Source organism: Oceanobacillus sp. M60, from assembly GCF_053839645.1.
The window spans coordinates 285,267-400,609 of the sequence record NZ_JBSSNH010000003.1; the positions used below are offsets into that span (position 1 = coordinate 285,267).

Genomic DNA, 115,343 nt, shown 5'->3' on the forward strand with positions numbered 1-115,343 from the left:
TGAATGGCGGGCCGGGCAGTGTGGCGGCGCTTTATGTGAATGAAAAGCATTTCGGGGCTGTGCCTGGACTTGCGGGCTGGTTTAGCTCCAATAAAGAAAAGCAGTTTGATATGGAGCATACGTTGACGGCCGCCGGGAATGCCGGAGCTTTTCAAATCGGGACACCACATGTGTTAAGTGCTGCTCCGCTAATTGGAGCATTAGAGCTGTTTCATGAAGCCGGAATAGAAAAAATACGCGAAAAGTCCTTGCAGCTGACCGCATATATGGTGGAATTAATTGAACACGAATTAAAGGAATTTGATTTTGAGATTTGTAATCCAGTAAATGAAAAACAGCGTGGAGGGCATATTTACCTTGAACATCCGGAGGCTGCGAGAATTTGCAAAGCATTAAAGAGGAAGAAGGTCATTCCTGATTTTAGAAAACCATCTGGCATTCGGCTTGCGCCGGTGGCTTTATATAATTCGTTTACGGATGTTTATGAATGTATACAAACACTAAAGAATATTATGGAAGAAAAAGCTTACGAGCAATTTTCCAATGAAAGAGAGGTTGTTTCCTAATGTCTAAATGGATCGATATTTCCCAGCCGTTAAATAACCATCTGGCACACTGGCCGGGGGATGAACCATTTCACTATGATACGCCCGTAACAAAAGAGGTGTCGGGAGTTGTTAATATCGGCAAAATCACAACAAGTGTACATATCGGAACACATGTTGATGCACCGTTTCATTTTTCAAATGAGGGCAAACGGATACTGGATTTAGATATTGAGCGCTATATTGGTCTCTGTAAAGTGATTGATTTAAGTGATTTTAATGAAATTAGCGAAAAAGCTTTAAAGACAAAAGGAATTTCGCATGCGGAGCGTTTGCTGATTAAAACAGCGCTTCCAAATAAACCGGATCGTTTTCCAGAAGAAGTGTCTCCGATAACAGCAGACGGAGCAGCTTATATGAAAGAGCTCGGTGTAAAGCTTGTAGGTGTAGACACTCCATCTGTGGATTCGATTTCAAGTAAAGACCTGGCCGGGCATCATGCATTGTATAAGCAAGATATTTATATTTTGGAGAATGTGATGCTGGACCAGGTTGAAGAAGGTGATTATGAACTGATTGCCTTGCCATTAGCGTTGGAAGAAGGGGATGGGTGTCCTGTTCGTGCCGTCATAAAACCAATAGAGGAGCGTTAAAAATGAAATCGGTCAATCAACACCAAGCTTTTGAAAATGAAAAGAGTATCCAAACTGATTTTAAAGAGAAGATGACATACAGTGATTATTTAAGCCTGGATACGTTATTATCGAGCCAGCATCGTTTGAGCGGCCATCATGACGAAATGTTATTTATCATTGTTCATCATGTAAGCGAGCTGTGGATGAAGCAGATTCTGCATGAAATTCATTCTGCCATTGATGATATACAGGCAGATAATCTAAGGTCTTCCTTTAAAAAGCTCGCACGCGTATCTCAAATACAAGAGCAGCTAAAAAGTGTATGGGACGTCCTTTCTACGCTGACGCCAAGCGAGTATATCGAGTTTAGAGATAAATTGGGAAGTGCTTCTGGATTTCAATCCTATCAAAATAGATTAGTAGAATTTGCTCTGGGATATAAAACAGAATATGTTCTCAAAATATATGAAAATGATACGGAGCTTCATCCAATTTTACAAGAAGCATACGATGCGCCAAGTCTTTATGATGTGTCGATTCAAGCTCTCTCCAGAGCAGGGTTTTCCATTGATAAAGAAGTATTAAACAGGGATGCCCGTATCACGCATCAGACGAATGAGAGCGTGAAAAGAGCCTGGATGATAGTCTATAAAAACGTAGCGCAGTATTGGGAGTTATATGAGCTTGCTGAAAAATTGGTGGACATAGAAGGCTTATTTCAGCAATGGCGCTTCAGGCATATGAAAACGGTAGAAAGAATTATTGGCTTTAAAAAAGGAACAGGCGGTTCTGGCGGCGTGAGCTACTTGAAAAAAGTACTCGATCAATATTTTTTCCCGGAATTGTGGGATCTGCGAACAGAACTTTAGATGACACATATTTCGAATGTTGACCAGTATGATTTATCCTAAATGTTCCACCAAGATTACTTCCTGTGCATCGGAGCTATGCACCATCACCAATTCCAAAAGAGCCGGATATTTAATCAAAAAGCAAGTATGGTAATGGAGAACATGTTCACCCTGGAATAGCAAGATATATATGCTTATTCTTAGGTGCGCAAGTTGAGTATATTATATTCAAAACCCAGGTTCAGCTAACGGAGATAATAGAAGAGTAGCCTAAGATAGAATGGATAAGAACGAATGGAGAATATAAAAATAAATATATTTTACTATCTATATCAGGAAGTGCTTAAACAGTTAGGTAAAAAATCTACTTTCCTGTTGCATTTGAAACCGTAATCATCTATAATGAAGTTAACTAAAGGATTGTTACTGTTCGGCAGGCAAAACCTGGGTTAATCACAGTGGATTGTATGGCTTTTTGTCTACAATTTTGGATTAATCCAGGTTTTTTTCTGGACAAACAGGTATCAGAAGAATTTAAAAAATACTCATTTCAGGTGTGAATGCAATTGAAAATTACAAAAGTATTAAATAATAATGTAGTTATGTCAAAAGATGAATCCAATCAGGAAATCGTTGTCATGGGCAAGGGTTTGGCTTTTCAAAAAAAGACTGGAGATGCGATTGAATCATCGAAAGTGGAGAAAACCTTTGTGCTGGAGAATTCTAATGTAGCTAAGAAGCTTGCGGAATTAATGAAAGAAACTTCTGAGATCTACTTGGATCTTTCTTACAAAATCCTTGAACTGGCTAAATCTCAATTGACATATAAATTGGATAATTATTTATATGTTGCCTTAACGGATCATTTAAGCTTTGCAATTACAAGGCATAAAAATGGCATCGACTTGAAAAATCCGCTGTTGTGGGAAATTCGCAGGTATTATAAACAGGAGTTTCAGATTGCATTAAAAGCGTTGGATATGGTGGAGGAGGATACTGGAGTAAGGCTTGTAGAAGATGAAGCGGCTTCTATTGCCCTGCATTTGGTCAATAGTCAACTATCCGGTGAAAACATGGATACCGCAATTAAAGTAACGGAACTGGTTAATAATATCCTGAATATTGTCAGATACTATTTCAAAATTGAATTGGATGAGGATTCCAACAACTATGAACGGTTTCTGACGCATCTGCGATTTTTTGCTACCCGTTTTATCCGGAAAGAAAAAGCAGAAAATACGCATGATGATTTCCTGTATGAACAGGTGAAAAAGAAATATACAGCTGCATTTGAATGCACAGAGAGAATTGCAGCCTATATTGCTAAAAACTATGATTGGGACATTTCCAATGATGAAAAAGTTTACTTAACATTGCATATCCACCGAATTACCAATCGGCACCAAATAGATTCTTCATCGTGATATAAATGAAACCTGTAATTGAATAATTATGTTTAGGATTGTTACTGATGAAGCAGGCAAAACCTAAGTTACCCGCAGTTTACAGAGGAGAGCTCTGTATGCTGTGTGTAATTTAGGTTTTTTTTATTACTTTGAGGAGGTGGTTGAATCAAATTATAAATTATCATAAAACGAATGGATGAGATGTTGTCAGGCTGTATGTCGAAATTATTTATTATTTTTTTAGAAGCGTAACCTCTATCCCGAAGAGTATCACACCGCAGGAAATATTTTAAGCAAACGCTATATGTAAAAGAATCCATGCAGGCAATAATCCTGAATAAAATCAGAAAATAGATTTAATTTGTTTTATTATAATAGAAAGAGGGGAAAACAATGAAATATGAACAATTAGCCAAAGATATCATTGAAAATGTTGGCGGAAAAGAAAACGTTAACAGTGTTGTTCATTGTATTACGCGTCTTCGTTTTAAATTAAAAGACGAGGAAAAGGCAAATACAGAGGTTTTAAAAGAAATGGATGGCGTTGTGACCGTCATGAAAAGTGCCGGACAATACCAAGTGGTTATCGGCAACCATGTACCAGATGTGTATAAGGCAGTTGTAGAAGTCGGCGGTTTGGAGTCAAAAGGATCTGCTGATGAAGCGGATGGCGGAGATAAAGGCAGCTTGCTCAACCGGTTTATTGATATGATTTCCGGTATCTTCACGCCGATTCTTGGAGTATTGGCAGCGTCCGGTATGATCAAAGGGTTCAATGCTTTATTCGTTGCGATTGGATGGCTTAATGAAGAAGGCGGAACATATCAAATTTTAAATGCAACCGGAGATGCCCTGTTTTATTTCTTGCCGATTATATTAGGGTACAGTGCAATGAAAAAGTTCGGCGGGACGCCTTTCATAGGTATGGTTATTGCCATGGCATTGGTATATCCTGCGCTTGAAGGAATACCTGGAGCGGCAGAACCGCTGTATACCTTGTTTGCAGGAACGGTGTTCGAGTCACCTGTCTATATAGAGTTCTTTGGTATCCCAGTCATTTTAATGACGTATTCAATGTCTGTTATACCAATTATTGTAGCAACATTTTTTGCAGCAAAAATTGAAAAGGCTTTAGCGAAAATTACTCCTAATGTTGTCAAAATGTTTTTTGTACCTATGTTCACGTTACTGATTATTGTTCCATTAACCTTTATTGTGATTGGCCCAATTGCAACCTGGGCAAGTCAATTATTGGGACAGGTAACTGTCTGGGTGTATGATTTAAGCCCTATTATTGCAGGTGCTTTTCTGGGCGGTTTCTGGATGGTATTTGTTATGTTTGGATTGCATTGGGGGCTTATTCCAATTGCGTTTAACAACGTTGCGGTTTCCGGAGAAGATCCAATTCTAGCATTAATTTTCGTGCATTCATTTGCTTTAGCAGCAGCAGTACTGGCTATTTGGATAAAAACAAAAAATGAAACTACGAAAACACTCAGCCCGCCGGCGTTTATTTCTTCCATATTCGGCGTAACGGAACCTGCTTTATACGGGATTGCTTTACCATTGAAGCGACCATTTGTTATCTCGCTTATATCATCAGCTGTCGGTGGAGCAATCATTGGATTATTCGGGACGAAAATTCACTTGCTCGGCGGACTTGGTATCTTCCAATTCCCTGCCATGATCCATCCAGAGGAAGGATTAAACACAGCATTTATCGGTACTATCATAGCAGCAGCGGTCGGGATGGTTCTATCCTTTGTTCTGACTTATTTCTTCGGAGGGATTAATCAAAAAGCGACAGCTGCACCAGCAGCCGAAGCAGCTTCCGCAAAAGAGGAAACAGTTATTACGATACAAAATGAAGATATTGTCAGCCCGTTAACTGGAGAAACCATTGCACTCGAAAAAATAGAAGATACGGCGTTTGCTTCCGGAACGCTTGGGAAAGGAATTGCAGTGGAACCGACAGAAGGAAAATTGATTTCACCTGTTTCTGGAACTGTTTCGGCGATGTTCCCTACAAATCACGCCATTGGAATTACAACGGAAAATGGCGCTGAGATTTTAATGCATATTGGAATGGACACAGTACAATTGGATGGCAAGCACTTCACAGGCCATGTGGAACAAGGTGCAAAAGTCGACAAAGGACAGCTGCTTATTGAATTTGATATACCAGAAATTAAAAAAGCCGGCTTCCCTCTGACCACACCGATTATTATCACGAATTCAGGTGATTATAAAGATATTGCGTTTACAGAAACAAAACAAATTAAGATTGGCGACCCGCTGCTTTCATTAGAAAAGTAACGGATACCAAATAGATAGAAGGAAAGGGTGGTATTCAGTCTTTCCTTCTCCATACTAAACAAAGGAGTTTTTACGATGACACAATTTCCAGAAGGATTTTTATGGGGCGGAGCAGTAGCTGCGAACCAGGTTGAAGGTGCTTATTTAGAGGATGGAAAAGGATTAACATCGGTTGATTTATTGCCGACGGGAGAAAAGCGCTGGCAGGTCATGACAGGAAAAGTTGATTCATTAAAACCCGTTGAAGGCGAATTTTATCCATCGCATGAAGCCATTGATTTTTACCATCGCTATAAAGAAGATATTGCTTTGTTTGCGGAAATGGGATTTAAAGCATTACGAGTTTCGATTTCATGGGCGCGTATTTTTCCGAATGGAGATGATGCAGAGCCAAATGAAGCAGGACTTCAATTTTATGATGATTTATTTGATGAAATGCGGAAATATGACATAGAACCGGTGGTAACCATCGCCCATTTTGATGTGCCGGTACATTTAATTGAAGCCTATGGAAGCTGGAGAAACCGCAAGCTTGTGAATTTCTTTGAAACCTATGCAAAAACGATTTTCACACGTTACCAGGATAAAGTGAAATATTGGATGACATTCAATGAAATCAACATGCTTCTGCATCTTCCATTTGTCGGTGCCGGATTAGTGTTTGACGAAGGTGAAAATGAGTTGCAAATCAAATATCAGGCAGCGCATCATCAGCTCGTTGCAAGTGCCTTAGCTGTAAAAGCAGGACATGAAATTATCCCGGATGCAAAAATCGGCTGTATGCTGGCAGCAGGTACGACCTATCCGTACACTTCTAATCCGGATGATGTTGCCAAAGCAATGGAAAGAGACCGGGAATCCTTCTTCTTTATTGATGTGCAATCCCGCGGGCACTATCCTGGTTATGCAAAACGCTTTTTCCGGGACAATGGTTTGAAAATCGATATGGAAGAAAATGACGAAGAACTATTGAAGAAGCATACAGTGGACTATATCGGATTCAGCTATTATTCCAGCAGAACAACAAGCACTGATCCGGAAATATTAAAGGATATCACAGATGGAAATGTATTTGCTTCTGTTGCCAATCCATATCTGAAAGCATCCGAATGGGGCTGGACGATTGATCCAAAAGGCTTCCGCATTACGGCTAATCAGCTGTATGACCGCTATGAAAAGCCATTATTTGTTGTGGAAAACGGACTTGGCGCGATTGACAAATTAAATGCTGATGGTACCGTTGACGACGACTATCGTATAGAGTATTTAAAGGAGCATATCGCTGAAATGGGTGAAGCAATAGAGGATGGTGTGGATATCATCGGCTATACCAGCTGGGGCCCGATTGACATTGTCAGTGCCTCTACCGGCGAAATGAAAAAACGTTACGGTTATATTTATGTAGACCGTGATAACGAAGGAAAAGGGACCTTAAAACGCTCGAAAAAGAAAAGCTTTGATTGGTATAAGCAGGTGATTGCTTCGAATGGGGAGAAGCTATAATTTGATTTAGAGGGTAACCGAGAGTTGTTAAGATGAATATTTCCAATCATAAATAAATCGATATAAACGAAAAATGTATTTCAAAAGCCTCGCTGATAGATGAAGTATCATCATTTCAGCGAGGCTTTGTCCCATTTAAGTATGCTTATTTTTCTGTAAAACAACAAGCTGATCCTCTTCATCTAACATTATTTTACTTCTTAACGTAATCAGCTGAATGGTATGGTTCTTCTTTTTGATAAACAGTGGAACCGTATCTTCCGGCAATTGCTCCTTCTCAAGCTTTCCTTTTTGTTTTAATGGGAACTCTTGTATCGTGTAGCCTGTATTGATTTTCTTATTTAATTCGGTAAATACAGCATCTTCATGAAACAGGAGATGTCCTTTTCCTGCAAACGGAATTTTGTTCGAGCCCTCTTGCTTATAGTTGTTGCTGGTAAGGGTAAATGTATGATTATGACCAAATTTAGGTGCATAGGATTGGCTGACTAGTATGTTAAATGCAGCATCTCCAGTTAGAGAAAGAATGGTCTCATATGGTGTCAGATCTACTTCATATTCGCTGTGCTCTGCCAGAATTTGTCCGTGATAAACAGGGATTTCCTTGTTTACAGCAGGCTGCAGCTGTGTGGCGGAAGAATCACTGATTAATACAGGTAAATCCATCTTTTGTAAATAAGCAGCCAATGCAATGGAAAAGCTGTTTGCTCCCACTAATAGGACACCGGGTGCGGTATCATTGGCAAGATGGAGCGCCTTAGCAATTGGCCGCAGTGAAAATCCATGCGCGCATACGGTAATAAATACAAGCGCAAAGGTTAAAGCTGTCAGCATAGCAGCCCCTTCATGTCCGTCATTCAGCAGAATGGTTGCAAAATAACCGGAAACAGACAGAGCCACAATTCCCCGCGGTGCAATCCAGCCAATCAGCATCTTTTCAGAATTAGAAAGCTCTGTGCCAATAGTAGAGAGCCAAATCGATAAAGGCCGTACAATAAATAACATGACAAGAACAAAGCCGATAATCGGCCAAGTGAACATCTCCGCTATTGTCTCCCGTGTTAAAGAAGCCGTCAGTAAAATGAAAATAGTGGATGTCAGCAGGACAGAAATATTTTCAACAAAGTGACTGACTTCATGGCCGATAGAGGATACATAATGTTTGGTACGGCCAATTGTTAATCCCATAACGGTAACAGCCAGCATGCCAGTTTCATGCATAATAACCTCGGCTACGGTAAAACAAAGCAGGAGAAAGGATATAATAATCGGTGTTTTTAGGTATTCGGGAAATACACCTTTGCTGATCATTAAGCTGACCACCATGCCGATTACATAGCCGAGAATAACGGCAATAATGGCACTGAGAAAGAAATGAATTAAGTAATTTGCATGCAGACTTTCTGTTGTAAGTACCTTAATAATTTCGTAAGCAAATAATGCAAGCAGCGGACCGAATGGATCAACAATAATTCCTTCCCATTTAAGGACAGCTGCCGTACGCGGTTTTAATTTTGCATTTCGCAGCAAAGGCAGAATAACAGTCGGTCCGGTTACAATAAATAAACCGCCAATAATGAAAGATATCTCCAGGCTCAAGCCTGCGATAAAATGAGCAGCGAGTGCTCCGCCAATCCAGGCAATGAAAGCACCGAACGTAACGATCCTGAATACGGATTTAGATACGCCTCTGATTTCCCGGACATCGAGGCTGGAGCTGCCTTCAAATAAAATAATGGCGACAGCAAGCGAAATCAATGGACTGTACAGGCTGCCCAATGCTTCTTGCGGGTTGAACAAACCAAGCACAGGTCCCAATAATAGTCCGGCAATAGACATGATGACAATAGAAGGCCATTGAATTCGCCAAGCCAGCCATTGCGAGAAGATACCAACGACAATAATAACAACGATACTGACTAGAGCAATATTTTCCATAGCATTTTCTCCGTTCTTTTAGATTTATGTAAAGTAGTTTATCAATTCTGGGAGAGTTTGTCTTATATTTTGTCAGAAGGTGAATAGATCATATTACTGAATATCGTTTATTTCTTATAATGTGCAACAGCGGCTTCTGCCATCCGAAGAATTTCTGCATGGAGTTCTACTGGTTCGGTAACGGTCATTTGATCTGTAAATCCAAGAAGAAATCTTTTTGCTTCTTCTTTTGTATCAAAAGCTAATTTAACACGTGTCCATCCTTTTTCGTCAGTAGATGCAGTCTCTATTATCCGTGCAAAATAAGTTGAAAAGGAAAGTCTCGGCAGCATTTCTCTGGAAGTATTTACCCATACCTCATAAGTCGGCAAGGCCTTGATAAATGCTTGTTTTGAGTTTTTCCAGTATGCTGCAATATCAAAATCAACCGGTCTTTCAAAGGTTTCTTTGCTTGGCACAGCAGACTGGATTCGTGAAGCGCGATAATTCCGGATATCTCCATTTTCCTTTGCGGCTATCACGTACCAGCTGCTTCCTTTCGCAACTAGTCCCAGCGGCTGTACGATATAATGATTGGTTTGTCCGTCTGCACGCTGATAGAGGATATTCAATTTATTATTTTTCCATATTGCATTTTTCAGAACTTCAAAGGATGCGATTTTTTCTTTTGTTCCCCGCCAGGAGCTGGTATCAATATGAATGCGGCTCCATACATCCTTTGCACTTTCACGATAAGCTGCAGGCAGGGATGCGATAACTTTGTTTCTGGCGTCTTCAGAAGTGCGGGTTAATCCTAAATCATCCAGTAATTGAGGAGCTGCAGGCACGAATAAAGCGCGTATTTCCGATTCCTTTAAGCCGGTCAAATCAGTCTGATAGCCATCAACTAAAGACCAGCCGCCATTTTGGCCGCGATCAGCAAAAACGGGAATACCAGATCCGCTTAAAACCTCCATATCTCTGTAAATCGTCCGTTCGGAGACTTCCAGTTTTTCAGATAATTCTTTAGCAGTCATTCGACCTTGAGACTGCAGCAATAAAAGAATGGATATGAAACGGTCCCCTCGCATGAACATCACCTTTTTTCTAATGAATTATATTAATTAAATGAAATATGACAATAGATGTCAAGAATTAGTTTGTATAATAAAAATATCTGAGGAAGAAAGGATGGAAGAGAATGAAACCATTGAATGGAAAAGTCGCTCTTGTCACAGGCGGGAGCAGAGGTGCTGGACGCGGCATTGCGGCAGAGCTGGGGAAAGCAGGTGCAATTGTATATGTCACAGGCCGCAGTGTTCGGGGAGCATCTACGAATCATTGGCCGGGAACTGTGGACGACACGGTTTCAGAAATAGAAGCTGCCGGTGGAAAAGCCATTGCAATACAGTGCGACCATACCAAGGACGCAGAAACAGAGGCTGTGATTTCTCAAATTCGCAAAGAGCAGGGAAAGCTGGATATTTTGATAAATAATGTTTGGGGCGCACATGACTTGGGTGTGGAAGGAAAACCTTTTTGGGAGCTGACCTTGCAAAATTGGGATACAATGTTTACAGCAGGTGTAAGAGCGCAGCTGGCTGTCAATCACTTTGCTGTTCCCCTGCTTCGAGAAAATAAACAGGCTTTGATAATTCATACAACATTCTGGGATCATGGCAAGTACACTGGCCAATTTTATTATGATTTAGCAAAAAATGCGTTGGTGCGAATGGCATATGGGCTATCTATCGAATTAAAAGCGGATAATATTGCTGTTCTTGCTGTTTCGCCAGGGTTTATGCGGACCGAGCTCGTATTGAAATATCACGGCGCCGATGAAGAAAGCTGGAGGGAGGCAGATGATTTACAGCAAACAGAAACACCCTGTTATGTCGGACGTGGAATAGCGTCATTAGCAGCTGATTTAAATGTGATGGAGAAAAGCGGACTGGTGTTTAGAGCGGGAGAATTAGCGAAGGAGTATGAGTTTACAGATATCGATGGACGTTATATTCCGCCATTTACCATATAAACTTGGACGTATATTATTGTTAAAATAATGGATTACTTGGAAAACAGGTATTCTCTATATAAAATAGCCAGTGTTCTTATATCATAAGGGCACTGGCTGTAAAATGCGTATTTCCTATTATAAATTTTAGATGAAGTAAAATCCGATGCCCATAATCACATATGCAGCTAATAAAGTAAGCCCTTCAAACCAATTGGAATCCCCATCATTCGAAATGGTAATCATTAAAAATACAGCTGTCACCATGCTGATCAGCTCCGGCCATGTAAAGACTAGCGGCATGGATGTGGAAAAGAAGAGAGATAACAAAACAAGAATCGGCAGAACAAACATCGTAATCTGCAGGGTGGAACCAACGGCAATTTCAACAGCGACGTCCATTTTATTTTTATAAGCCATGACAATCGCTGATGCATGCTCTGCTGCATTTCCGACAATTGCAACAATAATAATCCCGATAAATAATTCAGACCACCCAAAGGCAGCGCCGACAGTATCAAATGTCGATACCAGATGCTCGGAAACATAAGCAACAGCAGCTGTTGCAAGTGCCAGGATAACAATTGCTTTGCCTTTCCCCCATTCAGGTTCCTCCTCCTGTTTCGATTCATTTTGTTCGTTATCTGAATGATACACGCCACGGTGGGTAACGAATTTAAATAGTAATGCTGCCAAATATAACACAATTAAAATAACAGCTATTCCAACACTGACAATCATCGTATCACGTTCGTTCAGCGACTGGGTGAATACTTCTGGAATCACAAAGGCAACAATCACAGCAAAAATCAGCATACCGGCATTATGGCGCGCATCGTGTACGCTAAAGGATTGTCTTTTATATTTTAGTCCCCCGACAAAAAAGGATAAGCCGCCGACAAGCAGTAAGTTCCCTAATACAGAGCCCGTTAATGAAGCCAGTACGATTCCGATGAGTCCGGCTTTTAATGCAAAGATAGAAATAATAAGTTCAACCGCATTTCCGAAGGTTGCATTTAGCAATCCTCCAGCTCTTGGTCCTAAAACGATTGCTAAACTTTCCGTAGCTCTGCCGATAAAGCCCGCTAAAGCAATAATCGTCAAGCAATAGATGATAAACATGACGATAGCAGACCAATGAAAGATGGAGCCGATGATGGAAAGCGGCAGTCCAATCAACACGAGTATCATAAATAACTTATTCATCAAAGTCCCTCCGTTTTTCTATATCTGGATAGCTATAGATTACCCCGATTGATTCGATATTATTTGGAGGAAGATAATTCCGCTTAACGTAAACGGTATTAAAATAAAGAGAGATCACATTATTTACACTTGCGCAGTAAAAAAGGTGCAATTCACTTTGCTTTGTTATTACAGATTTATCTGGAGTTAAATAAGGGTATAATAGAATGAGATATTTTGTATTTGTAGAGAATGGAGGATTTATTCTAGAAGCTGCCTCAAAAAAAGTATAAAATAGTCAGAAAGAATAGGTATGAGCTGGGAGGAACAGAATTTCACGGATGAATATAACGCTCAAGCCATATTTAAAAAGGTGAATTGGATCATTTATTATAAGGCCATGTAAACGAGCCTTCTGCATAATATAATGTTTACCAGGAGGCAGATTTGTAATAACAGCTATTCAAACACCATGGAAAAAATGTCAAACGAAAAGAGGAGTGATTTATTATGTCAAACAAAAGAATCCTTGCCATCAGCGACATTCATGGCTGTTATCATGAGCTTGAGCAGCTATTGCAATTAAATCATTATAACCCAAAAGAAGACCAGCTTATCCTTCTGGGAGACTATATCGACAGAGGACCTGAGCCAAAGCGGACGGTTGCTTATATTATGAAACTGGTAGAAGAGGGAGCTATTGCTTTGCGGGGAAATCATGATCAGATGTTTTTGGAGTGTATATTCAGCAACAATCCAGATAAGGAACGGCGTTATTTAATCAATGGCGGGATGGATACGATAGAATCATATGTGGGAGAAGACTTTTTTCCAGGTAATGCTGCAGGGGAGCATTTGCAGGCTGCCAAGGAAAAAATCAAAGAAGATGATAGCGAGCATTTAGAATTTTTATCTAACCTGCCGTATTATTATGAAACGGAAAACCATCTCTTTATTCATGCAGGTATTGATCCTGCATTGGATGATTGGAAGGAGACGCCCGATTTTGATAAAATCTGGATTCGTCAAGAATTTTTAGGCTTTGATCATCCCCACGATTTTACCGTTGTGCATGGTCATACACCGACACAGTATCTTCGCGGAAAAAATGATAATAGCATATTTTTTGGGAATAAAAAAATTGATATCGACGGAGCATGTGCTTATGGTGGAAGGTTAAATTGTTTAATAATAACGGGAGATTCATACGAAACAACGTATATCAATCATATCGAAGCGTAAATCTGTAGCAGGCAGGGGGCAGGGAGATGGCAAATATTCATGATGTTTCGAAAGCTGCAGGTGTATCTGTCAGTACGGTTTCGCGCGTGCTGAATAATCACCCTTATGTCAAAAAGGAAAAAGTGGAGGCTGTGAAAAAAGCAATTATAGAAACAGGTTATATTCCGAATATTAATGCGGTTAATTTAAAGAAAGGAAAGACGCATCTTATAGGCATCGTTTTGCCATTTTTAGACGTGCCGTATTTTTCACAGCTGGTTCAAGGGATATCACAGGCAGCTTCTGTTCATCAATATAAGCTGGTGCTGTATCAGACTGGGTATGACGAGCATCAGGAGAAAGAAGCTTTAGAAATGTTAAAGCTAAAGCAAATAGACAGTTTGATCATTTGTTCCAGAAAAATATCTTTAGAAACAGTGGAACATTATCAGCAATATGGCAGCATTGTTCTATTTGAAAATGGGGAAGATACGCCGTTGAGCTATACGTTTATCGATCATTATGCATGTTTTATGAGGGCCCTGGAGTACCTGTATGAGCATGGACACCGGAAAATTGGTTTTTCTGTCAATCGGCTGGAGGGGGCAAACAGCAGTCAGCGTGAACGTGCCTACCGTGATTTTTTAAAGCTAAAAGGACTCCCTTTTCACAAAGATTATATCTTTAAAAAATGTCTCAATATAGAAGATGGGGAACGTATTTTACGAGAAATCGCTGCATTTCAGGAACGTCCTACAGCTATTCTAGCGACAAGTGATCAAGTAGCAGCGGGTATAATTACTTCCAGTTCAAACTATGAACTCAAGGTTCCGCGTGATTTAGCGGTTATTGGCTTTGATGATCAGCCGATAGCACGTGCTATGCAAATTACTTCCGTTAATATCCCGCTATATTCTATCGGGCAGATTTTGTTTGAACAGGCCATAGCTGTAGAGATTTCCCATAAAGAAGTTTCAACGGAGTTAATGGAAAGGTCAACAGTTTGACGAAAATGTATGAAAAGCAGCAAGGTCTTGAGGATATTTGCTGCTTTTCATGAATATAAAAAAACAATCCGGGCCCGGCAAAAATCGTGGTATATGATACGATCATGCCTTTTCAGTTACACTCATATCAATATCCAAAATCTATGCCGCATGCCGCCGGATTGTTCTCTAACTTGAGTTTACTTTCTGATATCGTTTTCAGGTCAAGTGTTTTTTTATTTTATATATCCGCCTTTTTAAATTTATCAACATAATCCTTTGCTTTTTCGAAATTTAACCCGCTGCAATCCTGCACGTACTTTACAGCCTGATGGTCATCCTTATTATTTTCAAGCATATCTTTTAAATGGCTTACAACCTCCGGGTCTTCTAATTTCAGATAGGGGGAGGCCGAATTATTTACATATCTTTTTAATTCGAAGAAGCCCATACCGGTTTCTTGCCGTACATATTTCATAATTCGTATAAATTTTAAAGGCGATGCGTTATTTTTATTATCTTCAATCATCTCTGTAGCTTCTAGAATAACCTCGAAAGGATCTCTTTGTGATTGGGATGGATTGAATTTATTTCTTTTACGTAAAAATAATAAATAGATTATTCCAGCAACGATCACAATAATCAAAAAGATTTGTATAAAAAGCATATGTCATCCTCCTTCAGCAAATACTTTGTTTTATTATAGCATAAAGGCAATTAGCTTCTAATCGGAGATAAAGTGAGAACTGCAGGAGGCGCTTACGCATTTTGTTAAAACCGCTGGCAGTTAGGTTAATCGGGCTGTTTGCGGCTGTAACGAATATTTCTTCCTTGTTTTTAAAAGCTTTGCAAATCAAAGAACGTTTGTTATAATAGAACAAACGTTCCTTTGGTGGTTTTGATCACTTCAAATAACGAAGACGAAAGCTTTAAAGTTTAGACGTTTGAAATAAATATAATTACTCCGTAACAATCAATTTGCTGAAATGAGAGGTGAGTCCAATGAAACAGGAATCGCTTTTTGGTGAGGATAATAAAAGAAATTCCCCGCTTGCCAGCCGTGTCCGTCCCAGAACACTGGATGAATTTGTCGGTCAGCAGCACTTATTGGCGCGGGGGAAGGTGTTGCGTGAATTTATCGAAAATGACCAGGTGACTTCGATTATTTTTTGGGGACCGCCTGGCGTTGGCAAAACAACGCTGGCTGAAATTATTGCTCATAAGACAGAATCAAAATTTATTAACCTGTCTGCAGTAAACAGCAGCATCAAGGATATCAAAAATATAATGAAGGAAGCGGAAACAAGACGCGATTTCGGTGAAAAAACCATTATTTTTATTGATGAAATACACCGGTTCAACAAGGCGCAGCAGGATGCTTTTCTGCCTTATGTCGAAAATGGCAGTATTATTTTAATCGGGGCAACAACGGAGAACCCTTCCTTTGAAGTAAATGCGGCATTGCTGTCGAGAAGTAAGGTGTTTGTTTTAAACCAATTGGAAATAGCTGATGTTGTAAATCTTTTAAGGAATGCAATAATCCATCCGTATGGATTTGGAGATAAGGATATTCATATAACCGAACAAAGCTTAGAGGCGATTGCAAAGTTTGCAAATGGAGATGCAAGGAGTGCCTTAAATACGTTAGAGATGGCGGTGTTAAATAGCGGCACAAATGCAGGAGGCTTCTATATCAATGAGTCGAATCTGGAACAGCTGATTAACCGGACTTCCTTTCTGTATGATAAAAGTGGCGAAGAGCATTATAATATCATTTCTGCCCTTCATAAATCGATGCGGAACAGTGATGTGGATGCCGCGATTTATTGGATGTCCAGAATGCTTGAATCAGGAGAGGATCCAATCTATATTGCCAGAAGGCTGATTCGCTTTGCGAGTGAAGATATCGGCTTAGCTGATACACGTGCACTGACAATTACCACGGATGTATTTCAAGCCTGCCGTTATATCGGAATGCCGGAATGTGATGTCCATCTTACAGAGGCGGTTATCTATTTGTCACTGGCGCCCAAATCAAATGCCGTGTACCGAGCGCGGCAAAAAGCGAAAAAGGATGTAAAGGAATCGATTAATGAACCCGTACCTCTGCAAATCAGAAATGCACCGACAAAATTAATGAAAGAACTGGATTATGGAAAGGGTTATCAGTATGCGCATGATGAAAAAGATAAATTAACTGCGATGCGAACGATGCCGCCTTCGTTGGAGGGACAGCAGTACTATTACCCGACAGAGCAAGGAAATGAGAAAAAATTTAAAGAAAGATTGAATTATGTGAAGGAATGGCAGAAAAGGAATAATTAACAGCTCAGCTGATGAAGGGATGAAAGCTTTTCTAGCCGGAAGGTAAAAAAATAAGCGTGGTATTTTAACTAAAACCATGCTATACTTTATTTTGCGATGAGCTGATTTGCGTAAGCCGAGAGACAACGTACGATATGCAGATGTGAACTGCATGTTCTTTCGCCGCAAATTTCGAAAAGAAAGGCATCCGTATCTCATACGGATGCCTTTCTTCGTACTATCTCGCTCTTTTAAAAGCCTGACTTTGATCAGCTAAATGAAGTTTTTGGAGAAGCTGACGAAGCGGCTCCCGAATAAGTAAATAGACGCCTATGGAAATAAATACAGCAGCTAAACCATATAAAAATCCGGCAAGCACATCTGTAGGGAAATGTACTCCTAAATAAATTCTCGTAAATAATATAAAACCAATCCAAACAAGTGTGATAAAGCTGATAATTACTTTTTTCCATATTTGATAAACTGAAAGAATAAGTACCATCCCGATAAAACCATAAAAAATCGTTGTAGCTGTGGCATGTCCGCTCGGGAAGCTTTCGTTTGTTTTTTCAATAAGTTGTAAGAAGTTAGGGCGATCACGGTCAACGATTTTCTTTAATACTTTTCCGCCGATTGCTGCGCAGAAAAGAATCGTACCGCCGAACCATAATCCTTCTGCAAATTTATGCTTGAAAAAGAGGACAATACAAATAATAATTGTCATGGCGATAACAGCTTTCATGCTTCCCAGCTCTGTCATAAACATAATAAAAGCTGTTTTTCCTTCAGAAATTGTTCCCTGAATCCGCTCAATCCATGATAAATCAAAGGAACGGATCCAATTGCTTTCAAAATATACACCCCAGGCGATGACGCCGAATAATAATAGAAATATAATCCCTGCCAATAAAAAAGAAGCAGGAGTTAATCTTTGAGACTTCAAAACGCTACCCTTCTTTCTCTCTCTATTTACAATTCCCTATTTAAATTAATTGTCAAATTTTCATTGTACATAATAACAAGCTTTTTTGCATGGAAATAAACAAAAAGTTATGTTTAATCTTTTAGAGAGAAAGGAAAAGATACATAAAGGTTAATTTTTATTTTGTTAACAGTAAAGATGAAGGAGGAAATAAGGATGACACAAGAACAATTAATACTACAAGAGCGTCCAAATGGGCTGCCGGATGAAAATACATTTCAATTTAAAAAGGCAGAAATCGGTAAACCTTCAGAAGAAGAGCTGCTGCTTAAAACGTTGTATGTATCGGTAGACCCCTATATGCGCGGGAGAATGTCTGATGGTCCATCCTACGCAGCTCCTTTTGAAGTAGGGGAACCATTAAAGGGCGCAGCAGTAAGCCAGGTGGTCGAATCCAACAGCAGTAATTTTGAAAAGGGCGACCTGGTAACTGGTACGCTCGATTTTCAGGAATACAATGTGGTCAAAAATGATAAGGTGAGAAAGGTAACTACAAAAGGAATGAGTCCATCAAGCGCTCTAAGCGTGTTGGGAATGCCTGCACTCACCGCCTATTTCGGCATGATGCATATTGGCGAGCCAAAAAAGGGAGAGACCGTTGTTGTATCGGGGGCAGCAGGAGCTGTCGGACAAATCGCGGGACAGCTGGCTAAGAAAGAAGGAGCACGAGTGGTAGGCATTGTCGGATCAGAGAAAAAAGCTGCTTATATTACAGAAACACTCGGGCTTGATGCAGCTGTTGAATATAAAAAAGGAAATGTCAGTGAGCAGCTGAAAGAAACATGTCCAGATGGAATTGACGTCTATTATGAAAATGTCGGCGGTGAAATTTCAGATGCTGTCTGGCCGTTATTAAATGTGTTTGCCCGTGTACCTGTATGCGGCGCGATTTCAGCCTATAATTTAGAAGAAGGAGAAAAAGATATTGGTCTGCGTGTGCAGCAATTCTTGATTAAATCACGTGTGAAAATGCAGGGCTTGCTGGTAGGCGACTTTGCCGACCACTATGATGAAGCCTATCAGGCACTGGAAGAAGCAGTTTCTAATGGTGAATTGAAGTTTGAAGAGACCATTCAAGAAGGGTTCCATTCGATTCCAGATGCGTTTTTAGGACTATTTTCCGGAGATAATATAGGGAAGCAGCTGGTAAAAGTTGCTGATGCAGAATAAGTTTACAGAGAAAGCCGCTTGATTCATATGTTCTGAATAAGCGGCTTCTTTTAAAAAACTAGATTTGTTAAGAAAGAGGTAATGATGGAAAGGCTATCATATTTTCCGGGATGGATTTCTGATTTAATGGAGGTGGACTGCTATGAATACTTTTAAAAATAAACGTTATTGGATACTTATGCCGCCGTCTTTACTCATTTCTATTTCTTTAATCATCTTTATACCAGAAAATAAAGGAATGCTCTATGCGTTTGTAGTCATCGCTTTATTTTGGATTGTGTATTATACATGGACGTATTATGCAAAGAAAAACAGCAGGAACAAGTCAGATAGTCTATAAGGTCATTATTATAAATCACAGTCCCTAAGAAATCATATCAACATGTATCTTTAAAAAAGTCTTCTGCTAAAAGATATAATCTAAGTAATCCCCATGCCCTCGGACGAGCTCTGTTTCGTTTGGAGAAGAAATCCAAAAGTAGCGGAAGGTCAGTCCTTTTTCTTCCCCGCCACCTGTTGGCTGATACTCCCATTCATCAAGAGACTCTGTTACATATATATCATAAAAAAATCTCTGATGAACAGCCCCATCATCATTTTTCCAAAAATCTTCTGCAATCAATGTTTCGACTTTGAAATTTTTTAATCCTGTCTCTTCTTTGATTTCCCGAATGACCGCTTCTTCTGTTTCTTCTCCGTCTTTCACGGTTCCTTTAGGAATTTGTACGCCGGCTGCTGGATTAGAATGCCGGAAAACAAGGACTTGTATTTTGTCTTCTTTCCGTCTTGTTATATAACCGTATACTTTTTGGATTGGAATCACAATCACAGCTCCCTTACCTCCGTATAACTGGCTGCGTTTCTATTTTGACAGCAGAAAACAGAGTCTCTCTGCGGATTTACATCTCTTCATTCTTTTTGACATTGTCTACAAAATCCTTTGCTTCTTTTAAGCCCAATCCAGTCTGTTCACGAACGTATTTTATTGTTTTGATTTCCCCGGTGCCAGATTGAAGCATTTCTTGGACTTTTTCCTTAAGGTCGGAATCTGCAATGGGGCTCTTCATTTTATAGTTCCCCTCAACTAAATTTTTCGCATCCTCCAGTCCAAGCCCGGTTTCGATACGTACATGCTTAATCAATTTAATTTTATTTTCTCCTGATTCCAACCTCTGCTGAACTTCTGGGAGAATCTCTTCTGGAGACTTCAGCTCTCTTCCTTGTCTGTCAGCGGGTTTATTTCTGTTTCGCAACGTTGACAGGTAAATAAGTGCAAGACCAATAACAACAATTAGAATAAATTCCGTGGACATGTGTCTTTACCTCCTATGGCTTTGTTTTATTCATTTATCATAACATGAATCATTATAATCCATAATTCATAGTAAGCATTTAGTTAACGTTCTATAGAAATCATTATAAAATAGGCAATAATTATATGGGGAAAGAGCAAAGAACATTTAAAGACGAATTAGAAATAAATCCGGGAAAATACGTTAGATTCCCTAATCAGTTTGAAGTGAGTGATTACGATATCATGGAAAGCTTTATTCTATGGGGATAATGAATACAGGCAAATATCCATTAATTGGTGTGAAGAAAATGAGCTGGAATATGTTGTGAAAAAGGTGGTCTCCTGATTGCAATAAAAACGGCTCATATAATCTATGATAGAGTCGTTTTTATTACACGTATTCAAATAATAAAATAAGCAATAATAGAAAGAAAAACAGATGTAACAGTCACTGCCAGCAACGGTTTTAAAGCCTTTGACCGCAAGTCTTTCAGGTTGACATTCAATCCAAGCCCGACCATAGCTGCTGTCAATATCCATGTGGTTGCTGCGGAGATTCCTTCCATCATATTTTCAGATATAGGGATGGTGTGTCCAAGCACATAGCTGCCAATAAGGCTCATCAGGATAAAACCAAGCAGAAACCATGGAAAATCAACCTTATTTTGTGTTTGAGAACCGCTTGTTTTGATTTTCATTATATAAATAAGAATAAAACAAAGAGGAATAAGTAAAAATACACGTCCTAATTTAGCAAGTAATGCAATGGCTAATGCATCTTCTCCAGCCGGTTCTGCTGCAATAGCAACATGAGCAAGCTCATGCAGGCTGATTCCCGACCAAATTCCATAATCCAAAGCGGTTAATGGTAAGACAGGACGCAATAATGAATATCCAAGTGCGAAGACAGTGCCCATCATTGCAATAATCCCGACGCTGATGGCAGTATCTTCATCCTTTGTCTTCATAATTGGTGCTGCAGCTGCAATGGCGGCAGCACCGCAAACTCCTGTCCCGATTCCGAGCAGAAGCGAAATATTTTTATCTGCTTTGCATACCTTGCCAAGCCAGATCATCACACTGATTGCAAACAGAATAATAAACGCATCACGTACAAGGAGTCCGAGCCCATCATGCAATATGGTATCGATGTTTAGTTTTAATCCATACAAAATGATAGCGAAGCGGAGCAGATTTTTAGATGAAAACGTAATTCCAGAACGCAGCGCTTCCGGATAACCAAAAAATTGTCTGTAAATGATGGCGATAATGATAGCACAAGCGAGCTGCCCAGCATGGTTAAAGCCAGGAACTTTTGCTAAGAAGAACCCGAGCAAGGCAATAAAAAAGGTAAATACAATACCGCCAATCCAGTTTTTTGCAGAATTTAAGCGCTGTCGTTTTATTCGATGTGATGCTTGTGAAGTCATAAAAGCACCTCCTTCTTATAGCATAGCCAACATAAATGAATAAGGAAAATAATTTATTATAATAAATAGGATAAGTAAATTGTTATAATAGAAATGAGAGGAAAGAGGGTGAAGGGATGGATAAGCATTTGCAAATATTTATAACCGTTGCAGAAAAGCAGAGTTTTTCCAAAGCGGCGGAGGAGCATTACATGACCCAGCCGGCGGTCAGTCAATATATTCGTACATTGGAGGAGAGTGCAGGCATACGGTTATTGGAACGCAGCAACAAATATGTTCGTTTAAATAAAGCTGGAGAAATTGTTTATCATTACGGGAAGGAAATACTGGGCTTATATACAACCATGCAGCATTTAGTGGATGATTTGATGAATAGAGCGAATGGACCCTTGGCCATTGGAGCAAGCTACACTTTTGGGGAATATGTTTTACCAAGGATTATTGCTGACCTGCTGGAAATACATCCGGATATCGAACCAGCTGTGACGATTGGGAATACAGCTGAAATAGCGGATTTGGTTGCAATGCATCAGCTGGATGTAGGAATAATAGAAGGAGAATTTAACAGGAAGGACATGATGATTGAGGAATTAGCAGAAGATGAAATGGTTATCGTTGCTTCGACAGAAAATAAGCTGTTCCATCAAAAAGCGAAAATAGAGCTAAGTGACTTAGCAAATGAAACATGGGTTGTGCGCGAACATGGTTCAGGTACGAGAGCGGCGACGGAAAACTTTTTTCAAAAGGCGGATATTCAGCCTGTCCGATTGATGCAATTTAGCAGTACCCAATCAATCAAAGAATCCGTTGCGTCTGGATTAGGTATTACACTGCTTTCGAAATGGGCGATTCAAAAAGAAATAAAATATGGTGATTTGAAGATAGTGCCTATGGAAGGTTTTCCTTTTACACGTGCGTTTTCCATTATTACGAAATCGCCATTCCAAACAAAAACCTTGGAGATTTTTATAGAGCGGTTGCGAAGCAGTAAACTGCTGCGGATATTTTAGTTTCTTGCGGATATATTTAAATCGATTCATTCAACTAAATATTCAATGAGAGATACAAAACCTCCCGTTGATTAACGCTGCATATTAAGGAGTCATACTGACAAAAGTATGGCTCTTTTTAAATAAATTATTCACTTATGAATACTCCCGCGACTTCATTTCTAAAGAAATTTGAAGTGTGGGTTTCTGGGGTGTCGACTTTCAAGATGACGATTAACCGCCAGTGGAGTTGACACATCGGTGTGCTAAAAACACCCAACCCCGCTAGCCTATTGGTCCTGCCTCCTGAGATTACGTTTCAGCCTATATGAGGTTCACACGTTTGTGTGTCCTGGCTGCCATGTTTGGCTTGAACATTTTACGTGGCAAAGCAACGATTCTCGCCACAACCTGCTATGTTCCGTTTTCAAAGAGCGTCTTTCAAGAACATTATACCATGCAAACTTATGTTCGTAAATACAAAAAAGCAATTCACCTCCCATCTACTCATTGGGGTTCACCCTGCATATTCCAACGTACAAATGTTTTCGATGGGACGAGTAATCGCAGTCCCAGGATGTACTAGTGCAGGCGTTGCAACAACTCTTTTCGATGGGGTGAGTAATCGCAACCCCAGGACGTTGCGACGTTAGCCTGCCTTGAGGTTGGGGATCCTCTCGTCTAATTATGATAGAACTGAGTAGTTGACAAAAAACCAATTGGTCAATTATAATATGTCAGTGACTTAATAGTACTAATTTGACTTAGTGGTCATATGGATGAAAGAAAGCTAACGGTAATATAATCTAGTTGATTTTAGGAAACAGGGATATCAGAAAGCAAAAAGTGGAAGAGATGTATTTTAAAAAGGGGATAAATAATGGATAAAAAAGAAGAAATTATGCAATCCGCAATTCATCTTTTTTCTAAAAAAGGATATGCTGCTACATCGGTTCAGGAAATTGCTAATGACTGCAGAATTTCCAAAGGGACATTATATAATTTTTTTGATTCAAAAGAAGATTTATTGATACAGGTAATCCGTCACAATCACCGGAAAATGCTGGAGCAGGCTGAAAATCTCAATCTGGATGCCTCCCTGCTTCCAAAAGAAAAGCTGATTCAAAAGGTGGTTGTACAGTTTGACGGGATTCGTGAAAATAAAGATTACTTGAGTATGTTACTGACTGCATTGCCTCCACATGACAATCCGAAAATTTCTTTGCTTATGAAACGAATCCGAATCACGATGATGAATTGGTATAAGGATTGCTTTATGGAGGCTTATGGAAGCCAAGTAGAGCCGTACATCTGGGACCTGGCACTGATGTTTCAGGGGACATTAAAAGAGTATACTACCTTGATTTTTCGAGATCACAAGGAGCTTGATTTTGAAGATGTTGCCCGTTTTGTTGTGGAGCGGTTTGATACGATTGTGCAGCATACAACAGAGGCAGAACCTGTGTTGACACCTTTGGAAATGAAAGAATACGAGGCTTTTCAAGCAGACCTGGAACCGAAATCTCCAGAACAGCAAATCAATCAGCTTTTGGAAGAACTGGAGAAGAAAATAAAGAAATCGGCGCTGTATGATGAGGAAAAAGAAGAGTATGCTGCAGCCGTACAATCTTTACAAGCAGAAATCCATGAAAATAAACCCAGAACGTTTTTGGTTAAATCATTACTTTTGTTTTTAGCTGAGATAGAAGAATGTCAGCCGCTTGTGCACCGGATAGAAGTATTTTTAAAAACATTGCAGACCGTGTAGCCGTTTTTAAAAACGAAGTAGATAAGAAGAAAGGATTGGAATGTGATTTTTTTAACATTCTTTTTCTTTTGTGATGCGGAATAAGTGAAGCTGTATCTTCCAGATCAATGACTGGAATTAGTTGAAAAAAGAATTGTAAAAGAAATAGGAGATGAGAAAGTATTATGGCTGAATCAACAATGAACAATATAAAAAAGGGGCCCATTCTTGCTGTTATCATTTTGGGCGCATTTGTATCGCTCTTGAATCAGACATTGATGAATGTAGCATTGCCTTCAATAATGGAGGATTTAGATATTGTAGAAAGTACAGCACAATGGATTACGACAGGGTTTATGCTGGTTAATGGGGTGCTTATTCCGATTACGGCATTTTTAATGGAGAAATTTTCAACAAGACAGCTGTTTTTAACAGCAATTAGCTTATTTGCGCTGGGAACATTAATTTGCGGGATTGCACCAGATTTCCCTATATTGATGGCGGGACGTATTATTCAGGCAGTCGGCGCAGGGATTATAATGCCGCTATTAACAACCGTGGTTCTGGCACTGTTTCCGGTTGAAAAACGCGGAGGAGCGATGGGGATTATTGGTATTGCGATTATCTTCGCGCCAGCGGTCGGTCCGACGTTATCCGGCTTTGTAGTAGAACATTACTCATGGAGATTACTATTCTATATCATTTTCCCAATTGCTGTTTTAACAATTATTCTTGGAGCTATTTTCTTGAAAAATGTTACAAAACAGACCTTCCCGGATATTGATGTGATAGCAGTTATTCTATCTACCCTTGGGTTTGGCGGTATTTTATACGGCTTCAGTACAGCGGGTACAAACGGATGGACAGATGCAACAGTAATCACAGGATTAGTTGTCGGCTTTGTTGGATTAATTTTATTTGTGTTACGTGAATTAAAGGCAGATGTCCCTATGTTGGATTTCCGAGTGTTCAAGGACCGTATTTTTTCTCTGACCACGGTGATTAATATAGCAATTACGGTAGCTATGTTTGCTCCAATGCTGCTGATTCCGCTATATTTACAAAATGTCTTAGGTGTCAGCCCGATGAACTCCGGTTTGATGTTGATGCCGGGAGCGGTAGTAATGGGGATTATGTCGCCGATCACTGGTAAGGTGTTTGATCGAATTGGTGCACGTCCGCTTGCTGTTTTCGGTTTAGCGATAACTGTCGTAACAACCTATTTATTTACACAGCTTACCGATACAACAAGCTATTCGTACCTGATTGTCATTTACACCATTCGTATGTTCGGCATGTCTATGATTATGATGCCTATTATGACGGCTGGATTAAATCAGCTGCCACAAAGGCTTCATCCGCATGGCACGGCTATGGTTAACACAGTCCGTTCTGTAGCAGGAGCCATAGGTACGGCATTTTTAGTAACAGTTATGACGAACCAGGCTAAAAACAGTATAGAAGGTATTATTGCAGATAACCATTTTAATCCTGCAAACCAGCAGGATATGCTGCATGCAGCTAACCTTGCGCAAGTTCAGGGAATCAATGATGCCTTTATGGTATCTACGGTATTTGCAGTTATCGGGTTGATTTTATCATTCTTTATTAAACGCGGCAGAACAACGCAGGAGGAAAATCCAGAGTTGCAACAGGATAATCTTGTACAGGAAAAAATGTTTCTTAATATAAAAGAATTTTCGTCATAAAAAAATGGATAAGATAATTATCCAATCCATTTTAGAAGCTATATGTATTTTTTGTTTTTCCTGCATAAAGGGTTACAAAAATACTTGTAATACTTAAAATCGTTCCGATGATTGCTGTAATCGTAACGGCCGCACCCGTCGATGCAAAAAAGCTTCCCAAAATAAGCCCGGTAAAAGAAATGGCAATCAAGGCTTGATAAATTGCTGAAATAGTTCTTACCACCACATGATGGAAGAATGATAAAAGAAGGGGCGGTAAAAATAACACGACGACCATCCCTATGGAAATAAATAAACCGCCAAGATCATCATAGGAAATGGTATTGGGACCTGTCGGCTGCCGCGCAGCTAATAAAATACAGACGATTGCACTCAATAATGTCAGAGCAATCATCAAAATCTTTTTAGACATGGTAAAACTCCTTTCTCTGTTTTAATATAACATATTTTTTAAAAATTCGATGGTTCAGCCTCGGTTGATTTTTAGTTAAATAATGGAAAATCTTAGCAGAGAAAATAATTATTAAAACGCATTGCCCAGCAGGACTGCTATAAACCTTTATCCAGAAAAAATGTAAAAATCTTTCACCAAAAGGGATAAAAATGTAATGCAAAGGAAAGGTATCTATATATTCATTCAAATGATGACATATTAGGAGGAGATAAAAAATGGATCAGAACCTTTCTTACGGAGCGGATTATAAATATATTCCGGCCACGTCTGTGAACAGCGGTGCAGGTACAGAAGTTTTGTCAGACATCTATTGTCATACTATCCAAATTGTTAATATTTGTTTCGTGCAAGATCCAGAAACAAAAAGCTTTGTGTTGATTGACGCGGGTATGCCGAAATCAGCGGATAAAATTATGGCTGTGACAGAGGAACGCTTCGGCAAGAACAGCAGGCCAAAAGCAATTATTTTAACACATGGTCATTTTGATCATGTAGGGGGACTGGTTAATTTAGTGAAGCATTGGAATGTCCCTGTCTACGCCCATAAGCTGGAGCTTCCATTCCTGACTGGAAAAAAGAGTTATCCCGAGCCGGATCCGAGTGTGGAGGGCGGGCTGGTTGCTAAAGCTTCTTCCATGTTTCCTAATGAGCCCATTGACATTGGAAGCAGTATAGCGGAGCTTCCGGCTGATGAAAGTGTGCCGGAGATGCCTGGCTGGAAATGGATACACACCCCAGGACACTCTCCGGGACATATTTCCTTATATAGAGAATCCGATCGAATACTGATTGCTGGAGATGCTTTTATTACTGTGAAACAGGATTCCTTATATAAAGTAATGGTACAGGACAGAGAAATACACGGACCGCCGAGATATTTTACAACAGATTGGGAAGCAGCAAAGAAATCGGTTCAAACGCTGGAAGCCTTAAAACCAGCAATAGCAATAACGGGGCACGGAGAACCGATGTACGAGGAGGAACTGTCTGAAGGACTGAAGAAATTAGTAAAAACATTTGATCAGACAGCTGTTCCTGATTTCGGGAGATATGTGGACGATGAACAGTAATAGCGCAGAGGGCTAATTAGAGAATGAAATACGGTTATTAAAAAAAGGTTGCTGGATTATATAATTCAGCAATCTTTTTATATGATCACGCCATCTTTCTGGCTGAACAAAAAGCAGTATAGCTCGAATTTGAAAATATACAACAGTGTCGTTATAATAAAATAAACGACACTGTTGTATATTTTAATGATTGTAACCGAGGTGATTCGATGCCTAAAGTAAGTGAGGCTTATAAGGAAGAAAAGATAAGGAACTTGGTTCAAGCTGCGAAAAAGGTCTTTATCAAGAAAGGTTATGTGCAAACATCGATGCAGGATATCATGGATGAAGCAGGTATATCAAGGGGAGCAATGTACCGTTATTTTAATAATCTGGAGCATGTTTTTTTGGAAGTGTTGAGAGAAGACGACCAAAAAGATGTGGCGTTTTTTGAAGTCTCAAATGACGAACAGATTTGGCCGCAGATTCAGCGATGGCTGGAAATGCAGCAGCAGGTTATTGAAAATATCAATCAGTCTTTGCTTCAGGCAAAAGCCGAATTCTTTTTAACCTCGCAACAGCATAAAGATGATTTTTCTTATGTATCCCAGCGTTACGATGAAATAACAGAAGCGATAGAAGAAGTACTGATGCTTGGCGAACAAAAGAAAGAATTTCAGCTGCAGCAGTCACCAGAGCGAATTTCCAGATATATGATTTCTTTTTTGAATGGACTGATGCTCGATACTTTTCAGCTGGGGATGAAACAAACAAAAGTACAGGAACAATTATCCATTCTGTGCTTTACTTTGGAAAAATTACTATATAAGGAGTGATTGCATGTTATTTGAATCTGCAAGGCTTAGATTGAGAAAGATGACCAAAGAGGATACAGAGCTTTATCATAAATGGAGAAATGATGTAGAGGTCATGCATTCAACCAGTCCTGCTTTAGATGTATATCCAATAAAAGCTACCGAGGATTTTGTAGAGTATGCTATTTTAAAATCGGACACGTCAAAAGGGTATATGATGGTTGATAAGCAAAAGGATACGGCTATTGGGATTGTCTCTCTCATTCACATGGATCATAAAAACCGGAACGCAGAATGTATTATTGATATTGGTGAGAAAGCATATTGGGGAAAGGGCTACGGGGCAGAAGGGATGGAATTGCTGCTTGATTATGCTTTTCTTGAACTGAATCTGCACCGGATATCCTTACGGGTGTTTTCCTTTAATCAGCGGGCAATTCATCTATATAAGAAGCTTGGTTTTGAATTGGAAGGGAAAAGCAGAGAGGCTCTATTTCGGGACGGGAAGTGGTACGATATGATTCATATGGGAATTTTGCAAAGAGAGTATTTTGAGAGAAAAAAGATAGTGTAGCCGTTCGTTAAAAAATCAGGAGCGAGAAACTGGAAGTCTGCTCCTGGTTTTTAATTGTTTTTATAATTGAGGCGGCTGCTCAACTGGCTGGTAGATAGAAGCTATCGTCTGAATAGCATAATCCGGTGCGGCCATTAATGGGTAATAGCCTTTTTTTGTCATATACTGCCAAACCTCGTAAGCATGGTGATTGCTGTTCAAAAAGGCATGTTCCAAAAACGTTCTTAAATCCGGGTTAGCGCATTCTACAGAAGCATTACCATAATTTTTTGCAGAACTCTTCTGATTAAGCAGATAAGCTGTAGCAATTTCACGGTCGGTATGCTGCTGTACTTCTGTTCGCGGCGTTGCAGCAGGAAATTCTGAAATGGGAGCCTGCGTGTAGGATGCTAACATCGGATTTATTTGAGCAGGCTGAAATTTTGTAATATCCGGTGTTGTTTCGCTTTGAACAAATTCTACTTTTAGATTATAGTCTTGTACATGTAACGGGAAGTGCCTTTGTAATAATTCCTTCAATTCAGGGTCTTGGGCTTGATTAATAAAGCCTGCCATGCAAGATATTGTATTATAACACCCTGCAATCAGCTCGCTTAGCTCATGTAATTCATGAGAGGCTAACTTCATGGGAATCACTCCTTATTATTTTCCTATTTCTCTTATGCTTTGCCGTTAGACTTAATTTATACTTTCAGGCGTTGACGGGAAAAACTTGCAAAAATGATAAGGCCGAAATAGTTTTTTATTTGTTTTTGTCTTTTTTAGCATAAAATTCTTCACTTACTTCTGTTTGCAAGCTATCCGAATTAATGTGGTTCTCCTCTCCATCTACATGATCAAACACAAAATTACGCAAATATCGATGATAAAAAAGTTCACTTATTGTAATTAGAAAAGCAGCTATTAATGCCGCTCCATCCACAGAAAGTGCATTGTCATACAGTAAAGCGCCAATTCCCCAGATGCCGATATAAGCAAGTGCAAAATCACCTACTGCAGCTGCTATGCTCCCTATTCTGGGAAGAATCAGCATATCACCTGCAAATGCAACGGCAGTTAAAATCAAACTGGTTATCATCAAGCTGCTGAAAGAAATTTGAAAAAGCAAACCTAAAGTGACCCATAATATTCCTGTTGTCAGAACTAATTTAATGAAGAATGCTAAAACGTATTTCATCTAATCACCTTCCTTTCCATTTTTATTATCAGAGTCTCATTCATCAGAAAAAATCTCCTGCTCAATGAAGTTCGCCTTTATTAATAACTGTATTTTGCTCTCTAATCCTAGTGTTTATGCAGTAACTCGGTATATTTCATAACAAGTACAGCTTATTTGTCTCAGTCAAAGTGTTTCTTTTATTGTGATTCAGTTGGTTTAGAATTCGCTCGAACGTGGTATATTAAACCAATTCATTTTGTACGCTGTCATTTTTGGCGGAATTTTCTTAACTTTGATGCGTCATTTTTTGATTTTTTAGTACCCCTTCTTTTACAATTATCGACTTGCTGATTATCGGAATATTAATTTTGTTGGAATTGAAAACTATAGACCGGCAGACTCCTGCTATATAACGGTTTTGATTATGTGAATGATTCGATATCGGTTTTCGTGCGTGTGCTTTCATCAAGGTCATCTTATGGTCAGTGCATCAACTGGATAAATTCTCCTGTATTACTTTTTTCTGCGAATAAAGTGTAAGAAGGGATTTGAAAAACGACAATGCTATAAAAATTGATATAATAGATTAGAAAGTCTTGAAAAATAGCAGGAGTAATCGACATAAATTTTATAAAATTACAATACATTACATTTGAAAGTCAGTTTAGTCACGCAGATTACAAATAGAATAAAAAAAAGGATTTTTCCTAGTAACACTTATTTTTTTTGTTAAAATGTCTAACGTGTTGTCAAAGTGTGTCTAAACATGACAGCTGATGATTGCGAAATGAAATTCTGCGATTTTCATGATTTGATGAATGATAAAGGAAGGGTATAGTTATGTTATTGATTCCAATTGTGCTCGTTATTGTACTGGTTATCGGTATCATGGAGTGGAATTCGCATAAAAAGCATGTGAATGCTTTGCCGATTCGGGTGAATGTGAATGGAATCCGTGGGAAATCAACAGTAACGCGGCTGATTACAGGTATTATTAAAGAAGCGGGGTATAAGACCATCGGGAAAACGACTGGTACTTCAGCAAGGATGATTTACTGGAATACGCCGGAGGAAGAGCCTATTGTCCGACGTCCTGAGGGTCCGAATATCCGTGAACAGAAAATCGTTGTGAAAAAAGCAGCCGATTTGGGCGCCGAGGCGTTGGTAAGTGAGTGTATGGCGGTTAACCCGGATTATCAAATTGTTTTTCAGGAGAAGCTGCTCCAAGCGAATATTGGTGTAATTGTTAATGTGCTGGAAGACCATATGGACGTGATGGGACCGACATTAGATGAGATTGCCGAAGCCTTTACAGCGACGATTCCGCATAATGGGCATTTAATTATCTCTGAAGGTCCTTATGTAGAGTATTTTAAACAAGAAGCAGCGAAAAGAAACACGAAAGTGATTGTGGCCGATAACAGCAAAATTCCGGATGCATATTTACGCAAATTCGATTATATGATTTTCCCGGAAAATGCTTCGCTCGCTTTAGCAGTTGCGGAAGCATTGGATATTGATGAAGAAACAGCATTTCGCGGAATGCTTAAGGCGCAGCCGGATCCGGGCGCGATGTGGATTAAGCAGGTGAGCCATGAAGGTTCCGAAACTTATTTCGTTAACGGTTTTGCGGCCAATGACTCTGTTTCTACCATTAACATTTGGAAGAATGTAGCGTCATTAGGGTATCCGGCGAAGAACCCGATTATCGTAATGAACTGCCGGGCAGACCGTGTGGACCGGACCATTCAATTTGTGGATGATGTATTGCCGCACCTGCCGATGCATGTGCTTGTATTGATTGGGGAGAAGGCCGACCCGATTAAGAATGCTGTGAAATCTGGCAAACTGGAAGTTAATCAAGTAATGGATCTTCAAGGGAAATCAACGGATGAAATCTATGAAACATTAATCGAGATATCTTCAGATAATATGATTTATGGAATAGGGAATATCCACGGTGCTGCCGAACCATTAGTTGAAAAATTCCATGCCGGCACAGAAACAGAGAAATAGGAGGATCATAGAATGTTTGGCTCAGATTTATATATTGCACTCGTGCTTGGAGTTATTCTAAGCTTACTTTTTTCAGAGAAAACCGGCATTGTCCCGGCTGGACTGGTTGTGCCTGGATATTTAGCACTGGTTTTTGACCAGCCTATCTTTATTGCCGTTATTTTTGGTATCAGTCTTTTAACATATGTTATTGTGACATACGGACTTTCACGCATTGTCCTGCTCTATGGACGCAGAAAATTTGCTGCTATGTTATCCGTAGGGATTGTGTTGAAGCTGCTCCTCGATTATACCTATCCGGTGCTCCCGTTTGAAATATTGGAGTTTAGAGGGATTGGGGTTATTGTACCCGGTCTTATCGCCAATACCATTCAAAAACAAGGAGCCATTATTACTATCGGGAGTTCGCTTCTATTAGGTGGACTTACTTTTGTTATTTTAAGCGTTTATTACATCATATAGGAAGGGTTAATATGTCTAAAAAATTAACATATCAAGAAAAAATATTACGGATGGGGAAACGTCATAAAAAATCTGCCGGTAAACATGTAGCCATCGGTTTAGCTATTGTTGTTGTCTTCATTATCGGACATAAAATCTTCTTTTCACCAGATGTAGCACAGGTTGACAGCAGAGATGATTCAGAGCTGACAGCTACTTTTGTCGGTGACATCATGTTTGGCCGTCACGTGGAAGATGTGACAGAGAGATACGGAGTAACCTATCCATTTGAAAAAGTGAAGCCTTTCTTTGACAATGCGGATTATGTGTCTGGTAATTTTGAGAATCCGATTTTATTGCAAGATGAAGATAATTATGAGCAAATAGATAAACGAATTCATCTACATACGGGTGAAGAGGCAGCTCAAGCTTTAGCAGAAATGAATTTTACCATGCTCAATCTGGCTAATAACCATATGATGGATTATGGCGCAGAAGGACTGACTGATACGATTTCGGCACTTGATAGTGCAGGTTTAGCCCATGTTGGTGCCGGGGAAAATGTAGAAGAAGCAACTGCTGTTGATTATCAGGACGTGAATGGAATAAGAATTGCAACACTTGGTTATACAGATGCGCTTGTAGAGGGCTTCTCAGCGCTCGGTTACCGGGCAGGCGTAGCCCGTTCGTTGCCGGATAATATTTTCCCAATGATTGAAGAAGCGAAGCAGGAAGCAGACCTTGTTTTTGTGAACATGCATTGGGGGGTTGAATATGATAATCAGCCGCACCCGAGACAGACCGAGTTAGCAAGGGCAATGATTGATGCCGGCGCAGATGCTATTATTGGACATCACTCGCACGTGTTATCAGAAGTGGAAAAATATAAAGATGGTGTTATTTTTTACGGGCTGGGCAACTTTGTTTTTGACCAGGGCTGGTCCAGGACAAAGGATAGTGCGATTGTACAGTATGATCTATTAAGCGACGGGACAGGCAGGTTTGAGATTACGCCGCTGCGTATAGATGGAGCACAGCCTTATGTAACAGAAAACAAATACAATCAAATGAAAATTCATATGCAATTAATGAATAATCAGCCGGAAGAGAATTTTGAAAAAGAAGATGGGAAGCTGATTCTGGAAGTGGATCATTCTGATGTTTTAGAAGGAAGGAGTTCTGATAATGGGCAATAAAAAACTTATGATTATACTGGGAGTTATTGTCGTAGCAGGGCTGGTATTTGTTTATGCTCAGCAAGGAATGTTTGAATCGGATACGACAACGACTGATTATGGTGTCGAACAATCGGAGACAATCAATTCGTCAGAAGGATATGGTGTGAGCGCTTCGCATCCATTAGCAGTAGAAGCAGGGAATAAAGTATTGGAAGAAGGCGGGAACGCAGCAGATGCGGCAGTAGTCGTTTCCTACGTGCTTGGCGTTGTAGAGCCCTATGGTTCAGGCATCGGCGGCGGCGGAGAGATGCTGGTCTACCCGCATGATGCAGAGGAGCCTACCGTTTATGAGTACCGTGAAACGGCACCAGAATCAGGTGCAGAACCGGAAACCTTTGCTATTCCAGGTTTAGTAAGGGGAATGGAGGATCTCAATAAGGATTTAGGTACGTTGGACATGCAGGACTTGATCCAGCCGGCAATTGACTATGCGGAGGAAGGATTTCAAGTTGACGGCCATTTGGTAGACAGGCTTAGTAAAGGCTCTTACCGGATGAATGTTCCAGAGCTGGAACAATTTTTCCCGGATAATGACATATTAGAAGCAGGCGATACATTGGTACAGCCTGAATTAGCGGAAACATTACAGCAAATTCAGGAAGGCGGAGCAGATGCTTTTTATAATGGACCAATTGCAGATCAAATCTTAGAACATGAGGAAACATTAACAGCAGAAGATTTAAGCAGTTATACTGCAGAAACAACCGAAGCTGCGCATGGCACCTTTGCCGGATATGATGTATATTCTGCGCCGCCTCCGTTAGCAGGGGTTACATTGATTCAGTCTCTGCAAATGGCAGAGCAGTTAAATATCGGGTCGACGGAGAATAATCAAAGAGATTATATGCATCTGATTGGAGAAATTTCCAAACGGTCCTATGATGACCGTGTTGAAAATGTGGGGGACAGATTCTTTACGGACGCCATGTCTGCTGATGAACTGACATCACCTGAGCATACACAGCAGATGGCCGACACGATTTCACTCGATGAATTATCCGAGGACTATGAAGTGAATGATTCGGTATCCGATGAAGAAGACCACGATAATACGACACATTTTGTCATTGTCGATCGAGATGGTACAATGGTATCAGCAACGCATACCTTAGGGAATTTCTTTGGCTCCGGTGACGATGTAGGCGGGTTTTTCATGAATAATCAAATGGAAAACTTCAGTCAAAGGGATGAATCATTAAATAGTATTGAGCCAGGAAAAACACCAAGAAGCTTCACGAGTCCAACCATTTTGACAAATGGTGACCGGATGATTGGTATTGGCTCGCCAGGCGGTAAAAGGATACCGATGGTAATGACACAAGTGCTCGTAAAATATTTGATGTTTGATGAAACACTTGAAGATGCCGTCGAGGATGATAGATTCTATATTGAAGATAATGATATTTTCACAGAAGGCGAGTTAGATACCGATATTCAATCAGGTCTGAGGGCCCGAGGCTATGAAATCTACAATCAAACGGAACACGATTTTTATGGAGGAATTCAGGCACTTGTTATCGATGATGAATCTAATTCTATTTATGGTGTGGCAGATAACCGGAGAAACGGTATAGTGCAAGTCAATGATTAATCTAACAGGAGGAAGGAAAAGTGAAGAAAATAATAACTGGCATTACGCCAATTTTGCTGCTTGTTCTTGCTTTAACATTCATGACCAATTACAAACAATGGGACGACCTGTCTGACACAGAACGATATCAAATTCGAAATTATGTTGCGGATGCTGAAGCGGCAGATTCCGAGTCTGCTGATGCTCCGGAAGAAGAACAGGCTGAAAATAACGTTGCCAACGCAAATAATGACGAAAATGATGAAGAGCAAAATGAAGAAGAACAAGATGATGAGCAAAATGAAGATAACAATACGGACACTTCTGAAGCTGAGGAATAAAATGATAGAAAAAGAGGTTCATATATTGAACCTCTTTTTTATATGCGCAATGAGTAATTCATCATATTCGTTTTATGTATTTTAAAAGTGAGGTTTATTCGGGCAATCAGAAGGTGGGTGTTAATAAATTATATCTTTTTTTCTTTAAAAGGATATTCAGAGAGTGTTAACTTATATTTACCATCAGAAAGCAGTTTTTCGCCTTTTCGGAAAGAATAAATATAAAAGGAAATGTATAGATATACATTTATTGTGTTTTATAGTATGATAGAAAATATTTTCTTTTTGGGAGGAACGAATGATATGGCATTATTTTTTACATATGTGATAGCAGGACTTGCTATTGCAATGCCAGTGGGAGCGATTACCGTTGAAATGATAAAGCAGGGGCTTAAAAATGGGTTTATGCATGGCTGGGCTGTGGGGTTAGGCGGAATGACAATCGATTTTGTTTTGATTGCTGCGCTTTATTTAGGTTTAGCATCTATTCTGCAATTACCTTTTATACAAATCCCTATGTGGCTGATTGGCGCAGTCTTTTTATTTCTGATTGGTTATGAATCGATTAAAAATGCTGATAATGATATTACATTGGCAGGGGAAAAACCGGCTAAATCCATACGCTCCTCCGAAATGGATTCCTTGTGGCTATTTCGCCAGGAAACGTTGTATTTTGGCTGAGTGTTTTTGGAGCTGTTTTAAGTAACACATATAATCCAGAGCAGCCATCCAATTTCTTACTTATTGCTGCTGGGATTTTAACAGGAATTTTACTGCATGATATCGGTTTGCTGGCGATTGTAGCTACAACGCGGAAAGTAATGAACCGGGCAATGATCAAAGGATTTTCTATTATTGCCGGTATCGTACTAATTGGTTTTTCCGGGTATTTTGTTTATGAATTTTTTAAGGTTATAACCGATAGGATTTAAGTCAGCGGCTGACCTAATTAAACTATATAGATAGCGGAATTATTGTACTTAAAGCTGAATTGCATCGTAAAGAAAGTCATTTTTGATTCACAGGCTTTCTTTTTTTAAGAATAGGAAAGTATATAAAAATGCTGAATATAGCCGCTCCAACGGGGTTCATGGGGGTGAGTAAAAATATATTCCACTTTCCATGGACCCCGAGATCATCTCCTTTAAAGAAGACTTGCCGACAGGCGCAGACAGAAGCATAGTCGCACTTATGCCCCGAGGGTATAAAAAGAAGTACGCTTTTTTCTGCGGGGTCTTCCCCCTGGGATAGCGATTACTCGCCCATCAAAACCGTCTCTAAAATTAGCTTCAATTTTTTGTAAGAAATCAAATGATACATATTTCTTCTTAGATGGAAGCGGAGGGAAGTCGACTCCTGCGGGAAAAGCAACAGGTGAAGATCCCGCAGAAAGGGCTTTTCTTTCGAGGAGGCTAAGCCGTTGCCCACGGAAAGCCACTTCCCGGAGCGGACATCTCTTCGGCGAGAACACAGATGTTTTAAAGACCAAGCAGTATTCTCGGTTTTTCTTAGGATTTCAAAATTACAGGTCTGCCAATTGTATAAAAACGCTTATAACAATAGTTATCTTATGACATTGCATGTGGCTTGCAGATTAATCCTTTGAATCAAGTATTATCCAGACAGTCAGATACGAGAGAAACCCTATAATAAGACTGCCTCCCAGCATGCCGATAACCATGGTTTGAAAGGTTTTGATATCTGTAACGAACAAACCGACTCCGAAGCACAGAAAAAGAAGAACAATCCATAAGGAGATCAGCATTTTAAAGGTAATCAGACTGGCTTTTTTGGAGATTAACTCCTCCCGTTCATCTTGCGTGCTGAATTCTCCTTTTCGAGTGCTATAGCCTTCATTATGCTTTTTCTTCCCGTACCAAAATCGGGCAATGCCAAAAATAACTAGCCAGCCTAAAAATAAAAACCAAAAAATGCCGAATTCAAAGGAAAAAGAAAAAGGGCCTTTATTTACAGTAGCAGTTAGAACCGTTTGTATCATTCCCAAGGTCAGGAGCAATATCATAATGATATTCCCCGTTTGTTCAAATATAATTTTCTTCATAGCAGGATCACTCCTCATCTAAATAAAAAATAACGTTAATATCTGTTTCCAGTACTTTTGCTATCTGTAATGCCAACAATAAAGAAGGCGTATAATTGCCCTTTTCCAAAGAAACAATCGTTTTTCTGGATACATTGACCTTATTTGCCAACGCTTCCTGTGTCATCTTTTTTTGCTTTCTAAATGTCTGCACCTTATTGATAACGATCATGCCATCTCTCTTCTCTTTAGTGATGTGAAGTTGACTTCTCATTTTATGTTATCAAAAGAAAAATGAGAAGTCAACTTCACATTTTTAATGTGTCTTTATTGCAATAAAACAGCTTATTTGTTCGTGCTGATATAGTTTTACTTTATGTATCGATTTTCTATCTTTTAAGAGGGAGTTCAAAATTCTAGCAAATGACAGGATGCTTGATCTTCTTGCCTCGTATAGAGTACTTTTTTTATAAACATTTTAATTGCAAGGTTAGACAAAACGAAGATGATTTGATATTGTCATAAAAGTGACAATCAAATAGGTGTACGACTGCAAAAAATAATGTATATTGGTACTGTATTTAAATTTTTGTTACAAAGTTACTTTTTGTAATTTCAGGCTGAGCAAAATGACATTTTTATGTTATATTTACCTAGATAGGAGAGATGTTTATATGAAAAAATCGCCATTAAAAGTAATCGTAACGATAACATTAATTGTTGTTGCGCTGTTGGTGTTACTGGTTGTGCTCGTAAACCGGGACTCAGAATCTTTTGGAAGGGAATTTGATGAAGCACCTTCCACAGAAGGACAGCCAATCTATGGAGACTCAGACGCTCCAGTAACTGTCGTCGAATTTGGAGATTATAAATGCCCTGGGTGTAAAGCATGGGACGAAACTATTTTTCCACAATTGGAAGCGGACTATATAGATAATGGAGACGTGCAATTTTCATATGTCAATATATTGTTCCATGGAGAAGAGTCACGATTAGCTTCATTAGCTGCAGAAGCTGTCTATGTGCAGAACCCTGATGCGTATTGGGATTTCCATCATGCTCTGTTTGATGACCAGCCAGAAAATCAGCAAGCCACATGGGTAACCAACGATAAAATAGAGGAAATTGCTGATGGGGTTGAGGGAATTGATACGGAAGCATTAATGGAAGATATTGAAGAGGCGTTGGCGGAGGATGTAGAAAATAATCCACTTATGGATGAACTTGTAATAGATGATAATTTAAGAAATCAGTATGAAGTGGAATCAACGCCGACGATTATGGTTAATAATGTTAAGATAGAGGATGACGATACGTTTGATTACGAGGTTATCCAAGCAGCTATTGACGAAGCGTTAGGTGAATAAGATGAATAAACTGGATATGAGACAGCTTTATATGTATTTTTCCTGGGTCGTTTCTTTAGTAGCCACCTTAGGAAGTCTTTATTTTAGTGAAATAAAAGGGTTTATACCGTGTGAATTATGCTGGTATCAGCGGATTGCAATGTATCCTTTGGCATTTATCCTTGGAGTAGCTACGTTCAAGCAGGAATTTACAATCAAAAAGTATGTACTGCCCATTGCCATTATCGGCTGGTGTATTTCGCTGTATCATTATCTTCAGCAAAAAGTACCGGGGTTTGCCCCGTTAAAGCCATGTGTTGGCGGTGTGCCTTGTAATGCAGAATATATTAATTGGTTCGGTTTTATGACGATACCATTTTTAGCTTTCACTGCTTTCACTCTAATTATTATTTTTATGCTGCTTATGAAATCGAATAAAAAGTAAGAAACAGCCGCCGGAAAATTTTTCGGCGGCTGTTTTATGTGAAAAAGCGCAATATCATACAAGAAAATACAGAGATGATTTGTTAGTTTAGAAGAAGGTAAAGAGGTGCAAGGAGGGAGCAGTGAGCATGGCAGATGAAACGCGAACGATTTATTTAGATCCGGATTTAGAAGCGGAAGCATATCGTTTTAAAGGAATCACACAAAAGTTTCCGGCGCATTTTCATGATTACTATGTAATTGGCTTTATCGAGGAGGGAGAGCGGGAGTTAATCTGCCAGGGAGAAGAATATGTTATTCAGCCGGGCGATGTACTTATTTTCAACCCGTACGATACCCACAGCTGTGAGCAGGTAGATGGAGGAACATTGGATTACCGCTGTATTAATGTAAAAGCGGAAGTGATGAAGAAAGCTGTGTTTGAAATGAAGGGAGAGGAGGTTCTTCCACGTTTTAAAGAAAATGTTTTGTATAAGAATGAAGTAGCATCTGCTTTAAAAGACCTTCATCTAAAAATGACGGAGGGAGAGGATGCATTCCAAAAAGAAGAGCTGTTTCTCTATTTAGTGGAAGAGCTTATTGAGATAAATTCAGATCTGGCAATCCCGCAAAAAGAAGTGGAATCCTCCCAAAAGGTGCAGGAAATCAGCAATTATTTAGAAAAGCATTATGCTGAAAAAATTTCATTACAAGCGTTAAGCGGTTTAACAGGATGGAGTAAATATTATTTATTGCGGTCCTTTACCAGACAAAAGGGAATTTCTCCTTACAGCTATTTGGAAACAATTCGGGTGAATCATGCAAAAAGGCTGTTAGAACAAGGAGTGAAGCCGATTGAAGTAGCTTTCCTGACGGGGTTCAGTGATCAAAGCCATTTGACCAGGTTTTTTAAGAGCATGATTGGATTAACACCGAAGCAATATATGAAGATTTTTGAACGGAACGGAGAGATATAATGCATTCGATGGAAACGAAATGTGTACTTGTTATCGATGAAAATCTGCCTTTAGGATTAATTGCCAATACGGCAGCTATTCTCGGGGTCACACTTGGAAAGGAAGCCCCTGAAATGGCAGGGGAGAATGTAACGGATTTATCTGGTGTGGAGCATGCAGGAATTGTAAAAACACCTATTCCTATTTTAAAGGGAAATGCCGGACTGCTTCATGAATTAAGAGATAAAACAATGACAGAGACGTTTGCTGACCTGACTGTTGTTGATTTTTCCAATGCAGCGCAAAGCTGTAAAACGTATGTGGAATACATAGCAAAGCTTCAGGAGAAATCGAAATCAGATTATCTGTATTATGGACTGGGGATCTATGGAGAAAAGAAAAAAGTGAATCAATTAACAGGCAGTCTTGCGTTACTAAGATAGCTGAAAGGAGCATGCGGGATGGATAATTTACTGGCATATATCCTGATGGCGTTGATAATGTCCATGCTGCCGGGGACTGATACGGTATTGGTGATGAAAAATACCTTCCGTTATGGTGCAAAGGCTGGCTGTGCTACCATACTCGGGATAGCATTTGGACTCACCTTCTGGACCATGATTGCTGTCTTTGGACTGTCTGTTGTGATTGCCCAGTCAGTTTTTCTTTTCAATATCATTAAATATCTTGGAGCTGCTTATCTCATTTACTTGGGTATCCGTGCTTTCTTTTCAAGAGATACTTTCTCTATGGAAGCTGTATCAGAGAAAAATGATAATAGGAAAACAGCAAAACCTTATTATAAAGATTCTTTTTTTCAGGGGGCCATCAGTAATATATTGAATCCGAAAACGGTTGTAGTATACATCACTTTTATGCCGCAATTTATAGATATAAGCGGGAACGTCAATCAGCAGCTGATTTTTCTTGGATGTATCTTAACGCTGATAGCGTCAGGCTGGTTTTTTATGCTGGTTTATTTTTTAGATACGATGAAGCGTTGGCTGAAAAAGCCTGGATTTCAAAAGGTTTTTCAAAAATGTGCCGGACTGCTATTAATGGGTTTTGGCGTAAAGCTGGTTATTTAGAACTTTTTCTGCAGAAAGAGAGATTTTCCTTTGATAGACTTCCAGATTTTAATGTGTTTGCGATTTCATCTCCAAAAAATAGAAATGCTTGATATATACAAAACAAAAGATTTAAAATATTTGGGGACAGAAATGAATTTATCCTGTCGAATATGTTATGATGGAATATAATCCAGACACGAGATTGGATATTGGACAGAAATGGTAAAGGAGTCAAAGGAGAATGACAGAAAAAGAATTAGAAATTTTGAGAATTATAGAAGAAGATGCGCGAATTGATTACAATACATTAGCGAAAATGACAAATATAAGTGAAGAAGAAATTCAAACGATTTTAAAAAAATTAGAGAAAATGAAGGTTATCTTAAACTATTCTGCAGTGGTGGATTGGAGCAAGGTGCCACAGGCTGAACAGGTAACAGCGATGATCGATGTGAAGGTAACTCCAAAACGCGGCGTGGGATTTGATGAGGTTGCAGAGCGTATTTATCGCTTTTCTGAGGTGCAGGCCTTATACCTTATGTCCGGTGCATACGATCTTCAGGTAGTGATTGAAGGAAAGACGATGCAGGAGATTGCCCGCTTTGTTTCAGAAAAACTCTCATCCATCGATTCTGTGATTTCAACGACAACCCATTTTCAGTTGAAGAAGTATAAGCACGACGGAATTATTTTTGAAGAAGGCGAAGAAGATCGCAGAATTGTGGTGACACCATGAGTCAAGTAAGTGTAAAAACGAAAAATCGTTTATCATCACGTATCCAGGATATTAAGCCATCCGGCATCCGAAGATTTTTTGACTTAGCTTCTTCGATGGATAATATTATTTCTTTAGGTGTCGGAGAGCCTGATTTTACAACACCATGGAATATTCGTGAGGCAAGTATTTCATCGATGGAAAGGGGATTTACTGCTTATTCAGCGAATGCCGGTGTACTTGAATTAAGACAGGAAATAACAAAATATATGGACCAGCGCTTTGAAGTGGATTATAATCCGGAAACAGAGGTGCTTGTAACTGTCGGGGCAAGTGAAGCAATCGATATTGGCTGCCGTGCTATTCTAGATCCGGGGGATGAAGTCATTATTGTCGAGCCTGGATTTGTATCCTATGCGCCGCTTGTATCCATGGCAGGAGGTGTGCCGATTTCGGTAGGAACAAAAATAGAAGATGATTTTAAAGTCTCCGCGGAACAGATTCGGGCGGTGCTCACAGAAAAAACAAAGGCGTTAATGATCAGTTTCCCGAATAACCCTACTGGTGCAGTGATGTTAAAAGAAGATTTACAGGAAATAGCAACGTTAGCAGAAGAGCATGATTTGATTGTCTTTTCTGATGAGATTTATGCAGAATTAAGCTATGATCACAAGCATGTCAGCTTTGCGGCGCTGGATGGGATGAAGGAGAGAACGATTTTAATTTCCGGATTTTCTAAAGCTTTTGCAATGACAGGCTGGCGCTTAGGCTTTGTGATGGCACCACCTGATTTATTGGCGGCAATGCTGAAGCTGCATCAATACAGCTTAATGTGCGCACCGACAATGGCGCAGTATGGAGCGTTAGAGGCTTTGAAGAGCGGGATGGACGATGTGGAAAGAATGACGCAGTCCTATAAACAGAGACGCGGATTTTTTGTAGAGTCTTTCGCAGAGATGGGCTTAGCCTGCCATATGCCTGGAGGCGCGTTTTATGCATTTCCGTCTATTAAAGCGACGGGATTATCCTCTGAAGAATTTGCGGAGAAATTATTATATGAAGAGCATGTTGCTGTGGTGCCGGGGGATATCTTTGGTGCTGGCGGAGAGGGGCACATCCGTTGCTCCTATGCGACTTCGATGGAAAACCTGCAGGAAGCTACGAAGCGGATGAATCGTTTTGTTAGTAAATATTTGTAATCAAAAACCCGCGTATTGTTATAAATGGTAAACAATACGCGGTTTTTTTCCTTTTAAACGATTAAGCAAAGATATTGCTGATTTTTTGAATATCATCTTCAGATAATGAAATCTCAGCTGCTCTTTTGTTGCTTAATACCTGTTCTGGGCGTTTTGCGCCAGGAATAATCACATCAACGGAGTCTTGAGAGAAATACCAGGCCAGAACAATATGAGCAACCTCTTCTCCGTATTTATCCGCAATTTTTCTTACCTGATCTACTTTTTCCAGGTTATCTAAGAACTGCTGCCCTTGGAAATTTGGTTTTTCTGCCCGTAAATCAGAAAAAGTGGTGTTCTTATCATATTTCCCAGCTAATAAACCAGATTCTAATGGGAAGTAAGGAATAAATGTGATGTTATTTTCCGCAGTATAAGGGAAAAAGTCTTTTTCAGCATCACGATTTAACAGGTTATATTCTGCCTGCAACACGTCTACATAACCGTCCTGGTTTGCGTCCTTCAATTGCTCTGGCGTAAAATTGGAAACACCGATGGAGCGGATTTTTCCTTGATCTTTTAACTCTTTTAAAGCACCGACAGCTTCTGCTTTCGGCGTGTCTTCATCAGGGAAATGGATATAAAACAAATCAATATAATCTGTCTGTGTACGCTTCAACGCGTCGTCAACAGATTGCTTTAAAAATGCCGGTGAATTGTCCATTACCGTATCGTTGCCGACAAATTTATGCGCTGCCTTCGTTGCCAGCACGATATTCTCACGCTTATATTCTTGAATAACCTCTCCAACTAATTCTTCCGAGCGCTTCGGTCCATAAATAAATGCTGTATCCAGCATATTAATCCCATTATCCAGTGCTGTGCGGACAACGTCTTTTCCTTGTTCTTCATCCAGCATATCCGGATAAATGTTATGGCCTCCTACTGCATTGGTTCCTAAGCCGATAGGATGTACAGAAACATCTGATTTACCTAAATTTACATGTTTAACCATTATAAAACTCCTTTTCCGATTGATTTACTCTATTATGAATATACCACAAAATAGGATAGTTAAACATAGATTAACAAATGGCTCTTCACCAAAATCTATGGGTGACATAGTAGATATAAAGTTGCTGTAAGCGACCACTACGGAAATACACTACGCTTTCCATGGGCCCCGAGCTCATCTCCTTTAAAGAAGACTTGCTGATTGGCAAGCCGACAGGCGCAGACAGAAGCAAAGTCGCACTTATGCCCTGCGGGTGAAAAGAAGACTTGCTGATTGGCAAGCCGACAGGCGCAGACAGAAGCAAAGTCGCACTTATGCCCCGCGGGTAGAAAAAAAGAAGTACGCTTTTTTTCTGCGGGGTCTTCACCCTGGGACTGGGACTGCGATTACTCGCCCCGCCGAAGACCATGGCGCTTTCCCACGACGGACAGGACGTCCTAGTGTCGGTCGTTGGTCACAGGACGTGACCGTTCTTAGCCGACCAGGAGTCTCCGTGTATTTCCTCCGCTAGCTAGTTGCTTTTATCATATTTAATTATATTTTCCAACCATAGATTTCGGTGTTGATCCTAACAAATGTATCTTTTTTCTTTTACTCTTTAACAACTAATCCAATCAGAGAAGCAAATTGAATCGCTTGATAAGAGGAAACTTTACAGCCTTTTAAACTTTCTAATGAAACGGTCAATGTTTCAAAGCTGGAAGAGCTGATATCGATTCCTTTCAGCGTAGTCTGTTCAAAATTCGCTTCATTTAAATCGCAGCGGTTAAATTCAATTTTTTTGAATTTACAATTGTAGAAATCGACATTGGTTAATACGGATTCGTTAAATATAACCTTTTCGAGCTTGGCATTTCCAAAAGCAGCCAGATTTAAGGTGGAATCATCAAAGCGGACATTGCCGATGGATGACTCCGGGAATTCACAGCCGACTAATTTGCAATGAATAAACTCCACGCGGTGGATAGAAGATTTCGTCAAATTTACATTGGATAGATCACAATTTTCAAATCGGACATCTGTCAGCTCTATATTTTCAAAGTCTGTCTGATTGAATTGGCAATTTTTGATGACCGCATCATAAATCCGTACACGCTCCACCACTTCATTGGTAAACTCTGCTCCAGTGATTTCGCACATTTCCAGTAACGGATCCTCTTCGAAAAAAATATCGGTAAATCTTTTTTCAGTTAATACAGGAGAAATTTTTGGAATGTCTATTTTCATTTTATACCTTCTTTCCTTAGCCTCTTTTACATTATCGTTCTATTGTTGCATTTTTTCCATCATAACATATTTTTCTTTCACGATATTTGTAGAATGGTATACTAGACAGTAAGGAAATATAGACGAAAAAGGGGAGTCAGCATGGGGCGATCGGAAGCAGCAATTTTCACCAATATGTGCATGATTGAAAATGGAAAGGGACAGATTCTGGTTCAAGACAGACAAAATAAAAACTGGCCGGGAATCACTTTCCCCGGAGGGCATATTGAAAAAAAGGAGTCATTCCATGATGCAGTAGTCCGGGAGGTAGAGGAAGAGACAGGCCTACATATAAAACAACCAGTGCTGTGCGGAACGAAGCAATTCCAGACGAACCAGGATGAAAGGTATGTCGTTTTACTTTATAAAACAAATTCTTTTTCCGGTGAATTAAAGAGTTCGGATGAAGGAGAGGTTTTTTGGATTGATAAAGCTGCATTGCCGGATTATCCATTAGCGCCTGATTTTATGGAGATGTATAAGGTATTTGTAGATGAGAGGATTTCAGAGTTCTATTATAACCAGCGCAATGAAAAGAAAGAAGTTGTCTTATTTTAATTATATAGAGGGAGGAAGACAATATGGATATATGGGGAAAAGTTTTAGAAAAATTAAGCAGTGACTTATCTAAACCAAGTTTTGATACATGGCTGAAAAACACAACAGTGGAATGGGACGAAGATGAATTAACAGTATTTGCAGCGAATGAATTTACGATTGATTGGCTGGAGACTCAATATAGTGAACGGATTGGGGAGGCTGTAAAAGAAGTAACGGGAGAAGATTATATTATCTGCTTTGCAGTAGAGGAGAAGGATGCTGACTCTATTTTTTCTACTACCCGTTTAGAATCATTTTCATATGAAACGGACAGCATCAGCAGGTTAGAGGCAAAGATAGACCGTCTGGAGGAGAAAGTGCAGCGGCTGATCGATGTGAAACGCTTGGATGAAAGAGCTGCATTGCTGGAAGAAAAAATAAGTAAGCTGGAGCAGCAGATGAAGTGATGTTTAAAAAAATGCTCCTATAGCAAAAGTAATAACTTTGGTCTTATAAATTAAGAAAAATCTCAGTAATTTCTATTGCTGAGATTTTTCATGTGTATGCAGCAGATTATTTCATCTTTTCATATTGACCTTCACGTTACGTCATACTGTAAGTTAAAAATAAACTTTGAAAAGGTGTGATAAAATGAATATCAACATATTACGTTCGGATAAGATTTATAAGAAGGTCATAGCTAGTCCACCAGAAGAAAAAACAGAGTTGTATCGACGGGAGATGCTTGGTCCTTACAAGAAAAAGTGGGAAATACAGCAGATTCCATTCCATGCGGAGGAGGAAAATGGATTTGATGTGATGACAATAAATAATATGGCACATCTGTCACCGGAGATGATAACAACTGAAGTTGAATCAGACATGAAACAGATTTCCTCTGATGCGTTATGGGGTGAATTAAAGCAAACATTGGAACACTGCTTAAACCAATTTACACAGCATGAGATCCATTTACCTGTGTCTGAATATTTATTTACGATTTTGTTAGGCAGTCCGGACAGCAAAATCTTGCAGCTAAGTGAAGGATATAGTGGGGAAGGAGGGATTCCCGGCTATATTATTCTAAGCTTGCTTCCAAATGAGTATACGTTAAAAAGATTAAAACCTGCTTTAGCACATGAATGTAATCATAATGTCCGTTATCAATTTATTAAATGGGATGATAAAATTAATCTTGGGGAATTGATTGTCAGTGAAGGACTGGCAGAAAACTTTGCGACTTCTTTATATGGGGAAGATTTAATCGGACCTTGGGTCAGCAAAACAGATGCTGATACATTGAATCATATTATCAAACCGGTATTGAGAGAGCATTTAGAAATCACAGGATTACAGCAAATCATGGCGTATCTTTATGGAGATGAAGTTGCTAAATTACAGGGGTTACCGGTTGCTGGAGGAGTGCCACATAGTGCCGGGTATGCATGCGGTTATTATTTAGTGAAGTATTATCTGCAAAAAACAGGGAAATCCATTGTGGAAGCAACGACACTCCCGGCTCAGGAGATATTAAGCGAGGTGGAAGCATATTGGGATGAAGAAACCATACTACACCGTTAAAGATATGATTACCATTACAGGTGTAACGAAAAGAACACTGCATTATTATGATGAAATCCATTTATTAAAGCCTTATAGCTATTCAGATAAAGGCTACCGGCTGTATAACCAGGAGGATCTCAAAAAATTGCGGACCATTTTGCTGTTAAAGGAACTAGATTTGCCCTTGAAAGAAATAGCGGCGATTATACAGTTGCCAAAACAAGAGCAAAGGACGATTTTAGCCGGACATTATGAAGCGATGCAAATAAAAAAGCAAAACCTCGAGCGGACATTAGCCAATTTAAATGATTTTATTTCTGGAAAAGATATCTCTAACTTGGATATTTTTCAGGAAGGCAGCGTGCTGCCATTAAAAGAACAGTATCAAATGGAAGCTAAATATGTATATGGGGATACAGATAAGTATCAAGAATATGAAAAAAATATCAAACAAATTCCCGAAGAAGAAAGAGCTGCTGTATTTGAAGCTTTTGATCAGAATATGCAGGATGTATTCATGCAGTTTGCCAAGCTCTCAGAGGAATCACCTGCTTCTGAAAAAGTACAGCAAATCGTTCTAGAATGGAAAAGTTATCTCGAACAGTTTATGATAGGTGATACAGAAATCCTGCAATGTATTGCTTATACGTATAAGGAAGATAAAAGCTTTAAAGCGTATATCAATCAATTCGGAAACGATACATTGAATGAATTTATTCATCAAGCTATTTTATACCATTGTGAAGATGAAAAGCTGTCACATAAAAATAGCAAATCAATACAGGATTGAAGCACCTAAATTCAGGGAAAAATCAATTAGAATATATAGTTAGATGGAGGTTATATCATGGCAAACACATTTAAAGCACTCGTCGTAGAAAAAGAAAATGAAAAGTTAAATTTGAATGTAAAAGAAATCGAACCTTCTGATTTGCCTGAGGGCGATGTTCTAGTCGATGTAAAGTACAGCGGGATCAACTATAAAGACGGGCTTGCTGCTCATCCAAATGGAAATATTGTAAAGGAATATCCGTTTATTCCGGGAATTGATTTAGCCGGTGAAGTAATTGATTCCAAGGATGAACGCTATAAAGCAAGCGATAAAGTTATTGTTACCAGCTACGAATTAGGTGTCTCCCATTTTGGCGGCTATAGTGAATATGCACGTGTTCCCGCAGAATGGGTTGTGCCTCTTCCAAAAGGGTTGAGCTTAAAAGAAAGCATGATATTAGGAACAGCCGGTTTTACAGCTGCTTTATCTGTCCAGCGATTAGAAGAGAATGGACTGAAGCCGGAAAATGGCCCTGTTCTTGTCACTGGAGCAACAGGCGGCGTCGGAAGTATTGCTATTTCCCTCTTGAAAAAGAAAGGGTATCAGGTAGCAGCCAGTACAGGAAAAACCGAGGAGGCTGCTTATCTGAAACAATTAGGTGCAGATGAAGTTATTAACAGAAAAGAAGTTTATAATGGAGAACTGAAAAAGATGGATAAGCAGAAATGGGCAGGAGCAATCGATGCAGCAGGCGGGAAGCCGTTAGCAGCATTATTGGCGCAAATTCAGTACCGGGGCAGTGTTGCCGTCAGCGGAATGGCAGCTGGTGTCAATGTACCGTCATCTGTTTTTCCATTTATTTTACGGGGTGTTTCCCTTCTTGGGATTGATTCGGTATATTGCCCGATAGCAGAACGGAAGCATATCTGGGAGCGTTTAGCCTCTGATTTAAAATTAGATAACCTTGAAGATATGGTATATAAGGAAGCTGGATTAGAGGAATTAACAGAGCTGCTGCCGTCTGTATTAGAAAGTAATCATTTGGGAAGAGTGCTCGTGAATTTAGGCGATTAATATATGTACCATGCAGAAGGAGGGCGTAGAAATGGCGTTCTCCTTCCTTTTTTGTTTAGTACTATTTTTTAAGACATGCTGAAGTAATGAAATAATTCCATTTAGCTGTTGAAAAGAAGTGTTTAGTACGTTAAAGTAACCAGTATAAGAAGATTATCTCAGTTAAAGTGCAGAATTACATGCCGTCTGTTTTAATTGATGAGTGGGTTCTGCCCATTTTTTTAAATCTTTTCCTAATGCATTTAGGGAAAGGTTTTTTTCGGGTGGTTATTTTGTTTAACTGAGATAATTCATTTATCGATACGATAGAGGTATATCTTTTTGAGGTATGATACTGTTTTTAAAGGATAAAAATAGGATAACCGTTCAAAATGAACTTCACACAACTAAATAAGAGGAGGAATATACGATGAAGAACTATGTATTTTTAATTGCCGGTACATTTTTCTTTGCTGCTTCCGTAGCAGTCTTTGCGATGCCGAATTCTTTAGCAGAGGGAGGCGTGCCGGGGCTGGCTCTGCTGATCTACCATGAAACAGATATATCGCCTGCCATGACGACATTTATTCTGAATGCAGTTATTCTTCTGATCGGCTTTCGTTACTTGCCAAAGGACATGATTATCAAATCGCTTGTGACCATCCCGCTATTTTCATTATTTATTTATATCCTCGAAGACCTGGCTACAGGTATACCAGACCCCCTTCTGGCAGCAATCTTTGCAGGCGTATTTACCGGTGTCGGCTTTGGACTTATTTTCCGTTCAGGGAGCACGACCGGAGGGACATCGACCATCGCCCGCATGTTAAACTATAAATTCGGCTGGGAATTGACAGGAACCAATTTTGTTTTGGATGCGTCTGTTGTCGTTGCCGGGATTTTTGTGATTGGACCCGTGTACACCATGTATACGGTGCTTGCACTATTTATTGGAAAAAGGGTAACGGACTATGTATTAGAAGGTTTTGAAGCAAAAAGAGTGGTGCATATTTTTTCCAATAAAACAAAAGAAGTGGAAAATGCATTGCAAACAAGTCTGGGTACACATACGACCGTATTAAAAGCAGAGAAAAATGCAGATGGCGTCGAGGAAAATCTGATTTACGTCGCCATCCCGAAGCAGCGGTTATTCTACCTGAAAAAGCTGGTCAGCAGCATTGACGAAAATGCATTCACGGTTGTGCATACGGTGAAGGACGTGACCGGCGGCAGCTTTGCAGAAGCTCATCACCCTGGGCAGAAGACCTTCCGAAGCAAGAAACTGGAACGCCGCTATTATAAGAAGCAGGCGGATGAAGAGAGTTTTACATCGCCAGATAACAATACTGCTAATGAGAAAGCATAGCTATACGAAAAAAGTCTTTTCCGATTTTTAAGGGAAAGACTTTTTTCGTATAGAGATATTAATCTCTCTTTTCTCTAAAAAATTGCCAGTAAACAGAGTAAGGAATAATCACCCCGATCAAAAGAAAAAATTTATGAACAACAATATCCGCTTCTCCCCGCCAATTAAAATGAATTGGAATGGAATCAGGCAAAAATAGAATAATGCCAAACAAAATAACGAACATGATTAAAAATACAGTGATATCCTTTTTCATCATCATTCTCCTTATATAAATTTTATCGTGCAGGTCCGCTGATAAAAATACACAGCTAGACCGAGCAATAGAATGCAAAGTGCCAGATAAATCACAAACAACGGGAGCATCTGAAATAAAATAAGTACTAGCGGCACGATCATCAATGCCATCCCGGTAAATGCTGCTATCAAAACAGGTGGGCTTTGTTTAACAATATACATATCGTTTTTCCAGCTGAAATGTGGGTAGAAATAATTCAGCATCAATCCAAATGTCGTGATAAAAGCGGAATAGCTTACTGGAATAAGGATGGCCCAGATCAGCTGCTCTATCGTTGGAGATAAACGGATAATATAAGCTAGGATGCTAATAGCAAAACCAATAAAATGCAGGGAAAAGGTACAGGCTAATTTAGCATGAACCACCCTTTTTTGCTCAATGGGCAGTGTTTTTAAAATCCAAACTTTATTCCCTTCCATGGAGAGTGCAGCAGCTGCCGGATTACTGATTAACAGCATTGCTGCAACAACCATGGGAAATAGATTGGTAACGGTTTCTATAGAAACAGGAAGCGGAATAAACGTTGTTAATTTTTCAAATCCAAACAGAAGTAATGCCATACTAATAAAAACTAACAGCACGGTGCCTAATATCGAGTTCAGCAAGTAGTTGTAAGAGCTGAATAAAGCAGTTATTTCCTTTTTCCATAAAGCAACGAAGATACGTCGCTGTTTGATGGTTCGCGGTTTCATATAATTTGTGCTTTTTAAAGCAAGAAGGCGCAGGTTCAATCTGCGATAGTATCTGCTGCCGAAAAAGGTAAGCACTAAAAATAATAAACCGCTGATAAAGAGAAAAATTAGAATAAAAAAGCTGTCTGCCAAACTGTTAAATTGAAATAAGACGGAAGGCAGATACATAGTTGTCATCTGACTATATACAGCAGTTCCGATATCTTGCATGCTATCTGTTTGGTTAGATTGCGTCATGATAAAATAGCCGAAAGCACCGAGTAGAAAAAGAGATAAACAGACAGCAATCAGATTCATTTGCCGAAAATAAGCCGCCATCCGATAAACGAGACTTCCAAAAATGACACCGATACAAATTGGAATCACAGGGGAGGCCAGCGCTGTGATGCAAAACAGCATAATTAAAAACGGTGAGACAAGAGTATTTGCTGCCCAGACGAGTAAAGCTGGCAGGTTGAATAACAGACCAATCAGTAAATTGAAAAAATAGAGGTGAAGCAGCTTGCTGATAAAAATTTCTTTTTCACTGACGGGATAAGCAGCCAGCTGTTTAAAGTCGCTGCTGCCAAAGATTGTTCCATTCGCTCGTAACAATGATAAGAAAATCATCATCATACTGGAAACGGAAAGCATGTATCCCGGAATCATAGCTGTCTGGCCAATACTGACCAATGTTTTGGCTGTCAGTATATTATACGAAAGCAGCAGTATTCCCATAAGAAGCAGAACAACAGCTGTTATTTTTCCTCCATTTCCTTGCTTGCCGGAACGAAATAAATCATGGAAATGAATGCTGTTGGCAAGGTTATTTTTAAATAATATCCATATTTTTTGATTCATTGCGAACCTCCATGAAAATGTCTTCTAAGGTTTTTGAGCCGGCTACCTCTTCCATTAAGCCGTTTTTGACAAGCTTTCCATTGTGAATAATGGCTACCTTATTACAAAGCTTCTGGGCAACTTCTAAGACGTGCGTAGAAAAGAACACGGCACCGCCATTATCTGCATGCTTCTGCATCAGACTTTTTAACTGAAAGGAAGCAGTTGGATCCAGGCCGACAAATGGTTCATCCAAGATAAACAGGGATGGCTGATGTACCAGAGCAGCAATGATTGCAATCCGCTGCTTCATTCCATGAGAGTAGGAAGCGATGCTGTGATGGAGCTTGCCAGTCATTTCGAACAGACTGCTGTATTTTTCGATAGATGATTCTCTTTCCGTAAGATTAACCTCAAAAATGTCGGCTATAAAGTTGATATACTGCATGCCGGTTAAATGCTCATAAAGGTCTGGAGTATCTGGGATATAAGCCATTCTTTTCTTACAAAGAACAGGGTCATTTTTCATAGAATAGCCATCAATCGAGATTTCTCCCTCGTTAAATGGGTGAATGCCAACAATTGATTTGATCAACGTGGATTTGCCGGCTCCATTCGCTCCAATAAATCCGTAAATATCGCCGCTTTGAACGTGAAGGTTGATATCCGTAATCGCCTTCGTGCCATCTTCGTATATTTTTGAGACGTGATTCGCTTTTAACATAAATTCCCTCCTATTGACAAAGTGTCAGTCGTAGTGATAAAAGAAACCAATGAAGTAAGGTACATTGGTTACCAATTTAAAATCGATTCTTCAATCCCCAGCGTTTTTGCTAAAACCCCTTTAAAAGCTTCTAAATAAATTTCCATTTCTTCTATTCCCAGTTTTTTTAGCTTGATATCATTCGAAACAAAAACATATCCTGTTACTAAAAAATGGGCAGTCTCATAAGGGTAAGCTACTTTAAAAACATTCTGTTCTTTTCCTTCCTCTATCACTTTTGTAAATAAAGGGAGCAGCTTTTCAATAAATTTATGATAAAAACGGTCCATCATATATCTGTTTTCCTCCAGCTGAACGGTTTCCTGCAGGGTGACTTTTTCCTCTGTAACCGAATCTTCTTGAATAATCGTTGTTTGTAAAAATTGCTTTAATTTCTCTGCCGGGCTCAATGAAGTCTCGTTAACGATTTTTTCCATCTGCAGGATAAGCGGCTTAACAGATTTTTCAACCAGGATATAAAGAATTTCTTCTTTATTTTTAAAGTGATAGTAAAGCAGTCCGCGTGAAATTCCTACTTGGTTGATAATATCCTGTGTAGTTGTCTGCAGGTAGCCTTTTTCTGTAAACAGCTTCATCGAAGCATCCAGGATTTCTGCTTTTCGAACTTCAGGCAATTTCACATCTCTCATGTTATATACCTCCTTTGAAGATAGTATATACAGATGACTGACAAAGTGTCAATGGATAGGTAGACATAATTTTATATTGGAAAGGAAACCTGTCTATTAAAAAATAGTCAAGATATGAATGATGCCTGACAGTTGACGAGATATCCTGTGTATAGACGATGAGCATTTAATACATAGAAAACGAATTATTCGCTGAAGGTGCGAACAATTCGTTTTCTTAAATTTATAATAGATTGTTTGGAATGAAACCAATAATAAGAAGCTACACCTTCTTGTTTGTAAAGAAATTAGAAAAGAGGACTATAATTATTCCTGTTATAAGTAATGGCAAGAAAAAAGTAGAGAAGACCTCTGGACCGTCCGTTATCGTACCTATCCTTTCATTAAACATCATTCCTGTCATAAAGAATAGAAAACCTAACCAAAAAATTGACTTCCCAAGCTTCGTATGTTTTTTCATATTGCATCACCATCTCATCCATTCCTAATTGTTTTTACCCGTTAATTTAAATACAATTTTCATATAATCTATAACAATTTTACCATATTTATTCAGGACATTCTATAAAATCTAGGTATAAATTATTGATAATAATAGCTTTAGATGGTTTAGAGATAATTCAAGGCTGTTAGAGTATTAAAAATTTATCTTGACAAGTTCATCTTTTTAATCAATAATGATAATCGTTATCAATGATAATGATTATCATTATCAGAAAATAAAATGTCATAAAAAAGGAGGCGAATCAATGAAAGCAATTGAAATAAATGAAATTGATGTCGGTTATGCGAATGAGTTAATTATCAAAGACCTCAGCATTTCGATCCCGGCCAATAAAATCACAACGATTATCGGCCCGAATGGGTGTGGGAAGTCAACGCTCATCAAAACAATTGCCCGCATTTTAAGTGTGAAAAGCGGTGCGGTATTTTTAGAGGGCGAGGCGATTCATAAGGTCGATACAAGAGAGATTGCAAAACGCATGGCTATCCTGCCTCAAACTGCTGAAGCGCCTGGCGGATTGACCGTATATGAATTAATTTCTTATGGGCGCTTTCCTTATAAAAAAGGGATGGGTTCTCTAAGAAAGGAAGATTACGAATATATTGACTGGGCAATTGAGGTGACAGGGTTAGCGGAAGTTCAGGAGCGGGCAATCATTGCTTTATCCGGCGGTCAGAGACAGCGGGTGTGGATTGCAATGGCTTTGGCGCAGGGAACTGATATCCTTGTGCTGGATGAACCGACTACTTATTTAGATTTGGCACATCAATTAGATATTTTACTATTATTGGAGCGCCTTAATAAAGAAGAAGGACGTACCATTATTATGGTTCTGCACGATTTAAACCATGCTTCCCGCTTCTCGCATTATATGATTGCGATGCGTGATGGAGAGGTTGTGACAGACGGTACGCCAGAGAATGTGATGACCTGTGGTAATCTGCAGCAGGTTTTTCAAATTGATGCACATATAGCAAGGTGTCCGCATAGTGCGAATCCGATTTGCTTATCGTATCAGTTATGTCAGGCGGAATCGGCATGCGCTTCATCTAAACCATGCCATCAAAAGGTGTCAGGTTAAGCATTTATGATAAATAGTAAAAGTAAACAATGAAAGGTACTAAACAATGAATGAACTAGAAGATTTAAAAAAAGTCAAAGAAACCGTGCGGCCTGTCCGGAATGTGCTTGTTTTAGCGGCGGGGAGCTTCCTTTTACTATTATCTTTGCTGCTGGCTGTATCCCTTGGCGCTGCGGATATGCCATTGAAAACAGTCTGGCAGGCCATATTTCAATTTGATCCGGACTTGCAGCAGCATCAAATTATCAGGGAAATACGCTTTCCGCGTATTCTTGGAGCAGCTATTGTCGGCAGCTGTTTTGCCGTTTCTGGAGCATTAATGCAAGGGATGACTCGTAACCCGCTTGCTGATTCCGGATTGCTCGGACTAAATGCCGGAGCCGTATTTATGCTAGCATGCTGTTTTGCATTTTTTCCGCATCTTTCGTATGTATATATAATTTTATTTTCATTCCTCGGTGCTGCACTTGGTGCTGGAATTGTATATGGCATCGGTTCTTTATCAAAAAATGGTCTGACACCAATCCGTTTAGTGTTGGCTGGTGCAGGAGTCAGTGCCCTTTTGGGAGCATTAAGTGAAGGAATCGCGCTTTATTATGAAATTGGGCAGGATTTAGCATTCTGGTATGCAGGCGGTATTTCCGGTACAAGCTGGGGCCATTTGCAAATCATTACACCTTGGCTGCTGCTGGCAGTTATCGCTGCAGTGATAATATCCCGCTCAATTACATTATTGAGCCTGGGAGAAGAAGTTGCGGTTGGGCTGGGTACGAAAACTGGACGCATTAAATTAACTGCTGCCTTGATTATTGTTGTATTAGCTGGTCTGGCTGTTTCTGTCGTCGGCGCGGTGAGTTTTGTGGGATTGATTGTACCGCATATGGTCCGCTGGCTGTTTGGGTACGATTACCGCTGGATTATTCCCGGAACGGTCATTTATGGTGCGTTACTGGTTGTGTTAGCGGATTTAGCAGCACGTATCATCAGCCCTCCTCATGAAATGCCGGTTGGTGCCTTAATTGCCTTATTGGGCGTACCTTTCTTTTTATACTTAGCAAGAAAGGGCGGGGGATTGGTATGACATCACAGAAAAACAAACAGCATAGCCAAGTCAGAAAAGCGAGAAGAGCAGGGCTGGTCAGTGTTATCTTAGTCTTTCTGATTATTATCATATTTTTTATCAGCTTAAATACAGGGAGCATTTACTTAACACCGAAAGAGGTTATTTTTACTTTATTTGGACAAGGTACAGAGCAGCAGGCGCTTATTTTATTTGATTTTCGCTTGCCGCGTATGATTATTGCTTTGCTGGTAGGAATGGGACTTGCAATCTCAGGAACCGTGCTGCAGGGGATTGTTCGGAACCCATTGGCAGATCCCGGAATTATTGGTATTAATGCTGGAGCAGGTTTATCCATTATGCTTTTTTTATCCTTCTTTGCAGTAACAACAACAATATCTGTCTTTCTGATGCCGTTTTTAGCTTTCTTTGGAGCAGCAGGTGCTGCCCTTATCATCTACTTGCTTTCTTACAAGCGGTCTGAGGGAATTTCGCCGATGCGGCTGGTATTGACAGGGATTGCAGTTGCAGCCGGTATCAATGCGTTAATGATTGTATTAACACTGCGATTAAATCCGGAAACCTATCAATTTCTGGCAACCTGGCTTGCGGGAAGCATATGGGGCTCTAATTGGCAGTTTGTTCTAGCATTACTTCCGTGGCTTGTTATTCTGGTACCGTTTGTTTATTCCAAAGCAACGGTTCTGAATATTCTCCACTTAGGGGAAGAAACGTCCATTGGGCTAGGAGCAAATTTAGAAAAAGAGCGGCGTGTGTTACTGTCTTCCGCTGTCGGTCTTGCAGCAGCGAGTGTTTCTGTCAGCGGCGGAATTGGATTTATCGGACTCATTGCTCCGCATCTCAGCAGACAGCTGGTTGGAGACAAGCATGAGTATGTGATTCCAGTTTCAGGCTTGATGGGGGCGCTGTTACTGCTCTTAGCAGATATGATCGGCGGATTCATTAAACAGCCGGAAGTGCCGGCAGGGATTATCGTCGCTGTGATTGGAGCGCCATACTTTTTATATTTATTAGCGAGGCTGAAAGATTAATAATTTAAAACAATAAAAATAGAATGAGGGAAAACAAATGAAAAAGTTACTATTTCTTTTTGGATGCTTACTTTGTCTAGTTATTACAGGCTGCAGCAATCAGTCAGACGGCAAACAAAATGACGGGAAAGAAGAAGCATCAAATGAAACCGTTACGTATGAATCAGAGACAGGTCCGGTGGAAATACCTGCTGAACCGCAGCGAATTGTAGCACTGTCAAATGGACCGAATGTTTTCGCTTTAGACGGAAATTTAGTAGGGGTCGATGAATGGACAAAAGCGAGTCCGCTTTTTGAAGAAAAGATGGCAGATATAGAAATAGTTTCGGAAAATGATCCAGAAGGTATTTTGGCACTGGAACCGGATTTAATTATCGCCGGATCACATATGGAGAATCTGGATGAGTTAGAAAAGATTGCTCCGACTGTTATTTATACATGGGGAAAGCTGGATTATCTGGAGCAGCAAATAGAGATTGGCAGACTTCTGAATAAAGAGGAGGAAGCACAGGAATGGGTGGATGACTTCACTAAACGTGCGAAAGCAGTCGGTGACAAGATAAAGGAAAAGCATGGGGAAGATGTTTCCGTATCTGTATTTGAAACAGATTCTAAAAATTTCGCTGTCTTTGGAGATAATTGGGCCCGCGGGACAGAAATATTATACCAGACAATGGAGCTGGAGATGCCAGAAAAAGTGCAGGAGGATGCACTTGCTGACGGCTATTACAACTTATCGCAGGAGACACTGCCAGAATATGCTGGAGATTTTATCGTTTTAAGCAGTATGGGCGGAGAGAATGAATTTACAAAAAGTGAAACATGGCAGTCAATTCCGGCAGTGGAAAATAATCAGGTAATCGAAATTGATACACAAGAGGCAAGCTACAGCGACCCGGCAACACTGGAATATTTACTGGACATTTTTGAAGAAGGATTTCTTCAATAAGAAAGCTTTTCTAGTTCATCACAGGAGGTAGTCATTCCATGTATCGCAACGAAAGATTTCAGTTTTCTGGAAAGCATCACCCTTATATTATAAATGTTTTCATCCCGGAGCAGCCGGTTTCAGACAACGGATTTTCTGTGTTGTATATTTTGGATGGAAATGCTTATGGCACACTTTTCAGTGAAATGATAAAGCTGCAAAGCAGGCGCTCAGAGAAGACAGGGATTGAGCCGATGCTGTTAGTTGGTATCGAATATGAGGGCGGGGAGCCGTTTCATTCTAATCGGGTATATGATTTTACTCCACCTGCTGTAAAGGTAGAACTGCCGGCAAGGTCAGACGGGTCTTCTTGGCCGGAGCATGGCGGAGCAGAGAAATTCATGGATTTTCTAGAAGCGGAATTAATCCCATTTATCGATAAAAAATATAAAACAAATCAGAAGAAACAAACAATCTTTGGCCATTCACTTGGCGGTTTATTTGTTTTATATACATTATTTCAGCGTTCCCGCCTTTTCAGCCATTATTTCGCTTGCAGTCCTTCCATATGGTGGAATAAGCAGGCGATTCTATCCTATGAAACAAATATCAATGATAAACATGTTAAGGGATTGTTTATTGCTGCAGAGCCTGTGGAAAACAAACAAATGTATGCAAACGGTCTTGCCATGTATGAAAATCTTTCTGAGTGCAATAAAGATTTAAAAACAGCTTTTTTTGCACCAGAAGGGGAGAACCATATGTCTATTGTGCCTGCTGTGTTTAACAGGGGGATGCGGTTTTTGCATGGATAAAATACAAAAGGAATCTCTGTGAGGGGGTTCCTTTTTTAGTGAATAGCCGAATTTATACATAATACAATGTATAGTTCCGAAAGAGCCGATGTAAATCATTTAGCCAAAGATTATTTAGGTAGTGTACTAGAAGTTAATTCTAGTAAAAAGAATGTCCGAGGAATTAACTGGAGAATAAATTTTCATAATTCATAAAAAAATACTCGATTCAGATTGACATAATGAATGGATTTTTATAAAGTTAAATTTAACTATCTTTGAAATGTTCTAATTGTGAAAAAATTTATTTTGCTAAATTAGAAGAATAGGAGGGAAAAGAATGACGCAAAAAAAGGAACCGATTAAAAATTGGAAAATTTGGGTTATTTTAATTGTTTTGCTTATTTTTAGTGTGCCATGGTATTTGCCAACAGGGTCTTATGAACCGTTTATTTTAGGGTTGCCTTATTGGGCTTGGATTATATTGGGAGTTTCTCTTATCATATCCATTGTTTTAACGCTTATTTTAAAGCATTGCTGGTACATGACCGATGAGGAAGAAATGCAGGAGGAGGAAGAGAAACAATGAGCAATCTCGCATTTTCAGGAACTTCTGGTATTATTATTATGCTTTTCTATGGTTTTCTCATGCTTTTTATCGGTTTTATTACATATTGGAGAAACAGAGGACTTCATCAATCGAATAAAGAGTTTTATTTAGGCGGCGGGAACCTTAGCGTCTTTGTGTTATTTTTTACATTTTTTGCAACGCAGTATAGCGGAAATACAGTGGTTGGCTATGCGCCGACTGCCTATCGGATGGGTTTTATGTGGATGCAGTCCATTACTTTTTTTATTTTAATCGTAGTGGGGTATTTAATGTTTGCTCCGAGGCTTTATGCACTGAGTAAAAAACATCAATTTATTACTCCGTCAGATTATATTGATAAGCGATTTAAATCGAAAGCAGTTACACTGCTCGCCTCCTTATTAATGCTATATGGATTATGCAATTATTTATTAGAGCAGATTATTGCTATTGGACATGGCGTCAGCGGATTGACCGGAGGAACCATTCCCTATCAGGCTGCTGTGGTATTTTTCGTTACTGTAATGATTATCTATGGCTGGCTTGGGGGAATGCGCTCTGTAGCTTATACGGATACGATGCAGGGGATTGCCTTGCTATTTGGGGTCGCCGTGCTGCTGATTGGCTCCATGATTTACTTTGGGGGGTTGCCTTCTGCAACGGAATATGCTGCAACGATTTCACCGGAGAAACTTGGTGTGCCGGATAGCAATGGGCTTGTAAGCTGGTTCAGTATGCTGATTCTCGTTATGATCGGAGCGGCCATTTATCCCCATGCAATCCAGAGAATTTTTGCTGCCAAAAGTGAAAAATCATTAAAGAAATCATTATCCTGGATGGCGTGGATGCCTTTTGTTACTTCCGGTTTTGTTTTTATCATTGGAATTATCGGTATTCAAGCTTTTCCGGGCTTGAGTGAAGGAGATTCCGAACAATTAGTGGGAATGATGGCTAACCATATCGCGATGCAAAATCCTTTCTTTTACTGGGCGATGGTTCTATTATTTGGCGGAATTGTAGCTGCGATTATTTCTACTGCGGATTCGGTATTACTTACCTTGTCATCGGTTATTTCTAAAGATATTTATGCACGCTATATCAATAAAAGTGCCAGTGATAAGAAACAAATTTTAGTCGGTAAATTAACAGGGGTTGCCCTTGTTATTATTTTACTTTTGATTGCCTGGTATCCGCCGGCAACCTTGTATCGAATATTTATTCTGAAATTTGAATTATTGATTCAAATTGCTCCAGCCTTCCTTTTAGGGCTTTACTGGAAACAGCTTCACCGTCATGCATTGTTCATAGGTATGCTTGCTGGAACGATTATCGCATCGGTCATGGCATTTACTGGCCAGCAGCCTTTAGGTATTGCCAGCGGCTTATGGGGATTAGCTGTTAACTTTATGTTATGTGTTGGTTTAAGCTTCTTCTTAAAAGTTCCTAAGAGTGAAGTAGAATTGCTGCAAAAAGAAATATCTTAATTATTATATAAAGGGGGATTGATGATGGATATCAGTCTCTCTTTTATTTTTGTGAATTTATTGGATGAATTTGAAATTTACCAGAACGGCACTTATTACATATTTCATAAAGGGATTGCTAATCCTATTTGATTTAGCTTTATTAGTATTTTATTTTTTGTACTGCCATCTTACACCCAACCGACCTTCATAAAAAAACGAGTACCATTCATCATAATCCAGCTTCCGCTCCGTCCTGTTTTCCCTCTCTTCATCCGGAATTTAATGCTGCAACATTACTTCTCCCATATGCTTGAAACAGCAAACAAATGAGGAGTGAATTAGTTTATGGAGTTTTTTCAAGACCTGCTAGTTAAGCTGATGGAAGCAGAAACATGGGTGCAGTATGTAAGTGTGTTTCTTATCTCTATTGTGCCTTTTTTTGAATCCTATGTAGCCATTCCAATTGGGATTGTATTTGGTTTTCCAAGTATGCAGGTTGTCCTGATTGGTGCATTTGGCAATTGGTTGTCTGTCATGGTGTTTATTTGGCTTATTTCTGGTTTGCGGAAGAAAATAGCTGGAAAGAAAAATAAAGGAAGTAAACGGAAAAATCGTGCACAAAATATATTCAATAAATATGGAGTTGCAGGTTTATCCTTTGCTGGTCCGCTTATTTGTTATCACGTATGTGCAGCAATATCTATTGCGTCAGGAGCAAAAAAATCATATGTGAGTATTTGGCAGACAATCGGTATAGGCGCATGGTCTGTTGCATTGGGGGCAGCTTTTCATTATGGTGTCAATCTTTTGGAATACCTTCCCAATCTAAATCCATTTTCTTGAAGTTAAAGTGGAAGAGACCGTTGGATGTGAGTAGAAACAGAAATATTTAGATATTCCTTCATCTATTTCAAATTTTAAAAAGGAGAAGATACATCATGAAAAAAATAAAACAGACAGGTGTAGCTGTCCTGATGATTTTGTTTGCGGTTATTCCATTTCTGGTTATCTATGAGCCATTGTCACAATCTATTCCCGCCTTGCCAAAGTATGAAGCTCCCGGGTGGTTCATTCCTGCCGGCTTTATCAGCATTGCTCTGATTGTTGCTCTTTCGTTTTTGTTAGCCTCTTTAAGCTCAAACGGAGATTCGGGCAAGTATTAAAATAATGGTTAAATGAGGATGTTTCCTATAATATTGAAACTAGATAACGGATCGAACAAAGGAGTCGTTTGGATGGTAATGTCTTTTAACAAGCTAAGAAAAATTGAACAAAATACAGTCCTGCTGCCGGAGTTGAGCTTGACTGTTCAAAAAGGGGACATCATTGCTGTTCAGTGTGAAAATGAGTATATTGGACGCCTGTTTACTCTGTTAAATCATCCGGAGCATATCCAACAAGAAGCGATTGCCTTGCCAGAAGGCGGATTTCAAAATGTGTATTTGTTTCAGCAGACGGACGGTTTATATAAACGGTTAAACGTGAAGCAGATGCTTCTATTTTGGTGCAAATTATATCGGCATCAGGCAGATTTAGAATTCGTTTTAAACCTATGTGAATTGCGGCATTGTGCAGCGAAGAAAACAAAACAGCTGACATTGTCTGAACAGCAGCGTTTGTTATTTGCTTCCGCATTGATTCAGGAGGCTGCTGTATATATTTTTGAAGATCCTTCTCTTGGATTGGACCTTCAATCCAAGCATGTGCTTCATAATCTGCTGCTTCATTTAGCGGATAAAGGTGCAGCAGTATTATTGTTCACTCCGACCTTGGAAGAAGCCATTCGACTTGGCAGCTCGGTTTATCGATATTCCGAACGGGGCGTTCAGCAGCTGGAACAGGATATAGAAGATGCTGAAAATACGGCGGAAGAAGAACCTGAGGATGAAATAACAAGTATGCAGGTGCAATTGGATAAAATCAGTGCAAAAATTGAGGATAAAATTATTCTCTTTAATCCGCTTGAAATTGATTATATAGAAGCTCGTGATGGGCAGACATATCTTTTTGTGAATAATGAGGAATTTGCCTCGTCCAATACGATAAAAAGTTTAGAGGACCGGCTGCAGCCTTTGGGATTTTTTCGCTGTCACAGATCCTATCTGGTTAACCTGCAGCGGGTACGGGAAATTATTATTTGGAGCAAAAACAGCTATAGTCTCAGTCTGGATAATCCATCAAAAAGCACCATTCCATTATCAAAAGGAAACTATAGTAAGCTGAAAGAGTTGATCCATTTATGATGAAAAATGAAAAAATGGGATATTTGTATCGCTTCAGAGCATTGCTTTATAAGGACATTTGTGATTTGCGCTGGAATGGGCAGGTGCTCTTTAACCTGATTACAGGTGCTATTTTGATTTCGTTGTTTGCCTTGCTCCCACACGGGGAAATTCCGATTTCGTTTGTGTTTGCATTTGTTTTTGGGATGCTGACATTGCTGATGCAGGGGAATTTAGTAGTAGAAGAAAAGGAGCAAGGAACCATCCGGCGTTTGAAGCAGGCTGGATTCTCGCTAAAAGAAATTCTGTTTTCTAAAATGATGATAACATTTATGACAACGGTCCTCATATTGATTCTTTTCTTTGTACTTTATGGAAATCATATGCTGTTTCATTTGCAACTATTTATACTTGTTTTGCCTATTATAATGATAATGTTAGTCGCAGGTACTTTTTTAGGAATAAAAACAAAGAACACAATTGAAGTCAGTCTTTATGGATCGCCAATCATGATATTCTATTTTTTCTTGGAAGGTCTTTTGATGAATAGCAGCCGGGAGGGGATGCCCTGGTTAGCTATTTTTCCAAATTATCATATTCATTATGGAATTGACCAGATCTATAACAAGGAGCCGTTTCTTTCTTATTTAACGGTACCAGTGATTTGGATGGCAGTGGGAATAGTAGTGTTTATAACCTGGTATAAAAAGCAGCATTTTAACTAGGAAAGTAAATCCATTAAAACAGCAGATGAGTTATCTGCTGTTTTTGAGCAGCTAGGAAAGTTATTAGATTTTCCCGGCTGCCTAAATACAACAAAGGCTTTCGTCCAAAGGAATAATGTATGCCAAGGTTTATAAGAGATTTTAAGAAATAAGCGCTGCACTCTTGAAATGATTAAAAGGCTGAATTTTTTGTGAGTTAAATAAAAAGATTCAAATATAAGATATAAGTACTAAACGTATGCTTTTGTATGATGAGGTATAAAAGATTCAACTATTTGCTGATTTATCCGATTATTTGCCGGCTTACGCCATTTGAAGGAGTTGTGATAGAAAGGTAGAATGTAATTTGTCATGAAAAAATTCCTTTTAAAAGAGGATATAGGCTTATTTTACATACTTTAGAAAGGGGAGCAATGGTTATGATGAAGAAAGTAAAGGGACTTGGATTTATTCTTTCTATTTTAGCTGTATTCTTACTTGCGGCTTGTGGAGGTTCTGATGATGAATCTACTGGAGAGGACGGCGAAACAAATTACAGTGAAGTGGTAGATTATACGATTATTGGTATTGAACCCGGAGCCGGGATTTCTGTAGCTACGGAAAATGCTCTAGAAGAATATGAGAATTTAGATGGCTGGGACGTGGAGATGTCATCTACCGGAGCAATGATGTCTGAGTTAGGAACAGCTATTGAGAATGAAGAACCAATCGTTATTACTGGATGGAATCCGCATTGGATGTTTGCGCTTTATCCAGATATGAAGTACCTGGAAGATCCTCAAGAGATTTATGGGGGAGAAGAAACGCTTAATTCTTTAGCAAGACTGGGATTGGAAGACGATAATCCAGATGCTTATCAATTTATTGACCAGTTTGAATGGGAAGTAGAGGATATGGAAGAAATTATGTATGAAGCAGAAGAAACTGGTGAAGATATTGAAGATGTAGCGGTACAATGGGTAGAGGATAATCAAGACAGAGTAGACGCATGGGCAGAAGGAGTCAATGAAGGAAACGGTGCTGAAATAGAGCTTGCGTCTACACCATGGGATTCAGAGCGTGCTTCTTCCAACGTCGTAAAAGCGGCAATGGAACAGCATGGTTTTGAAGTGACCGTAACGGAGGTAGATGTAGCGGTTGTTTTTGAATCGGTTGCTTCTGGCGATGTCGATGCTACTTTAGCTGCCTGGTTACCATTAACACATAGTGAATTCTATGAAGCGAATCAGGACAACTTTGAAGATTTAGGACCTAATTTAGAAGGCGCTAAAATTGGTCTTGTCGTTCCTGAATACATGGATATTGATTCGATTGAGGATTTAGAGGCAAACTAAAAATAATTCAATAAAAGAGGAAAGCCTTATACGAAAAGAATCGGCTAATTCGCAGATTCATTCGTATAAGGTTTTTCATTTTCACACCCGAATAATCTAAAGGAAGAAAAAACACATAACCATCGCTACATTCTTTTCAAACCTCCAGTATATGATTTAATATAGAGGAAGGAGCTGAAATGAAACTTACATAATTTATAATATGTACAAACAGGGGGTGCAAATTTTGAGAACTGGAGAAGTAAAATATAATGTCAGTATTGTGTTTATTATCATTGCTATTCTATCATATGCTCTTTTGGCAATGAATTCCTACAGTATGCTTGGCAACATAGAATCTGACGGAGAATTCCGGGAATATATTGAGGAAAATCTGCAAGCGGCTGGAGATGATCTTGGAGGAATAACACTGGAAGAACAGATAGAAATTTTTAGCAGCATCATAACATTTGTGATTATTGTTTCTATTATCTATGCCTTGTTAGGCATTGTCGCTGCCGTTTTTTTAACGAAAAAAATAAGAGTCAAGCTTACAGGGATTCTGCTGATTGTGCTAGGAGGATTAAGTGTTCTTTTGACGTTAGTTCTAGGAATTATTGGAATCTTAGGCAGTATTGGTTATCTTATTGCTGGTATAGTCACGGTGGTAAAGCATCGAAGAGCAGGGAATGTTATAGGGTGAAGAGTAAAGAAGGGCAAATATCAGATAGTGGTATTTGCTCTTCTTAATGTATTTCCGGAAATAATAAAACCCACTATGGCAGGATTTCATTAACAAAAATGAGAACATTATAAAAACGCGTTCGTCTAATGTTCACAAATTTGTTTAATAAAACCTGCTATACAAACAAATTCACTGGAATTAAAATGGTGTATGGTATATATTTTTCATAGTGCTTAAAATTTATTACTCAACTTTCGCACCTAAGAATAAGCATATATATCTTGCTATTTCAGGGTGAACATGTTCTCCATTACCATGCTTGCATTTTGGTGAAATATCCGGCCTTTTTGGAATTGGTGATGGTGCATAGCTCCGCTCCGGCCAACCACTCCGCTTTCCGACGTACAAATGTTTTCGATGGGACGAGTAATCGCAGTCCCAGGACGTGCAAGTGCAGGCGTTGTGACAGGAGTCACGGGTTTAGCCTGCAAACCACTTAGGAGTCTACGTGGTTGGCCTGCGCTCTGACAGGATTCTACAGCGAATGAAAGAAATAAGATTTTAATGAGCTGAATGAAATAGCAGCTTTCGTCTGAACAACCCAATCATGACAGTATGGATATGAAATACAGGGAATCGCTTCGATGCACAGAAAGGAATCTTGGCGGAACATGTTACCATGCAGACTGAAAAAGATGTTCTATCTGATTAAACATCTATTTGGTGAGTTGTTTTTTCACGTATAGAACATCTTACTAGCGGAGGCGGACCGTTTTGACTCCTGAGGGATCAGCACCATCTGAAGATCCACTTTTGCCAAGTGCTCTTCTTGGCAAAAGTTAGCTGAAGAGCGTGCCCCTAGGCAGACTAATGTCGCAACGTCCTGGGGTTGCGATTACTCACCCCATCGAAAACATTTGTACGTCGGAAAGCAAAATGGTCCGCCGCAGCGGTGCTTTACACTTCACCTTTTATTCTTTGTCAAGGGTGTTATCGAAGGAACGATCAACTCCTGTTTCTATAGAAACGAAATTACTTTTTAATGTGCGAAAGTTGAGTTATTACTTCTTGCTTTATCCTTATTTAAAGCAAAGGTATTCATTTCAGATAGATAGTTAAAAGGGGATTAGATTCGAAATGGCAGAAACAATCAATGGACAAAATCAAAAAACGCCATTATTAAAGATACTTTCGCAAACAGTGAAGACAGGTATTATACGCTCCAACCTGGTTCCGATGTTTGCAGGATTAACATTGTCTTTATACACGTACCAGATTAGTATTACAGACAAGCTCTTGGAAATCTTATTTGCGTTTTTAGGTTCTATTTTCGTGATAGGAGCAGCTGGAGCTTTCAATAATTTATACGATCGGGAAATCGATGCAATTATGAAAAGAACACAAGGCCGGCCGACAGTTACAGGGGAAATCAAGCCTGGAACAGTGCTATGGCTCGGTATCATCATGGCTGTAGCTGGAATTATCCTGCTTTGTTTGACAACACCGCTGGCAGGGCTATTAGGCTTTCTGGGACTGTTTTTTTATGTTTTCCCATATACGATGTGGAGTAAGCGGAGAACCGTATATAATACAGAAATCGGCAGTATCTCTGGAGCGATGCCTCCTTTGATCGGGTGGGCTGCGATGTATCCGGATATTACGCATCCGGCGATTTTAGGTCTTTTTGTTATTGCAGTTATTTGGCAAATGCCGCATTTTTATTCGATTGCAATTCGAAGACATGAGGAGTATCAAGCAGCTGGAATTCCGATGCTTCCTGTTGTAAAAGGAGTCAGACGGACTTATATCCAGACGAATATTTATTTAATCGTGATGTTTGGTATCAGCTTTTTATTGAGCTCATTAAGTGTCGGGCTGATGCTTGTATCTCTTATAATGAGTCTCGGCTGGCTTATGTTGAGTGTTTTTGGCTATCAGCGAATGGACTCAGAAAAATGGGCAAAATCAATGTTTATTTATTCCTTGATTCATATGACGGTTGTTTTTTCAACCGTGATTATTTATTCGTTGATGGGGATTATTTTTAAATTGTAGTGTAAATGAAAATATGAAATTGATTCATCAAAAAAGCTGCTCTTTTGAAAAGAAATTGTTGAATCTAATAAGAAATCCAAACACTTTTTTGAAGGTGTTTGGATTTTTTATTAGCGGATTTTTTAAAAAATAACCAGAGTCAGAAACAGTCCTAGCAGCGTAATAAAGAGAATAGGAAAAGTTAAAATAATACCAATCTTAAAGTACTCTCCCCATAGTATTTTTATCCCTTTTTGTGACAGCACATGCAGCCAGACCAAGGTAGCGAGCGAGCCTATCGGCGTAATTTTCGGCCCTAAATCAGATCCGATGACATTTGCATAAATAAGTGCCTCTCTTAGAATCCCCGTTGTATTTGTTTCCGCTATAGCAAGCGCATCAATCATCACCGTGGGCAAATTATTCATTACAGATGACAGGACTGCTGCGAGAAAGCCCATGGCAAACGTGGCAGCGAATAATCCTTGATCAGCAGCAGCCTGAATCAGGACGGCAAGGGCGGAGGTGAGGCCAGCGTTTCCCAGTCCATATACAACGACATACATACCAATAGAAAAGATAACGATATTCCATGGAGCGTTTGTAATTACTTTCTTTGCATGGACAGCCGGACTGCGTCTTGCTAAAAGTATAAAAATCATTGCAATCAAGCCGGCAATGATGGAAACAGGAATATGTATCCATTCACTTGTAAAGTATCCAATAATTAATAAGCCAAGAACATACCAGGATAAACGAAAGAGCTTTTTATCTTTGATCGCTTCTGCCGGCTCTTTTAATTTGGATAAATCATACCTTTTCGGAATCGTTCTGCGAAAATAAATCAACAGCACGAGCATGGTCGCAATAAAAGAGAAAAGGTTAGGAATAATCATCCGTGTTGCATATTCTGCAAAGCCAATCCCAAAAAAGTCTGCTGATACGATATTTACCAGATTGCTAATGATAAAAGGGAGGGAGGTTGTATCAGCAATAAATCCTCCGGCGATAATAAACGGAAAAATCATATGTGCTTTAAAATGCAGGTGCTGAACCATAGCCAGTACGATTGGTGTCAGGATAAGGGCTGCTCCGTCGTTGGCAAATAACGCGGCTACGATTGCGCCTAATGTACCGACGTAAATAAACATTTTCAGGCCGTTTCCTTTGGCTGCTTTCGCCATATGCAGTGCAGACCATTCAAATAAGCCAATCTCATCTAAAACTAAGGAGATTAAAATAATGGCCACAAAGGCTAAGGTAGCATTCCAGGTAATGCCAACTACTTCCAGAACATCCTTCCATTCGACAACTCCAAATACAATGGCAAGAATTGCTCCGCCTGTTGCAGACCAGCCAATATTTAAATCTTTAGGCTGCCAAATGACGAAAATAAGTGTGATGAAAAAAATAATAAGTGCAAGTATAAGCGTAGGTGTCATGGTGATCTCCTTTATTTTAATTAACTGAAATGTAACTTATACAAATTATTAAAAATACAGACTTTCATTTTATCAAAAAAAGGATAGATTTACACTTAAACGAGGAGAAAAGTGAAACCTATCCTTATATGTTTTATAAAATTTCTTCCAGCAGCCAGGACAAATTAAGGTCTTGATCCATCGGCCCCATCGAATCATTGCTGGTGTTATTAACCTCATCAAATACATAGTTGTTAAAGTTGATGGTTACGTGCTCAACATCATTATAGTCAGCAAAGACTACCTCAAACGCTCTCTCCTCACCGGAAGGTAGAAAAATATCATACTCCAAATTGGGGAAATCAAATCCATTCGCTGTATCAGTTAAGGGAGAGGTCTCTTGGATCTGACCATCATCCATTGTCCAGCTCAAACCAAACAAAAATGTTGAAAAACCAGCCATATCATAATCACGGTCATTTTTAATGACAAAGTTTGCTTTTATAAAAGAATTGCAGCTACGATCTTCATCTTCTGCAGCACAAAATTCATCAATAGATACACCGTCATATTCATCTAATCTTTCTGCTTCTTCCAGCGTAACACTTAAATCATTAACTTCATATGTCTGCCCGAGAACATCGTGCCGGTCAAGCCGGTCTGTAAAAGGGTAGAGCAGACTATTATCGACAATCGGTGTATTTTCCATATCACGTATCTCATCCATCGTTATATGATCAAAATCAACGGATTCCCATTCATTTTCATATTGCTCTCTTGTTATTCTCTCGGCTATGATGGTGCTGCTGATACTTCCATATTGCTCCATAGCGGCATGACCTTTTATCGGATAGGACCATATCACTGTATGAATATCATATTCCTGATCACTATAGGCAAATAAAAAATCAAGTATTTTTTTCGTATCCTTTAAACGTTCTATATAAGTTGTTTCCGAATCTGCTTCGATATCTCCCAGCATGTTTACAAACAGCCCGTTTGTCTCTCCTCCGTCATCATCATATTGGGCAATCTCAGACACTAAATGACGCGGTTCCTCATAAAATCGCATTAACTTACCATCAGCTTCTCGTTTATCCAGTATATAAAAATCATCTGAAACGAGTGTGGAATCCACGTTGGCAGTTTCTCCGAATTCCTCCAGTAAGAATTCCGCTGCGTCCCTCGGCAGCCCATCATCTAATTCATCCAGTTCTTTCTTCAGTTGTTCTGTTAATTCACTATTGTCTTCTGTGGTTTCTTTTGTTTCGTCATCAGAAGCTTTGTCAGCAGTTTTATCCGACTGCTCCTCTGAATCGCTGCACCCGGCAAGGATAACAAATAAAATAATTATCAGACCGTAAAAAAATCTTTTTTTCATCCAATTCCATCCTTTATTTGAAAATTAATTCTTTTGCTAATTAAATATCGAAAAATAATTATATCCTACAATTCATTATTTGTTAACCCTTGGTCATAGTGGCATAGTTGAAAACATCAGCTGCTGTATTAGATTACTTTACTATCAGCGCCGGGCAGTTCACCCGCTTCATCACTTTATGGCTGACACTTCCTAAAACCATCTCCTGAAGCGTATTTAAACCGCGGCTGCCGATGATAACCATATCTACTTTTTGCTGATTGGCGTACTGAACAATTTCGGGACCGGGCTTTCCACGCAGAATCGTTGTTTGATAGGCTGCATTTGCCTGGTTTAGAACCTGGATGACTTTCGAATTCTTTTTACGGCGTTCTAAGTCAACGGCTTCACTGGAATTTGCATGGAGAACATCTGACTTTGATTTTTCAATATCAATGACATACACCACGTCAATAACGGATTCTTTATCAAATGAAGCCACTTTAACCGCTTCTTGAGCAGCACGCACCGCGTTTTCTGAACCATCTGAAGCAAGTAAGATATGTTTATACATGAAATATCTCTCCTTTTAATGTGAGGATAGAACCCCATTTAATTTATCCATTATTTTTTTACTTGAACTATCCAGTTCGACAAGCTCCACCTGAATTCCTTTGGATTTTAACAGTTCCGATACTTTTAAAATGGCGCCGACACCAGAATCATCCCAAACGCGGCTGTCAGAGAAATCAATCTGGATTTTTTTACTCTGGATATTCGCTTTTTTAAAGTAATCAACAAATCCATCGATGGAAGCGAAAAAGAGCTGCCCATGAATGCTGTAACGATTACCGTCTTTGGAAATTTTAACAGTTGAAATTTTTATTACAAAGAAAATAGCACTTAACAGCACTCCGGCAAGAACTCCTTTGGATAAATCATGGGTGTAGACGACGATGATAACAGTAGTTAACATCACGATGGCATCTGTACGTGGAGCCTTTATTAAATAGTTAAAGGAGCTCCAATCAAATGTTCCGATACTTACCATAATCATAATGCCGACTAAAACAGGCATGGGGATTTGAACAACCAGATCACCCAGTACAATAATGAGAAACATTAAAAAAATACCGGCAATGAACGTAGATAAACGTCCGCGCCCGCCAGATTTTACATTAATCACCGACTGGCCGATCATCGCACAGCCGGCCATTCCGCCAAAGAATCCGGTAATAAAATTGGCTATTCCTTGCCCGCGCGCTTCCCCGTTTTTATTGCTTTCCGTTCCAGTCATATCATCGACAATCTGTGAGGTAAGCAGGGTTTCCAGCAACCCGACAATCGCCATGGATAACGCATATGGAAATATAATTTGCAGCGTTTCAAATGTCCACGGTACATTCGGAATAAAAAAAGACGGAAGTGTCTGAGTGATTGTTCCAAGATCCCCTACTGTATTAAGGTTGACGCCGCTGAATATGGCAATGGATGTTAATGCGACAATAGCAATCAATGGAGCTGGAATTACTTTGATAAACCGTGGTAAAGTATATAATAGGATTAACGTAATCCCCACAAATAGATAAGTCATGGTCGATATACCGATAAAATGCTCCAGCTGGGCCATAAAAATCAAAATAGCTAATGCATTGACAAAGCCAATCATGACGGCATTTGGAACAAATTTCATGACTTTAGCAACCTTGCAAATACCAAAGATAAGCTGAATAATACCTGTTAAAATGGTGGCTGCCAAAAGATAGTCGAGACCATAATCTCTGACCAGCGGAACCATAAGTAATGCCATTGCTCCGGTAGCTGCGGAAATCATTCCCGGCCGGCCGCCGGCAAAAGAAATGACTACAGCAATAATAAATGAGGTATATAATCCGACCATTGGATCAACACCTGCTATGATGGAGAAAGCTATTGCTTCCGGAATAAGAGCGAGCGCAACGACAATGCCGGATAAGATGTCAGCCCGGATATTACCGAACCATTGTTGTTTTAAAGTTTGCATGATAAACTCCTTTTCTAAAATTCTTTTCACATTGTAGCACTAACTTTCCCAAAAAGGAACCCTTCAGGGAAATAAATAGGAGCGGATAATATGATATATGGCTATACAAGACCGTTATATAACGATAAACATTCTCAAAATCAACTAGTATCTTTAAAGGGAAAATGTGACCGGATTTTTCAAGAAGCACATGGAACGCCGAAAAAACGAATCCAGCTGGAGAATCTATTGATGGAGATGCAATCAGGAGACAGTATCCTTGTAGAAAAAATGATTGCCTTAGCGGATACCTTTCACCACTTGATGGAAGTAGTAAAAGTATGTGAAAAAGATAATGTGAAAATCCATTTTCTGAATGAGGATATTCAAAGTGATACGCTGCTAAACATTCATTTACAGGACATGATGGCATATATTCTGCAATTCCAATCAGACAGTATTAAACAATCTACAACGCAAGGGATGTATGAGGCGAAGCAGCAGGGGAAAACCATTGGGCGTCCTAAGAAATCGGATGAAAATATTAAAAAGGCGATTGCGATGTATCAGGATGGCTTTAAATTATTTGATATTAAAAATGAAACAGGGATAAGTAAGTCAACGCTTTATCGTTATTTGGAATCATTTGAAGGGGAAAATTGATTTGGGAAGATATTGGAGCTATCTATTGATATTTGCAGATGAGGTTCTTCTAGTCCAATATCTTCCTGCGTCAGGTTTTCTAATTTAATTTTGTTTTCTGCCTAAAAGATGCTATTTCTAATCGTTTATTGTCCAAGTATTTTTCACCTTAATATGTAACACGCTTTTTCCTATCAATCAGAGGATACACCTGAGTGATTTTTATAATAACGGCGCTGGCAATCAGTGCTTTTAAAATGTCTCCTGGTAAAAAGACCAAGGCAGAAATAGCGGTCGGTCCCCATGGAAGGTTAGATAAAATAGATAAATAGGTAACACCGATAATATTTACAATGATAACCCCGCCAAAGGTTGTAATTAATACGAGCTTCCAATAGGTCAGGTGACGAAAACTTTTTTCTGTTAAGTACCCGATAATCCATGCTGCGATCGGCCAGGATATAATATATCCTCCCGTCGGTCCGATAAGCACGCCTAAACCGCCGCGTCCGCCGGTTAATAAGGGGACTCCTACCGCAACGAGAAAAACAAAAAGCAAGACACTGAGTCCGCCTCGTTTTGCTCCTAATATTCCGCCTGCAAGCATGATGCCAAGCGTCTGTACCACAATCGGTACAGGAATAAAAGGAACGGGAATAGGAGGGAAAATAGCCAGAACCCCCACGATTGCTGCGAATAGCGACATAAACATCATATCTCTTAATTTCAATTTTATTCCCACGCTTTCTAGTTTTGATATTAATAGAATAAGGGAATATATACTTAATTGTCAACCATTATTTTAAAATGGGTGACAATGAAATGCGGAAATATAATAAATCCTCAGGAGAACCTCTCCTTATATTCAAAAGCAGTAACAAGGCTATGTATAAGGACAGAGGGAAACTACTGAGGAATGAAATTTAATTTAATCCTTAATTCTAGAGAATAATTATATTTCTATATCAAATTTAGTTATAGTAAAGCCAGTATTCACACATTAAAAAGCCTCTTCTTTTAGATTCTATTCTGGATAGGCAAGCAAATTTCACAAACATGTTTTTCAAGCATGAAAGGCATATACCGCTCCAAAATCGGTCTTGTCTCATCTAACTGATAGCCAGCACCAGCTAATTCAGAAAAAATAACCTGCCATGCTCTGTTCATTGCTTCCTGAGTATGTTCAATAGTGAAAACAGCATAGCTGCCGCCTTGTAAAATAGCCTGTTGGACACATTCATCAGTTATTTCCTGTTGGGCAGACAATACAAGCGCTGTATCGTATCTGCACGCCTCGGGAGGAACATGTGCTGGATTGTCCCAAATAATACCTAATACAACTGCATTATCTGTCAATAAATTACCCTTTGAAACATTGTTATAGGTCATCCAATGCTTAAATCTAGCCATTAGCTGATTATTTTCCTCTCCGTATGCACCAGTTCTCCGCATATAGACAATTGGCAGATCTGAAATTTGTTCTAATTTCATAATAAACATTCTCCTAAAAATATAAGTACGCCGGCGTCTATGAACATCATAAGTCCCTTTAAAATGAAAAACAACCAGAGTTTTAAAATAATTTTAAAAATGATATTTTGAAATTTTATTATTTTTAGGTGAAAGGTTATCTGATGACGATTCTCTCCAATTAATTATTATTTTCTGCGTTGTATAAATCCTTTAATTGTATTTCTTTCGTACGGTCTTTATATTGAATGTGTATTATATCTTCCTCTGTCAATTTCTTTTCTGTTCCATCAGGTAGCAATAACGTATTTTCATCTAAAAATGTATACGTAATCTCACTTCCATTTTGGTGATTACTTGCCACTTCTGAAAAATAATTTAATTTCGTATCTGCAAGGATATTCCAATTTTCATAGATAATAATTGTATCAATATACTCTTTATCTCCTGGCTGCAGCATGGCTAAAAGGTAGCGGTTATCATTTTTTGATTGAAAAGTCAGCGTAGTTGTTTGATTCTGCTGCTGAATGGTTGTTTCCACATTATTTTCATCTGCTATCCACATATGGACAAAAAGGAAATAATAACCAATAGATAGAAGAAGAAATAGTGCCAGCAGCGATCCTGTTATCATGAAAATCTTTCTTCTGTTTTTTGACCGAACCTTTTTCAGATAATCAATATTTCTTTTCTCATCTTTTTGCTCATGGGTGTGTTCTACTATCAAATCCTCTTGCATTTCTTTAAAGTATTCCCGGCACTCCGCACATTGTTCCATATGTTCTTCCATCTGTTTATTTGTTTCATCACTTGTCAGGTTTTCAATATAACTAGGTACTAAATCTTTGAAGACACTATGGTTCATTCCTTTTGGCCACCCTTTCGTAATTGTTGTTTAGCTCGATAAAATGTTACCCGGGACCAGTTTTCTGATTCTCCGAAAATCAATCCTATTTCTTTGAAAGATAAATCCCCCAGCAGCCTGAGATAAATAATTTCACGCTTTTTCTCATCAAGCTGATGGGCTTGCTTGAAAAAATTGATTTTATTTTCCTTCTTAAAATATTCTTCCTCCAAATGATAAGATAGCGTATCCTCATTCTGGAGCGATTCTTCTAATTGTTTCCTTTTCTTTTCCTTATGCAGTTCTTGTAACCAGACATTTTTTGCTATAGCACACAGCCAGGTAGAAAATTTAGCTCTTCCATTGTTATGAAAGTTATCGATGGATTTAATAGCCTGATAGAATGTTTCTTGCGTCAGTTCTTCAGCCGTCTGACTATTATTGGTCAGTGTTAATAAGTATTTAAAAATAAAGTCTCCATATTCCTGATAAACCTCCTCTGTGTTCACTTTTTACCTCCTCTCAATGGTAATCTAATTAATGATTGTTAAATGTTTAATCATCTATATATCCAAGAATTTACTGATTCGTTACAATATTTTTTTCCAACTCTATTATTTTCTGCTATTTACCTTCTTCTGTAAACAATGAGCAGCAGGTCTAAATAGAGGGAACACAGCTGTATCGGGAGAATAATAGGTCTCTAAATGATAAACAAACGAATCAAAAACAGTCTCATCGTTCATAGAACATATTAAAAGAAAAGTGGAAAATATATATTAATCCTATAAATTCTTGAAATTCATTTGTATAATGACCATAGATATCAGTTAACAGCAATGAAACAGATAAATGGAGGGACAGCTATGAAATTACTCATTGTAGAAGACGATAAAACAATTGCTTCCGGCTTGGAGTATTCCCTAAGCCAAGAAGGCTATGAAGTAATCGTCTGTCATCATGCGCAAGGAGCAGAGGAAAGGATAGACACAGAGATAGACAGCATTTCTCTATGCTTATTTGATTTATCTTTGCCTGATGGCAGCGGCTATGATTTATGCCGGCGTGTCAAAGAAAGTGCAGATGTCCCGGTTATATTTCTAACCGTTGCCGATGATGAAGTGAACGTGGTAATGGGACTGGATATAGGGGCAGATGATTATATTACCAAGCCATTTCGTATACGTGAATTAAGTGCACGGATTAAAACCGTGCTCAGGCGTTATCAAAAAAATAACACGCAGGAGAAGGATTCTGTCCACCTTGATTCGCTGGAGGTATTTCCGTTAGAAGGAAAAGTATATAAAGCAAATATAGAACTTGCATTAACCGCACTGGAATATAGGCTGTTGATGATTTTTATCAACCACCGCGGGCAGATATTGTCTCGGGAGCAGCTGCTGGAACAGATATGGGATGTGGCTGGCGAGTTTGTCAACGATAATACGCTTACGGTGTATATTAAACGGCTTCGAAAGAAAATTGAAGATAATCCGCAGCAGCCGGCAATCATAGAAACAGTCAGAGGGCTGGGATACAGAATGGCGGCAGAAGATGTTACGAAATAAAGAAATCTGTTTTTTTCTCACTTCCACGGTATTGATTTTAGGAATCGGCATGCTATTAGGATATATGCATTCTCCTGTCACAGCTGTCTATATTGTGATTGTGGGCGGGAGCCTGGCGAGTTGCTATATGGTATGGATGGCCTGGCGCTATCAGCGGATTATCCAGTTATCCGGTTATTTACGAAAAATTATTGCAGGAGATACCGCGCTCGATGTCCGGGATAATAGAGAAGGGGACCTCAGTATATTAAAAAATGAAATCTATAAAATGACCCGGATGCTATCTGAACAGCAGGAAGGGCTGCAGAAGGATAAAGAAAAACTCACGGATGCAATCTCCGATATTTCTCATCAAATCAAAACGCCGCTGACTTCGATGACCGTAATGGCTGATTTATTAAGCAATCCGAATATCGAGACGGAAAAGCGGCATGAATTTACATATCATATTCGCAGGCAATTAGAACGGATGGAATGGCTTGTATCCTCGTTATTAAAGCTTTCCAAAATCGATGCGGGAACTACTTTATTCAGCAAGGAAAAGGTTGAAGTGGACCAGCTTATACAAGAAGTTGTTGCACCAATGGAGATTCCTGTGGAGCTGAAGGAGATAGAGCTGGAGATAGAAGAAAAGCCGGGGGTGACTTTTATAGGCGATAAAAATTGGACGAAAGAGGCTTGTATTAATATTTTAAAGAATGCAATAGAACACACCCCGCATGGCGGAAAAGTCTCCATCTCTTATGAGGAAAATGCTATTTTTACAGAAATACGAATTAATGATAATGGCAAAGGTATCGAGAAAGCAGAGCTTCCACATATTTTTAAACGTTTTTATAAAGGAAGTCAGGCGGCTGATGGCAGTGTTGGTATTGGTTTGGCGATGGCTTATTCGATTGTTGCTAATCAGCAGGGAGATATTGAAGTAATAAGTGAATCTGGAAAAGGAACCACTTTTTTAATTAAATTCTATCAGGGAGAAGCAGCTCGCTAAATGAAGTTCCACTTTATCAGCAGGTTATGTCATCATAAGTGACAATATTGTCACTGTTATTGTCACCATCCCGTCACCTTAGACAGGTAAAGTAGGGAACAAAGGAAAATAAGGAGGAAATTGTAGTGGAATTAATGCGGGTTGAAAATTTGTCTAAAGTGTACGGAAAAGGTGACACGGCAGTAAAAGCATTGGATAATGTATCATTTTCCGTGGAGCAGGGGGAGTTTGTAGCAATTATTGGACCGTCTGGTTCCGGGAAATCGACACTGCTTCATTTGCTGGGTGGTGTGGACCGGCCGACGGATGGCAAGGTATTTATAGAGAATACAGATATCTATGAATTAAATGAAACACAGTTAGCTGTTTTTCGCAGGAGACAGATTGGCTTAATTTATCAGTTTTACAATCTCCTGCCGATTTTAACTGTTGAGGAAAACATTACGTTGCCAATGCTGTTAGATTCTCATCAGGTGGAAAAAAAGCACTTTAAGGAATTGATAGAGATTCTTGGGCTTAAAGACCGATTAGATTATTTACCGAATCAGCTATCTGGGGGCCAGCAGCAGCGTGTATCCATTGGCAGAGCTCTAATCAGTAATCCGTCTATTATTCTTGCGGATGAGCCGACGGGGAATTTAGACAGTAAGAATAGTAAAGAAATCATTGATTTATTAAAACTATTTAATAAATCATATCACCAGACATTGGTCGTCATTACCCATGATGAACGAATTGCCCTTCAGGCTGATCGGATTATTTCCATTGAGGATGGTGTGATCGCCAAGGACGAGGTGATTCGCAAATGAATATTGTCAATAAAGTTACGTTAAGGCATTTAAAAGAAAATAAACGAAGAACGCTTATTACTATCATTGGTGTCATTATTTCTGTTGCGATGATTACAGGAGTAGCTTCCCTGGGAATTTCTTTTATAGATATGCAGCAGCGGGATGCGATTGCTAATGAAGGAAATTGGCATTACAGCATGGATCAGCTCAATTCAGAGCAGCTGGAAAAAATTCAAACCGATGCCAATACAGGTTCTGTCGGTGTGATGAAGGAATATGGGTATGCACCGTTGAATGACCAATTATTGAAAAGATACCTGTATGTCCGGGGCATGGATGAAACGGCTATGGAGCAGATGCAAGTGAATCTGACGAAAGGCCGGCTCCCGGCAAGTGAAAAGGAGGTAGTAATCTCTGAGGAATTAAAGAGACAGGATTTTGATTACCAAATTGGAGATACGATTGAGTTAGACATAGGAGAAAGACGTTATACAGGAACGGAAGGTATGGAAAATCGTGCGTTAGATCAAAATGATTCCCTTTTGGTTATTGAAGGGCAATTAGATGAAGAATTACGTGAGCAAACCGAATACAGCTTTACCATTGTTGGTGAAATCGAAGAACCGATATGGGACGAGCCGTGGTCTCCAGGATATACCGTGTTAGCTTATACGGATGCACAAGCGTCATCTGTGGTGGACCGTGCTTTTGTAAAAGTGAATGATTTAGGGATAACCCTTTTCGATGATGTAGATTTGCTGGCGCAAGAATTGGATGTAGCGGATGATGCGTATAATTTTAACACGACTTTATTGAATACGTACCTTGTTTCCTTGAACAGCGGGACGGTTTCTACTTTATCCGGATTATTAACGGTTATTATGCTGATTATCGTAATTGGTTCAATGGCTTTAATTTATAATGCATTTGCTATCTCTGTATCAGAAAGATCACGGTATTTAGGGATGCTTGCGAGCGTTGGAGCAACGAAACGGCAAAAAAGAAATTCCGTATTATTTGAAGGGCTCTTAATCGGATTGATCAGTATTCCTATTGGAATTGGAGCGGGTTTTGCCGGCATTGGCATCACGCTGCATTATGTGAATCAGATTTTACAAAATGTAGGGCTTGAGACAGATTTCCGGCTGGTTGTTACTCTTCCTTTAATCGGGATAGCTGTCGGAGTTTCTATGATGACCATTTTAATTTCTGCATGGATACCTGCAGTCAGAGCATCTAAAGTAACGGCAATTGATGCTATCCGTCAGGCAAAGGATGTCAAATTAACGAAAAAGAAAGTGAAAACAAACCGTATCGTCCGTAAACTCTTTGGCTATGAAGCGGAAATTGCTTTGAAGAATTTAAAGAGACATAAGAAACGTTACCAGGTGACTGTTTTTTCACTCATGATCAGCGTTATTCTGTTCTTAACTGTAGGGTTCTATACCAATTCGCTGACAAAATCATATGAAGTACTGTCGGAGGAACTGGAATATGATATTTCCATTAGCGGCACGGGAGAAATAGATGATTCCAATCCTTTGTGGGAAATCTATCAAGACATACAAGATTTAGATAGTGTGGAGGAAAGTTTCATTTACAAAACAGCCCAGCTTCAGGCGTATTTTCCAGAGCAAATGGCTGGAGAGAACTATGAAAATAGGGATGGAACTCCTGAAACAGCAGAAGGTCTCCCGTATTACCTGGAATTAGTGGGCTTATCTGATGAGGATTGGGAACAATATCTAGCCGATAATGATATAACAGATAGGACAGAAAGTGATTTTCGCGGTGTTTTAGTAAACCATGTCACCTATAATGATGGCACGCAATACATCGAAACAGATATGTTAAAAGTGGATACGGGTGATATGCTGCCGCTTCAAGTGAACAGCTACAATGAAGAAAGAGACGATTGGAACTTCGAACAGGGAGAAGACATCGAGCTGCTTGGTCTGACGAATCAATATCCCGTTGGAAATTCCTATGCCGATTCGAACACTATTTATCTTATTGTACCGGAGCAAGTGCTTGAGAATACAATGGAATCATTTCCAAATGAAAGAACAAGTTTATCCGAGATATATGTCACCTCTGATGATCCGGACCAGGCGCAAGAGGATATAGAAGCGCTGGGGATTGCGGATGAGGTATCTATTTACAATCAGTATGAAGTCAGGCAGGATAATGAACAATTCGCACGGGTGCTGTCTATTTTTGTTTACGGTTTTATCATCCTGATTACATTGATTTCCGTTGCTAATATCTTTAATACCATTTCAACAAGTATTGCTCTGCGGAGAAGAGAGTTTGCAACGATGAAATCGATTGGCATGACGCCAAAAGCTTTTCGTAAAATGATTTATTTTGAGAGCCTGTTTTATGGAATAAAATCCTTGCTCTATGGGCTGCCAATCAGTTTCGTGGTAATGTATATTATTTACTGGCAGACACAATACGCCTTTGATTACAGCTTCAACATTCCATGGATGTATATTGGCATTGCGATTCTATCTGTATTCCTGATTGTTGGAGCAGCCATGCTATACTCGATGTCGAAATTGAAGAAGGATAGTATTTTGGAGACGTTAAGACAGGAAAATATTTAGAGCAACATAACAAGCTATCTCGGGTGGGAATATCTGAGATAGCTTGTTTTTTTGTTATTTAGAATGCTGGGCTTTAAAATTATCATAACGTGGCTGTTCGTGCTAATAGTGAAAAAGATCCATAGATGAACATGTTTCGAATAGGAGAAGCAGCGAAACAAACAACGCTATCCGTTTAAATATAAAACTCCATATGAGGCTTTTCCTGCTTATAATAATTCATTCTGTCCTGTAACGTGCCAGTATGAAATTCAAACTTATGACCATCAGGGTCTGTAAAATAGATCGATTTCTTATCTTTTTCATCCCTGGGACGGCCCGTTAACATATTTACGTCTAATTCCTCTAATTTGTTATATATGCTGTCAAAATCAGCTTCTTCAATGGAAAAAGCAATATGTGTATAGGATTGGCTTATTTCATTCCGGGGTATGTCCTTCTCCAAATTAAGAGCCAGCCACATGCCATTTAAATCAAAATAAGCTGTGCTTCTTCCCTTGACCAGTAATTTAGCATCAAACACATTCTGGTAAAAACGTATGGATTCTTCTAAATCAGAAACAGAAAATAAAAAATGATTTACTCCCTTTATAAACAACTTTATCACCTCAATATGATTAGTTTCATTTTTTCTAAGAACAACAATAAATAGCTGCATCAAAAGCATCTTCCGGAGTATAGATGATTTCATTTCTTATTTCGTAAGGTATATCATGGTTTTCTAACAATTCCGTAGCATTGCTGTTTGTCTTTTCTCCCCACTCGGTGTATTCGCCGGTATATTCTTTTTGACAAGCGGATAAGGCTGCCAAAAGAAAAAAATCACAAAGTATAAATACTAGAACCTTCTTCAAAATCTTTCTCTCCTTTAAATGATTTAATCAACTTCGTTTATATTCATTCTTTAACTCTACCAAAAAGTTTTCTTACGTTAAAGAGCCCACTCTATTAATGCAAAAGCACATGTTAATTTCCGATGTACGCGTATTTACGAAAAATCATTTCCGTTCCATCCTAAGGAAAAGAAAATTTTGTATATTTTAAAAAAAATTATTGTTTTTCTTCTGTATTAAGAATATAATACATTTAAATATGTGTCTTAGTGTATTAATACAGTATGACAAAAATACATCATTAGAACGAGGTGAGGGGTTATATTCAAGTAGTAGCTTGGATAGTTACTTTATTATAATTGTAATATTTATACTTAAAAAGAATTTATTGTTAGAAGTTGTTGAGGGGGTTAGTTATGAATTTTATGAAACGGGCTTTTTTAGAGATTACTAGAAAAAAAGGAAAGTCTTTAATTTTACTTGCAGTTATTTTTATTTTAGGAAATTTGATTTCTGGAGCTATTGCGATTCAGCAGGCAACCGGCAATGTAGAGACCACCATTAAAGAGAGACTGGGTACTGCAGCAACGGTTGACATGGATTATAAAGCATGGGAGTCCATGTCTGAGGAAGAACTGGAAACCTTGGAGATGGAAGAGCTGGGCGTTGATCTGATTAAGCAGATTGGCGAGCTTCCTTATGTGAAATACTATGATTACAGCATGACCACCTGGATGGGGTCAGAGAGTATAGAACCTTATCAAGAAGAACTGGAAGAGGATGTTATGTATGGGGATGAAGATAATATCCCTTTTAGCCTGAAAGGGATCAATTACGCTCCAGTTATTGATTTTGAAGAAGGAAAAGGGGAGTTAGCAGACGGACGGGTGTTTACAGAGGAAGAGATTGAGAATGGCACGTCCGTGGCAATCATTTCTCAAAAACTGGCAGAGCAAAATAATTTAGAGGTAGGAGATACATTTACATTATTAAGTGCTGTGTATGATTACTCGGAAGAGACGGGTGAAGAGACCGTATTGGATTCCAGAGATATTGTTTTAGAAGTGATTGGATTATTCGATCCGCAATCTGGAAAGGAAGAGACAGAGAGTAAAGAGGAAGATAGCGATATGTTCCTGATGGAGGATATCGACTATCAGAATACCGTATATGTTCCTAATGCCATTATATCTGCCGAAGAACAGTATTACTGGGAGGTATATGCTGAAGACGATCCGGAAATTGCTGAAATGCTGGAAGAAGAGTCGATGGAATACTATACGCCAATCTATTACTTAAATAATCCAGAGGACATAGAGCCATTTGAAGAAGAGGTGGCGCCGTTATTGCCGGAGCTTTATACGGTAATTAGCGCAAGTGACCAATATGATGATATTTCAGGACCGATGGAATCCATGTCCACGCTGTCAAAATATGTTTTATTAGTGGCTGTGATTGCGACCGTACTCATTACTGGATTAGTCGTTTTACTATTTTTGCGGGACCGCAAGCGTGAATTAGGGATTTACTTATCCTTAGGTGAGAAGCGGGGTAAGGTTGTCGGACAGATTTTAATTGAAGTAATCGTCGTTGCCTTTGTTGGTATTACATTATCATTATTTACTGGAAATCTCTTAGCAGGGCAAGTATCAGATACGATGATGAAAGCAGATGATACGCAAGAAGAAAGCTATGAAGGTGTTATTTATTATGAAGGGATAGAAACCAATTTGACGGCAGAAGATGTGATAGATTCATATGAGGTCAGTCTTAATTCCAGCTATGTGCTCGGTTTTTATGGAATCGGTCTGTTAACGATTTTGATTTCAACGATTATCCCGCTGATTTATATTGTCCGGTTGAATCCAAAGAAAATACTGATGTGATGGTGAGGTGAGAAGATGATATTAGAAGCAAAGGATTTAAATTATTATTATCAGGACGGCGAACAGCGCCGTTATATTTTAAAGGATACATCTATCTCTTTTGAGAAGGGAAAGTTTTATACGATTTTAGGGCAGTCCGGCTCAGGAAAGACAACCTTGTTATCCTTGCTCAGTGCGTTGGATTCACCGCATAGCGGAGAAGTGTTATTTAACGAGGAGAATATTAAGAAAATTGGATATGAAAAATACCGTCGTAATAATGTGGGGATTATTTTTCAAAGCTATAATTTAATTCCGACTTTTACAGCTATTGAAAACGTACTGGTCCCGATGTCAATCACGGAAAATGAAATTCCGGATGATACCAAAACCGTAGCGTATAATTTGCTGGATTATATCGGGATTGTAAAAAATAAAGCAGACCGTCTGGTTAATCAGATGTCCGGGGGAGAGCAGCAGCGTGTTGCCATTGCCCGTGCGCTGGCAACGAACGTGGAATTAATTCTTGCCGATGAACCTACTGGAAATCTTGATGAAGAGATGGAGCAGGAAATCATTGATATCTTTAAAAAATTGGCACATGAGCATGGAAAATGTGTCATTGTGGTAACTCACTCCAATGAAATTGCCGAACAGTCTGATCAGGCTTTCCAATTGAGGAAGGGTGTTCTGTCTTCCTATGAGTGATTTTTTATCCAAGTTTAATAAAGATAAATATGATGATCTGGTAAATGAAAAAGAAGACAAGGAAATAAAGAGCAGTGACAATAAGAAAGAACAGAAACAGGAAGAAAAAGTACCGCAGCAGAAGCACGAGGAACAGGCTTCTGCTGTGGAAAAGGAAGAGCCCGTATATAAAAAGCATGAGCCCGTCCCTGCTTCTTCCTCTCTTTCCTCCAGAAGCGGCCGCCGTCAAGATGCAGAAGAAGAAGTGGAAATTGACTTAGATTACCGGAGGAAGAAAAAACGCCGGATGTGGCTGCTTATTTCTGGAGCCGTTTTGGCTTGTATCCTGATTTTCTTCATTTATTATCTGCTTGTTCATGTGAAGGTAGAAAATTTTGAGGGTCAGCCTGTGGCAGATGTGCGGGCCTGGGCTGAGGAGAACGATGTGGAAATCGAATTAGAACAGGAATACAGCATGGAGCATGATGCGAACCATGTTATTTCACAAAGTGTTTCTGAAGGGGACAAGATTAAAAAAGGAAAAACGCTGCAATTAACCAGCAGTTTAGGTGCTGATCCAGAAGAAGTTATTCCGCTGGTTGATTTTTCAGAGATGTCCCAAGAAGAAGCACAAATCTGGATTGAAGAAAATAAAGCAGAAAACCTGCAGCTGGTCACAGAATATAGTGATGATATCGAAGCGGGGGGCTTTATTCAGTTTTCCATCAAGGATAGCAGTATTGATGAATCGGAATACAAACGGAAGGATAGTGCTGCTGTCTATTATTCAAGAGGGGAAGAAGTTTTCGAAAAGAATATTACTATCCCTGATTTTACCGGAGCTGCCAAAGAAGAAGTGGAAAAATGGGCAGAGACCAATGAAATTGAGATGACCTATGAAGAGGCTGATTCGGACAGCGTCGAAGAAGGAAATATTATCAGTCAAAGTGAACCGGCGGATGAGAAAATCGCGAAAAGAGACGAGATGGAAGTGGTTGTATCAGCCGGTAAAGCAGTGGTCGTTCCGAATTTTGGAGGGGTAACTGCGGAAGAAGCAGCGATGAATTATCCAGATTTAAATGTCACCGTAAAACATGCTTTTCATGCAGACGTTGCCTATGGAACGCTGATTTCACAATCTGTTGAAGCAGATACAAAGCTGACAAATAAAGATGACAAGGATGTTACCGTAACGTACTCTCAGGGCAGACCATATTTGCATGATTTCCGAGGACAGACAGAAGGGGATTTGCCAAGACTGTTTTATGAGGAATATCAATCAAAGGGTGCGGACATCAACTATATTGTAAAGTATGTTGATTCCCCGGAAGTAAAGGGAACCGTCGTGGATATGGGGGTATTTAATGAATTTGTGCCCATGACGTATACGGTGGAGGTCCGAATTAGCAATAATGCTTCTGCACCGCCAAATCCGCCGGCATTTGATGAAGGACCGGAAGATATTTATCCGGAGCCCGGAGCAGGCGGAGCTGATGGACTGGAAGAACTTGAACCAGAGCTTGGTGCAGATGAGTCTCCGGATTCATTGGAGGAAACGGAAGAGTAATAAACACAAATAAATATGATATCGAAACAGGAGTAATTTCCAATTGTCATGGAACTACTCCTGTTTTTTGAAAGTAAAATATTCCGATATAGCATTGGAAACTTCCAGTTCTTAATTTAACTGCAGCAGCGCTTCTTCTGAAACATCCTCTTCTCTTACCTCTGTCCAGCCTTTTCCATAGCTGCCCGATGCATCAATGCGCAGAAAAGCACCTGGCCGGAGCTCTCTATCGATTACTTTTGTGATTTGCTGTTCTTTGCCATCCGCGTTATACCCTGAAAAGACATACTTGTAATTGCCGGTCCACAGCTTTTCGTAATTATCATCAGCTGTTTCTGCATAATAGGTTTCTACCGGATGCTGTAACAACCAGTCTGTTAATGGAATGATGCCGGCTGTCGTCTTTTGGATGGCAACAGCGGCGAGGGTGAAGAGAATGAGTATTCCAATCAATACTTTGTACTGCTTTTTTCATATCATGACACTCCTTTTTTACGTGCTTTATTCTAATCTTTATTGTAAAGAAGGAGGCAGATTGAAAAAATCGCTTTCTCTTACAATTAGCTTACAGAATTGTAAGGTGAAAATGCTTTCTCTATTTTTGTGGTTCCATCCAATCTGTGCCATAATTAGTTAAAAACGGGGAGGGGGGATACGGATGCAAACCATTATGATTGTAGAAGATGACCCGAAGATTGCAAAGCATCTGCAGGATTATATTGAAAAATATGGTTATCGGGTGTCTTTTATCATGGATTTTGAACGGATCATGGAAGTATTTCAAGAGGAAAAGCCTGACTTAGTGCTTCTGGATATTAATTTACCAAGCTATGATGGTTTTTATTGGTGCAGGCAAATTCGCCAGCTGTCTACCTGTCCGGTCATTTTTATTTCTGCCCGCACAGGAGAGATGGACCAGGTAATGGCGCTGGAAAACGGAGGCGATGATTTTATCACAAAACCGTTCAGTGCGGAAATCGTGATGGCAAAAATACGCAGTCAGCTGCGCCGGGCATATGGAGCGTATGCTCAGGACGCAAAGGAGCGTTTCTTAGAGGTGGAAGGGTTAAAGCTTTCCCCGGAACGGCTGGAATTAACCTTCGCCGGAGAGGATACGTTTTTATCAAAAAAAGAAGCGGATATTATGGAAACCTTAATGAATCGTTATCCGCGTGTTGCCGGCAGGGAAGATTTGCTGGAGAAGCTTTGGGACGACCAGACCTATGTGGATGAAAACACATTGAACGTCAATATAACAAGAGTGCGGAAAAAGCTGCAGTCTGTCGGGATTGCAGATGGAGTGGAGACGGTTAGAGGAGTCGGCTACCGCTTAAAAAGCCTGTTGAAAGAAGAATAATGTAAATGGGGAGGATTCCTATGCAATTTAAATCCGTTGTGGAAGCAGATTTGATTTCATGCAGTAAATTATTTTTAACCGTTTTTAATGGGGAACCATGGAATGATAAATGGACGTTAGAAAAAGCCAAACAGTATCTGGCAGATTTTTACCGGACTCCTGGATTTTTTGGTGTGTCAGCGATAGAAAATGAAGAGATTATTGGATTTATTTTTGGGACACGCCGGGCTTGGTGGAATGGCGATGAGTTTTTTATCAATGAAATGTGTGTAGATACGGACAGACAAAATAAAGGAATAGGGAAGGAGCTCCTTACTCATTTGGAGAAAGTGATAGATTCAAATGAAATTACTGCTATTTCTCTTTTGACGGACCGGGGAATACCGGCAGAAGCATTTTATAAAAGAAATGGCTTTAAAGAAATAGAAAGGCTTGTTTTTCTCAGTCGTGAAGTTTGAAGCAGATGTTTACCATGCGTGTTCAAAAAGTCATTTTCATTGGGCATTTTGAACATCCTCTTAAAGGAGGTTGAAAATGAAGTTATTTTTAAAGGAACATGCTTTATTGATTTTACTTAATATCGTGCAGTTTACGGCTATCCTGCTTATTTACTGGCTGGATGGCTACCGGAATTTACTGCCGGCATTGTACGCGATTTTTATTGGATTCTTTTTTCTTGTCTGCTATCTTTTTTATCAGTATTTCAGCCGCCGGACATTTTATCACCGTTTAAGCCATCCGATGGAAACCTTAGATGAATCCTTGCAGAAAAGCAGTCCGCATCCTGTTTCCGAAGCAATGAACGATTTGTTGCGAAGTCAGTATAAACAGTATCAGCAGCAGATCAATACCATTGAAAAGGAAAGGGAGGAGCATCTTAAGCTGATGGATCAGTGGGTGCATCAAATGAAAACACCTATCTCTGTCATTGAGCTTACCGCACAGAATCTGGATGAGCCAGACTCCTCCAGTATTCGAGAGGAAACGGAGCGGATGAAATCGGGATTAAATACAATTCTTTATATGGCAAGGCTGCGGACAATTGAGCAGGATTTTCATATCAAGCCGATACATTTGAAATCATTGGTCCATGAGGTAAACGGTGAAAACAAACGATTCTACATACGCAATAAGGTTTATCCTAAAGTGGAAGAACGAACGGAAGGGTTGACAGTACAGTCAGATGAAAAGTGGCTTTACTTTATCCTGACCCAGCTTGTTTTAAATGCTGTAAAGTACTCCGCAGACAAAAGCAATTCCATTCTTATCTCTATTTATGAAAGGGAGAAAGAAGCTGTGTTGGAAGTGAAGGATTTTGGTGTCGGGATTCCGGAAGCGGATAAGAGACGTATTTTTGATGCTTTTTATACTGGTGAGAACGGCAGGAAATTTAGAGAATCTACCGGAATGGGATTGTATTTAATCAAAGAATCCGTGGAGTATCTCCATCATCGGATTGAATTTGAGTCAAGGGTGGGAGAGGGCACCACGTTCCGGATTCTTTTTTCGGAAACGCAAAAGCGATGAATATAAAGTAAAATAGTATATAAAAGAAATGACATCTGCCGCAATGATGCTGCTGTGGCAGATGTCATGCTATGTGTTAGGATCGTAATCCATCCTCTACGCGTTCGCCAAGCTGAGGAGAAGCAAGCGAAAAATACTCTATTGCCTTTGCCTGCAAGTCTCGCCGTACTCCTGTCAGTCCAGTAACCAGATTCGAGACAAGCTGCGTTTTTCCTGTTTGCGATAAAGATTGATAGTATTCCCCTGCCTGGGTAAAATCATCCTGCTTTACAATATCCGAGCGTATGAGCTCGCCTTCCACATACCTGCCTTCTCCGCTCGTCTGTAAATTGCTTGGCTTCCAATGCTTCTGATCATTTACCGGCACATCTCGGAACCGCGGTCCGATACGATAGCGCTGCGAATCCCAATATACATTCGCCCGCCCTTGTACGATTTTATCATCGGACAATTCTGCTCCGTCCAGCAAGTTTGACGGGGAGAACGCAAGCTTTTCCACCTGCTCCATATAATCGTCTGGATTGCGATTAAGCACCATCTTTCCGACAGGGTGAAAAGGAAACATCTTTGGATCCCATACTTTCGTATCATCAAGCGGATCGAACGGAAGCTGCCCCGCATCTTTAGGATTCATCATTTGTACATACAGTCCGTATTCTACTAAGCTCCCGTCTGCAATCGTGTTGTAGAGATCTTCTCCGGAATAATCCGGATTGGCCGCTGCAATTTTATCTGCCTCGCTGCTTGTAATGAATTGTACACCCTCAAATGGAATCCACTGGTATTTAATATAATGCCGTTTTCCTTCTGCGTTTCGCCACACGTACGTACTGACGCTGTTAGCGGGGATTCGCCGAAAACTTTTAGCTGTGCCCTGGTTAGAAAAGAGACGGACGATAAAATGGGTGGACTCCGGGTGCCTGGCGACAAATTCCCAAAGCGAATTCGGATCCATCAGGTTGTTCTTAGGTGATGGGGAAAGAGCTTTGATACTTTCTGGGAAACGCATCGGATCACGCAATAAAAAGACGGGGATATCATTACAAATAAGGTCAAAAATCCCGTCGTCTGTATAGAACTTCGTTGAAAATCCACGTATGTTTCGCGAGGTATCCGGGGTGCCTTTATTGCTCGCTCCAAGTGAAAAACGAACCGCGACAGGAACGGTTTGGCCAGCATGCTGAAGAAAAGGAAGCTTTGTGTATTTACTCATGCTGTTCAGTGTTTCGAAATACCCAAATGCACCATACCCTTTCACATGTAAAGGACGTTCGATAATCTTCTCGTGAATGAAGGTTTCCAGTGTTTCATGCAAAATGTTATCCTGTTCCAATATCGGACCATCTTTACCAACCGTTTGGGAGTGCATCGGGCCGGAAGTGTTGGATGAGTTATGTTGGCGTGTCGCGTGCTTGTTATCTGCTGCTTCTGTTTTTGGAACAGGATGACGTTTTCCTTGTTGCGGATTATGATTGTTATCGCTCATTAGTTCCTCCTTGTGAAAATATAATCTACCTTAATAATGTTATGAATATTGCTTGTTTCAATATGCATTATTAGTAAAAAAATAATCAGAAGATTGGGAAATCAAAAGGTAAAAAATAGATTTTGGTAATTGAAAAGACGAATTAAGATGATGCACGGAGGAAAATCTCTTTAAAACAATAGATACTTATCTTACAATGCTGTAAGGTAATTGAAAGAAATTTCGATAGTTTCTTCCTTAAGAGCAGCGATATACTATGGTTAAATGAAATGATAAGGAAGGAAGGATTTATATGTTGAAAGTAAGACAAGTCAGTAAAGTTTATGAAGGCAAAGTCTCCTACCGTGCTTTGTCAGATATTGATTTGACCGTAGAGGATAATGAATTTGTAGGAATTATGGGGCCGTCTGGAAGCGGTAAGACAACGTTGTTAAATATGATTGCTACGATTGACGAACCGACGACAGGGGAAATCTTAATTAACGGGAAGGACCCGCATCGTCTCAAAAAAGAAAAGCTTGCTCAATTCCGCAGACGGGAATTAGGGTTTGTCTTTCAGGATTTTAACCTGCTCCACACACTGACCGTGGAAGAGAATATGGTGCTGCCGTTAACTCTTGATGGCAAAAAGGTAAGTGAAATGAAGAAAAAGGCAAAGGAAATTGCTGCGAAGCTGGGGATAACGGAAATCATGAATAAACGAACCTATGAAATTTCCGGCGGGCAGGCGCAGAGGGCAGCTGTTGCCCGGGCAATGATTCATACGCCAAAGCTGCTCTTGGCAGATGAACCGACGGGAAACCTGGATTCCAAGTCCTCTAAAGATGTGATGGAATTGCTGGAATCCATTAATGAAAAGGAAAAGACAACAATGCTTTTGGTTACGCATGATCCGCAGGCTGCGAGTTATTGTAATCGTGTGGTATTTATCCGGGACGGAAAGTTTTATTCCGAAATTCACCGCGGCGATAACCGGCAGGCGTTTTTCCAAAAGATTATCGACACACTCTCATTAATGGGAGGGGATTCCAATGACTTTTCGTCAGTTCGCGTTTAATAATGTCGTCCGGAATAAACGGCTTTATGCTGCGTATTTTCTAACCAGCCTTTTTACCGTGATGGTTTTCTTTACCTTTTCTATTTTTGCTTCTCATCCGCAGCTGACAGGAAATAATATGGATTCCTATGTCAGCTTTGGAATGAATGTTGCCGCAGGGATTATCTATGTATTTTCTTTTTTCTTTGTGCTTTACTCGATGAGTTCTTTCCTGCAATCAAGGAAAAGAGAATTCGGCTTATTGATGATTCAAGGAATGAGCATGAAACAAATCCGCTCGATGGTTTTCCTGGAAAATATGTTTATCGGTTTGCTGGCTACGATTGGCGGTATTGGATTAGGACTGGTTTTTTCTAAAGGTATCTTATTGATTGCTGAAAATGTACTCATTATTGATAATGAACTGCCATTTTATTTTCCAACACAGCCTATTTTGATTACCTTTGGCTGCTTTATGGTGCTATTTTTCCTGATTTCTTTATTTGTATCATATATTTTACGAAGCCGGAAATTGATTGATTTAATCAAGGGCGATAAAAAGTCAAAAGGGGAGCCGAAAGCAAACTTATTTTTAACCATTCTGGCAGTGCTTTTGCTCGGAACAGGATATGTGGTTGCTGTAACAGTCGATGGATTAAAGGTGATTGCCGCACTGGTTCCAGTTGTTATTGTCGTGATTATTGGCACCTATCTTCTGTTCACCCAATTAAGTGTATTTATCATCCGGCGGTTAAAAAAGAAAGAGAATGTATTCTGGTATAAAACAAATATGATTCTTTTATCCGATCTATCGTTTAGGATGAAGGACAATGCAAGATCATTTTTCTTAGTAGCGATTATTTCAACCGTCGCTTTTAGTGCGATTGGATCGCTGTATGGGTTTCAATCGTATATCACTGCAGGAATCAAGCAGATGAACCAAACTACGATTTCTTATCAGGACTATGATACAGGAAATGAGGAAGCGAATGTTTCGTATATTGATGAAACGCTGCGGGAAGCAAATGTTGACGTGGATAAAGAGCAGGTAACGCTCCATTATTATGAGCTGCCTGATGAATCGCAGGTTATGGTTACAAAGGAGTCAGATTATAACCGAATTGCGGAATTAAGTGATAATGAAACGGTTCAGATAGAAGACGGTGCTCCGGCTTTGATGGGACCTGAAGTTATTTTTCTTAATATCGGCGGGGATAATTCGAATAAAGAGGAAGCGGAAATATTAAAGGATGCGGAGCTGGAGCTGGGAAACACTGTTTTAGAGCCAGTACAGCTGGTAGAATCTAGTATACTGCCTGCTACCCAAAAATATTATGTTGTTTCCGATCATGATTTCGAGAGCCTGCCTGAGCCTGCTATGGAGGAAAACTACTATGCTTGGCAGGAGACAGAGGATAAAGAAATTCCTTTAGGCGTAGCAGAAAAATTAGATGATGCGTTATCTACAGAGGGAATCCGGATTGGTGAGTATGAAGAATATGTTATCAATAAAATGTATGGACCCATCCTGTTCGTCGGCTTATTTATCGGAATTGTCTTTTTCGTATCAGCTGGAAGCTTTCTTTATTTCCGACTCTACTCGGATTTAGATGAAGATAAAAAGAAATTCCAGGCAATCACGAAAATGGGATTAACGGAAAAAGAATTAAAGAAAGTATTGAACAGACAAACCGCGCTTCTTTTCTTTGCACCGATTGCTGTTGCGCTGGTTCATGGAGCTGTCGCATTAACGGCGCTTTCCAATATGTTCTTCTACAGTCTGGTAAAGGAATCGGCAATGGTACTCGGGATGTTTTTAGCTATTCAAATCGTGTATTTCTTTATTGTTCGTTTCTACTATATCCGGCAGGTGAAGCAGGCCTTGCGATAATGACATGTTTCAAAATAAAAGACTGCATACAACAGGAAGCTTGGGCGCTTCTGCTGTATGCAGTTTTTTACACACTTTCATGTTTAGACGGATATGATACGGAGGTATTCCAGAAATCATTTATTATTTCTGCAAGCTCTTTCGGATTATCTGTGTTAGCTTCATGTCCGGCTTTCCTGATTATTTTTAAGCTTGCACCATTTATCAGGCTGCTTAGCTGTTCCGCAGCTTTTTTATTGGGCTTATCTTTTTCCCCGCACAGAATAAGCGTTGGACATGATATATCTGCTAATTCCCTGCTGAAATCTAATTGCTTCATGGATGTAGTTAATTGAATCACATCCTTTTTAGGCAGCCCCATTTTTTGAAAAACCGGGCTGGGGAGCATCCGAAAAACGACATTTTGAAGTGAGAGAAGAAAGCGGGGCATTTTATACTGTGCATTTATTAAAATAAGAGATTGGACCTTCTCCGGGCGATCGATTGCATAATTTAAAGAAAGGATGGCCCCTAAGGAAAGACCGCACAGGTGAACCGGGCCCTTAAGACGTTCACAATAATCGTAAAAACGCTGGTATAGATGATGATAATCGACTTTCCCTTCTTCAAGAGATAGAAATAGGTCAGGAGAAGCTATTTGGTGAGAGCCTGTTTCTATATAATCAATAATTCTTTGCCAGCTGGCAGCATTTTGACCAAGACCATGGACGAATATACAGTTCATGTTTTTATCACCCTTCTAATGATTTTGATTATTAGTATACAGCATATTGAATCAAGTCAGGGTTACATTGTAAAATAAGTTATGTTTACTAGAAAAAAGAGATGGATTAGAAGGGGGATTTATATGCATATTGCTGTGTATTGCGGGGCAAGTCTTGGTACAGATCCAGCCTATCAGAAAGCGGCTAAGCGGGTTGGAAAGTGGATTGCTGAAAAGAAGCACACGTTGGTTTACGGCGGCGGAAAAGCTGGTTTAATGGGTGTCGTTGCGGATGAGGTATTGGCGAACAAAGGAGAAGCGATTGGAGTTATTCCTGACTTCTTAGTGGAAAGAGAGCTAAGTCATCCAAAGTTAACGACATTAGAAATTGTTGATTCAATGACTGTACGAAAGAATAAAATGATATCATTGGGTGATTGCTACATAGCCCTTCCAGGCGGGCCGGGAACGCTGGAAGAAATAGCTGAAGTGATATCCTGGTCAAGAGTGGGGCAGAATAATAACCCGTGCATTCTCTTTAACCAGAATGGGTATTATGACAGTTTAGCAAGGGTTTACGATGAAATGGTGGAAAACGGCTTTTTATCCATGCAGGACAGAGAACGCATTTTATTCTCTGATTCTCTGGAAGAAATTGAAGCGTTTATTTCCAGTTACGTACCGCCTGAAATACGACAATATACGTAAAATGTATCGTGCGATTAATTAGACGTGTTAGAAAAAAACATAGAAAAGCTGTCATTACAGCATTTCTATGTTTTTAATGTATAAAATAGCGGCTTTATGTTACGTGGGAAAGTCTATCGACGAATGTTAAGATGAAAAAGAATGTTTTTGTTCGTGTTTTATTGACAAATAGGAGGTGCATTAGTAATATAATGATGTGAACTTAATAGAAATGCGTATAATTTCGGGGATATGGCCCAGAGTTTCTACCAGACTGCCGTAAATGGTCTGACTACGCAGCGGAAATAATTTTATTTTAGATTATTATCTGCTGTTCCTATGGAAACTCTTAATTTGATTAAGAGTTTTTTTAATAAGCACTGTTTACAAAACATGATCGTGCTGAATACATAGCATTTTTGGAACTTTTCTATCTAAGGGATGAATATAAATTCCGATAAAAAATGGAGGAAAAAAGTTCATGAGTAAATTTTTTGAGTTTGAAAAACTGGGTACGAATTTTCGAACAGAGTTTATCGCGGGTTTAACGACCTTTTTAGCAATGGCTTATATTTTATTTGTTAATCCGAGTATTTTAGGAGAAGCGGGAATGGACCATGAAGCAGTGTTTGCTGCAACAGCAATCGCGGCTGCATTTGGTTCCATTGTTATGGGAGTTCTCGCTAAATATCCAGTAGCACTTGCGCCTGGGATGGGACTGAACGCATTTTTTACGTATACCGTCGTAATTGGCTTTGGTGTCCCTTGGGAAACAGCACTTGCAGGTGTGTTAGCTTCAGGAATTATATTTATTGGTTTAACCTTAACCGGAATTCGTGAAATTATTATTAATGCTATCCCGCCAAGTTTAAAACAGGCGGTAGGAGCTGGGATTGGCTTGTTTATTGCATTTATCGGCTTAAAGAATGCAGAAATTGTTCAGGCTGATCCGTCAACCATTATTGCACTCGGTGATTTATCCTCGCCGACGGTATTATTAGCTATCTTTGGGATTGCTGTTTCAGTTATTTTAATTACGGTTGGTGTTAAAGCAGGTATTTTTTACGGGATGATTATCAGCTCGATTGTTGGGATGATTTTTGGATTGATTCCCGTGCCTTCTGGTCTCAGCGGAATCGTCAGCAGTGCGCCAAGCCTAGCGCCGACATTTGGACAGGCATTCATTCATTTTGATCAGATTTTTACCATGCAAATGCTGATTGTTATTTTAACGTTTTTGTTTGTTAATTTCTTTGATACGGCAGGGACGCTTGTTGCCGTTGCAACAAAAGCAGGATTGATGAAGGACAATAAGCTGCCAAGAGCAGGGAAAGCACTTTTTGCAGATGCGTCTGCAAGTGTTGTTGGGGCTGCTGTCGGTACATCTACAACTACTTCTTTTGTAGAGTCTACATCCGGCGTAAGCGTAGGCGGACGTTCCGGTTTTACAGCGGTTGTCACAGGCTTGTTCTTCCTGTTAGCTTTATTTTTCTCTCCATTATTAAGTGTGGTAACGAATGAAGTGACTGCTCCGGCATTAATTATTGTCGGTGTGTTAATGGCAAGCAGCTTGAAGGATATCCCTTGGGATAAATTTGAGATTGCTGTACCGGCTTTCTTTACTGTACTGATGATGCCGGTGACGGCCAGCATCGCATCGGGGATTGCGATTGGATTCATATTCTATCCGATCACCATGCTTGTTAAAGGACGGGCGAAAGAAATTCATCCGATTATGTATGTCTTGTTTGTTATTTTTGCATTGTATTTTATCTTTTTGACGTAAAAATAAAACTGAAATATATAGGGAGAGTGCGTTATGATAGCACTCTCCCTTTGTTGTATACTGGAAATTAATCCATTGAGAAAAATAGTATTCAATAGATTCACAGAATACACTTCGCATGTATAGAATACACCAAATGCAAATCATATAAAATATACAAGGAGGTAATGTACAAATGAAACCAATCATTGGGTTAACCGCATCGATGGAAATAGACGGCATGGAATATAAAATGAACCTGCGAAATGTAAGAGCTATCGAAAAAGCCGGCGGTATCCCTGTTATTCTGCCGTATTACAGCGATTATCAGGAGATTGCAGCATTGCTTGATAAATTAGACGGACTCTATCTTCCTGGGGGCTATGATATTGATCCTTCTTTATTTCAAGAGGAGCCGAATCCTGCACTGGGTACGATCATTCCTGAAAGAGACCGCTTGGAAAGGAAGATTATCCCTTATTTTTTAGAGAAGGATAAGCCGGTATTGGGCGTTTGCAGAGGATGCCAAATTTTAAATGTTGTTACTGGCGGAAGCATGTATCAGGATTTAGATTCGCAATATCCAAAACAGTTGATACAGCATACTCAAAAAGCAGATTTTCATCACCGGTCGCATGCTGTCAAGATAACTCCAGCTTCTTTATTGGAAAAGCTGGTGCAGGCATCGGAAATCAAGGTGAACAGCTATCATCATCAGGCAAACCGCTCTCTGGGGAAGGATTTTATGATTTCGGCTGTGGCAGGAGATGGTGTGATGGAAGCCTTTGAAAGTAAAATACATCGCTTTGTTTTAGGGGTGCAGTGGCATCCAGAAGGCATGATTCATCTTGAGAATGACCCGTCTCTGTCAATTTATAAGGGGTTTATTGAAGCGTGTAAAGAAAGGTAGGTTGATGGATTACATGCAAAAAGAGACCATCTAACCTATTCGTTATCAAGTCTCTTCATCCATGCTATTTCGATTCATTTTCGGCTAAAGCTTTTATCACGTTAGAGGATTCTTTTGCAAAATCAACGGAAGCGTCATAATAATCCTTCCCTTGATCTAAAAGAGAGAAGTCACCAATTTCGATAACTAATTTTGTGTGGTTGCCCACAGGTTCTAATAAATAACGGTAAGCAACCTCTCCTGGTTCGGGCTTGAATTTCCAGCCAGTTCCGTGTAAATCGATGATAAGCTCTCTTTCTTTTTCTGCTTTTATAATCGTAGTAATAGACTGTTCTCCATTTGGCAGGTCCCAGACTACTTTGCTGCCTTCCGTCATTGGTTCAGAAGGATAGTCCTCTGGCAGCTCATCCCATTGTGCTACATATTTTGGAAGTGTTAATACTTCCCAAACCTTCTCTAAGGATGCATGAATGGTTATTTCTTCGGTGACAATAAGTTGTTTTTCCACTGAAATTCCTCCAAATAAGTTTGTTCAGGATGATGCTTGCCAATTTTTAGCGATAAATTCATCCCTGCCTGATTTAGCGCGGTCTTCTTCATATTCTTTTTTACTTTTTTTATAAAAATCCTGATGGTAATCTTCTGCAGGATAAAAGGGTGCTGCTGCTTTGATTTCTGTTACAATCGGCTTGGCAAACCTGCCGCTCTCAGCAAGCTGCTGCTTTGATTTTTCAGCCAATTCTTTTTGGACTTCATTATGATAAAAGATAGCTGTTCGATATTGCTCGCCTCTATCCTGAAATTGCCCGTCCGGATCAGTCGGGTCGATTTGCGGCCAGTATAGATCGAGGATTGTTTGATAATCGATGAAGGAATCATCATACGTAATCTCTACCGCTTCATAATGTCCCGTATTTCCCTGCTTGACTTGCTCATAAGAAGGGTTATCGATATGTCCCCCTGTGTAACCGGATATCACTTGGTGTACGCCGTCCCATTGGTCGAAGGGCTTCACCATACACCAGAAGCAGCCTCCGCCAAACGTTGCTTTTTGTATTGTCATGTTAACTTCCTCCTTGAGGCTTTTCAAAAGTCACGATAATTTGTAGAATGGAATTAATATAACATAATTTAAGTATTTTTAGAAATAAGGTGACATCATGGAAGAACCATTTGTACATAGGATTCTTACTAGTAAACAGAAAGAGATAATAAATATTATGTATTTATCTAAATTAGGATTTGCCAAAGAGAATCCGGAAAAAAAGAAAGCTATCTTTGATAAAAGTATTTTTGCTTTTCCAGTGAAGCATTATAATGAACCGGGTATAAAGAAATTATTTACAGAACGTGCAGGCGAGAAGAAAGAAAATTTCTCTGTGCTGGAAATGGATGAGCATACTGTTTTTATTGGCGATATTTATCAGTTAGGGGAAGCAACGATTCAAGTATCTCAGCCTGGCATCGTATCGCAGAAGGAAATGGAAAACGGCTTAAAAACAGGATGGTATTTTCGCGTGCTGGAAGCAGGTAAAATCCAGCCGAAGAAAGATTTACAACTGATAGAACGTCCCAATCCCCAGTGGTCAATTGCAGCTTGTAATGAGGTCATGTATTTAGACCGTGAAAATTTATGGAGTGCGGATAAACTATTTCATTGTACAGATTTAGGAATTATTTGGAGGAAGACATTGCGAAAGAGATTGAGAGGATTCTAGGAAGATAGATTTCTAATGAAAATTTGAATCTTTAAGCCTTGTTAAATCGTAAGGCAGATAAAGGGAGGAAAATATTCATGAAAAAATATCTGGTTTTTGCAGGGATTTTCTGTGTTTCTTTTTTAGTACTTCAAGTTGCTGCAGGGATGATATGGACGCTGCTTTATACTCCTGATATCAGTGCGGCCTGGCAGCAGGCAGGTGCTTTATCTTCGGAGACGGCACTTATAAAAGCAAGTGCTGCTTCCCCATTCATTATTGCTGTAACATCATTGGCAGTTACTTTTGGTCTTACAAGATTAGTGCGTAAAAGAATAGCTATGTAATGAAAAAAAGGAGGGAAATCTCCTTTTTTTCATGCTTATTGAGAAGGGGAAATCAAAATACTTCAGATTATCTGTCTTTTACGCCCGTAATCTATTAAGGCTTCATAAGGATCTCCAGTTAACCCAAGCATAGCGCAAAATGCCTGCTCCGTTTTAAGCCCTTCTTCTTTTAACGCAAAAATCTTACTTTTCCACAATGGATGTTCATCCAGCAGGTATTTTTCAATAATCATATGCAGATAAGCATACTGCTCTGCGACAGGCTGGGGTTGACCAAATAGTTCAAATTCAAATTCCTGATAAGTGAAATTTGCTTTTACGATGGGTTTTCCCCGGATTGTTTTATTCTTTAACCGGAACCCTGAGTAAGAGCCATAATAATTATGTATAATCTTTGCAAAGTCCTGCAGGTGGTGCACTTCCATAATCATATCTAAATCAGAGCTTGCTGTGTCGATTCCCAGCGGTATAGTTCCGCATAATATTGGAGAGTATGATTTTAAATCTTTCATTATATTTAATTGATGAATCACGTTATACGCTCTTTTCTGTTTTTCGTTTCCGAATTCCAGATACGCTATATTTTTTAACAAAATAACACACTTCCCTTGTATGGAGATTGTGGGATAAGCTACTTCCAAATATACAAAAAGAAACTTTTGAAAGAAAGGATGAACTTGGTCTACGTATTTATAAAATATCATAATATGAGTAAGAACTTTTATCACGGAGAAGCGCTCATAAAATTCCCGTTGATCAAAGTTTTATTTTATCAAAAATCTGTAGCGTAATGATTTATAATTATGGTAAATTAAAGTAACCCTGTTTCACTTAAAATCAATGTGTTTTATTTTAGGAAATAAAGGGAAATATTCACAAGGTCTGTAATTTATTTGAATGTATTTTCTTCTGTTTGTAAGGATATTCTACCACAGTGTAACTGGCTGTAATTCACAAAGAGATGACGACCAGAAAGCTGTGATCGTAATCTTTGTTCCTTATTTAGGGAGGGATATACTCAACCTTCACTGAATAAATTTTCACTTAATATGAGGTAAAGAGGGGGAATCAATATGTTAGAGAATGCGCTTATTATGGTGGCCATTATATTTATAGTGAATGTGCTATACGTATCAATTATGACGGTTCGTATGATTTTAACACTAAAGGGAAGAACCTATATTGCCGCATTTGTGAGTATATTTGAAATGGTTATGTATGTTGTTGGGCTGATGCTCGTATTAGATAATCTCAACCAATTTCAAAATGTGATTGCTTATGCAGTAGGTTTCGCAACAGGGTTAATCATTGGTTCCAAAATTGAAGAAAAGCTTGCCCTCGGCTACATTACCGTAAATGTCGTCTCTGCTAATCCAGATTTAAATTTCACACAGCGTCTTCGTGAAAAGGGATATGGCGTAACAAGCTGGTCCTCCTATGGAATGGATGGAGACAGACTTTCCGTTCAAATTTTAACACCGAGAAAGTATGAATTGAGATTATATGAAACCATTCACGAAATTGATCCGAAAGCATTTATTATTTCTTATGAACCAAAACGAATTCACGGCGGATTCTGGGTAAAGCAGGTTCGTAAAGGAAAATTAATGCGTAAAGAGAATAATAATAAAAATAAAGAACAGACACAAAATGAAAGCCAGTCAAAAGAACAATCTTCAAAAACCGAACATTAATTTCATGTAAAGCTAAAATTGTTCGACATTATCTTGCATTTTTCATTTTTTTTTGGTATGCTAAAGCCAACAATTGAAAAATGCCTCATATATACTTGAGAATATGGCTCAAAAGTTTCTACCCGGCACCGTAAATGACCGGACTATGAGGGAGGATGAGCCGTTGTTTAAAAAACAGCGGATGTTGAATGATGCTTATAATAAGGGTGTTCAAAAGTCCAGTTAACTACGCTTTGAACAACTTTTAACCTAAGTCTATTCATCTTCCCTTATGGAAGGTGAATGGACTTTTTTAATGGTTTATATTTTATTGATGCAGTAAGGTTTTTAAGAGCATATTTTAGTTTGTTTTTCAGAAGTTTTAGGGAGTTTGAGATGTAAAAGCATAGCTAGCGGAAGAAATTCACGGAGACTCCTGCGGGAAAGCGTAGTGTATTTCTACAGCGGGAAATTATAACTCAATATTTCATTATTTCAACCAAAATCCGAACATTATCTTAAAAACAATCTTTTAAAATCCGTAAAAACAATAAAAATTAAGAAAGAGGGATTTGATGGCTCAAGTTGGTGTCATTATGGGAAGTATATCCGATTGGGAAACCATGCAGCATACCTGCAAAGAACTTGAAACGCTAAATATCAGCTATGAAAAAGAAGTTATTTCCGCCCACCGTACGCCAGATGATATGTTTACCTACGCTCAAGGCGCGCGGGAAAAAGGGCTGAAGGTTATTATTGCCGGTGCAGGCGGGGCAGCACATCTGCCAGGAATGGTTGCTTCACAGACAACGCTGCCGGTTATTGGCGTCCCTGTTGAAAGCAAAGCCCTGCAAGGAGTCGATTCACTCTTATCGATTGTTCAAATGCCCGGCGGCGTCCCGACTGCAACAGTTGCCATTGGCAAAGCGGGGGCAAAAAACGCCGCTATTTTAGCAACGCAGATTATCAGTACGTTTGATAAAGAGGCAGAAAAGGCATTAGAAGCATACCGTACAGGAATGAAAGACGCTGTTCAGGAAATGAGGGATCAGCTTGCAACCTATTAAACAAATCTTGCCACCTCAGACAATTGGAATTATTGGCGGCGGTCAGCTTGGCAGAATGATGGCGATTGCTGCCAGATACATGGGGTACCGCATTGTTGTTTTAGACCCGACACCGAACTGCCCGACTGCGCAGGTTGCCGATGAGCAGATTGTAGCAGACTATGCAGAAATTACAGCTGTAAAAGAATTGATTGAAAAAACCGATGTGATTACATATGAATTTGAAAATGTCGATTTAGATGCTGCAGAGCTTATCCAGAACGCAGGAAAGCTTCCGCAGGGTGCGTTGGCATTAGAGGTTACACAGAACCGGGAAAAAGAGAAGCTGCTGATGGATGAGTTAGAGCTTTCCGTGCCGGCATTTCGCATCGTGAAAACAGAGGAAGCTTGTAAAGAAGCGCTATCCATTATTCCGCTTCCGGCAGTCATTAAAACCTGCCGGGGAGGGTATGATGGAAAAGGACAGCTGAAACTCACAACAGAAGAAGATAAAAAGGAAGCATTAGCGTTTTTCCAAGAGCATGGCTATTGTATAATAGAGCGATGGGTTCCTTTTGATAAGGAAATTTCGGTTGTCTTTACAAGGTCGCAGCAAGGATATATCACCTTCTTCCCTATCGCTGAGAACGAACACCGTGACCATATTCTGTACAAAACAACGGTGCCGGCAGAGATAGAGGCGGTTCTTGAAGAAAAAGCGTATGCGATGACAGCGAAAATTGCGGAACGCATGGAGATTGTCGGGACTTTTGCGATTGAGATGTTTGTCGGCGAGGGTACGATTTATATGAATGAAATGGCACCAAGACCGCATAATTCCGGACATTATACAATCGAAGGATGTAATGTATCGCAATTTACGCAGCATATCCGGGCAATTTGCGGACTGCCGCTTATTCCAGTCAGCTTGCATCAGCCGACCGCGATGATCAATATCTTAGGAGAATCCCTTCCGGAAGCTATCGAATTTACTGCGAATCATGATTTTGGTTTTCTTCATCTGTATGGAAAAGAAGAACCGAAAGAAAAACGTAAAATGGGACACATCACATTTACAGCAGAAACAACAGAAGCTTTACGGAAACAATTAGATATTTTTGAGGAGGCAGCAAACCAATGATCGAACGTTATACAAGAGAAGAAATGGGCAATATCTGGACGGAGGAAAATAAATTCAAAGCATGGCTGGAAGTGGAAATTTTGGCTTGTGAAGCATGGAGCGAGCTTGGATTTATTCCGAAAGAGGATGTTAACAAACTACGTAAGAATGCTTCCTTTGATATCAACCGTATCTACGAAATCGAGCAGGAAACACGCCATGATGTGGTTGCATTCACCCGCGCTGTATCGGAAACATTAGGCGAGGAAAGAAAATGGGTCCATTATGGTTTGACTTCAACCGATGTGGTGGATACAGCTCTTTCTTATATATTGAAACAGGCAAATGACATTTTAAGAAATGGATTGAATCGCTTTGTCCGTATTTTAGAAGAAAAAGCGAAAGAACATAAACATACGGTGATGATGGGGCGGACCCATGGTGTGCATGCAGAGCCGACGACCTTTGGCTTGAAAATGGCCTTATGGTATGAAGAAATGAAGCGTAATGTCGAGCGTTTTGAGCTTGCTGCAAGTAATGTAGAGTTTGGAAAGATGTCTGGAGCGGTTGGGACCTATGCCAATATTGATCCGTTTGTAGAGCAATATGTCTGCGAAAAGCTGGGAACATCGCCGGCACCGGTATCCACACAAACCTTACAGCGTGACCGTCATGCAGCTTATTTATCTACACTGGCATTAATTGCTACATCGATTGAAAAGTTTGCAACGGAGATCCGCGGCCTGCAAAAAACAGAAACAAGAGAAGTAGAGGAACGCTTTGCAAAAGGCCAAAAAGGGTCTTCTGCGATGCCGCATAAACGTAACCCGATTGGCTCTGAAAATATGACAGGGATGGCACGCGTTATCCGCGGTTATATGGTTACGGCTTATGAAAATGTGGCTTTGTGGCATGAACGTGATATCTCGCACTCCTCTGCAGAGCGTGTCATTTTGCCGGATGCGACGATTGCACTCGACTATATGGTGCACCGCTTCGGAAATATTGTAGAGAATTTAACAGTATTCCCTGAAAATATGAAGCGCAACATTGACCGTACTCACGGGGTTATTTTCTCACAACGCGTATTGTTAACGCTGATCGATAAAGGATTGGCGCGTGAGGAAGCTTATGATATCGTACAGCCAAAAGCAATGGAAGCCTGGGAAACAGCGACTTCCTTTAAGGAATTGGTAGAGCAGGATGAGCGGATTACAAGTAAATTAACCCAGGAAGAAATCGATGGCTGCTTTGACTATACCTACCATTTAAAGAACGTCGATCAAATCTTTACAAAAATTGGACTTGCCTAGGAGGAATTCCCATATGGAACTCGAGCTTTTGTATGAAGGAAAAGCAAAGAAGGTTTATCAATCAGACACGGATGAAAATCACTTGATTCTCTCGTATAAGAATGATGCAACAGCTTTTAATGGAGAGAAGAAAGCTCAGTTTACCGGGAAGGGGAGACTCAACAATGAGATCTCTTCCCTCCTGTTCCAAGCATTAGATAACAAAGGAATTCCGTCGCATTTTATCGAGCGGCTGGATTCCACTACCCAAATAGTTCAGAAAACAGATATTATTCCGCTAGAAGTGGTAATTCGGAATATTGCGACAGGGAGTATTACCAAGCGTCTCGGCATCGAGGAGAAAACGCCTTTTGAGCCTGCGCTGGCAGAACTGTTTTATAAGGATGATCGTTTAGGAGACCCGTTGATTAATGATGAGCATGCGCTTTATCTAACAGATATTAAAGCGGAAGAATTAGCTGGTATCAAAGAGAAGGCAAGAAAAGTGAACACGGCTTTAACAGAAATTTTTGCTGCTATCGGTGTCCGTCTGGTCGATTTTAAATTGGAATTCGGCAGAAACAAGGAAGGTAATATTCTGCTCTCTGATGAGGTGTCCCCGGATACGTGCAGATTATGGGATATCGAAACCAATGAAAAATTAGATAAAGATGTTTTTCGTCAAGGAACAGGAGATTTGATTACTGTATATGAAGAAATATTAAATCGTTTGGAGGCGCAGCTATGAGAAAAGTACAGGTATATATTACATTAAAACAAGGTGTGTTAGACCCGCAGGGAAAGGCAATTCAAACATCGCTTCATTCTTTGGATTATCCAGAGGTGGAAGATGTTCGTGTCGGAAAATATATTGAACTTCAAGTAGAGGATGGGCCTGGATTAGAGGGAAGAGTAACGCAGATGTGTGAGCAATTATTGGCGAATCCGGTTATTGAAGATTATCGGATTGAGCTAGAGGAGGCACGATAATTGTGAAGGTAGCTGTGATTGTTTTTCCAGGTTCCAACTGTGACAGGGACATGTATCATGCAGCCGGAGAGGTTGCAGGTGCTGAAGCCAGCCTTGTCTGGTATACAGATACGCATTTGTTAGGTGATGTGGATGGCATTCTGATTCCGGGCGGTTTTTCTTATGGAGATTATTTACGGTCTGGTTCGATGGCATCTACATCGGATATTATGAACAAGATTCGAGAGCATGCGGAAAAAGGCAAGCCTGTACTGGGAATTTGCAATGGATTTCAGATATTGACGGAAGCAGGCCTCCTGCCGGGAGCATTAATGCGCAATAAAAATCTTTCATTTATGTGTCATCAGGAGGAATTGGTTGTGGAGGATAATGAAACGGTTTTTACAACGTTGTATGATAAAAACGAGGTCGTCCGTTTTCCGATTGCCCATGGAGAAGGCAACTATTTCTGTGATGAGGAAACGTTACAGGAATTAAAGGAAAATAACCAAATCGTATTCACCTATAAAAACAATCCAAATGGCTCTGTCGAGGATATTGCCGGTATTCGCAATAAAGCAGGTAATGTGCTGGGTATGATGCCGCATCCGGAACGGGCAGTGGAAGCTTTATTAGGAAGTGAAGACGGCTTAAGGCTATTTCAATCTATGATCGCGAATTGGAGGAGCAGCAATGCAGTTAACGCATAATATGGATTCAGAGAAAATTGAACAAGATAGATTGTATCAGGATATGGGTTTAAGTGATGAAGAGTTTGAGAAAATCAAAACGATCCTTGGCCGTCGTCCGAATTTTACGGAGACAGGCATCTTTTCTGTTATGTGGTCAGAGCATTGCAGCTATAAAACATCAAAGCCTCTCTTAAGAAAGTTCCCGACAGAGGGCCCGAATGTTTTGCAGGGACCTGGAGAAGGTGCAGGAGTCATTGATATTGGCGATGAGCAGGCAGTTGTTTTCAAGGTGGAAAGTCATAATCATCCCTCCGCTGTTGAGCCGTATCAGGGAGCAGCAACAGGCGTCGGCGGCATTATCCGTGATGTATTCTCCATGGGAGCACGCCCGATTGCGTTAATGAACTCTTTGCGCTTTGGTCCGTTAACAACGAATCGTACCAAGTATCTATTTTCTGAAGTTGTTGCCGGGATTGCTGGATATGGAAACTGTGTTGGTGTTCCAACCGTCGGCGGAGAGGTACAATTTGATGACAGCTATGAAGATAATCCGCTTGTCAATGCCATGTGTGTGGGACTGATCAATCATGATGAAGTACAAAAGGGAATTGCTGCGGGAATCGGCAATACGATTTTGTATGCAGGACCGCCAACAGGAAGAGACGGCATTCATGGCGCGACCTTTGCATCAGATGATTTAGCAGAGGATTCCAACAAGGACCGGCCTGCTGTACAAGTCGGCGATCCATTTATGGAAAAATTGCTGATTGAAGCATGTATGGAGGTCATTCATTCTGACGCCCTTGTCGGCATGCAGGATATGGGAGCAGCCGGCTTAACCTCTTCTGCCAGTGAAATGGCGAGTAAAGCAGGTACCGGGCTGGAAATGAACTTAGATCTTGTGCCGCAGCGCGAGCAAAATATGACCGCTTATGAAATGATGCTGTCTGAGTCACAGGAAAGAATGCTGCTTTGTGTGAAAGCTGGCCGGGAACAAGAAATCATAGCTATTTTTGAAAAGTACGGTTTGAAATCTGTTCCAGTCGGAAAGGTTATCGAGGAAAAAGTCTTCCGTATCAAGCATCACGATGAGGTTGTAGCCGATATTCCAGTGGATTCTTTGGCGGATGATGCACCAGTCTATCATATGCCATCGAAGGAAGCTGCTTATTATCAAGCTTTTCAGCAAATCGATGTCCAAACACCAGCTGTGAATCATCATGGAGAAACGTTGAAACAATTACTGCAGCGTCCGACGATTGCAAGTAAAGAGTGGGTCTATGACCAATACGATTCCATGGTGCAGACCAATACGGTTGTTACACCTGGTTCTGACGCAGCAGTCGTTCGTATCAAAGGTACGGATAAAGCCTTGGCCATCACAACCGACTGTAATTCCCGCTATATTTATTTAGATCCGGAAGAAGGCGGGAAGATTGCTGTTGCAGAAGCAGCCCGCAATATTGTCTGCTCCGGAGCGAAGCCATTAGGTCTTACAGATGGATTGAATTTCGGTAATCCGACAAACCCGGAAATCTTCTGGCAAATGGAAAAAAGCGTGGATGGAATGAGTGCGGCTTGTAAAGCATTACAAACGCCGGTTATCAGTGGAAATGTTTCCTTATATAATCAGTCCAAAGGGAAATCGATTTATCCGACACCGGTTGTTGGCATGGTTGGCTTGCATGAATCTACGGCGCATATTACGACAAGCTTTTTCCAAAAAGCGGGCGACAATATTTATCTTATCGGGGAAACGAAAAATGAATTTGGCGGCAGTGAATTGCAATTTATCCAGGATGGAAAATACGAAGGAAAAGCACCGCATCTGGATTTAACGATCGAAGCGGAACGTCAGGAAAAACTGCTCTCTTTAATCAGGCAGGGTAAAATCCAATCTGCGCATGACCTTGCAGAGGGCGGGTTAGGAGTTGCATTAGCGGAATCATTATTCTCCAGTGAAGCGCTGGGTGCAGAAGTGACACTTACAGGAGATGCAACGGTTGCGTTATTCAGTGAAACCCAATCACGTTTTCTTGTTACCGTAAAGCCGGAGCACCAGGCCGCTTTTGAAGATGTATTTGCGGATGCAGCCAGACTTGGTCAGGTAACAGCAGATAATCAACTAACGGTTACGGCAAATAACGAGATGATTCTACAGGAAGATGCAGCAGCGTTAAAAGCACTTTGGAAAGGGGCTATTCCATGCTTGCTGAAATCAAAGGCATAAACGAGGAATGCGGCGTATTCGGAATTTGGGGACATGAGAAAGCAGCAGAATTAACCTATTACGGTCTGCATTCGATGCAGCATCGCGGGCAGGAAGGTGCCGGAATTGTTGTCAGCAAAGATAAGGAATTAACAGGCTATAAACAGCTTGGACTGGTTAATGATGTTTTTAAGCAAGTAAAATTTGATGATTTAAACGGAAAAATTGCTTTAGGGCATGTAAGGTATGCTACCCAGGGCGGAAAAGGGCTGGAAAATGTACAGCCCCTTCTTTTCCAGTCACTTACCAGCGGGATGGCTTTAGCACATAATGGAAATTTAATGAATGCTACCGCATTGCGTGAGGAGCTTGAAAAAGAGGGAAGCATTTTTCAAACGACCTCAGATACAGAAGTGTTAGCTCATTTAATGAAACGAAGCGGAGAGGTCACGGAAGCAACCATCTCGGAAGCGCTCAACCGTGTCAAAGGAGCTTACGCCTATCTTATTTTAGAGGATGATACTTTATATGCTGCGCTGGACCCGGCTGGAATCAGACCACTTTCTATTGGAAGAATAGGAGAAGCGTATGTCGTTGCTTCGGAAACATGTGCTTTCGATCAAATCGGTGCAACCTTTGAGCGGGAGGTATTGCCGGGTGAATTAATAAAAATTAACCAAGACGGTCTTACTTCCTTCCGGTTTGCTCCGCGTGGCAAGAGACAAATGTGTGCGATGGAATATGTCTATCTTTCCAGACCGGATAGTGATTTAAATTATGTCAATGTCCATGCATCCCGGAAACGGATGGGAAAAGAGCTGGCTAAGGAAGCGCCGGTTGATGCAGATTTAGTGATAGGAGTACCGGATTCCAGTATTTCAGCTGCCATTGGCTACGCAGAGGAAAGCAAGCTGCCTTATGAAATGGGGATTATCAAAAATCGTTATGTTGGAAGAACATTTATTCAGCCCTCCCAGGAGCTGAGAGAGCTTGGTGTAAAGATGAAGCTTTCTCCAGTCCGCGGAATCGTAGAGGGAAAACGTGTCATTATGATTGATGATTCGATTGTTCGGGGAACAACAAGCAGACGAATTGTAAAAATGTTAAAAGATGCTGGTGCAAAGGAAGTGCATGTACGGATTGCTTCTCCGGCGATAACAGACCCTTGTTATTATGGAATCGATATGTCTACGAAGGAAGAATTGATTGGAGCAAACAACAGCATTGAAGAAATTGGAGAAATCATTGGGGCAGACAGTATCGCTTATCTGTCTGAAGAAGGCTTAGAGAACGCCATCGTCAAAGATAAAACGATCAATCAAGGTGTCTGCATGGCTTGTATGACAGGCTTGTATCCAGTTGCTCCGGCAGATGAGAAGGAAATGGACATATCAAACTGCTAGAAGAGGATATTCCATTTGAAACACACACTAGAATCAAAACCATGTTGGAGGGCGAAAAGATGTCAGATGTTTATAAACAAGCAGGTGTAGATGTTGAAAAAGGCTACGAAGCAGTAGAGCGAATGAAAAAACATATTCAAAAAACACATCGTAAAGAGGTACTGGGCTCTTTAGGTTCCTTTGCAGGAGCATTTGATTTATCCTCCTTATCCTATCAAGAGCCTGTCCTGCTTTCCGGGACAGATGGCGTCGGCACCAAATTAAAGCTAGCAATCGAACTGGATAAGCATGATACGGTAGGGATTGATTTAGTAGCGATGTGTGTCAATGATATTGTTGCTCAGGGGGGCGATCCGCTTTTCTTTTTAGATTATATTGCATGCGGAGAAAATGACCCGGCGAGGATTGAAGCGATTGTCTCTGGTGTTGCCGAAGGGTGCCAGGAGGCCGGCGCTGCATTAATCGGCGGTGAGACAGCAGAGATGCCGGGGATGTATGATGCAGATGAATATGATTTAGCTGGTTTTGTGGTAGGTATCGTCGAGAAAGCAGAGATTATTACAGGAAAAACCATTGCAGAGGGAGATACGCTGATTGGCTTCGCTTCGAGCGGAATTCATTCCAATGGCTACTCGCTTGTCCGTAAGCTGATTGAAGGTCTGGATTTTGAAGAAACTCCTGATGGATTATCAAAACCTCTAAGTGAAGCCGTGATGGAACCGACGAAGATTTATGCAAAAGCGGTTAAAGCTATAAAAGAAGAGGTACATATTAAAGGAATTGCACACATTACCGGCGGCGGGTTTGATGAAAATATTCCTCGGATGCTGCCAGAAGGTCTTGGAGCAGCAGTGCAGGCAGGAGCCTGGAATGTTCCGGAGATTTTTCCGTTCCTGCAAAAACGAGGAGAAATCGATGCACGTGAGATGTATCGTATTTTCAATATGGGCATTGGCATGGTCTTAGCTGTATCCAATGAAGAAGCGCAGAAAGTCTGTGATCTATTGCAGGAGAACAAGGTCGAAGCAGCAGTTATCGGAGAGGTCATTGCAGGTGAAGGGGTGCAGATTTCTTCATGAAACAGCGGTTCAGTGTATTTGCATCAGGTACAGGAAGTAATTTTGATGCCATGATGCAGGATAAAAAAATTGCAAGCTCGATCGTACTGCTTGTTTGTGATAAGCCGGGAGCAGCGGTTATTAAAAAGGCTCAAGGTTATGGCGTCGAGACGCTTGTGTTAGAGCCAAAAAGGTATGCTTCCAAGCAGGAATATGAAAAAGTGATTGCTGAAAAACTGCAGGATTTAGAAGTCGAATGGATTTTCTTAGCAGGCTATATGCGGCTTATCGGGGAGACCTTACTTTCACAATATGAAGGCAGGATTGTTAATATACACCCCTCCCTTTTACCGGACTTCCCTGGGAAAGACGCGATTGGCCAAGCCTATAGAGCCGGCGTTTCCAAGACAGGAGTAACGATTCACTATGTAGATGAGGGCATGGACACCGGTCCAATCATTGCACAGGAAGAAATAGAAAGGCTGCCTGGAGAAACGGAAGAGCAGCTGAAAACGAGAATCAAAGCCGTGGAGCATCGCTTATATCCAAATGTAATCAATCAACTTATGCAGAATGTAACGGAGGAATTATAATGAAAAAACGTGCGCTTATTAGTGTATCTGATAAAACAGGGGTCGCAGAATTTGCAAAAGGACTCGAAGCAAAAGGGTTTGAAATCTTATCAACCGGCGGAACCATCCGTTTATTGAAGGAGTCTGGCGTCCAGGCGATTCCGGTAGAGGAAGTAACAAATTTTCCGGAAATGCTTGATGGCAGAGTAAAAACATTGCATCCGATGATTCATGGCGGGCTTTTAGGAAAACGAACCAATGAAGATCACCGTGCGCAAATGGAGGAGCATCATATTGCTCCAATCGATCTTGTAGCAGTGAACCTTTATCCGTTTAAAGAAACAGTTCAAAAATCAGGGGTAAGCCATGATGAAATTATTGAAAACATTGATATTGGCGGACCCTCCATGCTTCGCTCTGCAGCGAAAAACTTTGCAGATGTCTTCGTTGTTGCCGACCCGTCTGACTATCCATCTGTTTTAGCAGCTCTGGAAACGGAAGAGGATAACTATGCTTTTCGTCAGCAATTAGCAGCGAAAGTATTCCGTCATACTGCGCATTATGACGCGATGATTGCAGCTTATTTCCAAACACAGACAGAAGAAGTATTTCCAGAAACATATACCGTAACTTATGAAAAGGTGCAGGATTTACGTTATGGAGAGAACCCGCATCAGCAGGCAGCTTTTTACAAAGCGCCTATTCAACATGAAGCAACCTTGGCAACTGCCAACCAGCTGCATGGCAAGGAGCTTTCCTATAATAATATCCAGGATACCAACGCAGCATTAGAAATTTTGCGGGACTATAGTGAACCTGCTGCAGTAGCGGTCAAGCATATGAATCCATGCGGCATCGGTATTGGGGCAACATTGGCAGAAGCGTTTGGACGTACGTATGAAGCGGATCCTATATCTATTTTTGGAGGGATTGTAGCCTGCAATCGTCCGGTTGATGTACAGACAGCAGAGCAGCTTTCTTCGATCTTCTTAGAAATCGTCGTTGCACCTTCTTTTGAGGCGGATGCACTTGCTTTACTAACAGAGAAGAAAAATATCCGTCTCTTAGAATTGGATGTTTCGAATCAGCAGGCTGACCAAAAACGGATGACCACCGTTGATGGTGGAGTTCTTATCCAGGATTTAGATGTCAAAGAAGTGACGAACGAGGACTTAGAAGTGGTAACGGAAAAGCAGCCGACTGAAGCAGAAATAGCTGATTTACTATTCGCTTGGAAAGCTGTGAAACATGTGAAATCAAATGCAATCGTACTTGCAAAGGATGCACAGACCATTGGTGTGGGCGCCGGTCAGATGAACCGGATTGGAGCAGCAGAGATTGCCATTAAACAGGCTGGAGATAGAGCGAAAGGAGCTGTGCTTGCATCAGATGCCTTCTTCCCGATGCCAGATACCGTAGAAGCAGCAGCTAAAGCCGGTGTCACAGCGATTATTCAGCCGGGCGGTTCCAAACGCGATCAAGATTCGATTGATGTATGTAATCAATATGGGATTGCGATGGTGACTACAGCTGTTCGTCATTTTAAACATTAATAGATAGAGCTCCTGTATTTCTGCTCGATTTATTTATCCAGGAGCTTTTTTGAAGAATAGGAAAGTATATAAAAAAATGCTGAAAATAGTCTCTCCAACGGGTTTCATGAAGAGAGTAATCCTTCAATGTTGTCAGATTAATGCGACCGCTGCGACGGGTTATGGTGGGGTGAGTAATCGCAACCCCAGAAAAACACTTCGCTTTCCATGGGCTTGCGCTCACCCTCCTTTAAAGAAGACTTAGCGATTGGCAATTCTTCTTTAAAGGAGGCTGAACGTTGCCCGCGGAAAGCGACTTCCGTAGCGGACATCTCTTTGGCAAGAACACCGATGTTTTAAAGACCAAGTGGTATTCTTGGTTTTTCTTACAGTTGAGAAAGTATAAACTTTCTTACTGCATAAGTGTAACGAAGGTTTTCATTTAAAGGCCTGGTGACAACCAAATATTCTAATTAAGTTACGAACTGATAAAAAAATTCACTCATCTTGAGAAGTTTGAAAACGGAGGGGAAGCTATGAAAATATTAGTTGTAGGACGCGGCGGCAGAGAGCATAGTATCATCAAAAAGTTAAAGGAAAACCCGCAGTTAGACAAGATTTATGTTGCTCCTGGAAATGCCGGCATGGAAGAAGAAGCCGAATGTGTTCCCATTGATGAAATGAACATCGAAGAACTGGCAGCTTTTGCAAAAGAAGCGGCAATTGATTTAACGGTTGTTGGCCCTGAGAATCCGTTAAATGCCGGAATCACCAACCGGTTTCAACAGGAAAACCTTGCAGTTTTTGCCCCTACACAAGAAGCAGCATGGCTGGAAGGCAGTAAAAGCTTTGCAAAGGATTTCATGAAAAAATATGA

The 115,343-nt window shown here is 39.9% G+C and carries 116 protein-coding genes, 3 pseudogenes and 2 riboswitches (2 of these 121 cut by a window edge); of the genes and pseudogenes, 82 read left to right on the top strand and 37 right to left on the bottom strand.

Annotation, left to right across the window (positions count from 1 at the left end; all coding sequences use genetic code 11):
- From kynU to ACW0TQ_RS09310, 6 genes are all read left to right on the top strand, one after another.
- Positions 1–566, top strand: partial view of a kynureninase gene (kynU, locus tag ACW0TQ_RS09285; RefSeq protein WP_212928242.1) — the final stretch only. 709 nt of this gene lie to the left of the window's left edge; 566 of the gene's 1,275 nt are visible here — the last part of the coding sequence; its start codon lies beyond the left edge, outside the window; its stop codon occupies positions 564–566.
- Entirely contained in the window at positions 566–1,198 is a 633-nt protein-coding gene (kynB, locus tag ACW0TQ_RS09290; protein WP_042532824.1) for an arylformamidase, read from the top strand. Before kynU ends, kynB begins: the two co-directional genes overlap by 1 nt.
- 2 nt (positions 1,199–1,200) lie before the next feature.
- A complete protein-coding gene (gene kynA / locus ACW0TQ_RS09295; RefSeq protein ID WP_212928243.1) occupies positions 1,201–2,049 on the top strand; it encodes a tryptophan 2,3-dioxygenase in 849 nt (282 codons plus the stop codon).
- A gap of 548 nt (positions 2,050–2,597) precedes the next feature.
- On the top strand, positions 2,598–3,455 hold the full coding sequence (gene licT, locus ACW0TQ_RS09300; RefSeq protein WP_455725598.1) for a BglG family transcription antiterminator LicT: 858 nt from the start codon (positions 2,598–2,600) through the stop codon (positions 3,453–3,455).
- 375 nt (positions 3,456–3,830) lie between these two features.
- Positions 3,831–5,753 (top strand): beta-glucoside-specific PTS transporter subunit IIABC, encoded by a 1,923-nt coding sequence (locus ACW0TQ_RS09305; protein ID WP_193065007.1) that lies wholly within the window; start codon positions 3,831–3,833, stop codon positions 5,751–5,753.
- A gap of 75 nt (positions 5,754–5,828) precedes the next feature.
- A complete protein-coding gene (locus tag ACW0TQ_RS09310) occupies positions 5,829–7,256 on the top strand; it encodes a 6-phospho-beta-glucosidase (RefSeq protein ID WP_193065006.1) in 1,428 nt (475 codons plus the stop codon).
- 135 nt (positions 7,257–7,391) lie between these two features.
- Here ACW0TQ_RS09310 and ACW0TQ_RS09315 read toward each other — a convergent pair whose 3' ends face one another.
- Positions 7,392–9,194, bottom strand: a complete 1,803-nt coding sequence (locus tag ACW0TQ_RS09315; RefSeq protein WP_193065005.1) for a cation:proton antiporter — start codon at positions 9,192–9,194, stop codon at positions 7,392–7,394.
- A gap of 107 nt (positions 9,195–9,301) precedes the next feature.
- On the bottom strand, positions 9,302–10,264 hold the full coding sequence (locus tag ACW0TQ_RS09320) for a helix-turn-helix transcriptional regulator (RefSeq protein ID WP_193065004.1): 963 nt from the start codon (positions 10,262–10,264) through the stop codon (positions 9,302–9,304).
- A gap of 110 nt (positions 10,265–10,374) precedes the next feature.
- Here ACW0TQ_RS09320 and ACW0TQ_RS09325 point away from each other — a divergent pair, with 110 nt between their 5' ends.
- Positions 10,375–11,208 (top strand): SDR family NAD(P)-dependent oxidoreductase, encoded by an 834-nt coding sequence (locus ACW0TQ_RS09325; protein ID WP_455725599.1) that lies wholly within the window; start codon positions 10,375–10,377, stop codon positions 11,206–11,208.
- A 126-nt stretch (positions 11,209–11,334) separates the two neighbouring features.
- Here ACW0TQ_RS09325 and cax read toward each other — a convergent pair whose 3' ends face one another.
- The gene (gene cax, locus ACW0TQ_RS09330) at positions 11,335–12,393 is read right to left on the bottom strand and encodes a calcium/proton exchanger (protein WP_332094199.1); all 1,059 of its coding nucleotides are present in this window, start codon (positions 12,391–12,393) and stop codon (positions 11,335–11,337) included.
- A 489-nt stretch (positions 12,394–12,882) separates the two neighbouring features.
- Here cax and ACW0TQ_RS09335 point away from each other — a divergent pair, with 489 nt between their 5' ends.
- Both ACW0TQ_RS09335 and ACW0TQ_RS09340 read left to right on the top strand, forming a co-directional pair.
- Complete coding sequence (locus tag ACW0TQ_RS09335; RefSeq protein ID WP_042532841.1) at positions 12,883–13,614, top strand: metallophosphoesterase family protein; 732 nt, start codon at positions 12,883–12,885, stop codon at positions 13,612–13,614.
- Between the two features lie 26 nt (positions 13,615–13,640).
- Positions 13,641–14,600 carry a substrate-binding domain-containing protein gene (locus ACW0TQ_RS09340; RefSeq protein ID WP_042532843.1) on the top strand — a complete coding sequence of 320 codons (960 nt, stop codon included), beginning with the start codon at positions 13,641–13,643 and terminating at the stop codon, positions 14,598–14,600.
- 220 nt (positions 14,601–14,820) lie between these two features.
- Here the strand turns inward: ACW0TQ_RS09340 and ACW0TQ_RS09345 are convergent, their stop codons facing one another.
- Positions 14,821–15,246, bottom strand: a complete 426-nt coding sequence (locus tag ACW0TQ_RS09345) for a hypothetical protein (protein WP_042532845.1) — start codon at positions 15,244–15,246, stop codon at positions 14,821–14,823.
- Positions 15,247–15,581: 335 nt separating this feature from the next.
- Here ACW0TQ_RS09345 and ACW0TQ_RS09350 point away from each other — a divergent pair, with 335 nt between their 5' ends.
- Positions 15,582–16,904 (top strand): replication-associated recombination protein A, encoded by a 1,323-nt coding sequence (locus ACW0TQ_RS09350; protein ID WP_455725600.1) that lies wholly within the window; start codon positions 15,582–15,584, stop codon positions 16,902–16,904.
- A 217-nt stretch (positions 16,905–17,121) separates the two neighbouring features.
- Here the strand turns inward: ACW0TQ_RS09350 and ACW0TQ_RS09355 are convergent, their stop codons facing one another.
- Positions 17,122–17,826: a phosphatase PAP2 family protein gene (locus ACW0TQ_RS09355; protein ID WP_455725601.1), complete on the bottom strand. Its 705-nt coding sequence runs from the start codon at positions 17,824–17,826 to the stop codon at positions 17,122–17,124.
- Between the two features lie 195 nt (positions 17,827–18,021).
- On the opposite strand from ACW0TQ_RS09355, the gene ACW0TQ_RS09360 reads away from it, so the two are divergent.
- Together ACW0TQ_RS09360 and ACW0TQ_RS09365 are read left to right on the top strand one after the other, a co-directional pair.
- Positions 18,022–19,035: an NADP-dependent oxidoreductase gene (locus ACW0TQ_RS09360; protein WP_042532850.1), complete on the top strand. Its 1,014-nt coding sequence runs from the start codon at positions 18,022–18,024 to the stop codon at positions 19,033–19,035.
- Between the two features lie 142 nt (positions 19,036–19,177).
- A complete protein-coding gene (locus ACW0TQ_RS09365) occupies positions 19,178–19,375 on the top strand; it encodes a hypothetical protein (RefSeq protein ID WP_042532852.1) in 198 nt (65 codons plus the stop codon).
- A 66-nt stretch (positions 19,376–19,441) separates the two neighbouring features.
- On the opposite strand, the gene ACW0TQ_RS09370 is transcribed toward ACW0TQ_RS09365, so the two are convergent.
- The 4 genes and pseudogenes from ACW0TQ_RS09370 to ACW0TQ_RS09385 all read right to left on the bottom strand — a co-directional run bounded on the left by ACW0TQ_RS09370 (position 19,442) and on the right by ACW0TQ_RS09385 (position 21,759).
- On the bottom strand, positions 19,442–19,858 hold the full coding sequence (locus ACW0TQ_RS09370) for an NUDIX hydrolase (RefSeq protein WP_042536111.1): 417 nt from the start codon (positions 19,856–19,858) through the stop codon (positions 19,442–19,444).
- A 91-nt stretch (positions 19,859–19,949) separates the two neighbouring features.
- Positions 19,950–20,030 (bottom strand): annotated as a pseudogene (locus ACW0TQ_RS09375) (ribosomal protein L7/L12); the annotation flags it as partial.
- A gap of 84 nt (positions 20,031–20,114) precedes the next feature.
- Positions 20,115–20,348: pseudogene (locus ACW0TQ_RS09380) on the bottom strand (ribosomal protein L7/L12); the annotation flags it as partial.
- A gap of 382 nt (positions 20,349–20,730) precedes the next feature.
- Positions 20,731–21,759, bottom strand: coding sequence for a YeiH family protein (locus tag ACW0TQ_RS09385; protein ID WP_042532856.1), 1,029 nt, complete (start codon positions 21,757–21,759; stop codon positions 20,731–20,733).
- Between the two features lie 116 nt (positions 21,760–21,875).
- Here ACW0TQ_RS09385 and ACW0TQ_RS09390 point away from each other — a divergent pair, with 116 nt between their 5' ends.
- The 3 genes from ACW0TQ_RS09390 (at position 21,876) to ACW0TQ_RS09400 (ending at position 26,204) form a co-directional block, all read left to right on the top strand.
- Entirely contained in the window at positions 21,876–22,769 is an 894-nt protein-coding gene (locus ACW0TQ_RS09390; protein WP_042532858.1) for a LysR family transcriptional regulator, read from the top strand.
- An 859-nt stretch (positions 22,770–23,628) separates the two neighbouring features.
- Positions 23,629–24,516 carry a TetR/AcrR family transcriptional regulator gene (locus tag ACW0TQ_RS09395; protein WP_455725602.1) on the top strand — a complete coding sequence of 296 codons (888 nt, stop codon included), beginning with the start codon at positions 23,629–23,631 and terminating at the stop codon, positions 24,514–24,516.
- A 164-nt stretch (positions 24,517–24,680) separates the two neighbouring features.
- A complete protein-coding gene (locus ACW0TQ_RS09400) occupies positions 24,681–26,204 on the top strand; it encodes a DHA2 family efflux MFS transporter permease subunit (RefSeq protein ID WP_455725603.1) in 1,524 nt (507 codons plus the stop codon).
- 31 nt (positions 26,205–26,235) lie between these two features.
- On the opposite strand, the gene ACW0TQ_RS09405 is transcribed toward ACW0TQ_RS09400, so the two are convergent.
- Complete coding sequence (locus ACW0TQ_RS09405; protein WP_042532863.1) at positions 26,236–26,616, bottom strand: hypothetical protein; 381 nt, start codon at positions 26,614–26,616, stop codon at positions 26,236–26,238.
- Positions 26,617–26,873: 257 nt separating this feature from the next.
- Between ACW0TQ_RS09405 and ACW0TQ_RS09410 the strand changes: the two genes are divergently transcribed.
- From ACW0TQ_RS09410 to ACW0TQ_RS09420, 3 genes are all read left to right on the top strand, one after another.
- Positions 26,874–27,728, top strand: a complete 855-nt coding sequence (locus ACW0TQ_RS09410; protein ID WP_042532864.1) for an MBL fold metallo-hydrolase — start codon at positions 26,874–26,876, stop codon at positions 27,726–27,728.
- Positions 27,729–27,937: 209 nt separating this feature from the next.
- Positions 27,938–28,543 carry a TetR/AcrR family transcriptional regulator gene (locus tag ACW0TQ_RS09415; protein WP_042532866.1) on the top strand — a complete coding sequence of 202 codons (606 nt, stop codon included), beginning with the start codon at positions 27,938–27,940 and terminating at the stop codon, positions 28,541–28,543.
- 4 nt (positions 28,544–28,547) lie between these two features.
- Entirely contained in the window at positions 28,548–29,096 is a 549-nt protein-coding gene (locus tag ACW0TQ_RS09420; protein WP_042532867.1) for a GNAT family N-acetyltransferase, read from the top strand.
- 60 nt (positions 29,097–29,156) lie between these two features.
- Here the strand turns inward: ACW0TQ_RS09420 and ACW0TQ_RS09425 are convergent, their stop codons facing one another.
- Both ACW0TQ_RS09425 and ACW0TQ_RS09430 read right to left on the bottom strand, forming a co-directional pair.
- Positions 29,157–29,723 (bottom strand): spore coat protein, encoded by a 567-nt coding sequence (locus tag ACW0TQ_RS09425; protein WP_193064992.1) that lies wholly within the window; start codon positions 29,721–29,723, stop codon positions 29,157–29,159.
- Between the two features lie 115 nt (positions 29,724–29,838).
- Positions 29,839–30,273 carry a YndM family protein gene (locus tag ACW0TQ_RS09430; protein ID WP_042532871.1) on the bottom strand — a complete coding sequence of 145 codons (435 nt, stop codon included), beginning with the start codon at positions 30,271–30,273 and terminating at the stop codon, positions 29,839–29,841.
- A gap of 822 nt (positions 30,274–31,095) precedes the next feature.
- Here ACW0TQ_RS09430 and pgsB point away from each other — a divergent pair.
- The 6 genes and pseudogenes from pgsB (at position 31,096) to ACW0TQ_RS09460 (ending at position 36,793) form a co-directional block, all read left to right on the top strand.
- Positions 31,096–32,271 (top strand): poly-gamma-glutamate synthase PgsB, encoded by a 1,176-nt coding sequence (gene pgsB / locus ACW0TQ_RS09435; RefSeq protein WP_193064991.1) that lies wholly within the window; start codon positions 31,096–31,098, stop codon positions 32,269–32,271.
- Between the two features lie 12 nt (positions 32,272–32,283).
- Positions 32,284–32,733: a poly-gamma-glutamate biosynthesis protein PgsC gene (gene pgsC / locus ACW0TQ_RS09440; protein WP_042532875.1), complete on the top strand. Its 450-nt coding sequence runs from the start codon at positions 32,284–32,286 to the stop codon at positions 32,731–32,733.
- An 11-nt stretch (positions 32,734–32,744) separates the two neighbouring features.
- On the top strand, positions 32,745–33,908 hold the full coding sequence (locus ACW0TQ_RS09445) for a CapA family protein (RefSeq protein ID WP_042532877.1): 1,164 nt from the start codon (positions 32,745–32,747) through the stop codon (positions 33,906–33,908).
- Positions 33,898–35,541: a gamma-glutamyltransferase family protein gene (locus ACW0TQ_RS09450; protein WP_455725604.1), complete on the top strand. Its 1,644-nt coding sequence runs from the start codon at positions 33,898–33,900 to the stop codon at positions 35,539–35,541. The genes ACW0TQ_RS09445 and ACW0TQ_RS09450 overlap by 11 nt, the downstream gene beginning before the upstream one ends.
- 20 nt (positions 35,542–35,561) lie before the next feature.
- Positions 35,562–35,861 (top strand): hypothetical protein, encoded by a 300-nt coding sequence (locus ACW0TQ_RS09455; protein WP_042532880.1) that lies wholly within the window; start codon positions 35,562–35,564, stop codon positions 35,859–35,861.
- 303 nt (positions 35,862–36,164) lie between these two features.
- Positions 36,165–36,793: pseudogene (locus tag ACW0TQ_RS09460) on the top strand (LysE family translocator).
- 662 nt (positions 36,794–37,455) lie between these two features.
- Here the strand turns inward: ACW0TQ_RS09460 and ACW0TQ_RS09465 are convergent.
- On the bottom strand, positions 37,456–37,923 hold the full coding sequence (locus tag ACW0TQ_RS09465) for a DUF2178 domain-containing protein (protein WP_052485013.1): 468 nt from the start codon (positions 37,921–37,923) through the stop codon (positions 37,456–37,458).
- Positions 37,924–37,930: 7 nt separating this feature from the next.
- A complete protein-coding gene (locus ACW0TQ_RS09470; RefSeq protein WP_042532882.1) occupies positions 37,931–38,134 on the bottom strand; it encodes a helix-turn-helix transcriptional regulator in 204 nt (67 codons plus the stop codon).
- 442 nt (positions 38,135–38,576) lie between these two features.
- Between ACW0TQ_RS09470 and ACW0TQ_RS09475 the strand changes: the two genes are divergently transcribed.
- The 7 genes from ACW0TQ_RS09475 to ACW0TQ_RS09505 all read left to right on the top strand — a co-directional run bounded on the left by ACW0TQ_RS09475 (position 38,577) and on the right by ACW0TQ_RS09505 (position 43,611).
- Positions 38,577–39,269, top strand: coding sequence for a thioredoxin domain-containing protein (locus tag ACW0TQ_RS09475; protein ID WP_042532884.1), 693 nt, complete (start codon positions 38,577–38,579; stop codon positions 39,267–39,269).
- Between the two features lies 1 nt (position 39,270).
- A complete protein-coding gene (locus ACW0TQ_RS09480; RefSeq protein WP_042532886.1) occupies positions 39,271–39,693 on the top strand; it encodes a disulfide oxidoreductase in 423 nt (140 codons plus the stop codon).
- A gap of 127 nt (positions 39,694–39,820) precedes the next feature.
- Positions 39,821–40,648: an AraC family ligand binding domain-containing protein gene (locus tag ACW0TQ_RS09485; RefSeq protein ID WP_042532888.1), complete on the top strand. Its 828-nt coding sequence runs from the start codon at positions 39,821–39,823 to the stop codon at positions 40,646–40,648.
- Positions 40,648–41,070: a DUF2000 domain-containing protein gene (locus ACW0TQ_RS09490; RefSeq protein WP_042532890.1), complete on the top strand. Its 423-nt coding sequence runs from the start codon at positions 40,648–40,650 to the stop codon at positions 41,068–41,070. Before ACW0TQ_RS09485 ends, ACW0TQ_RS09490 begins: the two co-directional genes overlap by 1 nt.
- A gap of 18 nt (positions 41,071–41,088) precedes the next feature.
- The gene (locus tag ACW0TQ_RS09495; RefSeq protein WP_042532892.1) at positions 41,089–41,715 is read left to right on the top strand and encodes a LysE family translocator; all 627 of its coding nucleotides are present in this window, start codon (positions 41,089–41,091) and stop codon (positions 41,713–41,715) included.
- A 223-nt stretch (positions 41,716–41,938) separates the two neighbouring features.
- On the top strand, positions 41,939–42,433 hold the full coding sequence (locus ACW0TQ_RS09500) for an Lrp/AsnC family transcriptional regulator (protein ID WP_042532894.1): 495 nt from the start codon (positions 41,939–41,941) through the stop codon (positions 42,431–42,433).
- Entirely contained in the window at positions 42,430–43,611 is a 1,182-nt protein-coding gene (locus ACW0TQ_RS09505) for an aminotransferase (RefSeq protein ID WP_455725605.1), read from the top strand. Before ACW0TQ_RS09500 ends, ACW0TQ_RS09505 begins: the two co-directional genes overlap by 4 nt.
- A gap of 61 nt (positions 43,612–43,672) precedes the next feature.
- On the opposite strand, the gene ACW0TQ_RS09510 is transcribed toward ACW0TQ_RS09505, so the two are convergent.
- The gene (locus tag ACW0TQ_RS09510) at positions 43,673–44,605 is read right to left on the bottom strand and encodes an aldo/keto reductase (RefSeq protein ID WP_042532898.1); all 933 of its coding nucleotides are present in this window, start codon (positions 44,603–44,605) and stop codon (positions 43,673–43,675) included.
- A 591-nt stretch (positions 44,606–45,196) separates the two neighbouring features.
- Positions 45,197–45,832 carry a pentapeptide repeat-containing protein gene (locus ACW0TQ_RS09515; protein WP_042532900.1) on the bottom strand — a complete coding sequence of 212 codons (636 nt, stop codon included), beginning with the start codon at positions 45,830–45,832 and terminating at the stop codon, positions 45,197–45,199.
- Positions 45,833–45,973: 141 nt separating this feature from the next.
- On the opposite strand from ACW0TQ_RS09515, the gene ACW0TQ_RS09520 reads away from it, so the two are divergent.
- The 6 genes from ACW0TQ_RS09520 to ACW0TQ_RS09545 all read left to right on the top strand — a co-directional run bounded on the left by ACW0TQ_RS09520 (position 45,974) and on the right by ACW0TQ_RS09545 (position 51,165).
- Complete coding sequence (locus tag ACW0TQ_RS09520; protein ID WP_042532902.1) at positions 45,974–46,429, top strand: 8-oxo-dGTP diphosphatase; 456 nt, start codon at positions 45,974–45,976, stop codon at positions 46,427–46,429.
- A 23-nt stretch (positions 46,430–46,452) separates the two neighbouring features.
- Entirely contained in the window at positions 46,453–46,878 is a 426-nt protein-coding gene (locus ACW0TQ_RS09525; protein ID WP_212928254.1) for a DnaA N-terminal domain-containing protein, read from the top strand.
- A 184-nt stretch (positions 46,879–47,062) separates the two neighbouring features.
- Positions 47,063–47,992, top strand: coding sequence for a DUF2268 domain-containing putative Zn-dependent protease (locus ACW0TQ_RS09530; protein WP_042532905.1), 930 nt, complete (start codon positions 47,063–47,065; stop codon positions 47,990–47,992).
- Positions 47,967–48,764 carry a MerR family transcriptional regulator gene (locus tag ACW0TQ_RS09535; protein WP_042532907.1) on the top strand — a complete coding sequence of 266 codons (798 nt, stop codon included), beginning with the start codon at positions 47,967–47,969 and terminating at the stop codon, positions 48,762–48,764. The genes ACW0TQ_RS09530 and ACW0TQ_RS09535 overlap by 26 nt, the downstream gene beginning before the upstream one ends.
- A gap of 57 nt (positions 48,765–48,821) precedes the next feature.
- Positions 48,822–49,820 (top strand): acrylyl-CoA reductase family protein, encoded by a 999-nt coding sequence (locus tag ACW0TQ_RS09540; protein WP_455725606.1) that lies wholly within the window; start codon positions 48,822–48,824, stop codon positions 49,818–49,820.
- Positions 49,821–50,229: 409 nt separating this feature from the next.
- Complete coding sequence (locus ACW0TQ_RS09545) at positions 50,230–51,165, top strand: YitT family protein (RefSeq protein ID WP_042532911.1); 936 nt, start codon at positions 50,230–50,232, stop codon at positions 51,163–51,165.
- A gap of 58 nt (positions 51,166–51,223) precedes the next feature.
- On the opposite strand, the gene ACW0TQ_RS09550 is transcribed toward ACW0TQ_RS09545, so the two are convergent.
- From ACW0TQ_RS09550 to ACW0TQ_RS09565, 4 genes are all read right to left on the bottom strand, one after another.
- Complete coding sequence (locus tag ACW0TQ_RS09550) at positions 51,224–51,421, bottom strand: DUF1648 domain-containing protein (protein WP_244882379.1); 198 nt, start codon at positions 51,419–51,421, stop codon at positions 51,224–51,226.
- Positions 51,422–51,432: 11 nt separating this feature from the next.
- A complete protein-coding gene (locus ACW0TQ_RS09555; protein WP_193063909.1) occupies positions 51,433–52,995 on the bottom strand; it encodes a hypothetical protein in 1,563 nt (520 codons plus the stop codon).
- On the bottom strand, positions 52,967–53,698 hold the full coding sequence (locus tag ACW0TQ_RS09560) for an ABC transporter ATP-binding protein (protein ID WP_042532918.1): 732 nt from the start codon (positions 53,696–53,698) through the stop codon (positions 52,967–52,969). Before ACW0TQ_RS09560 ends, ACW0TQ_RS09555 begins: the two co-directional genes overlap by 29 nt.
- A 68-nt stretch (positions 53,699–53,766) precedes the next feature.
- On the bottom strand, positions 53,767–54,387 hold the full coding sequence (locus tag ACW0TQ_RS09565) for a TetR/AcrR family transcriptional regulator (protein WP_455725607.1): 621 nt from the start codon (positions 54,385–54,387) through the stop codon (positions 53,767–53,769).
- A 749-nt stretch (positions 54,388–55,136) separates the two neighbouring features.
- Between ACW0TQ_RS09565 and ACW0TQ_RS09570 the strand changes: the two genes are divergently transcribed.
- The 13 genes from ACW0TQ_RS09570 (at position 55,137) to ACW0TQ_RS09630 (ending at position 66,825) form a co-directional block, all read left to right on the top strand.
- Positions 55,137–55,973 (top strand): ABC transporter ATP-binding protein, encoded by an 837-nt coding sequence (locus tag ACW0TQ_RS09570; RefSeq protein ID WP_455725608.1) that lies wholly within the window; start codon positions 55,137–55,139, stop codon positions 55,971–55,973.
- Positions 55,974–56,019: 46 nt separating this feature from the next.
- The gene (locus ACW0TQ_RS09575) at positions 56,020–57,054 is read left to right on the top strand and encodes a FecCD family ABC transporter permease (protein ID WP_455725609.1); all 1,035 of its coding nucleotides are present in this window, start codon (positions 56,020–56,022) and stop codon (positions 57,052–57,054) included.
- Positions 57,051–58,085, top strand: coding sequence for a FecCD family ABC transporter permease (locus ACW0TQ_RS09580; RefSeq protein ID WP_193063907.1), 1,035 nt, complete (start codon positions 57,051–57,053; stop codon positions 58,083–58,085). The genes ACW0TQ_RS09575 and ACW0TQ_RS09580 overlap by 4 nt, the downstream gene beginning before the upstream one ends.
- Before the next feature lie 37 nt (positions 58,086–58,122).
- The gene (locus ACW0TQ_RS09585; protein WP_212928258.1) at positions 58,123–59,034 is read left to right on the top strand and encodes an iron-hydroxamate ABC transporter substrate-binding protein; all 912 of its coding nucleotides are present in this window, start codon (positions 58,123–58,125) and stop codon (positions 59,032–59,034) included.
- 38 nt (positions 59,035–59,072) lie between these two features.
- On the top strand, positions 59,073–59,828 hold the full coding sequence (locus ACW0TQ_RS09590) for an alpha/beta hydrolase (protein ID WP_455725610.1): 756 nt from the start codon (positions 59,073–59,075) through the stop codon (positions 59,826–59,828).
- A 319-nt stretch (positions 59,829–60,147) separates the two neighbouring features.
- Entirely contained in the window at positions 60,148–60,396 is a 249-nt protein-coding gene (locus tag ACW0TQ_RS09595; RefSeq protein WP_042532932.1) for a hypothetical protein, read from the top strand.
- Positions 60,393–61,880, top strand: a complete 1,488-nt coding sequence (locus ACW0TQ_RS09600; RefSeq protein WP_193063904.1) for a sodium:solute symporter family protein — start codon at positions 60,393–60,395, stop codon at positions 61,878–61,880. The genes ACW0TQ_RS09595 and ACW0TQ_RS09600 overlap by 4 nt, the downstream gene beginning before the upstream one ends.
- 327 nt (positions 61,881–62,207) lie before the next feature.
- The gene (locus tag ACW0TQ_RS09605; protein ID WP_193063903.1) at positions 62,208–62,705 is read left to right on the top strand and encodes a small multi-drug export protein; all 498 of its coding nucleotides are present in this window, start codon (positions 62,208–62,210) and stop codon (positions 62,703–62,705) included.
- Positions 62,706–62,800: 95 nt separating this feature from the next.
- Positions 62,801–63,025, top strand: coding sequence for a hypothetical protein (locus tag ACW0TQ_RS09610; protein ID WP_193063902.1), 225 nt, complete (start codon positions 62,801–62,803; stop codon positions 63,023–63,025).
- A 72-nt stretch (positions 63,026–63,097) separates the two neighbouring features.
- Positions 63,098–64,105 carry a LytTR family transcriptional regulator DNA-binding domain-containing protein gene (locus ACW0TQ_RS09615; RefSeq protein ID WP_212928263.1) on the top strand — a complete coding sequence of 336 codons (1,008 nt, stop codon included), beginning with the start codon at positions 63,098–63,100 and terminating at the stop codon, positions 64,103–64,105.
- Positions 64,102–64,809 (top strand): ABC transporter permease, encoded by a 708-nt coding sequence (locus tag ACW0TQ_RS09620; protein ID WP_368901653.1) that lies wholly within the window; start codon positions 64,102–64,104, stop codon positions 64,807–64,809. The genes ACW0TQ_RS09615 and ACW0TQ_RS09620 overlap by 4 nt, the downstream gene beginning before the upstream one ends.
- Before the next feature lie 419 nt (positions 64,810–65,228).
- Positions 65,229–66,143 (top strand): glycine betaine ABC transporter substrate-binding protein, encoded by a 915-nt coding sequence (locus ACW0TQ_RS09625; protein ID WP_455725611.1) that lies wholly within the window; start codon positions 65,229–65,231, stop codon positions 66,141–66,143.
- Between the two features lie 226 nt (positions 66,144–66,369).
- On the top strand, positions 66,370–66,825 hold the full coding sequence (locus tag ACW0TQ_RS09630) for a hypothetical protein (protein WP_193063898.1): 456 nt from the start codon (positions 66,370–66,372) through the stop codon (positions 66,823–66,825).
- A gap of 266 nt (positions 66,826–67,091) precedes the next feature.
- Here ACW0TQ_RS09630 and ACW0TQ_RS09635 read toward each other — a convergent pair whose 3' ends face one another.
- Positions 67,092–67,283: a hypothetical protein gene (locus ACW0TQ_RS09635; RefSeq protein WP_256705758.1), complete on the bottom strand. Its 192-nt coding sequence runs from the start codon at positions 67,281–67,283 to the stop codon at positions 67,092–67,094.
- A 661-nt stretch (positions 67,284–67,944) separates the two neighbouring features.
- Here ACW0TQ_RS09635 and cyoE point away from each other — a divergent pair.
- Positions 67,945–68,862, top strand: a complete 918-nt coding sequence (cyoE, locus tag ACW0TQ_RS09640; RefSeq protein WP_042532942.1) for a heme o synthase — start codon at positions 67,945–67,947, stop codon at positions 68,860–68,862.
- Positions 68,863–68,984: 122 nt separating this feature from the next.
- On the opposite strand, the gene ACW0TQ_RS09645 is transcribed toward cyoE, so the two are convergent.
- The 4 genes from ACW0TQ_RS09645 to ACW0TQ_RS09660 form a co-directional block, all read right to left on the bottom strand.
- Positions 68,985–70,283 carry an arsenic transporter gene (locus ACW0TQ_RS09645; RefSeq protein ID WP_455725612.1) on the bottom strand — a complete coding sequence of 433 codons (1,299 nt, stop codon included), beginning with the start codon at positions 70,281–70,283 and terminating at the stop codon, positions 68,985–68,987.
- A gap of 133 nt (positions 70,284–70,416) precedes the next feature.
- Positions 70,417–71,643: a hypothetical protein gene (locus ACW0TQ_RS09650; protein WP_193063896.1), complete on the bottom strand. Its 1,227-nt coding sequence runs from the start codon at positions 71,641–71,643 to the stop codon at positions 70,417–70,419.
- A 133-nt stretch (positions 71,644–71,776) separates the two neighbouring features.
- Positions 71,777–72,196 (bottom strand): universal stress protein, encoded by a 420-nt coding sequence (locus ACW0TQ_RS09655; protein ID WP_042532950.1) that lies wholly within the window; start codon positions 72,194–72,196, stop codon positions 71,777–71,779.
- Between the two features lie 15 nt (positions 72,197–72,211).
- Positions 72,212–73,648, bottom strand: coding sequence for a SulP family inorganic anion transporter (locus tag ACW0TQ_RS09660; protein WP_193063919.1), 1,437 nt, complete (start codon positions 73,646–73,648; stop codon positions 72,212–72,214).
- Between the two features lie 87 nt (positions 73,649–73,735).
- On the opposite strand from ACW0TQ_RS09660, the gene ACW0TQ_RS09665 reads away from it, so the two are divergent.
- The gene (locus tag ACW0TQ_RS09665; RefSeq protein ID WP_455725613.1) at positions 73,736–74,287 is read left to right on the top strand and encodes a recombinase family protein; all 552 of its coding nucleotides are present in this window, start codon (positions 73,736–73,738) and stop codon (positions 74,285–74,287) included.
- Positions 74,288–74,435: 148 nt separating this feature from the next.
- Here the strand turns inward: ACW0TQ_RS09665 and ACW0TQ_RS09670 are convergent, their stop codons facing one another.
- The 4 genes from ACW0TQ_RS09670 to ACW0TQ_RS09685 all read right to left on the bottom strand — a co-directional run bounded on the left by ACW0TQ_RS09670 (position 74,436) and on the right by ACW0TQ_RS09685 (position 77,089).
- A complete protein-coding gene (locus ACW0TQ_RS09670) occupies positions 74,436–74,996 on the bottom strand; it encodes a biotin transporter BioY (protein WP_193063895.1) in 561 nt (186 codons plus the stop codon).
- Positions 74,997–75,283: 287 nt separating this feature from the next.
- A complete protein-coding gene (locus ACW0TQ_RS09675; RefSeq protein WP_042532958.1) occupies positions 75,284–75,757 on the bottom strand; it encodes an AraC family transcriptional regulator in 474 nt (157 codons plus the stop codon).
- Positions 75,758–75,917: 160 nt separating this feature from the next.
- A complete protein-coding gene (locus ACW0TQ_RS09680; RefSeq protein ID WP_193063894.1) occupies positions 75,918–76,601 on the bottom strand; it encodes a zf-HC2 domain-containing protein in 684 nt (227 codons plus the stop codon).
- Positions 76,598–77,089 (bottom strand): RNA polymerase sigma factor, encoded by a 492-nt coding sequence (locus tag ACW0TQ_RS09685; protein WP_193063893.1) that lies wholly within the window; start codon positions 77,087–77,089, stop codon positions 76,598–76,600. Before ACW0TQ_RS09685 ends, ACW0TQ_RS09680 begins: the two co-directional genes overlap by 4 nt.
- Before the next feature lie 357 nt (positions 77,090–77,446).
- Here ACW0TQ_RS09685 and ACW0TQ_RS09690 point away from each other — a divergent pair, with 357 nt between their 5' ends.
- The 4 genes from ACW0TQ_RS09690 (at position 77,447) to ACW0TQ_RS09705 (ending at position 82,542) form a co-directional block, all read left to right on the top strand.
- Positions 77,447–78,148 (top strand): response regulator transcription factor, encoded by a 702-nt coding sequence (locus ACW0TQ_RS09690; RefSeq protein WP_042532966.1) that lies wholly within the window; start codon positions 77,447–77,449, stop codon positions 78,146–78,148.
- The gene (locus tag ACW0TQ_RS09695; RefSeq protein ID WP_455725614.1) at positions 78,135–79,142 is read left to right on the top strand and encodes a sensor histidine kinase; all 1,008 of its coding nucleotides are present in this window, start codon (positions 78,135–78,137) and stop codon (positions 79,140–79,142) included. The genes ACW0TQ_RS09690 and ACW0TQ_RS09695 overlap by 14 nt, the downstream gene beginning before the upstream one ends.
- A 134-nt stretch (positions 79,143–79,276) precedes the next feature.
- A complete protein-coding gene (locus ACW0TQ_RS09700) occupies positions 79,277–79,951 on the top strand; it encodes an ABC transporter ATP-binding protein (protein WP_226894902.1) in 675 nt (224 codons plus the stop codon).
- Positions 79,948–82,542 carry an ABC transporter permease gene (locus tag ACW0TQ_RS09705; RefSeq protein WP_455725615.1) on the top strand — a complete coding sequence of 865 codons (2,595 nt, stop codon included), beginning with the start codon at positions 79,948–79,950 and terminating at the stop codon, positions 82,540–82,542. Before ACW0TQ_RS09700 ends, ACW0TQ_RS09705 begins: the two co-directional genes overlap by 4 nt.
- A gap of 175 nt (positions 82,543–82,717) precedes the next feature.
- Here ACW0TQ_RS09705 and fosM read toward each other — a convergent pair whose 3' ends face one another.
- A complete protein-coding gene (fosM, locus tag ACW0TQ_RS09710) occupies positions 82,718–83,140 on the bottom strand; it encodes a FosM family fosfomycin resistance protein (protein ID WP_341172823.1) in 423 nt (140 codons plus the stop codon).
- Positions 83,141–83,174: 34 nt separating this feature from the next.
- Positions 83,175–83,396, bottom strand: a complete 222-nt coding sequence (locus ACW0TQ_RS09715; protein WP_193063889.1) for a hypothetical protein — start codon at positions 83,394–83,396, stop codon at positions 83,175–83,177.
- A 395-nt stretch (positions 83,397–83,791) separates the two neighbouring features.
- On the opposite strand from ACW0TQ_RS09715, the gene ACW0TQ_RS09720 reads away from it, so the two are divergent.
- The 3 genes from ACW0TQ_RS09720 to ACW0TQ_RS09730 are packed head-to-tail and all read left to right on the top strand — an operon-like array spanning position 83,792 to position 87,494.
- Positions 83,792–85,261, top strand: a complete 1,470-nt coding sequence (locus ACW0TQ_RS09720) for an ABC transporter permease (protein WP_193063888.1) — start codon at positions 83,792–83,794, stop codon at positions 85,259–85,261.
- 15 nt (positions 85,262–85,276) lie between these two features.
- Complete coding sequence (locus tag ACW0TQ_RS09725) at positions 85,277–85,948, top strand: ABC transporter ATP-binding protein (RefSeq protein ID WP_455725616.1); 672 nt, start codon at positions 85,277–85,279, stop codon at positions 85,946–85,948.
- Complete coding sequence (locus ACW0TQ_RS09730; RefSeq protein ID WP_042532978.1) at positions 85,941–87,494, top strand: PASTA domain-containing protein; 1,554 nt, start codon at positions 85,941–85,943, stop codon at positions 87,492–87,494. The genes ACW0TQ_RS09725 and ACW0TQ_RS09730 overlap by 8 nt, the downstream gene beginning before the upstream one ends.
- Before the next feature lie 111 nt (positions 87,495–87,605).
- On the opposite strand, the gene ACW0TQ_RS09735 is transcribed toward ACW0TQ_RS09730, so the two are convergent.
- Positions 87,606–87,947 carry a DUF1093 domain-containing protein gene (locus ACW0TQ_RS09735; protein ID WP_042532980.1) on the bottom strand — a complete coding sequence of 114 codons (342 nt, stop codon included), beginning with the start codon at positions 87,945–87,947 and terminating at the stop codon, positions 87,606–87,608.
- 205 nt (positions 87,948–88,152) lie between these two features.
- Here ACW0TQ_RS09735 and ACW0TQ_RS09740 point away from each other — a divergent pair, with 205 nt between their 5' ends.
- The 3 genes from ACW0TQ_RS09740 (at position 88,153) to ACW0TQ_RS09750 (ending at position 90,378) form a co-directional block, all read left to right on the top strand.
- Positions 88,153–88,851 (top strand): response regulator transcription factor, encoded by a 699-nt coding sequence (locus ACW0TQ_RS09740; RefSeq protein ID WP_042532982.1) that lies wholly within the window; start codon positions 88,153–88,155, stop codon positions 88,849–88,851.
- Positions 88,852–88,871: 20 nt separating this feature from the next.
- Positions 88,872–89,309: a GNAT family N-acetyltransferase gene (locus ACW0TQ_RS09745; protein WP_042532985.1), complete on the top strand. Its 438-nt coding sequence runs from the start codon at positions 88,872–88,874 to the stop codon at positions 89,307–89,309.
- Between the two features lie 76 nt (positions 89,310–89,385).
- A complete protein-coding gene (locus ACW0TQ_RS09750) occupies positions 89,386–90,378 on the top strand; it encodes a sensor histidine kinase (protein ID WP_042532987.1) in 993 nt (330 codons plus the stop codon).
- A gap of 76 nt (positions 90,379–90,454) precedes the next feature.
- Here ACW0TQ_RS09750 and ACW0TQ_RS09755 read toward each other — a convergent pair whose 3' ends face one another.
- Positions 90,455–91,864 (bottom strand): catalase, encoded by a 1,410-nt coding sequence (locus tag ACW0TQ_RS09755; RefSeq protein ID WP_193063885.1) that lies wholly within the window; start codon positions 91,862–91,864, stop codon positions 90,455–90,457.
- A gap of 292 nt (positions 91,865–92,156) precedes the next feature.
- Between ACW0TQ_RS09755 and ACW0TQ_RS09760 the strand changes: the two genes are divergently transcribed.
- Together ACW0TQ_RS09760 and ACW0TQ_RS09765 are read left to right on the top strand one after the other, a co-directional pair.
- Positions 92,157–92,921 (top strand): ABC transporter ATP-binding protein, encoded by a 765-nt coding sequence (locus tag ACW0TQ_RS09760; protein WP_042532989.1) that lies wholly within the window; start codon positions 92,157–92,159, stop codon positions 92,919–92,921.
- The gene (locus ACW0TQ_RS09765; RefSeq protein ID WP_042532991.1) at positions 92,896–94,791 is read left to right on the top strand and encodes an ABC transporter permease; all 1,896 of its coding nucleotides are present in this window, start codon (positions 92,896–92,898) and stop codon (positions 94,789–94,791) included. Before ACW0TQ_RS09760 ends, ACW0TQ_RS09765 begins: the two co-directional genes overlap by 26 nt.
- A 67-nt stretch (positions 94,792–94,858) precedes the next feature.
- On the opposite strand, the gene ACW0TQ_RS09770 is transcribed toward ACW0TQ_RS09765, so the two are convergent.
- On the bottom strand, positions 94,859–95,515 hold the full coding sequence (locus ACW0TQ_RS09770; RefSeq protein ID WP_042532993.1) for an alpha/beta fold hydrolase: 657 nt from the start codon (positions 95,513–95,515) through the stop codon (positions 94,859–94,861).
- Between the two features lie 123 nt (positions 95,516–95,638).
- Here ACW0TQ_RS09770 and ACW0TQ_RS09775 point away from each other — a divergent pair, with 123 nt between their 5' ends.
- The 3 genes from ACW0TQ_RS09775 (at position 95,639) to ACW0TQ_RS09785 (ending at position 98,856) form a co-directional block, all read left to right on the top strand.
- Positions 95,639–96,202, top strand: coding sequence for an LOG family protein (locus tag ACW0TQ_RS09775; RefSeq protein WP_042532995.1), 564 nt, complete (start codon positions 95,639–95,641; stop codon positions 96,200–96,202).
- 193 nt (positions 96,203–96,395) lie between these two features.
- Positions 96,396–96,496, top strand: a riboswitch (purine riboswitch).
- A gap of 166 nt (positions 96,497–96,662) precedes the next feature.
- The gene (locus ACW0TQ_RS09780; protein WP_042532997.1) at positions 96,663–97,967 is read left to right on the top strand and encodes an NCS2 family permease; all 1,305 of its coding nucleotides are present in this window, start codon (positions 96,663–96,665) and stop codon (positions 97,965–97,967) included.
- Between the two features lie 175 nt (positions 97,968–98,142).
- Positions 98,143–98,856: a gamma-glutamyl-gamma-aminobutyrate hydrolase family protein gene (locus ACW0TQ_RS09785; RefSeq protein ID WP_193063884.1), complete on the top strand. Its 714-nt coding sequence runs from the start codon at positions 98,143–98,145 to the stop codon at positions 98,854–98,856.
- Between the two features lie 64 nt (positions 98,857–98,920).
- On the opposite strand, the gene ACW0TQ_RS09790 is transcribed toward ACW0TQ_RS09785, so the two are convergent.
- Positions 98,921–99,364 carry an SRPBCC family protein gene (locus ACW0TQ_RS09790; RefSeq protein ID WP_193063883.1) on the bottom strand — a complete coding sequence of 148 codons (444 nt, stop codon included), beginning with the start codon at positions 99,362–99,364 and terminating at the stop codon, positions 98,921–98,923.
- 24 nt (positions 99,365–99,388) lie between these two features.
- Entirely contained in the window at positions 99,389–99,919 is a 531-nt protein-coding gene (msrA, locus tag ACW0TQ_RS09795) for a peptide-methionine (S)-S-oxide reductase MsrA (protein WP_042533002.1), read from the bottom strand.
- A gap of 157 nt (positions 99,920–100,076) precedes the next feature.
- On the opposite strand from msrA, the gene ACW0TQ_RS09800 reads away from it, so the two are divergent.
- Together ACW0TQ_RS09800 and ACW0TQ_RS09805 are read left to right on the top strand one after the other, a co-directional pair.
- Positions 100,077–100,574 (top strand): MOSC domain-containing protein, encoded by a 498-nt coding sequence (locus tag ACW0TQ_RS09800; RefSeq protein WP_246528968.1) that lies wholly within the window; start codon positions 100,077–100,079, stop codon positions 100,572–100,574.
- 77 nt (positions 100,575–100,651) lie between these two features.
- Positions 100,652–100,900 carry a hypothetical protein gene (locus ACW0TQ_RS09805; RefSeq protein WP_042533006.1) on the top strand — a complete coding sequence of 83 codons (249 nt, stop codon included), beginning with the start codon at positions 100,652–100,654 and terminating at the stop codon, positions 100,898–100,900.
- Positions 100,901–100,962: 62 nt separating this feature from the next.
- Here ACW0TQ_RS09805 and ACW0TQ_RS09810 read toward each other — a convergent pair whose 3' ends face one another.
- Complete coding sequence (locus ACW0TQ_RS09810) at positions 100,963–101,493, bottom strand: DUF4269 domain-containing protein (RefSeq protein ID WP_193063881.1); 531 nt, start codon at positions 101,491–101,493, stop codon at positions 100,963–100,965.
- A gap of 480 nt (positions 101,494–101,973) precedes the next feature.
- On the opposite strand from ACW0TQ_RS09810, the gene ACW0TQ_RS09815 reads away from it, so the two are divergent.
- The 13 genes from ACW0TQ_RS09815 to purD form a co-directional block, all read left to right on the top strand.
- Positions 101,974–102,594 carry a DUF2179 domain-containing protein gene (locus ACW0TQ_RS09815; RefSeq protein ID WP_042533008.1) on the top strand — a complete coding sequence of 207 codons (621 nt, stop codon included), beginning with the start codon at positions 101,974–101,976 and terminating at the stop codon, positions 102,592–102,594.
- Between the two features lie 65 nt (positions 102,595–102,659).
- Positions 102,660–102,760, top strand: a riboswitch (purine riboswitch).
- Between the two features lie 388 nt (positions 102,761–103,148).
- Positions 103,149–103,640: a 5-(carboxyamino)imidazole ribonucleotide mutase gene (gene purE, locus ACW0TQ_RS09820; RefSeq protein WP_193063880.1), complete on the top strand. Its 492-nt coding sequence runs from the start codon at positions 103,149–103,151 to the stop codon at positions 103,638–103,640.
- A complete protein-coding gene (purK, locus tag ACW0TQ_RS09825) occupies positions 103,627–104,760 on the top strand; it encodes a 5-(carboxyamino)imidazole ribonucleotide synthase (RefSeq protein WP_193063879.1) in 1,134 nt (377 codons plus the stop codon). The genes purE and purK overlap by 14 nt, the downstream gene beginning before the upstream one ends.
- Positions 104,757–106,052: an adenylosuccinate lyase gene (purB, locus tag ACW0TQ_RS09830; protein ID WP_455725617.1), complete on the top strand. Its 1,296-nt coding sequence runs from the start codon at positions 104,757–104,759 to the stop codon at positions 106,050–106,052. Before purK ends, purB begins: the two co-directional genes overlap by 4 nt.
- 13 nt (positions 106,053–106,065) lie before the next feature.
- The gene (gene purC / locus ACW0TQ_RS09835) at positions 106,066–106,779 is read left to right on the top strand and encodes a phosphoribosylaminoimidazolesuccinocarboxamide synthase (protein ID WP_193063878.1); all 714 of its coding nucleotides are present in this window, start codon (positions 106,066–106,068) and stop codon (positions 106,777–106,779) included.
- Positions 106,776–107,021 carry a phosphoribosylformylglycinamidine synthase subunit PurS gene (gene purS, locus ACW0TQ_RS09840; protein ID WP_042533017.1) on the top strand — a complete coding sequence of 82 codons (246 nt, stop codon included), beginning with the start codon at positions 106,776–106,778 and terminating at the stop codon, positions 107,019–107,021. The genes purC and purS overlap by 4 nt, the downstream gene beginning before the upstream one ends.
- 2 nt (positions 107,022–107,023) lie before the next feature.
- Entirely contained in the window at positions 107,024–107,710 is a 687-nt protein-coding gene (gene purQ, locus ACW0TQ_RS09845) for a phosphoribosylformylglycinamidine synthase subunit PurQ (RefSeq protein ID WP_341172827.1), read from the top strand.
- A complete protein-coding gene (gene purL / locus ACW0TQ_RS09850) occupies positions 107,694–109,922 on the top strand; it encodes a phosphoribosylformylglycinamidine synthase subunit PurL (protein WP_455725618.1) in 2,229 nt (742 codons plus the stop codon). The genes purQ and purL overlap by 17 nt, the downstream gene beginning before the upstream one ends.
- Entirely contained in the window at positions 109,898–111,304 is a 1,407-nt protein-coding gene (gene purF, locus ACW0TQ_RS09855) for an amidophosphoribosyltransferase (protein WP_193063875.1), read from the top strand. The genes purL and purF overlap by 25 nt, the downstream gene beginning before the upstream one ends.
- Positions 111,305–111,363: 59 nt before the next feature.
- Positions 111,364–112,383, top strand: a complete 1,020-nt coding sequence (gene purM / locus ACW0TQ_RS09860) for a phosphoribosylformylglycinamidine cyclo-ligase (protein ID WP_042533026.1) — start codon at positions 111,364–111,366, stop codon at positions 112,381–112,383.
- A complete protein-coding gene (gene purN, locus ACW0TQ_RS09865) occupies positions 112,380–112,955 on the top strand; it encodes a phosphoribosylglycinamide formyltransferase (RefSeq protein ID WP_193063873.1) in 576 nt (191 codons plus the stop codon). The genes purM and purN overlap by 4 nt, the downstream gene beginning before the upstream one ends.
- Positions 112,955–114,487 carry a bifunctional phosphoribosylaminoimidazolecarboxamide formyltransferase/IMP cyclohydrolase gene (purH, locus tag ACW0TQ_RS09870; RefSeq protein WP_193063872.1) on the top strand — a complete coding sequence of 511 codons (1,533 nt, stop codon included), beginning with the start codon at positions 112,955–112,957 and terminating at the stop codon, positions 114,485–114,487. Before purN ends, purH begins: the two co-directional genes overlap by 1 nt.
- Before the next feature lie 515 nt (positions 114,488–115,002).
- Positions 115,003–115,343: the 5' end (the start) of a phosphoribosylamine--glycine ligase gene (purD, locus tag ACW0TQ_RS09875; protein ID WP_042533031.1), read on the top strand. Its footprint extends 904 nt past the window's final position; only the first 341 of its 1,245 coding nucleotides appear in the window; it begins with the start codon at positions 115,003–115,005; its stop codon lies beyond the right edge, outside the window.

Coding starts and splice junctions, on each gene's coding strand:
- purS (WP_042533017.1), top strand. CDS start 106,776: ATGAGAAAAGTACAGGTATATATTACATTAAAACAAGGTGTGTTAGAC.
- ACW0TQ_RS09655 (WP_042532950.1), bottom strand. CDS start 72,196: ATGTATAAACATATCTTACTTGCTTCAGATGGTTCAGAAAACGCGGTG.
- ACW0TQ_RS09390 (WP_042532858.1), top strand. CDS start 21,876: ATGGATAAGCATTTGCAAATATTTATAACCGTTGCAGAAAAGCAGAGT.
- ACW0TQ_RS09470 (WP_042532882.1), bottom strand. CDS start 38,134: ATGATCGTTATCAATAAGGTGCAGACATTTAGAAAGCAAAAAAAGATG.
- ACW0TQ_RS09585 (WP_212928258.1), top strand. CDS start 58,123: ATGAAAAAGTTACTATTTCTTTTTGGATGCTTACTTTGTCTAGTTATT.
- ACW0TQ_RS09335 (WP_042532841.1), top strand. CDS start 12,883: ATGTCAAACAAAAGAATCCTTGCCATCAGCGACATTCATGGCTGTTAT.
- ACW0TQ_RS09480 (WP_042532886.1), top strand. CDS start 39,271: ATGAATAAACTGGATATGAGACAGCTTTATATGTATTTTTCCTGGGTC.
- ACW0TQ_RS09485 (WP_042532888.1), top strand. CDS start 39,821: ATGGCAGATGAAACGCGAACGATTTATTTAGATCCGGATTTAGAAGCG.
- purH (WP_193063872.1), top strand. CDS start 112,955: ATGAAAAAACGTGCGCTTATTAGTGTATCTGATAAAACAGGGGTCGCA.
- ACW0TQ_RS09360 (WP_042532850.1), top strand. CDS start 18,022: ATGACACAAGAACAATTAATACTACAAGAGCGTCCAAATGGGCTGCCG.
- purF (WP_193063875.1), top strand. CDS start 109,898: ATGCTTGCTGAAATCAAAGGCATAAACGAGGAATGCGGCGTATTCGGA.
- ACW0TQ_RS09725 (WP_455725616.1), top strand. CDS start 85,277: ATGATATTAGAAGCAAAGGATTTAAATTATTATTATCAGGACGGCGAA.
- ACW0TQ_RS09690 (WP_042532966.1), top strand. CDS start 77,447: ATGAAATTACTCATTGTAGAAGACGATAAAACAATTGCTTCCGGCTTG.
- ACW0TQ_RS09410 (WP_042532864.1), top strand. CDS start 26,874: ATGGATCAGAACCTTTCTTACGGAGCGGATTATAAATATATTCCGGCC.
- ACW0TQ_RS09365 (WP_042532852.1), top strand. CDS start 19,178: ATGAATACTTTTAAAAATAAACGTTATTGGATACTTATGCCGCCGTCT.
- ACW0TQ_RS09665 (WP_455725613.1), top strand. CDS start 73,736: ATGATATATGGCTATACAAGACCGTTATATAACGATAAACATTCTCAA.
- ACW0TQ_RS09545 (WP_042532911.1), top strand. CDS start 50,230: ATGAAGAACTATGTATTTTTAATTGCCGGTACATTTTTCTTTGCTGCT.
- ACW0TQ_RS09550 (WP_244882379.1), bottom strand. CDS start 51,421: ATGAAAAAGGATATCACTGTATTTTTAATCATGTTCGTTATTTTGTTT.
- ACW0TQ_RS09465 (WP_052485013.1), bottom strand. CDS start 37,923: ATGAAGAAAATTATATTTGAACAAACGGGGAATATCATTATGATATTG.
- ACW0TQ_RS09575 (WP_455725609.1), top strand. CDS start 56,020: ATGAATGAACTAGAAGATTTAAAAAAAGTCAAAGAAACCGTGCGGCCT.
- ACW0TQ_RS09705 (WP_455725615.1), top strand. CDS start 79,948: ATGAATATTGTCAATAAAGTTACGTTAAGGCATTTAAAAGAAAATAAA.
- ACW0TQ_RS09450 (WP_455725604.1), top strand. CDS start 33,898: ATGGGCAATAAAAAACTTATGATTATACTGGGAGTTATTGTCGTAGCA.
- ACW0TQ_RS09420 (WP_042532867.1), top strand. CDS start 28,548: ATGTTATTTGAATCTGCAAGGCTTAGATTGAGAAAGATGACCAAAGAG.
- ACW0TQ_RS09675 (WP_042532958.1), bottom strand. CDS start 75,757: ATGAAATTAGAACAAATTTCAGATCTGCCAATTGTCTATATGCGGAGA.
- ACW0TQ_RS09385 (WP_042532856.1), bottom strand. CDS start 21,759: ATGACTTCACAAGCATCACATCGAATAAAACGACAGCGCTTAAATTCT.
- ACW0TQ_RS09780 (WP_042532997.1), top strand. CDS start 96,663: ATGAGTAAATTTTTTGAGTTTGAAAAACTGGGTACGAATTTTCGAACA.
- cax (WP_332094199.1), bottom strand. CDS start 12,393: ATGAATAAGTTATTTATGATACTCGTGTTGATTGGACTGCCGCTTTCC.
- ACW0TQ_RS09785 (WP_193063884.1), top strand. CDS start 98,143: ATGAAACCAATCATTGGGTTAACCGCATCGATGGAAATAGACGGCATG.
- ACW0TQ_RS09815 (WP_042533008.1), top strand. CDS start 101,974: ATGTTAGAGAATGCGCTTATTATGGTGGCCATTATATTTATAGTGAAT.
- ACW0TQ_RS09400 (WP_455725603.1), top strand. CDS start 24,681: ATGGCTGAATCAACAATGAACAATATAAAAAAGGGGCCCATTCTTGCT.
- ACW0TQ_RS09505 (WP_455725605.1), top strand. CDS start 42,430: ATGAGTCAAGTAAGTGTAAAAACGAAAAATCGTTTATCATCACGTATC.
- ACW0TQ_RS09415 (WP_042532866.1), top strand. CDS start 27,938: ATGCCTAAAGTAAGTGAGGCTTATAAGGAAGAAAAGATAAGGAACTTG.
- ACW0TQ_RS09600 (WP_193063904.1), top strand. CDS start 60,393: ATGAGCAATCTCGCATTTTCAGGAACTTCTGGTATTATTATTATGCTT.
- ACW0TQ_RS09615 (WP_212928263.1), top strand. CDS start 63,098: ATGGTAATGTCTTTTAACAAGCTAAGAAAAATTGAACAAAATACAGTC.
- ACW0TQ_RS09500 (WP_042532894.1), top strand. CDS start 41,939: ATGACAGAAAAAGAATTAGAAATTTTGAGAATTATAGAAGAAGATGCG.
- ACW0TQ_RS09800 (WP_246528968.1), top strand. CDS start 100,077: ATGTATTTATCTAAATTAGGATTTGCCAAAGAGAATCCGGAAAAAAAG.
- cyoE (WP_042532942.1), top strand. CDS start 67,945: ATGGCAGAAACAATCAATGGACAAAATCAAAAAACGCCATTATTAAAG.
- purN (WP_193063873.1), top strand. CDS start 112,380: ATGAAACAGCGGTTCAGTGTATTTGCATCAGGTACAGGAAGTAATTTT.
- ACW0TQ_RS09650 (WP_193063896.1), bottom strand. CDS start 71,643: ATGAAAAAAAGATTTTTTTACGGTCTGATAATTATTTTATTTGTTATC.
- ACW0TQ_RS09805 (WP_042533006.1), top strand. CDS start 100,652: ATGAAAAAATATCTGGTTTTTGCAGGGATTTTCTGTGTTTCTTTTTTA.
- ACW0TQ_RS09610 (WP_193063902.1), top strand. CDS start 62,801: ATGAAAAAAATAAAACAGACAGGTGTAGCTGTCCTGATGATTTTGTTT.
- ACW0TQ_RS09515 (WP_042532900.1), bottom strand. CDS start 45,832: ATGAAAATAGACATTCCAAAAATTTCTCCTGTATTAACTGAAAAAAGA.
- purC (WP_193063878.1), top strand. CDS start 106,066: ATGGAACTCGAGCTTTTGTATGAAGGAAAAGCAAAGAAGGTTTATCAA.
- ACW0TQ_RS09530 (WP_042532905.1), top strand. CDS start 47,063: ATGAATATCAACATATTACGTTCGGATAAGATTTATAAGAAGGTCATA.
- purM (WP_042533026.1), top strand. CDS start 111,364: ATGTCAGATGTTTATAAACAAGCAGGTGTAGATGTTGAAAAAGGCTAC.
- ACW0TQ_RS09695 (WP_455725614.1), top strand. CDS start 78,135: ATGTTACGAAATAAAGAAATCTGTTTTTTTCTCACTTCCACGGTATTG.
- ACW0TQ_RS09760 (WP_042532989.1), top strand. CDS start 92,157: ATGTTGAAAGTAAGACAAGTCAGTAAAGTTTATGAAGGCAAAGTCTCC.
- ACW0TQ_RS09595 (WP_042532932.1), top strand. CDS start 60,148: ATGACGCAAAAAAAGGAACCGATTAAAAATTGGAAAATTTGGGTTATT.
- ACW0TQ_RS09750 (WP_042532987.1), top strand. CDS start 89,386: ATGAAGTTATTTTTAAAGGAACATGCTTTATTGATTTTACTTAATATC.
- ACW0TQ_RS09755 (WP_193063885.1), bottom strand. CDS start 91,864: ATGAGCGATAACAATCATAATCCGCAACAAGGAAAACGTCATCCTGTT.
- kynB (WP_042532824.1), top strand. CDS start 566: ATGTCTAAATGGATCGATATTTCCCAGCCGTTAAATAACCATCTGGCA.
- ACW0TQ_RS09560 (WP_042532918.1), bottom strand. CDS start 53,698: ATGTTAAAAGCGAATCACGTCTCAAAAATATACGAAGATGGCACGAAG.
- msrA (WP_042533002.1), bottom strand. CDS start 99,919: ATGACAATACAAAAAGCAACGTTTGGCGGAGGCTGCTTCTGGTGTATG.
- ACW0TQ_RS09730 (WP_042532978.1), top strand. CDS start 85,941: ATGAGTGATTTTTTATCCAAGTTTAATAAAGATAAATATGATGATCTG.
- ACW0TQ_RS09430 (WP_042532871.1), bottom strand. CDS start 30,273: ATGAAATACGTTTTAGCATTCTTCATTAAATTAGTTCTGACAACAGGA.
- purB (WP_455725617.1), top strand. CDS start 104,757: ATGATCGAACGTTATACAAGAGAAGAAATGGGCAATATCTGGACGGAG.
- ACW0TQ_RS09540 (WP_455725606.1), top strand. CDS start 48,822: ATGGCAAACACATTTAAAGCACTCGTCGTAGAAAAAGAAAATGAAAAG.
- purE (WP_193063880.1), top strand. CDS start 103,149: ATGGCTCAAGTTGGTGTCATTATGGGAAGTATATCCGATTGGGAAACC.
- ACW0TQ_RS09605 (WP_193063903.1), top strand. CDS start 62,208: ATGGAGTTTTTTCAAGACCTGCTAGTTAAGCTGATGGAAGCAGAAACA.
- ACW0TQ_RS09425 (WP_193064992.1), bottom strand. CDS start 29,723: ATGAAGTTAGCCTCTCATGAATTACATGAGCTAAGCGAGCTGATTGCA.
- ACW0TQ_RS09405 (WP_042532863.1), bottom strand. CDS start 26,616: ATGTCTAAAAAGATTTTGATGATTGCTCTGACATTATTGAGTGCAATC.
- ACW0TQ_RS09680 (WP_193063894.1), bottom strand. CDS start 76,601: ATGAACCATAGTGTCTTCAAAGATTTAGTACCTAGTTATATTGAAAAC.
- ACW0TQ_RS09745 (WP_042532985.1), top strand. CDS start 88,872: ATGCAATTTAAATCCGTTGTGGAAGCAGATTTGATTTCATGCAGTAAA.
- ACW0TQ_RS09720 (WP_193063888.1), top strand. CDS start 83,792: ATGAATTTTATGAAACGGGCTTTTTTAGAGATTACTAGAAAAAAAGGA.
- ACW0TQ_RS09620 (WP_368901653.1), top strand. CDS start 64,102: ATGATGAAAAATGAAAAAATGGGATATTTGTATCGCTTCAGAGCATTG.
- ACW0TQ_RS09310 (WP_193065006.1), top strand. CDS start 5,829: ATGACACAATTTCCAGAAGGATTTTTATGGGGCGGAGCAGTAGCTGCG.
- ACW0TQ_RS09740 (WP_042532982.1), top strand. CDS start 88,153: ATGCAAACCATTATGATTGTAGAAGATGACCCGAAGATTGCAAAGCAT.
- ACW0TQ_RS09765 (WP_042532991.1), top strand. CDS start 92,896: ATGACTTTTCGTCAGTTCGCGTTTAATAATGTCGTCCGGAATAAACGG.
- pgsB (WP_193064991.1), top strand. CDS start 31,096: ATGTTATTGATTCCAATTGTGCTCGTTATTGTACTGGTTATCGGTATC.
- ACW0TQ_RS09590 (WP_455725610.1), top strand. CDS start 59,073: ATGTATCGCAACGAAAGATTTCAGTTTTCTGGAAAGCATCACCCTTAT.
- ACW0TQ_RS09475 (WP_042532884.1), top strand. CDS start 38,577: ATGAAAAAATCGCCATTAAAAGTAATCGTAACGATAACATTAATTGTT.
- ACW0TQ_RS09395 (WP_455725602.1), top strand. CDS start 23,629: ATGGATAAAAAAGAAGAAATTATGCAATCCGCAATTCATCTTTTTTCT.
- ACW0TQ_RS09700 (WP_226894902.1), top strand. CDS start 79,277: ATGCGGGTTGAAAATTTGTCTAAAGTGTACGGAAAAGGTGACACGGCA.
- ACW0TQ_RS09325 (WP_455725599.1), top strand. CDS start 10,375: ATGAAACCATTGAATGGAAAAGTCGCTCTTGTCACAGGCGGGAGCAGA.
- ACW0TQ_RS09525 (WP_212928254.1), top strand. CDS start 46,453: ATGGATATATGGGGAAAAGTTTTAGAAAAATTAAGCAGTGACTTATCT.
- ACW0TQ_RS09535 (WP_042532907.1), top strand. CDS start 47,967: ATGAAGAAACCATACTACACCGTTAAAGATATGATTACCATTACAGGT.
- ACW0TQ_RS09565 (WP_455725607.1), bottom strand. CDS start 54,387: ATGAGAGATGTGAAATTGCCTGAAGTTCGAAAAGCAGAAATCCTGGAT.
- kynA (WP_212928243.1), top strand. CDS start 1,201: ATGAAATCGGTCAATCAACACCAAGCTTTTGAAAATGAAAAGAGTATC.
- ACW0TQ_RS09490 (WP_042532890.1), top strand. CDS start 40,648: ATGCATTCGATGGAAACGAAATGTGTACTTGTTATCGATGAAAATCTG.
- ACW0TQ_RS09350 (WP_455725600.1), top strand. CDS start 15,582: ATGAAACAGGAATCGCTTTTTGGTGAGGATAATAAAAGAAATTCCCCG.
- ACW0TQ_RS09510 (WP_042532898.1), bottom strand. CDS start 44,605: ATGGTTAAACATGTAAATTTAGGTAAATCAGATGTTTCTGTACATCCT.
- ACW0TQ_RS09445 (WP_042532877.1), top strand. CDS start 32,745: ATGTCTAAAAAATTAACATATCAAGAAAAAATATTACGGATGGGGAAA.
- pgsC (WP_042532875.1), top strand. CDS start 32,284: ATGTTTGGCTCAGATTTATATATTGCACTCGTGCTTGGAGTTATTCTA.
- ACW0TQ_RS09570 (WP_455725608.1), top strand. CDS start 55,137: ATGAAAGCAATTGAAATAAATGAAATTGATGTCGGTTATGCGAATGAG.
- ACW0TQ_RS09340 (WP_042532843.1), top strand. CDS start 13,641: ATGGCAAATATTCATGATGTTTCGAAAGCTGCAGGTGTATCTGTCAGT.
- ACW0TQ_RS09775 (WP_042532995.1), top strand. CDS start 95,639: ATGCATATTGCTGTGTATTGCGGGGCAAGTCTTGGTACAGATCCAGCC.
- ACW0TQ_RS09555 (WP_193063909.1), bottom strand. CDS start 52,995: ATGAATCAAAAAATATGGATATTATTTAAAAATAACCTTGCCAACAGC.
- ACW0TQ_RS09580 (WP_193063907.1), top strand. CDS start 57,051: ATGACATCACAGAAAAACAAACAGCATAGCCAAGTCAGAAAAGCGAGA.
- ACW0TQ_RS09625 (WP_455725611.1), top strand. CDS start 65,229: ATGATGAAGAAAGTAAAGGGACTTGGATTTATTCTTTCTATTTTAGCT.
- ACW0TQ_RS09315 (WP_193065005.1), bottom strand. CDS start 9,194: ATGGAAAATATTGCTCTAGTCAGTATCGTTGTTATTATTGTCGTTGGT.
- ACW0TQ_RS09770 (WP_042532993.1), bottom strand. CDS start 95,515: ATGAACTGTATATTCGTCCATGGTCTTGGTCAAAATGCTGCCAGCTGG.
- ACW0TQ_RS09520 (WP_042532902.1), top strand. CDS start 45,974: ATGGGGCGATCGGAAGCAGCAATTTTCACCAATATGTGCATGATTGAA.
- ACW0TQ_RS09495 (WP_042532892.1), top strand. CDS start 41,089: ATGGATAATTTACTGGCATATATCCTGATGGCGTTGATAATGTCCATG.
- ACW0TQ_RS09320 (WP_193065004.1), bottom strand. CDS start 10,264: ATGCGAGGGGACCGTTTCATATCCATTCTTTTATTGCTGCAGTCTCAA.
- ACW0TQ_RS09345 (WP_042532845.1), bottom strand. CDS start 15,246: ATGCTTTTTATACAAATCTTTTTGATTATTGTGATCGTTGCTGGAATA.
- ACW0TQ_RS09305 (WP_193065007.1), top strand. CDS start 3,831: ATGAAATATGAACAATTAGCCAAAGATATCATTGAAAATGTTGGCGGA.
- ACW0TQ_RS09645 (WP_455725612.1), bottom strand. CDS start 70,283: ATGACACCTACGCTTATACTTGCACTTATTATTTTTTTCATCACACTT.
- purL (WP_455725618.1), top strand. CDS start 107,694: ATGCAGTTAACGCATAATATGGATTCAGAGAAAATTGAACAAGATAGA.